Raw genomic sequence first — 115,343 nt, forward strand, 5'->3', positions numbered from 1 at the left:
AAGAGCCGCACCCACGAAGGCGCGCTTACCGCGCAGGTATTGCGCGAAAAAACCGCCAAGAAGCAAGATGCCAGAGAGATAGATCAACTCGAAGCTACGGAGAGGCTGCAGCCTTGCCAGTAAAAAGTTTCCGGAAGTGTGAACGAAGAAGGATGAAATGACAATTGCGGCTGAGCCGGTGACAACGCAGGCAATGCAAAGATTACGAACTGCGACGTTGCTGCAACGAATAGCTGCAAGCAACATAAACAACAGCGGAACCAGAAGCCCTACCAGCCCATACCAATGCCAGTTTGAGAGGAAAAAATAATCTCGTGTCAGTACGGCTTCTCGATATCCGTATGGCAATGGGGAGTAGCGTGTGACAAAGTGAACAAGGGCGCAGCCCGTGAAAACGCTTAGACAAGCTGTTGCGAGCCAGACCCAACGCCGTTCCATGACAAAGATCAAGGTGACGAGGAATGTGCCGAGATATGCGGCCATAAGTGGGTGCAGAGTGGCGGCGACGAGAAACCAGAGGGCTGCGCGTTTCCAGTCGCGTCCGAGACAGGCAGCCAGCGCAAAAAGAGAAAATGGCGTCGAGAAGGATCGAGCAGTCACGTAGGGATCCATGACCGAGAGCGCCGTGGCCGTGACCGGGAGCGTGAAGAGGGCTCCGGCAAAAAGAGTCGCGCCCCACTGAAGATTCGGATCCTTGAAGATGCCTCGCGAGAGGCGGAGACATCCGGTCAGAAACGCAAAAATGGACAGAAAATAAGCGGCTAAAAGGCCGATTTCCAGGGGAATGTGAGTGATACGCAGTGCCCAGGCGAATATGTGCGAAAAGATAGACCATTGGGTATGCGCAACTACGACGCTGGAATCGATCGTGAAGAGTGAGGGGTCGAGCATCTTACAAATGCCTGCAACGTAGATACCGGCATCGTCGGCAAAGGGATGATAGCCGTGGATGAACAATACGCAGGGAGTCAGTATGCCGAGCACCATAGCGTCGCTGACGGCCAGAGAGCGGGACAGATCAGTTGCGCGGCCACCCTGTACAAGGGGTGAAGTGTTTGCTTCCAGAACAGGAGAACCCAAAATACCAACCTCACCGAAAATAGCAGAAGCAATTGCAGATGGTCTAAACGTGTAGACGTATAAAGCTGAAATCAGTTTCGGACAACAGCTGCTTTCTCCTGGAGAAGATGAAAAAGATCGGAAATCGGTCGGACAATACGGAGGCCATGGCTGCGTTCAAATTTTGTGGTAGCGCTGCAGCACGTCCTCAAGCGTGACAATACCCTCGATTGTTCCCTTGGTGGCGCGGTTCATGATCGGCAGCAAAGGCCAGCGTGGAAAATAGGGAAGTGCGCTGTCGAGCGGCAGGTCAGGAAAGAGCAAAGGGAGACGTTCCGGTGGAAGAGCCTGTTCAATCGGCGTCTCTGGGGTCAGAGTTGCGCTGAATGATGTCAGTTCGCCTGTAGTCAGGGCATACCAGGAGCCATCCCAAAGAGAGACAAGGAAGGCTTTTGCCTGGGTTGCTGCAACGATCTCTCCTGCGTTGGCGATGGACTGGTTGCCTTTAACGATCGGCACCTGGACGGGAATCAGAGCGTCTTCGAGATGCAGTTCAGATTCTTCTCGTATTTCTTCCATTGAGGGCAGGGCGAGACCGTCCTGATGGGTGAAGACCTCGAAGATCGGCACCGGCTGTAAGCCGCGTGATAGCAGATAGGCGATCATGTTGGCCAGAATGACCGGCAGGATGATCGAGTAGTTTCCGCTGACCTCAAGCACCATGAAGACGGAAGTGAGCGGGGCTCGTAGAAATCCGGCAAAAAGCACGCCCATGCCTACCAGGGCATACGAACCGACCGTGCCGGTCAGGTGTGGGAAAAACAGCTTCTCGAATGATCCGACCGACGCACCAAGCATTGCGCCGATGAAGAGAGTGGGGGCAAACATGCCGCCCGGCGTTCCGCTGGAAAACGAAAGCGTGGTTGCAAGGATCTTTAACAGCGCCAGGACGAGCAGCAGCTTCCAGGCAAATTGCCCGTGCATGGCCTGATCGATGACCTCGTAGCCGGGACCCATGACCTGGGGAAAACCAAAGAATCCGATCATGCCAACCAGCAGGCCGGCCAGGCCAGACTGGCAATATTGTGTCCATTTGGGCATGGCGCGGAGACGCGGGCGCAGGTAGCCGAGAGCTTTGGAAAAGACGAGCGCCGCAAAGCCGCCTACGATGCCCAGGACGGCGTAGGCAATCAACTCACGAGGATCGCGCAGCGTAACGGTCGGAATACGAAAAATGGGCTCCGAACCCCAGAACCAGCGGGCAACGACGACGCTCGAAATGGCGGAAAGAACAACAGAGCCCAAAACAGCTGCGCTCCATCGTCCGATAACTTCTTCAATGACAAAAAGGATGGCGGATATCGGAGCGTTGAAAGCGGCAGCCAGACCAGCAGCTGCGCCGATAGGAGCGAAGAGGCGCAACCGCTGCCGGGAAAGATTCAGCCGGCGCGCGACTATCGAGGCGACGCCCGCTCCGATCTGAAGCGACGGATCTTCGGGTCCAAGCGAGTGGCCGGACCCAATGGCCAGCGCCGAGGTTATGAATTTTCCAATGACCGTCTTAAAAGAGATGTAGCCGTTGTAAATGTAAAGCGCGGCCTTGGTCTGGTTGACGCCGCTTCCGCGTGCCGCGGGAAAGGCAAGCTGCACCAACGCGGCGACAATCAATCCGGCGATGGCTGGAACAAACAGCAGCCGTAATTGGCCGGCATGCGGTGCTGAACCAAGGGTGAGGATTTTGATCCACTCAATTGCGATTCGAAAGGAGACGACGAGCAGCCCGGAGAGCACGCCGATAAAGATCGAGAGCACAAGAAAGAGGCGCTCGTCCCGGGTGGGCGCAATTTTTTCAAGTTGCGCCTGGGTCGGAATGCGTTGCGGTGCTGTTTCGGTTTCTTGGACGGGCGGGAAGGTCATCTTTGCTCCACGGCTTCCGGAGCTTTGGCGATTTTAAGGAGGAGTGCATCATTGCCGGTAGGAGTTCCACATTGCTGGCTGGTGACCTCTTCCGTTTGATAAACAAGTTGCATAATTTTCTGTTCCAGCTCCGGATCCTGCTCCAGTTGCAATCGACGCAGAGTCGCCGGTATCTGCTGCCACTGATTGTTCAGCGCCTGCAGCTCAGGCGGCATGACGTTCTTAGTGCTCAGGCACGAGGCAAGTCTGTCTTGCGCTGTATTTCTGTTGGCCAGAATGCGTTCGGCTCTATCGCGCACGCTCCGGTCCGGGCCAGGATAGAGCAGGAGGATATGGTCGGCATCGGACAGCATATCGCGGTATTGCAACTGCAAGCCTGCAGGTTCCTTTTCGAACTCAGGATGATTCAACGCCCTCTCCAAGAAATCTTTGGCCGGCAGATAACGGCCGAGAGCATAGGTTGTGCGGCCTGCACCTAAAAGCGCGTCTATTCGGACTGGCCTGTGCTGGATGGCTTTCTTATAGAGGTGGAGAGCATTGCCGGGGTCCTGTGCCTTTTCGAGCAAGGCTGCCATGGTAATTTCCAGGCCGGCATCGTCCGGCGCATTGCCGGCTGCGATCAGCAGCTGATTTTTTGCCTGGTCATATCGCTTCCTGTCGATCAGATATTGTGCCAGCTCCAATCGGACCTCGCGGCGGCGAATGTAACCATCACCCTCCCAGGTACCATCGAGAGCGGTCTGATAATACTCAAGTGCCGCTGCTTCTTCGCCCTGTTTCGACGCCATACGTGCGAGCTGTAGATTGATCATTCCACTGCCTGGCCGGGAGTCGAGCAGAGTATTGAAGTATGCAACCGCCTCCTGCGTGCGTCCTGCAGCCGCCAGAGCCTCGGCCAGTTCGATCTGCAGATTCTCATCATCCGGGGAATAGGCCAGCGCCGAACGAAGCGCATCAATTGCGGCAATCGGCTTGCCTGCGCGAAGAGCGCCTTCTCCCCGGGTACGCCAGCGCTGAGCAAGTTCCTGGCGATGGACAGAAAAGGAGTGGAAAAGGAAAAGTGTAATAAAAAAGAGAACTACAACTATAGCGAAGAGGCTAAGCAGAGCCAGCGAGTCCCTGACAATTAGCTTCTGCTTTTGTTGGCGCTCCTCAGGGGTAAGAGCCGATCGTAATTGAAGTGCAGACATCTTCTCTCTTTAGATTAACGCGCAGAGGCTCGATTGACGTGCTTACAAAACTGCGCATCGAAGTGAATGAAGCTCATCCATTACATGTAAGGAGTAGGATGGGAAAAAGGAGTCCCAGGATGGAACGCCGCGAATTTTTGAAATCAGCCGCGATCGTTGCCTTGTCCTCCACCCTTGTTCCTTACTCCGACGCGGTGGATACCGCCTCCGGAATGCCTTATCGCACCCTGGGCCGTACTGAGGCCAAAGTATCATTGGTCGGGTTGGGTGGCCATCACATTGGCCGTAGCTATGTTTCGCAGGAAGATTCCACCCGCATCGTCCACACGGCGCTTGATTCCGGCATTAATTTTCTGGACAACTGCTGGGATTACAACAATGGCCTGAGCGAAGAGCGTATGGGCATCGCTCTCAAGGATGGTTACCGGCAAAAAGCCTTCCTGATGACGAAGCTCGACGGGCGCACCACAAAAGCCGCGCAGGACCAGCTGGAAGAGTCGCTGAAACGCCTGCAGACCGACCACATTGATTTGATTCAGATTCATGAGGTCATTCGAATGACCGATCCGGAGCGTGTCTTCGCACCTGGCGGAACACTCGAATATCTGGAAAAGGCGCGAAAAGAAGGCAAGGTTCGCTTCATCGGATTCACTGGCCATAAAAGCCCTGAAATTCACCTGCACATGATTGAGACGGCAACGAAACATAATTACACTTTCGATACGGTGCAGATGCCGCTTAACGCCATGGATGCTCACTTCGACAGTTTCGGCAGCAAAGTCGTTCCTGTAGCGAAAAAGCTGAATATGGGCGTGCTTGGCATGAAGCCGATGGGCGACGGCGTCATTCTGAAGAGCAAGACCGTGACTCCGGTCGAGTGCTTACGCTATGCTATGCACCTTCCCGTCAGCGTGGTCATCACTGGGTGCGACTCGATGCAGATATTGCAGCAGGCTCTCGATACTGCGAAAAATTTCCGTGGGCTGAGCGAGACGGAGGTCAGCGCGATCCTGAACAAGACCCAGACGGTCGCGCAAAAGGGCGAGTTCGAACTGTACAAGACCTCGCACAACTTTGACGGCACATACCAGAATCCGCAATGGCTGGGCTGATGATGGAATTGGCAGAGAAACAACGGAAGCTCTATGCACGGCTTACGGAGTTGGGCAGCGTGATCGTTGCGTATTCGGGGGGCGTAGATTCAGCGTATCTCGCCTACGCCGCGCACCAGGTGCTGGGCGATAGTATGGTCGCCATCATCGCCGACTCAGCCAGCTTGCCGCGCAGCCATTACCGCGAAGCGGTGGAGTTCGCCCAGGAGCAGTCGATTCCGCTGCGTACTGTCGAAACGGACGAGCTGGAACGCGAAGAGTATGCCATAAACCAGGCGGACCGGTGCTTTCACTGCAAGGACGAACTCTTTACCGTGCTTGAGAAAGAACGCCAGCGTCTCGGATTTACTGCCGTCGCTTACGGATTGAATACCGACGACAAAAAAGATTTCCGGCCTGGACAGCGCGCTGCCGTGGAACACTCCGTCGCCGCTCCACTGGCGGAGGCCGGACTCAGCAAGAGCGATATTCGTATTCTGGCGCAGACCGCAGGCCTGCGTGTCTGGGACAAGCCTGCATCGGCCTGCCTTTCTTCGCGGATCGAATATGGCCGCCGCGTTACACCGGAGGCGCTCCGCATGGTGGAAGACTCCGAAGAGGCGCTGCGTACGCTGGGCCTGCGGAATTTTCGCGTTCGCCATCATGGCAACATTGCGCGGATTGAAATTGCGGAAAATGAGCTGGCAGCTGCGATGACGCCGGAAACATTTAAGCAGATGGGCAACGCCGTGCGTGCAGCCGGCTTCCATTATGTTGCGGTCGACTGCGAAGGCTACCGCTCCGGTTCGATGAATGAGATTCTGCCCATCGATGCCCTGACTAAAGCAAGATAAAGAGTTTCATAAAATGGTTTTTTGTTAGAAGCACCGGGCTTTAGCCCGGTGAATATAGACGGGAGATGGGCGGGCTTCAGCCCCGGATCGCTTGATGAGAATTGGTTATCTGGATTGTTTCGCCGGCATCAGCGGCGACATGCTGCTTGGCGCACTGATTGACGCAGGTGTTTCGCGCTCGCTCCTTGAAGAAGCGGCAGGTGCTCTCAACATTGGCGCGACTCTCAGATTTTCATCGGTCGACAGAAGTGGTATCACAGCGACAAAAGTAGATGTACTGGATGCCGCCAATGGCGAGATCGCCGAGAACGCTCATAAACATGAGCATGCACATCATCACCACCATGATGAAAAGCACGAGCATCCTCATGACCATGACCACCACGATCACGAACACAAACACGACCATGTACATGGCCGCAACTGGAAGCAGATTCGTGAGCTGATTGGACACGCGTCGCTGGCCTCTGACGTAAAGGAGCTCGCGCTGCGAGCCTTTGAATTGCTGGCGCATGCTGAGGCAAAGATTCACAATAAGCCGGTTGAAGATATTCACTTTCATGAAGTGGGTGCCATGGATACGATCACGGATATCGTCTGCGGCGCGGCAGGCCTTCGCTCGCTTGGGGTCGATGCGTGGTATGCATCGGCGGTCAATACCGGTAGTGGTTTTGTTCAGTGTGCGCATGGGATGTTTCCGGTTCCGGCGCCTGCGACGGCTGAGTTGCTGAAGGGTATTCCGACTTACTCGGCGGGTGTGCAGAAGGAGCTGACTACTCCAACTGGTGCCGCGTTATTAAAGGCATTGGGATGTCGGTTCGAGGACGTTCCCACCTTTGCGGCGGATGTGATTGGATATGGTGCTGGTACTCGCAATCCGAAAGACTTTCCCAATGTTCTCCGGTTGAGTATCGGCGAGTCGACGGTGCGGAAGACCTCTCCTTCGGAACGTGTTGCCGTGCTCGAATGTGCGGTCGATGATGCGACGCCTCAGCTTGTTGCGCATGTGATGGAGCGTGTTTTGGAAGAAGGTGCGCTCGATGTGATGTGTGCTCCTGTGGTGATGAAGAAGGGCCGCATGGGGAGTTTGTTGACGGTGCTTTGCCGTCCGGAGCGGCGTGGGGCGTTTGGAGAGTTGCTGCTGCGGGAGACTACGACGCTTGGCCTTCGCGTGCATGAAGAAGATCGCGTGATTTTGCAGCGTCGCTTTGTCGAGGTTGAAACCTCGTTTGGAAATATTCGCGTAAAGGTTGGTTCGCGCGATGGCGGCGATATGAACTGGATGCCGGAGTACGAGGACTGCGCTGCGGCTGCTCGTAAACATGGTGTTCCGCTCAAACAGGTGATGCAGGCTGCGCTTGCAGCCGCTGCTGAGAAGAGGGTAGAAGCGTGAACCGCGATGCGATACTTGCACTACTGCGGCAGGTCGAGGGCGGCAGCGTGCTTCCTGCCGAAGCGCTAGATAAGTTGTCGAATCTGCCCTTTGAAGACGCGGGGTTTGCGAAGATCGATCATCATCGCTCGCTGCGCCTTGGCCTGCCGGAGGTGATTTACGCCGCCGGTAAGACTCCGGAGCAGGTGGCCGAGATTTTTGCGCGCATGGCGGTGGCTGGCGGCGATGTGATCGCTACCCGAGCTGGGGTTGCAGCGTGGGATGCGGTGAAGCAGATGGTTCCCGCAGCCGAATATCACACCGAAGCACGGATCATCGGGCTTCGACAGACGGATGTTTCGTCGAATGCGGGCCGGGTTGCGGTTTTGTGCGCCGGCACCAGCGATATTCCGGTAGCCGAAGAAGCAGCGGTGACTGCCGAATATCTCGGCGTAAAAGTCGATCGCGTTTACGACGTGGGTGTTGCCGGGCTGCACCGGCTGCTTGCCCAGCATGAGACGCTGCGCGAGGCGCGGGCCGTGATTGTTTGCGCAGGTATGGAAGGTGCGCTCCCCAGCGTCGTCGGCGGCCTTGTTGCCGCGCCGGTGATTGCTGTGCCTACCAGTGTTGGTTATGGTGCGGCGTTTGGCGGCCTTACTGCCTTATTGGGCATGCTCAATTCCTGTGCGCCGAATGTGTCGGTCGTGAATATCGACAATGGCTTCGGTGCAGCTTACGTGGCGGCGATGATGCTGCGTTCTGCGGCTGCTGCGGCGCGTGATTTGGCCCGGCAGCTGGAGAGCATGTAAGGACAGTCACATGGAATTGAAACAACAGTTTGTCATCTTCCGATAAACGCCGGGTGCCCCATCCTTTCGCGCTCCTTGCGAAAGGGTGGGATAGATTGAAGGCTTCGAGCCGTAAAGTCTGACCGTCATCCTGAGCGAAGCGAAGGATCTCCAGGATAATCGATAGACGGAATCTACTTCGCTCGTACGAAAACCAGGGTGTCCCATCCAGAGCGAAAGGCGAAGGGTGGGGTTCGCACAGAAACAAACTAAGGCTGAAAAACCAAGCGGGTTCCTTGCTCGGAAGCGTTCCAATAAGCGCCAATTTCGCGCAATGGGACGGCTTTCACATCAAAAACGAAGGGCTTTTTCGCTGCTTCCTGAAAGAATTCGCCGACGGATTTGCCGATTTCCTCCATTGCCACGCTGCCGAATCCGCTGCCTAATAGTTCGAGTCCAGAGCTGCGGAGGGTGGCCCCGGCCAGAGTGATGTTCGGGCCGGCGCTGTTGCCGATCTGGATGTAGCGGATGCGTGGCGAACTGTGCTGCAGGCCTTTTTGCGAGACGACGCTCAGGAGGGTTTCGGCTGGCTCGCCCCACAGGTAGTCGAGCACAACATCGACACCATTTTCAGCGAATTCCTTGCGATAAGCGGCGACTAATGCGTCGTGTTCCTGCCCTAATGCGATGACTGCATCGGCACCTAAACTTTTCAATTCCTCCAATGCCTGCGGGTTGCGGCCTACGGCGATGACGCGGCGGGCTCCGAGGCGTTTGGCGATCTGGATGGAGAGTTTGCCCGCTACCCCGGTTGCGCCGAGGATCAGAACGCTTTCTCCGGTAGCGAATTTGGCGCGGAACTTGAGAGCTGCCCAGGAGGACATGCCCGGGTTGCCGATGGCGGCTGCGGTCACGTCGTCGAGCGTATCCGGCAGGGGCAGGCAGACCAAGGGCGATGCGATGGTCTTTTCGGCGAAGGTGCCGTAGGGCGGCCGCCCAGCTCCGAAGAAGACGCGGGTGCCATTCTCTTTCTTTCCTGCCCCGTCTACGCCGGGAATGAATGGGAACTTGCCGGTGCTGCCGTAGTGGCTTCCGTTGGCCAGGGATTTCACGATGGGGTGAAGGGCGGCGGCTGTGACGGTGACGAGCATTTCACCATCAGCTGCTACAGGATCGGTAAAGGAGGCGTAACTGGGAGGAGCATCGTAAGCGTGGACAACAGCGGCGTTCATAGATTTCTCCTTGGGCCGAGGTTCGCATCGCAAATCTTGTCAAGACCCACCTCAGCGATTTTTCTTGCAAGTTATTGATTATAAGATATTTAAAAATGCTGTAACTTGGCAGATTATATCGCTGAAACTGATATCCTGAATATATAGGGAAAATTACCAGAGGATTTCCACCCCAGTAAAGTGAAGCGGGGAAAACTCACCCGCCAAATTCTTCAGTCTTTCGGGATAAAACTAAGGTAATCCTCCGCTAAGTGATTGAAAACACTAGAACCCATCTAAACTGTTTGGAATCAGCAGCTTGGAGGGGATGATCCCCCTCTAAACCATTGAAAATAAAGGAAAGAGCCACCCACCAGGGGGGAGGGGGTATCCCGGCTAAACCCTTCGCGTGACTTCAGCCGCAATTTTGCGCAGCTCCGGCAGTACATCGCCCAGCGTTGATGCTTCTGCTCCGCGCTTTCCCAGGGCAAAATAAAGCCGCTTATAGTGCGCAAAAAGCCGGTTATAAGTCGCATTTGCTGCCGGATTTGGCGCAAATGTCTTGTAGCTGAGGCACATCTTTTCCTGCGCTTCTTCGACGGTCGAGAAGGTTCCGGCGGCGAGGAAGGCGAAGATGCCGGAGCCGAGGCTGGTGGGAATTCCGGCAGGGACGAGGACAGGCTTGCCGAGTACATCGGCGTAGACCTGATTCAGCACCTGATTGTTTTGCGGGATGCCTCCGGCGTTGATGACGCGATCGACAGGCACACCGTACTCGGCCATGCGCTCGAGGATGATGCGAGTGTGGAAGGCAGTGCCTTCAATGGCGGCGAAGAGCTCGTCCTGCGCGGTGTGGATCAGGTTCCAGCCGAGGGTGACGCCGCCCAGCTCGGAGTTGACGAGGACAGTGCGGTCGCCGTTGTCCCAGCTGAGGCGGAGGAGGCCAGTCTGTCCGGCGCGGTAGGTTTCGAGGCCCTTTGATAATTCCGACACTTTGTGTCCGGCGCGGCGGGCAATAGCTTCGAAGATGTCTCCGGTAGCGGAGAGGCCGGCTTCGACGCCGGTGTAATTCGGGTGGACGCTGCCGGGAACGACGCCGCAGACGCCGGGTACGAGGTTGGCCTTCTTCTGCATGGCAATGATGCAGGTGGAAGTGCCAACTACGTTGACGACGTCACCTTCGCGGCAGCCTGCGCCGATGGCGTCCCAGTGCGCATCGAAGGCTCCAACCGGGATGGGGATTCCGGCCCGAAGTCCCATGGCGTCGGCCCATTGGGGCGAGAGATGGCCTGCGAGTTTGTCCGACGTGGCGTAATCGCCTGACAGCTTTTCGCGGATGCCATCGAAGAGCGGATCGAGATCGGAAAGAAATTTTTGTGAAGGCAGGCCGTCCCATTTGGGATTCCACATCCATTTGTGGCCCATGGCGCAGGCGCTGCGTTTTACCCGTTTTGCGTCATTGATGCCGCAGAGAGTTCCTGCGACCATGTCGCAGTGCTCGAAGGCGGTGACGAAATGCTCGCGTTTTTCGGGGTTGTGGCGGAGCCAGTGGAGGAGCTTGGCGAAGCCCCACTCGTGAGAGTAGACGCCGCCGCACCATTCGATAGCTTCGAGGTTTTCCTTGTGGGCGAGCTCGGTGATCTGCTGCGCTTCTTCTTTGGCGCGGTGGTCGCACCAGAGGTAGTAGTCGTCGAGCGGCTGGAGGTTTTCGCCAACGGGGATGACGCTGGAGCCGGTGGTGTCGAGAGCCATGGTTTCGATCTGTGTGCCATCGATGCCTGCGTCTTGGATTGCCTGACGCGTGGCTTTGACGAGGGCGTCCATCTGATCCTGGTGGGATTGCGTGGCGTAGTCGGGGTCTTCGCGCTTACGATGGAGCGGGTACTCGGCGCTCGCTGTTGCGAGACGACCTTTTTCGCTGTCGAGTAGGGTGACGCGAACGCTGAGGGTTCCGAAATCTACGCCTGCAATGGTGGACATCTTTGTTCCTTGGTTTGCTTCTGTTGGTTTGGGTACGTTTTAACCCACGTTAGCTTCGCGAACGTGGGGCACCCAGATTGTTAAGCGTTGGGGTCTTCGTGGTAGTGCATGTCCCAGCCGAGGTAACGGGTGGCCGCTTCGTATACGGGGCTGGCGACGGTTGAGAAGTTGGCGGCGACGTGGTGCTCGAAGCCCCTTTCGCAGATCATGCGCAGGAGCTTTTGCAGCTTGGGGATTCTCACTACGCCTGCTCCGCCGAAGGTTTCGAGCGGATCGTTGGTGAATTCGCCTTCGCCGACATAGCCCCGGATTTTTCCGTTGAAGTCGTCGGTGGAGAAGCGGAGATAGCTCATGGCTCCGGCTTTGACGCGGCCCACGCAGGTGCCGAAGGTGTTCTCTTTGCCGACGGTCCCGGCGATGATTTCCTGATAGTCCATGCGGACGTCGGCGAAGAAGTGCTTTGGCAGGTTGGAGCAGTGGAAGCAGACGGCCTTGTCGGGATCTTCGCCGTAGTTGTTGTTCCAATCGAGCAGGGCGCTTGGGGTTTGCGAGGCGAGGGCGAGGCCGTACATGCTGAGTACGCCGACGACGTCGGTTTCGCAGGCGCTGGAGAAGAGATTTTCGCTCATCATGCTCATGACGGTGCAGGGCACGACGCCGAAGTATTCTTCGAGCGATGTCCAACACTGGATGGCGCTGATGGTGCAGTATGTTTCCTTCATCCAGCCATCGATGACGGCGCCAAGCTTGGCCATTTTCATGAGGGCGGCGTCGGGGATGCCGCTGGTCGAGACGTAAGACTTAATGGCGGCGAGCTTGGATTGGGCTGCGTCGTCCGTGTCGTTCATGTGATTGATGCGGCCCAGAATCTCTGAGAGGTCGAGGGTTTCGACGGAGATGCCGTTGAGCTCGAGGAGCTTTTCGCTATAGCGCACAGTGTTGAAGGCCGCTGGGCGCGCGCCGATGGCTCCGATGCGGAGATTCTTGAAGCCGTTGACGACGCGGCAGACGGCGGCGAACCAGGCGAGGTCTTTTTTGAATGCATCGGAGCTGGGCGAGACGGTATGGAGCGCGGTGATCGAGTAGGGGATGCCGTACTGCATGAGGTTGTTGCAGGCCGACATTTTGCCGCAGAAGCTGTCGCGGCGGTTGGCGATCTTCATGATGTCGGCGCGGTCGGGCGTAGCCTGCACGAGCACGGGCACTTTAAGCGTCGAGAGACGGATGGCGTCGACGATGGCCCGCTCTTCGCCGAAGTTGGGCAGCGTGACGATGATGCCGTCGATCTCTTCGCGGTGCTGCTTGAAAAGCTCGGCGCAGTGGCGGGCGTCATCGGGAGTCTGGACGGCGCCATGCTGTGTCTGCTCGGGAGAGAGCACGATGCTTTTGTAGCCGTCGGCATCGAGCGCCTTGATCATCTCTTCGCGGCCTTCTTTGGCGAGGTGATGCGGGAAGAATCCGCGGCTTCCGACAATGACTCCAAATGTAAGTTGCTTTTTCATTTCGTGGGTTCCTTTGAGTTTCCCTCAGGGCTAAAGCCCCGTCATTCAGTCAATTTCTAAATCTCCGAACTACCCCACGTTAGCTGCGCCTTCGGCCCCGCGAACATGTGGCACCCGAGTGGTGTTCCTTTATCTTTTAACGCGTGGCCAGAAGCGGACGGTGTAGGCCAGTCCTGCGACGGTCATCATCGCACCCCACCATATCGATGGGTGCAGATTGAAGAGCACTGGAGGGTTGGCGGGAGGATGAGACAGCTCCCAGAAGCCCTCGGCAAGAATGATGATGCCATAGAGCAGGAAGAGGACGCCGGCGAAAAACCAGATCGACATTGCTTCGCGCATGGTTATGATCTCTCCTTACCAGAAAATCACATTGAGGATGACGAAGAGGACAGCGATGACTCCGGCCCAGACGATGGGACGCTGGTACCAGTGTTCGTCGCGCTCTTCAGGGATGCGCGAGGCGCCGTAGACCAAGCCTTCGAGCTCAGATTCTTTTTTGGGCTGTGTCATGTAGCTTACGACAATGGTGACGATGACGCAGACGAGCCATGACCAGAGAGCGCGGTACATGTCTTCCGCCATTGCTTTGGCGTCAGCGGAAAGAGCAACGTAGCGCAAGGCTGAAGGGTCGAAGTGTACCCATGCCCACAGGCCGACGGCGGTTCCTGTACCTGCGAGCAGACCCCAGAAGCCGGCGGCCTTGGTGGCGCGCTTCCAGAGCATGCCTAGGATGACGGTTCCGAAGAGCGGAGCGATGAAGAAGCTGAAGAGCGCCTGCACGTAGTCCATGATGCTAGCTGCGTGCTGGACAAGATATGCGGTGCCGACGGAGATGAGCACGCCGACGAAGGTGCACCACCGGCCCATGGAGACGTAATGCTTGTCGGTGGCTTTCTTGTTGATAAAGGCGCCGTAGAGATCGTAGGTCCAGACGGTCGAGAAGGCGCTGACGTTGCCTGCCATGCCGGACATGAATCCGGCGATGAGTGCAGTGACGCCGAGGCCAAGCAGGCCGGGGCTGCAGTAGCGCACGAGCATGAGCGGGAGGACTTCGTTATAGCTGTGCTGGCCGGTGGCGACGGCCTGGGTTTCTCCGACGAGATGGAATGGAAGTACGGAGAGGGCAAGCAGCCCGGGCAGGATGACGATGAAGGGCACGGCCATCTTGAATCCGGCCCCGATGATGGGAGCCATGCGCGCTGCGCGCAGATTGTGCGCGGAGAGTACGCGCTGGACGACGAGGAAGTCGGTGGTCCAGTAGCCGAAGCTGATGACGAGGCCGAGGCCGAAGACGATGCCCGTCCAGTGGACGCCCATGGGGTTGTCGTGGAAGTGGCCGAGGGTGCTCCACATATGGACGTATTCGCCTGACCCGAGACGTTGGAGAATTTGAGCGCGGAGATTGGTCCAGCCGCCGACCTCGATCAATCCGAGGATGGGCACGAGCAGTGCGCCGAGCCAGATGAGCAGGAACTGAAGGACTTCATTGAAGATGGCGGAGCGCAGGCCGCCGAGTGCGACGTAGAGGGCGACGGTGATGGATGAGACCCAGATGCTGAAGTTGAGGTTCCAGCCGAGGACGACCTTCATCACGATGGCCATCGAATACATATTGATGCCGCTCATGAGGACGGTCATGAAGGCGAAGCTGACGGCGGAAAGTGCGCGGGCGCCGTCGCCGTAACGCAGGTGCAGATAGCCGGGGACCGAGTGAGTCTTCGAGATGTAGTAGAAGGGCATCATGACGATGCCGAGGAAGAGCATGGCGGGGATAGCGCCGATCCAGTACCAATGGGTGGCGAGGATGCCGTACTGATACGCGGATCCTGCCCAGCCCATGAGTTCAAGTGAGCCGAGATTAGCGGAGACGAAGCTGAGGCCGGCGATCCAGGCGGTCATCTCGCGGCCAGCCATGAAGAACTCTTCGCTGGTGTTGGTCGAGCCTTTGAGATAGAAGCCGATGAAGATGACGATGGCGAAGTAAACCGCGATGACAAGGATGTCGACGCCGTTCAGGTGGGCGAGCGATTTGCCTGACGACTCCAGCAGGAGAGCAAGTGCAGACGGGTGGAAGGTGAGTTTGCTGGCGGTCTCAAGCAGCATATTGTGTTGTGCCTCGGCTATGTTGGCGAACGTTCATTTCTTGTACCTGTCATTCACTGGCTTAATTTTTCTGTCCGTAGGTGGCGTGAGTGCCATGCTTGCGGAAATAGTGGCGGTCTAGCAGCGCCTGCGACACGCCTTTGCTGTCCGGGTTGAGAGATGCGGTGAAGAAGGCCATTCGGGCCACGGCCTCGAGGACGACTGCGTTGTGCGCTGCGTCTGCGGGATCTTTGCCCCAGCAGAAGGGCGCATGTCCGGCGACGAGGACAGCAGGCGTGGCGGCAGGATCGAGATCATGGAAGCGGCGAACGATAGCGAGGCCGGTGTTATGCACGTAGTCGCCGTTGATGTCGCTGTCGGAAAGTTCTTCGGTGACGGGGACGGGACCGTAGAAGTAATCGGCATGCGTGGTGCCGTAGGCGGGGATGCTGCGTCCGGCCTGCGCCCAGGAAGTTGCGTATTCAGAGTGCGTGTGGACGACGGCTCCGATGGAAGGGAACTCGCGGTACAGCAGGAGATGCGTGCCGAGGTCAGAGGATGGACGGAGATTGCCTTCGACGATTTTCCCTTCGAGGTCGGTGATGACCATATGCTCGGCCTGCATGGATTCGTAAGGTACGCCGCTGGGCTTGATGGCGACGAGGCCGGTCTGGCGATCGATGCCGCTGACGTTGCCGAAGGTATAGAGGACCAGGCCGCGGCGGACGAGTTCCAGATTGGCCTCAAGGACCTGGGAGCGGAGATCATCGAGCATAACTTCTGTCCTCATTGGCGGTGGGGAAAAATAACTGACGTGCTCATCTTACTAAAGCGATTTATGAAATGGCTTATTTCTTTTTTGTTTCTGGTAAAGCGTTTTTCCGGCAAACGTTTACTGGCGCTTTGACCTTATGCAATTTACACTTGCCAAGTCAAGTGAAAAGCCCCTCTCAACCCGTGATGACGAAGAAGCCGCGACAAAGGAAAAGCGAGAAGAAACGACTGGATATTCGCGACGTGGCGGAACATGCCCGTGTCTCGATTGCAACGGTTTCGCGCACGATTAACCGCGTTCCGACGGTGGATAAGGATCTTGCGCGGCGAGTATGGAAGGCAATTGAGGAGCTGAACTACTTTCCTAATACGCAGGCGCGCGCTCTGGTTTCAGGCCGGAGCCGGTTGTTCGGGCTGCTGATATCGGAGATCACGAATCCCTTTTTCCCGGAGCTGATCCAGGGGTTTGAGGATTTTGCGATTGAGAACAACTACGAAATTCTGATCGGATCCACCAACTACGATCCGGAGCGCATGGAGATCTGCATTCGCCGGATGATCGAGCGAAATGTGGAAGGCGTGGCGGTGATGACTTTCGGCATTGAAGAGCCGCTGCTGGATGAACTGGTTTCGCGCAATATTCCGATGGTGTTTGTGGATGCGGCTTCACCGAGCGAGAAGGTAAGCACGCTGGCAGTGGATTACCACCATGGCATTCGAGAAGGCGTGCAGCACCTGGCGGCGCTCGGTCATCGCAAGCTGGCTTTTATCAGCGGGCCTATCCACCAGAAGTCCTGCCAGCTTCGCAAGGCCGCATTCCTGCGCGCGGCAGAGGAGATTGGCGTACAGCCTGCCGCGGAGTGGCTGGTGGAAGGTAACCATACGCTCGAAGGGGGTACCCGAGCGATGGAAGAGATTCTGAAGAACAAAGATCTTCCGACGGCGGTGATGTGCTCGAACGATATGACGGCGATCGGGGCATTGCGCGTCCTGGCGAAGGCCGGGATACGCGTCCCGGAGGATATTTCCGTGATCGGGTTCGATGATATCCACCTGGCGGAGTTTGTTTACCCGCCGCTCACTACGGTACGGATGGCGCGGAACGATCTGGCGCGCGCTGCCTTTTCCGCATTGCGCTCGCACGTGGAGCCAACGCATGCCCATACGCGGAGGTCATGGCCGATTCAGACGAAGCTTACGGTAAGGCAGTCGACGGGATATGCTCCTGCGGTTGGATTGGGTAAGACCAAGGCTTCGCGAAAGGCTAAGGGGAAGCAGGCAAAACCGCTTCCATGACCTACCCCGCACTTAGGCGTGGCCAGCCGTAAACCTTGCCAAAGACGCGGCAGTAGTTTCCGCCACCGACTTTGCGGATCCCGGAACGAGCCGGTCTGGGATTCTTCCTCCCGCTGGTCGTCAGAAGGAGGGGGATGGAGGGTGCGAGTAGGTGCATGGCTTGTTGGAGGTTCTTCCCCGTTCGTTCCTCAGGATCAGAATGACGGTTGTTTCTGAATTTTGGAATGACGGCAGTTTGTCAGGAGTGACCTGTTTAACGAGATTTTGTAGTTGGAGCGGCCATGGGGCGGGCGCGCCCGGTGGCGATTTCGAGGAAGGCATGGGCGGCTCGGGTGAGCGTCTTGTCTTTGCGGAAGACAAGAGCCAGTTCGCGGTTAAGGCGCACTCCGTCGACTTTCAGTGATTTCAGCAGGCCGTTACGCTCGTCTTCGCGGACGTTGGTGCGGGGCAGAAAACCCATGCCGAGGCCGGCTCCGATGAGGCGCTTCAGCAATTCGCTGGAATCGACTTCCATGGTAACGCGCGGCTGGACATCGTGATTGCGGAAGAGATCGTTGATTTGCTCGCGCTGGCGGCCATGCTTGGGCAGCAGCAGAGGATATTGAAGAATTTCAGCGAACTTGATCTGGTCACGACTGGCGAGAATGTGGCTTTTAGGAATGACGAGGGCCAGCTCGTCCTTGTGAATGATGTCGACGAGAAGACGCGGGTCTTTTACCGGAAGGGAAACAATGCCGAAGTCGACTTCGCGGTTGAGAACGGCTTCGAGGGATTTGGCGCGGTCGGCGCGAACGATGGAGAGGTTGACGCGTGTGTACTGCTTCTTGAACTGGGCGAAGACGGTCGGCAGAACGTAAAGGCTGGTGGCTTCATTGGCGCTGACGGAGATTTCGCCGCGCGGAGAGCGGTGCAGTTCGCCGATGGCCACCATGATGTGACTATGGACCTGGAGGCAATGTTCGGCGAAGGGCTCGAAGAGACGTCCGGCAGCGGTGAATGTTACCTTGCCGCCGTCGCGATCAAAGAGGCGCGCGCCGGCTTCGTTCTCCAGTGAGCGAATTTGTGCAGAGATTGCGGGCTGCGTGACGCCCAGCTTCTCCGCGGCACGGGAAAAGCTTTTCAGTCGGCTTACTTCCAGGAAAGTTCTGAGCTGCTCAAAATCCATGTATACGATGTCCCGTTTTTTGCGGTTGGGCTTGATGGAACGCTGCAGTGGTTTATAGGACTTATAACGCGAAGGCGAGGGAAACACCAGTATAAAGGATGTTTATGTGGGCAAGTCTAATGGTAATGAGTGGCTTAATGCGGTCTGTACAGCGTTATAGCCGCACATGCCATGTACGCCGGCCATTCCGGGCGTGGAAGCGGAGCAGAGGAAGATGTTTGGGTCGGAAGTGGCATAGTTCTGCCATGTTGGCCGGAAGAGAATCTGAGGCAGGCTCAAAGCGCCGCCGCTGATGTCGCCGCCGAGGAGATTGGCGTCCATGGATTCAAGAGTCGCCGGACTTGAAATGTGACGGGCAAGAATGCAGTCGCGAAAGCCTGGAGCAAAACGCTCGATTTGCGCTTCGAGGCGTTCAGTCATGTCGACAGTAGAGGCGTTGGGAACATGACAGTAGGCCCAGGCGATGTGTTTGCCCTCGGGAGCGCGCGATGGATCGAAGAGTGTGGGTTGCGTGAGCAGGACGAAGGGGCGGTCGGGGATTTTACCTGCGGCTACCGCGTATTCGGCGGCGGCGATTTCTTCCAACGCACCTCCGAGATGCACAGTACCGGCACGGAGACAGTCGGCGGCTTTCCATGGAATGGGCTGGGACAGGGCGTAGTCGATTTTGAAGGCACCGGAGCCCGGCTTGAAGCGGTCGAGTTTTTGCCGGAAGCTTGGCTTCAGGCGGTGGCCGGAGATGGCGAGCAGTTGGCGGGGGCTTACGTCGCAGAGAAAGAGCGCGTCGCGTGAGAAGGCGTCGAGAGATGTGACGGGCGAGTCGGTGTGGATGCATCCGCCGAGGTCGGTTAGGACGGAAGCGAGCGCGTTGGCAAGGGCTTGCGCTCCGCCGCGAGGCATGGGCCAGCCGTCAGCATGGGCGGCGGCTGTGAGAAGTATGCCGGCGGATGAGCTGAGGATTGCGTTGAGTGGCAGGAACGAATGTGCGGCAATACCGGCGAATAACGCTCGGGTTCGCGCGTTTTGGAAGACGGCATTGGCGAAGAGATTTGCCGGCATCATTGCAGGGATTCCGAAGCGGGCCAGTAACCACGGGTGTTTGGGAAGATGGAGGACGGGTTGGAGGACCTCGCTGGAGAGCTGTTTCCAGTTGTGCACCAGGGGGGCGAAGAGGTTGCGCCAGCGCTTGCCATCTTTATCCAGTGCGCGGGCGGCTTCGTTCAAATCGCGCTCCAGAATGACGGCGGTGCCGTCGTCGAGCGGGTGGGCGAGCGGGGCGGGTGGGTAGATCCATTCCAGGCCGTGCTGCTTCAACGGTAGCGGTGAGAAGAAAGGTGAGCCGGGGACGAGTGCGTGGATGGCCGATCCAAAATCGTGCTGAAAGCCGGGTAAGGTGAGCGGGAGGGTTCGAGTGGCGCCTCCGATGGTCGGCTGCGCTTCGTGTAAATCGACACCGTAGCCTGCTTGAGCGAGCGCGATGGCGGCGGCGAGGCCGTTCGGCCCGGAACCTATCACGATGGCGTGGCGACCATGCGCGGGATGGTGCTTGTGCTCGAGCAACAGGCTGGATGTCTCAGTCATGGGGCGGCAGCGGTTCCGGCCATTGGACGACGTCAAAGCCGCCGTCGGGCTTGCGGGTGAGCGTGGGCGCGTATTGTCCCAGCAGCTGTCTTCTCCACCATAGTCCTGTGGAGCGCTTCTCCGCCATGGACGCGAACCAGTATTGCCACAAAACAGAGCGGACGTATTTGGGCGGCTGCGGGAACGGATTTCCGGCGAAGAGCGCAAGAACATCAGGGCTGCCGGTGAGCAGGCGCTCCTCGGTGAGAGGGACGAGCGAGTTCTGTTGCCAGTCACCGAGCGAGGCAAACCAGAGGTTCCAGTCGAAGCGAGGTTGATAGGGGGCGTAGATGCCGGGAGGGTGATCGAGGGCCTGAGGCTTGTATTTGAAGGGATAGGCGGTCCAGTTTTGGCCGTCGTTTGAGCCTTGGAATTCGATTTCATAGCGACCGCGCGTCATGACGGCGAAGAGGCCATATTGATTGGCGATCCGGAAGGGGTCGAGAGCTACGACCGGGGCTGATGGCAAAGGAGCGGCTCGCCATAGCATGTGAATGAGTTCGGCGGCGGTGGCGTAGAAGATCCAGGTAAGGAAGACAGCGCTGATAGCGAGGCGAAGAGCGGCGGCGTGCTGCTGCTGGGGGCTTGGTTTGAGTATTTCTTCTTCTGATGCAGGGAGTGGTTCGGGCTTGTTTGTTGAAAGTTTTGAGCGAGAACGTTTGGGGACGAAGCGTGTGAGGCATTGGTCGTCAAGGAGCAGGAAACCTAAAGCCAAGACGAGATAGTTCAGGAAAGTGTAGTTGGCTGTGAGGATGACGACGGCTTCCCAAGGGGTGACGATGAAGAAGCAGAGGATTCGATAGCGGCGCGGCAGGAAGAGCAGGAATACGATTGCAAGCTCCATGGCGAGGGTTGCGACGGTGGCGAAGGCGTGAAATGAATGGGGTAGATGTTGCAGGTACCAGCCGATCCAGGTGGGCAGAGGGCCGTTCTGGTAGTACGCGTCCATGGCGGTGAAATGACGCCATTCGGGGTCGCCGCTCAAGAACTTGACGAGGCCCGATTGAAAGTAGATGCGGAACCACTCCCATTGCAGAAGAAAAAGGCTCGCGATCGAAGGCGCGCTGGACGCGCCGAGGTCTGGCCAGAGCCCGCGCGGGGCCAAAAAGAGTGCCAGGAAGCCTGCTTCGAGCAGCATGCCGTCGGACTGGTAGTTGGAGAAGTCGCTGGCAGCGCTGACGAAAGAAAGAAAACAGAGCAGGCAGATGAACAGAGTCATTCGCGGCCAGACGTTCGCAACTACCAACACGGAGGCGACAAGGCCGATAACGGTGACTGTCATCAGCGCGTGGTTGCTAGCCGAGAGCCAGAGCAGAGTCGGCGCAAACCATAACTGCATGACCCCGGGGATAGAGCGGTCTACGGACTGAAGATACTGCTGAGCGGGAAGGATGCCGGCGGGGCCAATCAGGCCTCTAATTTGAAAGAGCAGCGAGTAAAAGGCTGAGAAATAGATGAGGCCTAGAGCGCGAAGAAAGATCCAGCGTGGGATGAGATGGCCCGGGGATCGCTCCGAGGGGCCAAAGAGCTTTCGCAGGATGTATGCGCCGCTCTTCATAAGCTATTAGACATGATAACTTTTCGTGGGAGGTGCTTGCCTAGGAATTGAGCTGACCGGCGCGGATGGCAAAGCTTTTATTTGAGGGCACTGCGCTGTCATTCTAATCTGCATTACTTAAGTTTCAGATTCTATAAGTTCTTCCTATACCAAGCATATGTCTATTTGTATTCTCTGAATAACTTTTCAACGTATCTAGCTAAGGGAGCCAGCGTGTCCGAAGGGGCGGCGGTGAGCGTGGTGATACCTACGTGCGGGCGGTCACGGCAGGTTGCGGCTGCTGTCAAAAGTGCGCTTGCCCAGAGTTATGCGCCATTCGAAGTAATCGTAGTTATCGATGGATTCGATCCCGAGACCATAAGCGTGTTGGGCACGTTTGGCGACCAGCGATTGCGGCTGATCACACTTGAGAAAAATGTCGGAGGCGCCGAGGCTCGCAACATCGGTATTCGCTCGGCCTGCGGTGAGTGGATTGCCTTCTTGGATGACGACGATACCTGGATGCCCGAAAAGCTGAAACGTCAAATGGAAGTAGCGGCGTCAGTATCCGCACTATTCCCGATTGTGAGCTCGAAGCTGTTGGATCTTCGAGCTGGTATGACCCGGATGCTTCCGTACAGGCTTTATGAGAAGGGAGAAGACGTGAGTGAATACCTGCTTTGCCGTCGAGGGCTGGGCTACGGCGGTGGCATGCTGCAAACGTCAACACTGCTGACGAAACGCGATCTTCTGCTGGATCTTCCTTTTCTGAAGGGGCTGAAACTGCATCAGGACTGGGACTGGCTGATAAAGGCGGCTCGTCGGCCTGACGTGGAGATTGCGATGGCTCCGGAAGCGCTCACCGTGATGTATGTCGATGAACAGAGTGGAAGCGTTAGTCAATCGACCGACTGGAAAGCATCGCTCGAATGGGCGCAGGAAGCGCGTTCCGTGATGAGCCGACGCGCATATTCATTTTTTATTGCGACTGAGTGTGTATCGCGTGCACGAAAGAACGGCGCCGGGGTCAAGGTTGTCTGTGAGCTTTTGCGAACTTATTTCCAGGATGGACATCCGTCCGCTCGCTCGCTCGTTCTCTTCCTGGGATTCTTACTATTTTCGAGGAGACACCGAAACATACGGAAAAGACGGTCGAGGAAGTCGTTCCTGACCGGAAAAACGGAGATGATGACAGGCTATGACTAACTATATTGGAGCGTTTCTCGAAGCTACTCAAGAGATTGCTGTCCGGCTTGACCAACATGTTATCGATCGAATGATAGAGCTGTTGGTGGATGTGCGCTCGAATCACGGTCGCGTGTTTTTTCTGGGGGTAGGCGGGGGCGCGGCACATGCCAGTCATGCGGTGAATGACTTCCGCAAGATCGCCGGGATAGAGTGCTATGCGCCCACCGACAACGTCGCGGAGTTAACAGCGCGTACCAACGACGATGGATGGGAAAGCTGTTATGCAAACTGGTTGCGTGTCAGCCGGCTGCATGAACGCGACGCAGTGTTTGTGTTTTCTGTGGGCGGAGGCAGCGTGATCCCTCCTCTCAGTACAAATATCATTCGCAGCCTTGAACTGGCGCACCGTGTTGGAGCGCGAATTCTGGGCGTCGTCGGAAGGGATGGGGGATGTACAGCCAAAATTGCGGATGCCTGTGTGGTGATACCGACAGTGCTAGACGATTCCATTACACCGCTGGTAGAAGCTTTTCAGGCAGTGATATGGCACCTGGTTGTTTCTCATCCGCGGCTGAAAGTAAATGAAATGAAATGGGAGTCGACAACGGTCCTGGTATGAGGCGAGCGGTCTTTCTCGATCGGGATGGAGTGCTAAATCGGAACGTGTGGAATTCTGCGACGGAGGCCTATGAGTCTCCACTTACGCCTGAGCAGTTCGAACTGCTGCCGAAGGTGGTTCCGGCGCTGAAGTTATTGCGTGATGCCGGCTACCTTTTATTCCTGGTTTCGAATCAGCCAAACCATGCCAAGGGCAAGGCCGATATGGAAGTGTTGGAGGAGATTCACAGGAAGTTTGAGATGCTACTTACAGCTGAAGGCATCGTTTTTAGCGATTATTATTACTGCTTTCATCATCCAAATTTTACGGGGGCATGCCGCTGTCGAAAGCCTTCTCCATATTTTTTATTTGAAGCGCGGGACCGCTTCGATGTTGATCTCGCGCAATCCTGGATGATTGGAGACCGCGTAAGCGACATAGCATGCGGGCGCGCCGCAGGCACCCGCACGATCGGAATAAGCCCGATGACGCAGTCGCAGACCGGAGCTGATTGCATTGCCGATGATTTGTGGAGAGCAGCTCAGATCATTACCTGTTATGAAAGAGCCAGCATCCCGGATGTCTTGGCCGCTTCGACGTGATAGCCAGCGGCGCATGTGTCACGGTAAAACATCTGCACGGTTTCGAGCGAATAGGCGTCCAAATCTTTGCCGATCAGGTTTAGTTTGTCGAGTATTTCAGGGACGAGTGTGATGATGTGGCAGCCGGCATCTTCAGCTTGAAAGATGTTGAGAATCTCTCTTGGGCTTGCCCAGAGGAGCTCTACGTGAGGCAGCGGCTCCAGAAGTCGAACAGCCTGACGCATTAGCGGAACTGGATCAATACCTGTATCCGCTATGCGGCCGGCGAAGATAGAAATGATAGCCGGCTTTGCCGGATCGAGGCAGTCGGCGACACGCTCAACCTGCTCCAGTGTGAACAACGCGGTGACATTAAGAGGCACGCCTGCATTCGAAAGACGACGCAGGCTGGAGCCCGTAAATGCGCCCCACGTATTTGTAACTGGAACCTTTACATTTATGTTAGGCGCCCAGGAAGCGATCGTAAGCGCGTCCTGCTCCATGGCCTCCGGATCGTCGGCGAGCACCTCAAATGAAATGGGTCTGTCAGAGATTACCTTTGTAAGCTGTCGCGCGAAGATCTCGTAGTTGACTACATGTGATTTCCGCATGAGCGTGGGGTTTGTTGTAAATCCTTTGATACGCGGATCGGCGGCCCATGTTAGCAGGCTGCCGAGGTTGGCACCATCACAGAAGAGTTTGGTACGAAAATGATTTATGTCGAGCATAGTTTCCGTTTGATCCGGGAGTTATGGTTGTGGATCGGTGCTCCATGATCCGCATGCGGTCTGGAGAGAAATCCCGGCTTCCTGAGATTGATTTATGGGCGCTTGTTCATTCTGGCGCTCAAACAGAAAGAGCTGCCGGAGAACAAGGTAAATGAAGTGAGTATTGCCGATCAGGTATCTGCGCCAAAGACGCCGAGGCTCTTGAACAAGACGATAAAGCCACTCCATGCCTAACTTCTGCGTCCACAGCGGGGCGCGACGGCGCAGTCCTGCGAGTGTGTCGAATGCCGCTCCGACAGACATAGCGGCACCTACTGGAAGAGAAGGACAATTCTGAAGCATCCACATTTCCTGCCTGGGGGCGCCAAGGGCCACAAACAGGAGGTCGGGGGATGACTTTGTGATGAGCTGATGAATATGAGCCGACTCGATAGGATTATGTTCAAATCCACGGGAAGGGCAATAGACGCCCGCTATGGATAGAGCGGGATATCGAGCCTGAAGCCGGAGTGCTGCTTCGACGGCTGCACCCGGCAATCCCCCGAGAAGGAAAATGCTCAATTGATGATCTGCTGCTTCGCGGCAGAGGCGTTCCATCAGCTCGCCTCCCGGTACGCGTTCCGGAATCTTCTGGCCCAACAATCTGGAAGCAAGCACTATCGAAATTCCATCAGGAACGTTCAGGGATGAAGCGCGCAGCGCCTGATAGAAACGAATGTCGTTTTGTGCGAGCGTTATCAACTGAGCGTTTGGTCCCATGATAAGAATGGGCGCTTTGCCGAAACTATTCCGTAATCCATCCAGCACCGCCGTCGCCGCTTCATCCATCGTCAGACGATCGATGGGAACATCGGCGATATTACATCGTCGCGTAGATGAAAGCGGCATCCGTTTAGACTGCAGAAGCCCTTGCTCAAGAAACGCGCTGAGGCTCATGGCCAGAAGACTTCCTTTCTGCAATGAAACAAGGTTGGGGAAACACCATTCGCAATCATCCCCCCAGGGAAATATTCGTCCCGCAATCTTTGAAGAAGGTAGGCGGGCGAGGCGAGAGCTGTGCGAAGCAAGGACGCAAATGCACTGCCATAATGTTTTGCGGCTAGATGCATATTCAGGCGCCGAAGGTGCTGCTTAGCAGCAAGGCGTGTCGCGGGGATCGCGTCTTCGAGAAGCGGTGCTATGTCAGCCAGAGGTAACGGATCGCGGCTGTCGAGATGCGAAAGCAGCAGGTACTGAATGTACAACCCATGCAACTCTTGAAGATAGGCATTCCTGGAACTGATGCTCGAGGCATTCTGACGAAAGCCAATCAGGACCTCCGGGAGAAGATGGACATCGTAATGCAGGGCCATGCGCCACCACAGATCGGCATCTTCGCTGTGGGTGAGGTCTCGATATCCGCCTATGGCAAGAGTTTTTTCAACATTGAGAGCTACGGATGGGTGGCAGATGGAAAGCAAATAACCCGACTGCACAATCTGCCGCAGCTGCTGCGGCGAGCCGCGGGTGCAACGGAAAAGACCGAGGCTGCGGCTGGCAGGATAGTATTCCGCAAGCGAATAGAACATGCCGGCATTCTCATGCCAAGCCATCTGCTCCTGTAGGCGTTCGATGCGGCTTGGGTAAGATACATCGTCAGCGTCTTGGCGTACGAGCCATTTTGTCTCTGTCTCGTGCAGCATGCGGTTCAAGGTTACTGTAAGCCCGGAATGCGGCTGAGACAGAATACGCAGACGCGGATCGTGAAGCGTTTCGAGATAACGAAGGCTAGGCTCATCTGCGCCATCGACGATCACGAGAATACGGAAATTCCGGACGGTTTGCCGAAGCAAACTTTCGATTGCTTCAGGAAGATAGGGCATTGCGTTATAGACAGGCAGACCGATCGTGATCGAGCTTCGGCGCAAGGCCACTCCTCAACACCCTGTTGACATGGGACATCCCGTGGCAGCTTCGCAACGAAGAACCCAAGGACAAGCAAGGCAGTAATTACAAAATGTTATTAACTAAGAGTATGGATAGTTATGTCTAGAAACACGGTAGTTAGTCAAGAAGTTTTAGTTTCACCAGAAAACTTAGGTAATGTTTTCATTTGACGATGGTTCTGTTAGCTTCCTACCTACAAATCACTTATTTTTAGATTGAATCGGGTCTCGGACGTTTCACGCTGCGACAGCGGCGTTGAAGGCTCGGAGGTTCGGATATACATGGACGGACAGAGCTAGCTGCAGTGGTTTGTGATTGCCTATGTTGAATGCACGATTGGCTAACGATCGCAGTAGACGCTACTTCATCGCGGGTGGTGCCGGATTCATCGGAAGCCATCTGGTCGATGCTTTGCTTGCCGAGGTTTCGACTGAAGAAGTCACGATTTACGACAATTTGTCTTCCGGACGCGAGTGGCATTACGAGCAGCATGGGTCAGACGCCAGGCTTCGTGTTCTGCGCGCCGATGTGACGGATCTCCAGGTTCTTACACGCGCCATGGTAGGACATGATGTCGTGGTACATCTTGCGTCGAATCCTGATATTGCCCGCAGCGCCGTCGAACCCGAAATTGATTTTCACCAAGGTACATGCCTGACAAACAATATCGTGGAAGCGATGCGCCGATCGGGTGTCAACCGGTTGCTGTATGCCTCAGGAAGCGGCGTTTATGGCGACCTTGGCGAGGAAGTGGCATATGAAGATCATGGTCCGCTGATTCCGATATCGACTTATGGCGCAAGTAAGCTCGCGGGAGAAGCGCTGATTGCCAGCTATTGCGCGATGTTTGATCTGACTGCTTGTGCCTTTCGATTCGCGAACGTTGTGGGTGCACGACAAACACACGGAGTGGGCTTTGACTTCGTTAGGCGGTTAACGACCAATCCACAGGTGCTGAAGATCTTAGGCGATGGCACGCAGAGTAAATCGTATATTCACGTTTCTGACGTAATGCGTGCTCTTCTGCATGTTGAGCGGGACAGCAGCGAGCCGTTTGCCGTTTTCAATGTATCGCCTGAGGATGCGATTACGGTCACGGAAATTGCTGAGTTGGCGGTCGAGTGTCTTCAACTGGATTCGATGCCCCAGCTCGTTTATTCGGGAGGTGATCGCGGCTGGAAGGGCGATGTTCCGGTCGTGCGTCTCAACTCTGACAGGCTAAGAAGCTTGGGCTGGCGATCCCGTTATACAAGTCGCGAGGCGATGCGTCTGGCGTTGATGAGCATGATCGCTGATGAGAGAGTGTCCTATGCCTAGCGCGCTTCCACCTCTTGCATTATTAGCCGGCGGATTGGCTACGCGCATGCATCCGTTCACTGAAAGCGTGCCCAAGTCATTATTGCCGATCAGTGGAGAGCCATTCCTTGCCCATCAGTTGCGATTGCTTGTCAGTCAGGGATTTAACGAGGTGGTGCTGTGCTGCGGACATTTAGGCAAGCAGATCGAGCGATTCGCCGGGGATGGCTCGCGATTCGGTTGCCATATTCGATATTCCTACGATGGAGATGCGCTCCTGGGCACGGGTGGTGCGTTGCGACGCGCGTTGCCACTGCTGGGCGAACGTTTCTTTGTCATGTATGGAGACAGTTATCTCTCGCTTGATCCAGTGCGCGTGTGGGAGGCATTTGTCGCTTCCGGGCAGGCGGCCTTAATGACTGTGTGGCGCAACGAGGGTCTCTTGGAGAGAAGCAATGTCGAGGTGTGGGATAGAAAGATTATCCGTTATGACAAGTGGAACCATGACGATAGTTTGCGATACATCGATTACGGATTGAGTGTGCTTTCTGCTGATGTGTTGGAGGCGTGGCCTGAAACGGCGCCATTCGATCTAGCAGATACGATGGCACGATTGGCTACGGAGGGCAGGCTGGCTGCCTGTGAAGTTTCGCAACGATTTTATGAGATAGGTTCGCCGGAAGGATTTCGCGCGACCGAAAAGATGCTGGCTGGATTACGCATGTCCCGAGAGAGCGAACTGGTGGCTTCTATTGGTGGCCAGGCATGATCATTACCCGGACGCCATTGCGCATTTCGATCGGAGGCGGAGGTACCGATCTGCCGTCCTACTACAACGAATTCGGTGGCTTTGTTATATCGGCGGCAATTAATAAGTATGTCTACATTTCGATTAACAGGAGCTTTTTGCCCGGATATTTCCTGAAATATTCAGACGCGGAGCATGCGCTGAATTATGAGGAGATACGGCATCCTTTGCTGCGCGAAGCGTTGAAGATGCATGAGGCTCCTTCACCGCTGGAGATCGTCAGCATTGCTGACGTGCCTGCAGGTACAGGTTTAGGCTCGTCAGGAGCATTTCTTGTTGGTCTGACTCACGCTTTACACGCATATGCACGTAAACGCGTGACCGCGGAAACGCTGGCTCAGGAGGCGGTGGAGATCGAGATGAATCGCTTGCATGAGCCTGTAGGCAAGCAGGATCAATATATCGCAGCATATGGCGGGCTGCTTTGCCAAGAGTATGAGAAAGACGGCTCAGTGAGAGTTTCGGCTTTGAGAATCGATGAGACAGCTCTTACGGAATTGCGCGATTCGTTAATGCTCTTTTTTGTGGGGCAGACGCGCAACGCCTCCACTTTGCTGATGGATCAGCAGAAGCGTTCTGAACAGCAAGATAAAGCCATGCTGGACGGACTTCACTTTGTAAAACAACTGGGACGAGAAATACAAAGTGTTTTGGAATCAGGAGCGGTCCACGAATTCGGCAGGCTGATGCATGAACATTGGATACGCAAACGCCGCAGGACTGTAGGAATGAGCAATGACGAGATTGATCACCTGTACGAACTCGCGCGCGTACGCGGCGGCTCGACCGGAGGAAAGCTGGTAGGCGCGGGAGGAAGCGGCTTTCTGCTGTTGCAGACACAAGATAGAAAGCGCCTGCGGACGGCGATGACGGATTCCGGCGTCTGCGAGATGGAATTTGACTTTGATTTTGACGGCTCGTCTGTAATGATGCGCAGCGCCTGAGAGGAAGTATGGCGACAGTATTCCCAGAATTGCAGAGGGCCCCGGATCTTCGAACTATCTTCGAAGATAAATGGACGTTAGGCGCTTTAACTGGGATTATACGAAAGCGGCGCGCGAGCTTTTTGCTGGTTGTCGTGTCATTTATAGCAGCAGCCGGGCTGTATTGCCTGCTGGCGACACCACGGTACGAAGCGATCGGACAAATTCAAATTCAAAGAGACAATGCCGTTGCCTTCGGACTGGACAACAGTGTAATGGGGAGTGAGGCCGGCACCGCTTCCGATGCTTTGGATTACAACCTTAGCCTGGAAACCGAAGTAAATATTCTTCGGTCGGATTCACTTGCCCTGCAGGTCATTCGGGAACTCAATCTGGAGACGAGCCGGGATTTCTATCCTCGCGAGCGGTCAGGGCAGAATCAACCGCCACGGTGGATGACGTTCTGGAAGAAGCCGGTCGAGCCAATGAATGTGCCGCTCGATGGCGCTCCGAACCGACGGTATGTCGTTCTCAAGATTTTTGCCAGCCATTTGAAGGTCGAGCCGGTGACAGGCACTCGCCTGATCAGCATCAGCTATGCGAATCCGGATCCTACGGTCGCGGCAGATGTGGTGAACCATCTCATCAACGCCTTGATCGAGTATGCTTTCCAGTCCCGCTTTCGTGCGATGGCCGAGGCTTCAAACTGGCTGACGACGCAACTGGATGGCTTGCGGAGGCAGACGGAAGAATCGCAGACGCGAGCCATTGCTCTGCAAAGGGCTACTGGCATGTTCGGCGAGGACGAATCGCATAACGTGATGCTCTCTCGTCTTGAGAGCTTGAACGATGCCTTATCAGCGACTGAATCGAATCGGATTTTAAAACAGGCGGTTTACCGCATCGCTGAAAGCGGCGATCCTGAGCTGATCTCAGGGCTAAGCGGAAACGCAACACTCGGCGGACCAGTGCCGATCGCGAACTCGCTGGGGCTGATTCAGAATCTGAGAGTACAACAGGCATCCATGCGCGCCGAACTTGATCAGGATCGGGTGCGTTATGGCGCGGCGTATCCGCGTATCGCAGAACTGCAGGCTGAACTCGACGGCATCGAGAAATCCATTCATGACGAAGTGGGTCGCATTCGAGAACGCGCACATACGGATTATGAGATTGCGGCACGCACTGAGACGTCAGCAAAAGCAGCTTTCGAAAATCAGAGAAAGCTGGTGAATGGCCTGAATGATAAGACGACAGCCTACCGTTTAGCGAAGCAGGAGGCGGATGGCAGCCGTGAGGTCTATGAAGGTTTGGTCGCGAAGTTGAAGCAGGCAGGCGTGCTCGAGGGTTTGCGATCGACGAATATTTCGATTGTGAATCCTGCGCGTGTTCCACCGCCAAACCATCCGAAAAGCCCGAATACGATGCTGTATTTTGCGGCCGCGATCGGTGCGGGATTCATTTCTGGTGCTGGTGCGGCTTTGTTTCGCGAACTGACCGATACGAAAATCCGAACCTGCGAAGAACTGGAAAAGCTGACAGGTGTGCCGCTGCTTGGGTTGATTCCTGCATTTAACAGGAGGAACGGCGGCGCTAGCGAGAGAAGGGTGCTGTCGAAAGCGGCTAAGCTTCCGCCTGCCGGACAGATTGAGAATCCTGATGCGGCACGCGGCCTTTTTGCCGAAGCATTGCGTTCCTTACGCACAGCGCTTGTGCTTCCACACAGTAGCGATGCTCCGAAGGTTTTCTTGATCACGAGCGCGAAGGCTGGTGAGGGTAAGAGCACGGTGTCATTGAGCCTGGCTACTGTTCTTGCACAACAGGGAGCGCGGGTACTGCTGGTAGATGCGGACTTACGCCGGCCGATTCTGCATGAACGCATTGGACTGCACGCCTCAGGCGGACTGAGTGCAGCTCTCACAGATGGCCTTGCTATGCCGGAAGTGGTGGAAGGCATTCCGAACCTTCATGCGATTTGCGGTGGAGCGGTGCCTGATTATCCGTCTGAACTGCTCGGCTCCAAGAGAATGCGCACACTAGTGGGTGAATGGAAAGATGACTATGATTTCATTCTCCTAGATGGACCGCCGGTACTGCCAGTTACAGATGCCATTGTGCTGGAACAGATAAGCGATGCGGTACTGCTGGTTGCACGCCACGGAGTGACCGAAAAAAAAGCAATGCAGCGTAGCTATCGTGCGATTGCTCGGCAGTTGCCGCAGAGAACAGTGCTGGGAGCCGTGTTGAATGCCGTGCCGGTCCGCTCTTCTTCTTTCTATGAATATTACGGCTACCGGAGCCGGTCGTTAGGGGGAAGGGTGGCAAATTGAAGTTCACAGTTGGCGTTGCTGTTCTTTTACTGCTCGGCGCGTTCAGTAGCAGAGTCGATGGTCAGGCTGTTCCCGTGGTTTACCAATCGAACGGTGCTACCGCGCAGGAAAGCTTGAAGGTTGGCCGTGGCGATCTTCTGCATATCACGATCTTCCGAGAGCCTGATATGGAACAGAAGGTACGGGTAAAGGATTCCGGCGAAATTGACCTAGATCTTGCTGGAACATTGAAGGTTGCAGGGCAGACCCCATCGGAAGCGGCGCGGATGATTGCACAACAGTATGTCAATGGCCAATTTCTTAATCATCCGCAGGTGTCAGTCCTGATTGAAGAATATGCGACGCAGAATGTGTCTGTTCTTGGCGAGGTGAAGAAGCCGGGCGCATTTCCACTTACCACGCCTCGCGATCTGTTGGATGTTCTTGCACTGGCAGGTGGGCTGACGGAGATTGCAGATCGACATATTACGGTGCAGCGGGTGGATAAAGCCGGTGTAGAAAAAGCATTTTTGCCCAACAATCCATCGACGGATTTAAGGCAGGCCGGGGTCATAGTGTATCCGGGCGATACGATTCTGGTGCCCAAAGCAGGTCTGGTGTATGTGATGGGAGACGTGTCGCGTCCTGGCGGCTACGTAATGCAGGACGACGCGAAGATAACTATACTGCAGGCGGTAGCCATGGCTGCCGGAGCAAACAAGACCGCGAAGGAGGATGATACACGGCTCATCCGGAAAGCGAATGGCAGCTATCAAGACAGTATCGTGCCTTTGAAAGATATCGAGGAAGGTAAACAGCCGGATAAGGAGTTGCAGGCTGATGACGTTCTTTACATTCCTTTCAGCATGACGAAACACGTGATCCTGGCTACCGCCGGAATCGTGTCATCGACAACCGCGGCGGCTATTTATGCCACCCGATAAAAGATACTCGTTGCCACTGACAAAAACGTTCTCGGCGATAGAGGTGGAACAAATTCTGTGTGTTTGTGTCCTGGCCTTCTTCGCTATGCAGGGAGCCATTCCGGGTATCGCTCCAAATGAAGCGAATGAAATGACGCACATGGCGGCTACGAACCTGATGAAGGTCGCCGGCATTGGTTCGCAACTGCTTATCAATGCGACCATCGCAATGCTCGTTCTCGGATATATTGAGCGGTTACGTCACTTCGCATTCGCTCTGCAATGGACTGCCGCGATTGCCGCGCTCAGCATATGTTCGACCGTCTGGTCCCAGGATGCTACGACGACTGCGAGGCGTTCGATTCCTTTTGCATTGGCAGCCGCGTTTGGATTGTATTTTGCGTCGAGATTTCAAATACGGGAGCAGCTATCAATCCTTACATCCACTATGGTGCTCTTGGCTTTAGCAAGCGCGGCGCTTGCTTTCTTCGCCCCGTCCATCGGGCTCGAGGCGTCTCAAGGGCATCACGGCGACTGGCAAGGAGTATTCACTCAGAAGAATGCCTGTGGACGTGCAATGGTTTTCGCCGGAATATCGCTTCTTTCTGCCGGACGAATGAACCCTGCGCGTTATGCGGCGCTTTTACTCTTTACGGTTGTGCTGGTGATGAGCGGCTCGCGCGGAGCATGGCTGATTGGGGCGATTCTGATATTTTGCTTTGGACTGCTTTGTCTTTTAGATCGCTTCGATCCAGGTAGTCGGGTTCTTTTGCTGTACGGTTTAGCCTTTGCGATGATTGCGGGACTTGCTGCAGCGTGGTTTTGTTTGCCGATGGTTATGGGACTGTTGCATCGAGATGTCACGCTCACGGGACGCACCGCGATATGGCACCAGGTCTGGATTGCAATTCGAAAACGACCGTTGCTGGGTTACGGGTTTTCCGCGTTCTGGCAAGGTATGCGGGGCGAATCGAGCAATGTCACGATCGCTCTGCGATTTGTGGTCTTCCACGCACATAACGGATTGCTTGAAATGTGGCTTGAGCTGGGTGCGACGGGACTTCTTTTATTCGTTCTGAGCTATTTGCGGGCGTGGCGCAAGTTGTGGGTGATTCTCCGTTCTGGAGGAATAAGAAGAACCTTCTGGATGATCTTATTTCTTCTATTTATCGCACTTTACAACTTCGATGAAAATACGCTGCTTACATTTAATGGGATCTTCTGGGTGTTATATGTAGCAGCGGTTGCGAATATAGAGATATTTTCGCTTGAACATAGGCAGTTGTCCTCACTAAACAATCGGGCGGTATCGATAGATCCTTTCCACCGGCCCAGTATGGTGAGGATATAGATGGCGACCATTCAGCTGGTTGGTGCTGACGCTGCTGAACCTCATTCAAAGGTAGCTCGGAGATTTTATCGGCCAGAGCTCGATGCTTTGCGCTTTTTCGCATTTCTGGCGGTCTATGTCTGTCATAGCATTCCCAACTCTCTTGCGGCAGCTGGCGCTTCGGGAAGGAGTGGAGCAGGTGTTGCCTTCGTAGCAGCCATTAAAGATACGGGTAATTTTGGAGTTTGCCTGTTTTTCCTGCTGAGTGCATTTCTTATTACAGAACTGCTGCGGCGCGAGGATGAAGCCTACGGTCCTATTGATATCGGCTCGTTTTACTTGAGACGCATCTTACGCATTTGGCCACTTTATTTCGGTATTACAATCGCTTATTGGCTGGGAGGATACTTCTTTCCTGCATTGCGTCTCGAGCCGGGGCGCGTCATCTCGTATTTTCTACTGGCAGGGAATTGGTATATCGCGCTGCATCCATGGATTCAGACACCGTTACGTTCGCTATGGAGTATTTCTGTCGAGGAGCAGTTTTATCTGGCTTGGCCGCTGCTGGCCCACTATGGAGGCATGCGCGCACTTGCTAAGGCGTCACTTGTTCTAGTGCCGCTCTCGCTGCTGACAATATATGTGGTTTCGTCAGACAAGAGCTATGCGCACAACACGGTTTGGGTAAATAGCTTTACACAATTTCAATTTTTTGCGTGGGGAGCATTGCTTGCTTTGGCGTTGGACGGGAAAGCATTGCGAATCGATAAGGTGCTGCGCGGCACTATGTGGTCGTTGGGAATCTCTCTTTGGATGTTCGCCGCGCACGCGATCAAGATCAAGCGAGCCGGGGTAGATGTGCTGCCGTCTCAATATTGTTTTGGATATCTGTTGGTCGCGGCGGGTTCTATGCTGTTGCTGCTCGCGGTGCTGGGGATCTCAAATGGAAGAGTGCCGCGATGGGCAGTATATCTGGGAAAGATATCGTTTGGGCTTTATGTGTTTCACGAGACCGCATTTCTTATAGCCGACGAAGTGCAAAAGCATACTGCAGGGTACATGCCATCCATGGGATTATGGCCGGGTCAAGACAAACCAGCATTACTGGTGCTGAATAAGATCTTCTCGTTGGGTATCACTGTATTGCTGGCCGTGTCTTCTTACCATTTCTGGGAAATCCCATTCCTTCGACTCAAGGAGCGTTTTACCTGGGTTCGCTCACGGGAGGTCTAGAAGAGGGTGAGAACAGTGTTGATCTATCGCAACGAATTGTTGCCGGCATCAGAGACATTTATTCGTGCGCAAGCTGGCGTACTCCAAAGATTTACGCCTGTTTTTGCCGGATTGAGACGGATTGACAGCGGCTTGGATATGCGAGGCGCCAGCGTTCTGACGTTGTCGAATTCCGAATCCTTGCGGAATAAGTTCAAACGTAGAGTATTTCTTCGTACTGGCCTCGCCAGGGCGTTCTCAGAAGGCATCGCAGCGCGAAACCCGGAACTGGTACATGCGCACTTTGCTGTGGATGCTGCCGCAGTACTGCCGATTGCGAAAGATTTGTCTGTACCTTTGATCGTTACATTGCATGGCTACGATGTGACGTGTGCCGCGAACGAGTGGAAAAGCTGGCCAACGGTCCGTTGCTATATGCGGCGCATGGCAGCTCTCAAGAGGTACGCCCATTTATTTCTCTGTGTATCCAAGCATGTGAAGCAGCAAGCATTGGCTCTAGGATTTCCCGAGGACAAGTTATATGTACATCACATAGGCGTCGACCTGAAAGAACGACAACGCCGGCCAAGCTCGCGCGAAAACAATACCGTGCTTTTTGTGGGCAGGCTGGTTGAGAAGAAGGGGGCGAGCTACCTCATCCGCGCAATGTCCCTTGTAAATCATGTAAATCCACAGGCAAGACTGGTGATGATTGGCGACGGCCCTCTGCGCAACTCTTTAGAACTAGAGGCAGCGCGCTGCGGTGTAGATGCTCTTTTTCTTGGTGCTCAAGAGCATGAAGTTGTCAGGCAATGGATGAGCGAGGCGCGCGTGCTTGCAGCGCCCAGTGTACGTGCTGTGAACGGCGATTCAGAGGGACTACCTACCGTTCTTTGCGAAGCCCAGTCGGCAGGACTGCCAGTGGTTGCATTTGCCACGGAAGGAGTTACAGAGGCGTTTCCTCCGGAGCGCCGGAAGTCTTTGCCCCGGGAAAGAGACATAGCAACACTTGCCGAACAGATTCTTTTCCTTCTGAACAACGACGACGCATGGTGCAAGGCGAGCAAGACGGGGAGAGAATGGGTCGAGTCAATGTTTGATCTTTTCTCCCAGACAAAGCTATTGGAAGACAAATACGAGGAACTGATTGAGAGTCATCGTGGCTGAAAATATCAGTCTGCGAAGGCATACGTTATGGATGGCTTCTGGCCAAGGCATCTCGCTTGCTTTTCAGGCCATATATTTTCTGCTGATCGGCCGTACACTCGGCAGCTATGAGTATGGGGCATTTGCAGGTGTCGTGGCACTCATCAACGCGCTGAGTCAATTCAGTAGCCTCGGCATGGAGATGATACTGGTACGCAATATCAGTCGATCACGCGAATCGTTTCGCACCACATGGGGCAACGCGCTGCAGATAAGCACCTGCGGCTTCTTCCTTGTTCTCGCGTTCGCTTTGCTGCTTGGCCGATTTGTTCTCAAAGCAGAGCTTCGGCCACTTATTCCATATATAGCGTTATCAGACGCGTTGTTAGGAAAGCTGGTCATACTTTCGAGCAGAGCGTTTCAGGGAGCTGGAGAGATTGGTGAGACTGCACGCCTTACCGCACTCACCAGCATCCTTCGCACCGTCGCCGCTCTCGGCCTGTATCTATTCGCCCGAGTCACACATGTACATGCGACAGCTTTTCTGTGGACAAAAATTTATTGGTTGTCCTCGCTGGTGACGGCAGTCGTCGCCTTCAGATTGGTTGCAGCACGCCTGGGGTGGCCGCGGTTCGAGATGATTCGCTTGCATGATCTGACCGATGGGCTCAGCTTTTCACTTTCGAGTTCATCTGTTTCTATCTACAACGACATAGACAAAAGCATCCTGGCGGGAAGGGGAGATCTATATGCGGCTGGTATTTATTCGGCTGCGTATCGAATCATCGACGTTGCGAGCGTTCCGATTTATGCGATTTATACGGCAGCTTCGCCTCATTTTTTTCGCGAAGGAGAACGCGGTATCGCGCATGCTTCGATACTGGCGAATCGATTGCTGGGGAAGACTGTGCCCTACGGGATTGCAATTGCTCTCGCGCTTTTTGCAGCTTCGCCTCTGCTGCCATATTGTTTCGGCGCGTCGTTTGCAGGGGCTGTAGAAGCCATGCGATGGCTTTGCCTTCTGCCTTTGATCCGCGGCCTGCATTACGCATGGGGCACAACGATTACCGGATCGGCTTCGCAATGGTATCGAACTGCCACGCAGGCCGGAGCAGCGATCTTCAACTTGCTGCTCAATCTTGTACTCATTCCAAAGTGGTCATGGCGAGGAGCGGCTGCGGCGAGCCTTTTGACAGATGGCTCGCTTGCAGCCGCAGCCTGGGTGATTGTTAAATATTTGCAGCTAAGAGAAGATGATCGATCCGTCCTGACGGAGACCGCCTGACTAAAACTCCTCAGAAGTAGCAGTTTCGAGAACCTTATCTTTAATCTTTGGGCTGCCAAAGACGCGGAAGTTCGTGGTGTTCTTCAGGCGGAAGGCCTGTTGATGACTATCTGCTGGTACCTTGATTCGGAAGAAGTCGGCATCTGTAACTGAATCGAGCACAAAAGCAGGGCGAGCATCCGGTGTCGCTGATGCGATCTCTACATTTATCAGTTCAATGTTGTTCACGTGCCGAATAAAGAAGCCATGCGCAGGCATCGGCCCGAACATATGAGGATCAGGGTATCCGGCTTCGCTCTCGGGAGGTTGCATCGCGGCCATTTCTGCCGTTCCTCCACCCTGATGATGCAGGTAGACGTTGCTGACTTTCATATCTGTAATTGGATGATCGGGGATGCCACTGATGATGGCGGCATATTTCGATGCGGAATTGTAACTGACGATATTGCTGAGAATGATGCGGCGGCAGTCACCAATCGGAACACCTTGCGGCCCGCGCATCCTGCTACCAAGACGAATGAAGATCGGGGATTCGCTGATGTCGCGCATGGTGATGTTGGTAAAGGCGATATCTTCAAGCAGCGCTCCGTCTTCGCTTTCCAGGGCAATGCCGTTACAGCCTTCAAATACGCAGTTGGAAACGGTAATATTTTTGAAACCGCCATTCGATTCCGTACCGCATTTGATTCGGCCTGTCCGCGGCACGTGAGCATCGGGAGGAAATTTCTTAAAGGTGCCATCGAGTACGGTTCCGAGCTCATAGCAGCCGGTGACATAACAATTCGTGATCGTTACATTTTCTGTAGCGCGGGCGTAACCCAGTGCGTAAGAACTTTTAGGGCAGATAGCGTCATCCCACGGCGAATTGACGGTGCAGTTCGATACGCGAACATTTTTGCAGCAGTCGATGTCCATACCATCGCGATCAGTGTCGATCTTCAGATTATCGATAGTCAGGTTATCGACGCCGGTCGCGAGAATGCCGAAATGGCCGCCTTTGAGAACGGAGAAATCGCGCAAGATAATATTCCGGCAGTTCTTGAGCGCAATCGCTTTATTGCCGATGCGCGAAGATTCGGCTAGAGGCTGTTCCTTGCTCCAGCCACGACTGAGCCCTTTGCCCCAGATGAGTCCGGGGCCATCGATGGTGATGTCGTGCAGTCCTTCGCCCCAGATCAGACTGTTGTGCCAGTGATTATGGCCATAGTCCTGATAGTTTTCCCACGGCACATTGGATTCCGCTGCGTCATAGCCATCATTGCCGTTTGCAGGAGTGTCCGCGGCGACGATTGTCGATCCTTGCAGAAGGCGGAGCGCCACGTTGCTCTTTAGCCGAATAGAAAAAGAATTGTAACTGCCCGCCGTGAAGACCACGGTGCCGCCGCCCGCCGCTGCAGCTGCGTCGATAGCGCGGTTGATCGCCGGCGAGTCGATGGTCTTGCCGTCTCCGGTAGCGCCGAAAGCGCGGACATCATAGATAGCGCCGCTGGGAAGGTGGGAGGCCGGTTGAGCTCCGAGCTTTAAGGGCGCAATGATTCCGGCGGCTCCGACGGTGGCGTACTTCAATAAATCGCGGCGAAGTTGTTCCATGAGACTTCCTGAAGTGGTCTGACCTCTTAGCACACACGATACACTATGGCGGCGATGAACGGCCAGCTATCGTAGTTGTTTAACAGGGCTACGGGCTGGTAGTTATAGATCATTTTTCTTAGACTTTCGTCATTTGATGACCAGAGGAAGAAAAAATCTCAAACCAGCATGGGCAGGTTTTTCTTCGCCTGCGGCGAAGAAAAACGGTTCTCCTCTCGTTGACTACATCATCTCGGCAAATGATCTGGAAAAATAAAAGCGGAGGAACATTCATTCCTCCGCTCTGGAAAATCGGTCTTGATCTAAAGCGCTTCTTGCAACGTGGAAACAACGTTGGCGATCTCGATATCTTCGCTCGAGGCCTTGGCGCGGGTTACTAGTTCCACTTTACCTTCCGCAGCTTTCTTGCCGACGTTGATCCGATAAGGGATGCCGATCAGGTCCGCATCCTTGAATTTCACACCAGCGCGTTCATCGCGATCATCGAGCAGGACGTCGAAGCCAGCAGCTTCGAGATCGGCAGCGATGCGCTCGCCGGTGGAGAGGAGATTCGAGTCAGTCACGTTAGTTACGGTTACGACGACTTCAAAAGGCGCGATCGAACGCGGCAGCCAGAAGCCGTTTGCATCATGACTCTGCTCGATGGAGGCGGTAAGGATACGTTCAATACCGATGCCGTAGCTGCCCATGATGGGAGTGACTTCCTTGCCATTCGGATCGAGGACGCGTGCTCCCATGATCTGGGTATAGCGATACCCAAGCTTGAAGATGTGTCCGATTTCGACAGCCTTTGCCACCTTGAGAGGTGAGCCGCACTGCGGACAACTTTCGCCTTCGACCACATTGCGCACATCCGCTGCGATCGTCCAGGTGAAGTCGCGTCCCGGGCTGACATTGCGGTAGTGGTAATCGAGCTTATTTGCGCCGCTCACCATATTTTCGCGGCCTTCGAGAGCGAGATCTAGAATGACAGCAACTCCATCCTCGCCCAAGGCCTTGGCCGGAGTTAATCCGATCGGTCCTAAGAAGCCGGCTGGACCGTGGATGTATCGCTCGAGTTCCTCGGGCTGCATCGGACGAAGTTCGGCGGCCTTAATAAGCCCGAGCAGCTTGGTCTCATTCACCTGATGGTCACCGCGCAGGAAGACTACGACCGGACTCCAAACGGCCTTACCTTTCGGATATTTTGTTTCTGCCATGTAGGCGACGCACTTAATGTCGCTTGCTTCGGAGATATTGAAGAACTTTGCGACATCGGCAACTACGGCAATGCCGGGTGTCGAAACCAGCTCCGGCTTACCATCACCGGTGGGAGGAAGCTCCGAAACAGGAGCCAGCTGCGATGTAGCCTTTTCGAGGTTCGCCGCGTAATGGCATTTCGGACAGCTCACGATGAGATCTTCGCCCGCATCGGTGTACACCATGAATTCCTGTGACTGTGTGCCTCCCATGGCGCCGGAATCGGCTTCCACGGCGATGAAACTGAGGCCACAACGGGAGAAGATGGCGCGGTATACCGCATCGTGCAGATCAAAACTCTTGTCGAGTCCAGCGGCATCGATATCGAAGGAATAGCTGTCCTTCATAATGAATTGGCGTACACGCAGCAAGCCGGCCTTTGGCCGGGGCTCATCGCGAAATTTGGTCTGAATCTGATACCAGATCTGAGGCAGCTGTTTGTAGCTGCGCAGCTCTTTGCGCGCGATATCGGTCATGACTTCCTCGTGAGTCATACCGAGGCATAGCGGTGCGCCCTTGCGATCCTGCAGACGGAACATGTTCTGGCCCATCGTGTTCCAGCGTCCGCTCTGCTCCCAGACTTCTGAAGGCAGAATGCCGGGCAGGAGAAATTCCTGGCCAATCTTGTCCATCTCTTCGCGCACGATACCGACGATTTTGTTGATAGAGCGCTGTCCGAGAAACAGGTAAGAATAAATTCCCGCGCCGAGTTGCCGGATGTATCCGGAGCGGACGAGGAACTTATGGCTGGCGACTTCGGCATCTGCCGGAGCCTCGCGGAGGGTAGGAACAAAAAGCTTCGACCAACGATGCATGCGTACTTTGCGCTTTCCTGATAGTGAGAGTCGGGCGTAAGCTTCTATTCTAACTGCAGCGTCCTCAGGGGTTCTTCAATATGGAATACGACCCACTCTTAGTGGAAACGGTCGCGATCGATCTTCCCGGCGTACGGGTGATCGGTTTACAGGGTCCGTTAACGGTCAATAACCTCTTTATTTTCCAGCAAGAGCTTCGCAACGGCGCCTGGGCAGTAACCATCCTTGAAATGCTGGGCGTACCCTACATGGACTCAGGCGGCATGGGCGCGATTATCAATTTCTATGTTTCGTGCCAGAGGAGTGGCTGCAAGCTTGTCGTTTGCGGATTGAACTACAGAGTCGTCGAATTGTTCAAACTTACCAACGTGGACAAGCTGATTACGATTGCGGATGATGTGGATCACGCCCTGGAACTGTTGAAGAAGTCGGCCAGCGCACATTCTTAATGTCGAATCTTTCATCTTGCGCGCACATTTTCAGTGACTGCGAAATGTGGCAATCAGCAGCCAGCCATTCAGCCCGGCAATGAAGACAGCTACTGAGTAGCTGAGCGCGATCAGCCAACGTTTGTTTGAGAACTCACCCATTTTCCTTCGGTCGCTGGTGAGGGCGACCAGCGGAAAGACGGCAAAACTTAGCTGCATGCTGAGAATGACCTGACTAAGAATGAGCAGATTCGACGTTCCACGTGTTCCGTAGAAAGCAGTGACGATGACGGTGGGGATGATAGCCGCCGAGCGCGTGATGAGTCGGCGAAGCCAGCTTGGGAGCCGTATTTCGAGAAAGCCTTCCATCACGATCTGTCCGGCTAGCGTCCCGGTAATGGTCGAGTTCTGCCCGGAAGCAAGCAGGGCGAGAGCGAACATCAGGCTGGCGCCACCAAAGCCGAGCAGGGGAGTGAGCAGCTTGTAGGCATCTTCGATCTCTGCGACCTGAGTGTGCCCGCTGCGGTGAAAGACGGCAGCCGCCACGATAAGGATTGCTGCATTTACGAAAAGCGCAAAGGTGAGAGCTACGGCCGAATCGATGTTCGCAAAGCGAAGAGCCTCGCGCTTGCCCCAGGGAGTTCTCTCATAGTCTCTGGTCTGCACGATGGATGAGTGCAGGTAGAGATTGTGCGGCATTACGGTCGCGCCAAGGATACTGATAGCGATATACAGCATCGCGGGGTTGGTAACCATGGATGACGATGGGACGACGAGATGAAAAAAGACGCTATGCCATGCCGGCCGCGAGAGGAAGGTTTCAATTGCAAACAGCGTCGCAATCGTGCCAATCAGCACGATGACGAAAGCTTCAAGATAGCGAAAGCCGCGATTCTCGAGCAGCAGGATCATCAGCACATCGAGGCTGGTAATAATGACGCCTGCAATGAGAGGGATGCCAAAAAGTAACTGCAATGCAATGGCGGATCCAATGACCTCGGCCAGATCGCAGGCGGCGATTGCAATTTCGGCGAAGAGCCAGAGTGCAACGGAGACGGGTTTACTATAGCGTTCGCGACATGCCTGCGCCAGGTCTCTGCCGGTAACGATGCCAAGTTTGAGAGAGAGGCTTTGCAGCAGAATGGCCATCAGATTGGAGACCATGATGACAAAAAGCAGGGTATAGCCGTAATGTGAGCCGGCAGCGAGATCTGTGGCCCAGTTGCCTGGGTCCATGTATCCCACAGAAACGAGGAAGCCTGGCCCGATGAAACCCAGCATGCGGCGCCAGAATTGAGGAGATGACGTAAGTCGCACGCTCGCATGCATATCCGGCATTGAGGGCCGGTCTGATGCGGCAGAAACGGATTCGGCCGACCTTGCTGTCTGCATACGTAGGCTGAGCAGGCGAAAATACCTGTTAGCTTAAGTATGTCATAGTAATTAACTCTGGTTAATTAAAAAATTTATTCATAATTGCTTGCCTGATCTGCGCCTGACCCAAACCTTTTCCGCCGCGGGCTTTCCAAGGATCGCTGGACCGGCGAGAGTTTCAATCCCGACGGTCTCGTCGTAGTTATGAGTAATCACGCGAAGCTGGGTTTGGGGACCGATGCCGGATCGATGCAGAAAAAGCAGGAGTTTAGGGTCGCGCTCATACAGGCTGGCCACAACGTAGTCGGCGCCCTCCTGAGCCTCAGAAAGCGGAATAAGGGCTTTCTTTCTTCGCTGTGCGGGACTCTCCGGCAGTACTGAATTGCCGTGAGGGCAGGTGCCCTTGTCGCCCAGTTTTTCGATCAGTTTGGCCTCGAATTGCGGCGAAACGGCGTGTTCCAGACGCTCTGCTTCATCGTGGATCTGATACCAGTCCATGTGAAAAATTTCTGAAAGCATGCGCTCGATCAAATGATGGCGAAGAGCGGTATGATAAGCAGCCTCACGTCCCTTCGCGGTCAAGCGCACCACCCCGTCGGACTTGACGTCGATGAAGGCATCCCTTTTCAGGCGTTTTAAGGCCATGGTCACGGCAGGTGGTGAAACTGAAAGCCAATGGGCCAAGGTGACTGGAAGGACGCTTTGACCCTCGGATTCGGCCTCGAGGATGGCCTTCAAATAATCTTCCTTGGATATGGTGATTGTTTCTTTCATTGTTGCTTCATACTAATCACCTGGCCTGGCCATTTGCCAGTGCGTAGCGTCAGGAACCGTAGTGCCTGCCCTCGTCATTGCGCTCCCACGGATAGGTCTGGATGGGAGTGAATGTCCGTTGAAAAAAAGCGTCGTCGAGAATGTAACACTCTCCATCTTCTCCACGCACGATCCAGTCTCCCACCTTTACAGAACTGAATCCAAGATCGGTTGCGATCGTCTTTGCTTCCTTAGATTGAACGGCTTCTACAAGTAGTGGTCTGCAGGTCCGAAATGTACCCATCAGAATGATTTCCTCCATCGCTGGGCTCATTAGAAGATAGCCGCCATAAAAAAGGTATAAATGTCTGCCTCGAGTTGTAGTGAGCGTATTCGCCCCGACTTTATAAGTTCTTAATGATTCCCTTCGCACTTCTTTATGTAGTCACACATAGCCTGAAAAGTCTGCCTGAGGGTTTGAGTGGCAGTGAACCCGGTGCAGCTGAAAGGGAATCATGCAGGGGAACTTCTTTATACGGTTGTTTACATTTGTTTGTTCCAGGTCGAAGGCCGGCGTCGTGCCGATGGCAATTGGTTCTTTGATATTATTTGCCTATTGCGCGGATGGACAGGAAAAACAAAAGACAGCGGTTTCCGAATCCGAGACATCCGCTGGTAGTTCATCATCCGTTTCCAACGCGGCTTTGTTGCAAGAGCTGGGTGCGATGCGGCACAGAATCGAACAGCTTGAGGCCCAAATCAAAGCTGAATCAAGCGTAGGCAGCGATGCAAATCCCGCCGCTGCTGCTGCGGATTTGCAGGCATCACGCGAAACGTTATTGGCGACAGGCGGTGTTTCGGTCGTTGGATCGACATCTTCGAAATCAGCCAGCACATCCACATCGGCTGCAAAACCGGAGAGCCAGACAGCTTCGACGGCTAAGGCCGAACCTTTTGCATTTGCCGATTTCACGTGGCTGAATGGAAATCCGCGCACGAAAGAGCCTGCCTTCGATTCGAAGTTCTTCACCCCGGAAATTCGCGCGGATGTGGACTACACCTATGACTTCCGTCACCCGCAGGATGACACGATTTCTGGATCGAGCGAAGTGTTTCGCGCAAATGAGGTACAACTGACACAGATGGGGGTCGGCGGAGATTTCCATTACGACAATGTGCGTGCCAGGTTTATGACGCAGTTCGGTATGTACTCTACGACGACACCGCGGAACGATTCGAGCTATTCGCGCGGCCAATGGAATCTTGCCGATGCGTATCGATATCTTTCAGAAGCTTATGGTGGCTATCACTTCGATGCGCTCCACGGAATTAACGTGGATGCCGGTATCTTCATGTCTTATGTGGGACTATTCAGCTACTATAACTTCGACAACTGGGCTTATCAGCCGTCTTATGTGTCTTCTAACACACCATGGTTTTTTACCGGCGTTCGCACGCAGATCTTTCTCTCGGACAAGCTGAAGATCGAGCCATGGTTCGTGAACGGCTGGCAGTCTTATGGGCGGTTCAACAATCGACCGGGCATTGGTGGTCAAATTTTGTGGCGTCCCAATGGAAAGCTATCGATTCTGGGAAATCAATATGCTTTGGGCGAGGACGCGTTAGGTGTAAAAGGCCGCGTGCGGTATCACACCGACGACAGCATCCAGTACAAGTATTATGACGATCCGACTTCCACTCGTCTCAGCAAAGCTGCATTCTCATTAACAGGCGATGCCGGTTGCGAGCATGGTGGCGATGCGCAAGCCGGCACGGGCGTGAGCTGTGCAGGCAACTCGGCCAAGGGACCGAAGCAGAGCTTCCTCGGCTTTATGCTCTACAACCGGCTCTGGTTCGATAAAGATTTATTCGGCCTAACGCTCGGTGGAGGGAGAATCAACAATCCGGGTAGGTATCTCGTTTTGCTACCGCCGATTAACGGTGCCACCGCTACTTCGGGTACTCCCTATTTCACCGAAAACCCGGGTGATCAGTTCAAAGCCTGGGACGCGTCGGCAACGGTGGACTATATGCCAAGCCAATACTTCACATGGCGACTCGAGTATGACCATCGTGCGGCGAATGTGCCATACTTCGCAGGGCCTGGCGGCGTCACACCGCCAGGAGGCAATACTGGCGCGCCGGGTTCGTTGTTGCCAGGCTGGGCTCCAGACCTGCGGAATAGCGAGAACCGCGTGACAGGTGCAATCCTCGTGAAGTTTTAATTTGGAAACCTACTATCGTGTACGACGCGCGGTAGCGGAGCGTCGGTCGTCCTTAAATGGATCGCCGGCGCTCAGCGGCAGAGAAAAGGAAAATATAGTACCCGAGCCGCGCCTGCTGGTAACTGCAACTTCACCGCCGTGTGCTTCCACGATGGCTTTTACAATGGCGAGTCCCATGCCGGTACCCTGCACGCGGTAACGCTGGCTTTGTCCACGATAAAACTTGTCGAAGATCAAAATTTTTTCGGCATCATCGATCCCAACTCCATCGTCGGCAACACTAGTGATGAGGGACGAGTCTTTTACCTCTGCGCTGATAGAGATAGATTTCCCGGGCTCAGAATACTTCGCCGCATTCTCAAGCAAATGATGGAGGACCTTGCGAATCCAATCCGTGTCCATGGGCACGGATGGCAGATCAGGAGGAAGCTGGACTTTTACCGGGTGGCTTTCAAGCAAGTCGCGGCATTCCGCAATAGCTTCCTGGATAACGTCTTCTATGTGCCGCGGCTGCCATTGCAGCTGTACTTGTTGTGCGTCCAGCTGAGCCATTTCAACGGCTTGACCGATGAGGTGATTAAGCCGGGTGCTTTCTTCTTCGATAACAGCCAACATCTCATCCCTTACCTCCGGGTCGTGAATCATCCCGGATCGCAAGCTTGTGATCGAAGCGGTGATGGCTGTTAAAGGCGTGCGTAACTCATGCGTAACAGAGTCCAGCAGCGCGGTTCTCAGGCGCTCATTCTCCTGCGCAGCTTCGGTGCGGGTCAGCCGCTCGGCAGTATAGGTTCGTTCTATAGCAATCGCAATCAAACTTCCGAGTGCGTCGATTGTTTCCGGCGACGGGATATTGCCTCTGATTCCGATTGCGCCCATGGAATGAAGTCCGAGAAGCAGAGGTGCAATGCAAGCGTTTGTGCTATCTTCGCGACGCGTTTCCGCCCGAATGGCTACACCCCGGAGCTCTTCTCGTGGGAACGCCTGCGCATCTGAGGATCCGTAGACCTGATCTGTCTCCAGCAGATAGATATCGATGACTTCGTTATGAAAGGTCGAGCCGATATAGCCGGGAATGTTCTGCAGGAGATCTGAGATACGGTCGGATGTCAGCATCTTCTGACTAAATTCATAAAGGCGCTCAACTTCCCGTCTTCGCTGGTTTGCAGCGCGAGCTTCTTGCTTGACGCGCTCAGAGAGGTGGCTTGCCAGTACGCCCGCTGTCAGAAATGCGAGTAACGCGACCCAGTTCTGGGAGTCTGCAATGGTGAACGTTCCAGTAGGAGGAAGGAAGAAAAAATTAAACGCAATGGCCGCGAGGAGCGACATGTAGATTGAATAACGAAGACCCAGGCGATTGGCAACGAACAGAATTCCGAGTAAGAATGTGAGTGCGACTGTAGTTGGATTTACATGCGTAACTTTGATGTAGACGAGAACAACGCATCCAACTATGCACGTAACAAAGAGATAACGCAGAAAATGCAATAGCCATCGCCGGTTCACAGCGAAATTATATCTGCACATTAGGGTATTAAGTCGGCAGACAGTTTTCAAGCGGTGCAACTATAAGCAGCGAAATACAGAATGCCTGTGTCATATCAAGGTCGCATGGTCAGAAGAGGAATGAGGCAGCAGAGTGCAGAACGATATCTTAGGGAAGATTCTGGTAGTCGACGATGAGCCGCAGATCACCCGCGTGCTGCGCTCATCGCTGATTGCAAACGGATATGCCGTTGAAACGGCAGGCGATGGAGTTTCAGCTCTGGAAAAGCTCGCTACCTGGTCTGCCGATATGGTGATTACCGATCTGGCCATGCCGAGAATGGATGGGATCGCTTTGTGTATTGAGATACGGGCACACTCCAATGTGCCCATCCTGGTGCTCTCAGTGAAAGATCAGGAAGCCTCGAAGGTGAAGGCGCTTGATGCCGGAGCAGACGATTATGTCACGAAGCCGTTCAGTATCCAGGAATTGCTCGCTCGCGTCCGGGCAAATATGCGAAGGCTGCGAGCGACTGCGCCGGAAACAGAAACGGCTCCTCTTGAAGTTGGCGATTTTCATATTGATTTAGACAAGCGTCGCGTGGAGGTTTCCGGACGCGAGATTCATCTTTCCCCGAAAGAATTTGATCTACTTTTTTACATGGCGCAACGGTCTGAACGCGTGCTGACGCACCGCAAACTGCTCGCAGCTATATGGGGTGCGCATGCCATGGAGCAACCTGAATCTCTGCGCGTCCTCGTTGCGACACTTCGCAAAAAGATTGAACCTGAAGGTACACCCAGATACATCATCAATGAGCCATGGGTAGGCTACCGGTTTCAACCCGGCCAGCCGCCTGAAGAGCCATCTATATAACTTTTTAACTACTTTCCTACGCAATTTTTATTGCGAATCGAGTGAACTAAAGACGAACCGCTTATGGTGAATGTCTTATGCCTTCGCTTGGTCTTCTCGTCTCCGTCTTTCTCTCGTCGACTATCTGCGCTCGCGATTCTAGCGAGTTTGTCTGCGCATGCTCTATTTCGAGGCGATCCAAGGATGACGGCCGAAGTATAGCGCGATCTTCCCAGCAGAAAAGTGCATAGGCCGTTTTTAAGGAGAGGAAACGATGTGGGACGTTGTTTTGACCGTTGCGACGATTGCATTTTTCGCTTTAGCCATCGCATACATTGGCGCCTGTGAAAGGTTGAAGTAGGCATGACGATTGAGACAGTTATGTTGCTCGCAGTAACGATATTTCTTTTTGTGTATTTAATTTATGCGCTTCTGCGTCCGGAGAAATTCTGATGACTTGGAGCGGCTGGCTACAGATTCTTATATTTTTCGGCGTCCTCCTCGTGATGGTGAAACCTCTTGGGGTTTATATGGCACGTGTCTTCGAGGGTGAACGCACATTTGCCGATCCGCTTTTTCGCCCGATTGAGCGATTGCTCTACCGCCTTACCGGTGTGGATGAGTCCCGCGAAATGCGGTGGAGCGAATACGGGATTGCGATGCTGCTGTTCAGTGGCGTGACAATGTTGCTTACCTACGGGATTCAGCGGCTGCAAACTATTCTTCCCTGGAATCCGCAGAAGCTTGGTGCGGTCGCGCCTGACCTTGCTTTTAATACGGCATCTTCGTTTACGACGAACACGAACTGGCAGGCGTATACCCCGGAATCCACGATGAGCTACTTCACTCAGATGGTGGGGCTGGCAACGCACAATTTCTGGTCAGCGGCGGTAGGAATGGCGCTCGCCGTCGTGTTTATTCGCGGCATCGCTCGGAGAGAGAGCAAGACCGTCGGTAACTTCTGGGTAGATATGACCAGAGCGACGATGCGGATTCTGCTTCCTATTTGTGTTGTCTATGGACTGGTGCTTGTATCGCAAGGTGTAGTGCAGAACCTGAGACCGTACGACACTGCGAAATTGATTCAGCCCCAGACCGCTGCCACTACAGACAGCAATGGGAAGCAGGTCACGCAGGTGATCGACACACAGGCAATCGCGCAAGGGCCGGTTGCTTCGCAAGAAGCGATTAAGATGCTCGGCACGAATGGCGGGGGCTTCTTCAACGCGAACAGCGCCCATCCATTCGAAAATCCTACACCGCTATCCAACCTGCTAGAGATGCTCTCCATATTTCTCATTCCTGCTGGTCTTACGGTGACACTTGGCAGGATGACGAAATCACCGCGACACGGCTGGGCGGTCTTCGCGGCGATGGCGGTTTTGTTCTTTGCTGGCGTGATCGTTGCGTACTCGGCGGAATCGCAGCCTAACCCGTTACTGCATGGGGTTGATCAGCAAACAACTGTTGCGCAGGCAGGTGGCAACATGGAGGGTAAGGAGGTCCGCTTTGGCATCGCCAACTCGGCGCTCTTCGCCACCGTCACAACGGATGCAAGCTGCGGAGCTGTGAACTCCATGCATGATTCGTTTATGCCCCTGGGCGGGTTGGTGCCGCTCGTGAATATCCTGCTTGGCGAGGTTGTGTTTGGAGGAGTCGGGGCAGGGATGTACGGCATCCTCATCATGGTCGTCCTGACCGTCTTTATTGCGGGATTGATGGTAGGGCGCACGCCCGAATATCAAGGAAAAAAGATCGAAGCGTATGACGTGAAAATGGCCATGCTTTACGTGCTCATATTCCCATTATCGATTTTGATTTTGGCTGCTCTTGCATCGATATCGCCGGTCTTCGGATTAACGGCTTTAACAAACAATGGTCCGCACGGTCTGTCAGAAATTCTCTATGCCTATGCCTCCGCGACTGGGAACAATGGCTCCGCATTTGCTGGACTTTCTGCGAACACGCATTTTTATAACTTCACCCTTGGAGCGGCGATGTTGATTGGCCGCTTTTTCATGATCGTGCCCATGCTTGCTGTGGCAGGAAATCTGGCTGGTAAGAAAGTTGTCCCACCATCGTCTGGAACATTTCCGGTGACAACTCCACTTTTCACAGTGCTGCTTGTGAGCGTAATTCTCATTGTCGGTGCTTTGACCTTTTTCCCCGCTCTTACGCTTGGCCCTGTGCTCGAGCACTTGTTACTTCATGCTGGAAAGGCGTTTTGAGATATCCATATGGCCACCCTATCCACAATTCCTGATACTAAAATTACGCAGCCCGTTGTCGGCCATCCCAATAAACGCCGGAAATCACTCTGGGATAGCCGGATCGTTCGCCAGGCGCTTGTTGATTCGATTAAAAAGCTGAGCCCGCGCACAATGATGCGCAACCCGGTGATGTTTGTTGTTGAGATCGGAAGTGTTGTGACGACACTTCTTCTCTTTCATGATCTCAAGACACATGGCAGCTCGTTTGGGTTCGACCTGCAGATTACGCTATGGCTCTGGTTTACCGTTCTCTTCGCTAACTTTGCCGAGGCAATGGCAGAAGGCCGCGGCAAAGCCCAAGCTGAGACACTGCGCCGGGCGAAGTCGGAAACAACGGCTCACAAGCTGCTACCAAATGGAGAAAGCGAAGATATTCCCAGCGCGAAGCTCCGCGTCAACGACGTTGTCGTCGTCATTGCAGGCGAGCTGATCCCCGGCGATGGCGAAGTGGTTGACGGCGTGGCTTCGGTGGACGAGTCGGCGATTACTGGCGAGTCCGCGCCCGTGATTCGTGAATCGGGAGGCGATCGTTCCGCAGTAACGGGGGGAACACGGGTGCTTTCGGATCATCTGAAGATCAGGATCACGTCGAATCCAGGCGAAACTTTTCTGGATCGAATGATTGCTCTTGTTGAAGGGGCCGAACGCCAGAAGACACCGAATGAAATTGCGCTCAATATTCTGCTGGCAGGATTGACGGTCATCTTTCTTCTTGCTGTCGTGACCCTACAGCCGTTCGCCATCTATTCCAAAGCTCCTCAAACTGTATTCGTGCTGGTATCACTGCTGGTATGCCTGATTCCCACTACCATCGGAGGATTGCTGTCCGCTATCGGTATCGCTGGAATGGATCGTCTTGTGCAGCACAATGTGCTCGCGATGAGTGGCCGCGCGGTCGAGGCGGCCGGCGATGTCAACACTCTTCTGCTTGATAAAACCGGCACGATCACGTTCGGCAATCGGCAGGCTGCGGAATTCGTACCAGCGCCAGGAATCAGCAATGAGCAGCTGGCTGACGCTGCCCAGCTTTCTTCGCTTCCCGACGAAACGCCAGAAGGACGCTCAATCGTGGTGCTGGCAAAAGAGCGCTACGGATTGCGGGGACGCGACATAGAGGAGTTGAATGCGGAGTTTGTGCCATTCAGCGCGATGACGCGCATGTCCGGCGTAAACATAGGCGGAGCCGAGATCCGGAAGGGTTCGGCTGATGCGATCACGAAATTCGTAGAGGAGCGCGGAGGCATCGTCTCCAAAGATGTTCGCAACGCTGTCGATACAATCGCGCGTTCTGGTGGCACGCCGCTGGTCGTTGCCAAAAATAACCAGGTGATGGGCGTTATTTACTTGAAAGACATCGTAAAGGGCGGAATGCGAGAGCGGTTTGCTCAATTGCGAGCTATGGGTATCCGCACCATCATGATTACAGGAGACAACCCCTTAACCGCAGCTGCGATTGCGCGCGAAGCAGGTGTAGACGATTTTCTGGCCGAAGCCAAGCCCAAAGACAAGATGGACCTGATCAAAAGGGAGCAGGCTCAAGGCAAGCTCGTTGCCATGACAGGCGATGGCACCAATGATGCTCCTGCTCTTGCGCAGGCCGATGTAGGTGTGGCGATGAATACCGGCACGCAGGCGGCGAAAGAAGCGGGGAATATGGTGGACCTCGATTCGAATCCTACCAAGCTGATCGAAATTGTCGAGATCGGCAAGCAGCTGCTTATGACTCGTGGCGCCCTGACGACATTCTCCATCGCCAATGATGTGGCCAAGTATTTCGCTATTATCCCTGCGATGTTTGCCGGTACATTTCCCGTGCTGAATGCGCTCAACGTAATGCATTTGCGCACTCCCGAATCCGCCATTCTGTCGGCGGTGATTTTCAATGCGCTCATCATCGTTGCGCTCATCCCGCTCGCACTGCGCGGCGTCAAATACAGAGCGCTCGGTGCTGCAGCGCTATTGCAACGCAACTTGTGGGTTTATGGATTTGGCGGCATCATCGCGCCGTTTGTCGGTATCAAGATCATTGACCTGATCATTACTGCCGTTCATCTGGTTTAGGAGCAAAGCTATGCGCAGGAATCTGATTACTTCGTTTCTATACACTATTGTCACTGCGGTTCTGCTCGGAGTTGCTTATCCTTTGCTGATGACCGCTCTTGCCCAGGTATTCTTCCACGACAAAGCCAACGGACAGATGATTGTCCGAAATGGCTCTGTCGTTGGTTCTCGAATCATCGGCCAGACATTCAGCGGAGTTAGTTATTTTCATGGTCGTCCTTCCGCAGCCGGAGCGAATGGGTATGATGCGTCCTCCTCAGGTGGCTCGAACTACGGACCCACGAATAAGAAATATATTGATCGGGTTGAGAGCAGCGTTGCCGAATTGCAGGGTGACAACCCAGGCGCACCAGTACCTATCGACCTGGTAACGGCATCAGGATCGGGCCTTGATCCCGACATCACTCCGGCGGCCGCAGAATTTCAAATTCCGACAGTAGCGAAAGCCCGCGGCATTTCCGCCGAAGAATTGAAGCAACTGGTGGCAAAACATACGGCAGAAAGACAACTTGGATTCCTTGGGGAACCCCGCGTGAATGTCCTTGAGTTAAATCTCGAACTGGACAATGCGAATAGCCGAGTCGTGTCGAAGTGAGGGTGACGCACAGGTCAAAACCTGGCAATTTTTAGCTAAATTGTTTTTTCTACAACTGCTTCCGGGTGTGTCGCGTACTCGGCCCAGGAGCCGTCATAGAGGTTGACTTGCTTAGCTCCCGCTAGTTCGAGTGCCAGTGCGATGACGGCGGCCGTAACGCCGGAACCGCATGTGGTGGTGATTGGTCGTTCTAAATCAACGCCTTTTGCCGCAAAGTATTCGCGAAGGCTCGCATCGGATTTCAAGCGGCCGTCTTCTAGCAGTTCGGTAAACGGAACATTCATAGCTCCAGGCATATGGCCGGATTCTATGCCAGGTCGCGGTTCCGGCGACACGCCGGTAAATCGACCAGATGAGCGCGCGTCGAGGATTTGCGCATGCTTTGCAATGAGCTCTTTGATCTGGATAAAATCTGCTACGGCATCGATCTTGAAGCTGGAGTGAAAAGCAGCCGGAGGGCGATCCGCCCGTCCAGACTGTGTTGGTAAACCTGCTTGTATCCACGCACGCAGGCCTCCATCCAGAATAAAAACCCGTTGAGCGCCAAATGTACGTAACATCCACCATGCTCGCGGTGCAGAAAAGACACCTTCCTGTTCGTAAATGACGATCTTCATTTGGTCGCTAACGCCTAAAGCCGACATTTCGCGAGAGAAAACCTCCGGGGTGGGCAACATGTGGGGTAGCGGGGTGGCATGGTCGGAAAGATCTTCGATGTCGAAAAAGACAGCGCCTGGAATATGCTTCTCCAGATACCGCGAATGAGTGTCCATCGCAGGCGTAACTCCGACCGGAGGAAGCGTTGCGTCAAGAACAACAAGATCAGGATCATTAAGCTGTTCGCTAACCCAAGATGGTGTCACAAGAGTATTCATGGGAGTTAGTCCTCTTAGTACTCACTTCTTGTTTGAGGATAATTCAGCGCTTACCGAATGATTGAGATCATCTATTTTTGGTACCCACAAAAATCGAATCCATAAATTATTGACTTGTAAGGGCGGGGTAAAGATAAATTATTGAAAACATGAGCTGCAGGTGCTTTGCCTGATGTAATTCGGAAGGGTGCACGGAGCTCTATCAGACGTGGATCGGGGTTTCGTAAACGACATAAATGGGAGCACATCCGGCGAGATCGCGGGTCGCCCCTATCGTCGAAGAGAGCCTGCCGGGGGTGCCATATAGGACCGCGCCGCAGGAGGGAGGGAGCCACCGTAAGAGGTCGATCAGCCGATCCGGCTCAACATACAGAACATGCGATTCTGGAAATGGTATCGGCTTTGTAGCAGTGGGCCGCCCGAGAGCTATGAGTATCAAATCGTCGGATCGCCGGGAAAGGGCCTTGAACTCTCCTGCGGAGATCCACTTCACCTGTCGCTTGCCAGGACGGGAGAGCTGTAGGACTGGAAAGTCGCGGTAAAGATTTATGGGGCGGTCGAGCCCATTTGCCAGCTTAGCTCTCTCCTCGCGGACAACAAAACAAATCGTATAGATGAAACCCAGCACAGGTAGAACACTCAGGAACGAAAGGAGCGGCATAATCCATCCCCCTTTGTTTTTGTATGGCGCTGGATTGTGGTTGGTCGTCATTATCGACGAAAAGCCGCCACAAAGACGATTGAATGCCGCACTCATTTTCTCTAATCTTTGCGGCGGCAGCAAGGGCTCTCTTGCGGCTGTATTCGATCAGGTTACCGCGAAAGACAGGCAGGCAAATCCCCCTTTATCAGAAGTGGCAGTAGCCGAGCAGATCCGACATGGAATTACCATGATGTCTGAGCTGTAGATATCCGGAAGCTACTCGAGCGACGAATCGGGCGGGGGGCGGGAAGCGGGTTCAAAATAAACGACTTTCGCGCACATTTCGAACCCGCTAGGGAGGCCCATTCAGCAGGCATCCTGATCCCGGCGGCGCTCGATCTTGATATCATTGGAGCACGAAAGTCGTTGCAACTATTCACTGTATTCGTTCGTCCTTAAAATCACGCCAATTTGGCTCATAAGTTTTAGCGAACAGTCCATTGGCCCTACATGTCTTCTGTGACGACGGGTACTCAACAAAGAGCTTTAAAACTCCAAAAATAGCGCCTGTTAAGGAAGGCTGTTACGACAACCTAAGATGGATCAAAATTTGTCTGAGCCCATTCCGCCCGATCATCAGCTACCGAGCGCCTCCTCAGGTGACGCTGCAAAGCCCCCTCGCAAGCGGCGCCAGTGGCTTTGGATTCTGTTGTTATTGGGGTTTGCAATCATTCTTGTGCTTATCCTGCGACATCACGATGATTCAGCAAAAACCGCGACTGCCGGAGCAGGAGGCCGCCGTGGTTTTGGCGGTCCCGTCACACTTACCGTTGCTACTGCTCAGAAGGGTGATATTGGTGTATATCGCGATGCCATTGGCACGGTAACACCTGTATATACCGCTTCCATTTACAACCAGGTGACCGGTGTCATCACGGACGTACATTATCGGGAGGGTCAAACAGTCCGCAAGGGCGATCCTCTAGTCGACATAGACCCTCGCCAATACCAGGCCCAGGTTGAATCGGCCCAGGGGGCGCTCGAACGCGACACCAACCTTCTGGCGCAGGCCAAAATGGACCTGGACCGCTATCAAAACGCCTGGGACCGGAAAGCCATTGCGAAACAGCAGCTCGATGATCAGGAAAAGATTGTCGCCCAGGACGAAGGGCTGGTTAAATCCGATCAGGGAACCCTGGACTTCGATAAGGTACAGCTTTCCTATTGTCATATGGTCGCGCCTTTCACCGGGCGGGTGGGGTTACGCCTCGTAGATCCTGGCAATCTCGTGCAATCGAGCGGCAGCACGGTGCTGGCCGTCATTACTCAGGTTCAGCCCATCACCGTGGTCTTCACTCTGGCTCAGGATTATCTTTCCGATGTGTTCGCGCAGAAAGGTCGGGGAGTTGGTCTGAATGTGGATGCCTACGATCGAGAGCAAACCAAGAAGATTGCGGCCGGTAAATTACTGGCTTTGGACAATCAGATTGATACCACGACAGGAACGATCAAACTTCGTGCGATTTTTGATAATCGCGACGGATCTTTATTTCCCAACCAGTTTGTAAATACGCGCCTGCTCGTAACCACTGAACATGGAGTGACTCTGATCCCGTCCTCTTCAATTCAGCACAACGGGGACACATCATTCGTATATGTCATTGCCAATGGTGCGGCAAATTTGAAGGACATCAAGCCCGGTGTTTCCGATCATGGAGTAACCGCCGTGGAAGGTATAAATCCGGGTGATCAATTGGCGACCAGCAGCTTTGAGAAACTGCAGAGCGGCTCAAAGGTAAACATTTCCAAACAACCGCTGCCTCAAGATACAGCCGAGAGCAACGCCCCGTGAATCCGTCTCGCCCATTCATTATGCGGCCGGTCGCCACGGCTCTGATGATGGCGGCCATACTTCTGGTAGGCCTCGTCGCGTTCACGCAATTGCCTGTTTCGGCTCTGCCGGAGGTGGATTATCCCACCATCCAGGTGCTGACCTTTTATCCAGGCGCCAGCCCGCAAGTGATGGCAACTACCGTGACGGCCCCCCTGGAGCGCCAATTCGGCGAGTTGCAGGGGCTTAGTCAGATGACCTCCACGAGCTCTGGAGGAAGTTCAATTATCGTCCTGCAGTTCAATCTCGCGCTCAACATTGATGTTGCAGAAGAAGAAGTTCAGTCCGCCATCAATGCGGCACAGAGTCTGCTGCCTTCCGTACTGCCGGCCCCCCCCGTTTATAGCAAGACTAATCCTGCCGATGCTCCTGTTTTGACGCTGGCCATCACGTCGAAGTCAATGCCGCTGCCGGAGGTTGAGGATCTTGTTGACACACGTCTTGCACCCAAGATTTCACAGCTCAGCGGCGTAGGGCTAGTGAGCATCAGTGGTGGTCAGAAACCCGCTGTTCGCATCCAGGTGAATCCGGTGCAGCTATCCGCGCACGGGATCAATTTAGAAGATGTGCGAACCGCGCTAACCCAAACCAGCGTGAATGCGGCTAAAGGCAATTTCGATGGACCGCGGCAGGATTACCAGATTGATGCGAATGACCAGCTCGAAACCAGCGACGACTACAAAAACGTCGTAGTTGCGTTTCGCAATGGCGCGCCAGTCTTCCTGAAAGATGTTGCGTCGATCGTGAATGGCGTTGAAAACAGCAAGCAGGCGGCGTGGATGAACCAGACCCCGGCTGTCATTCTGAACGTGCAACGTCAACCCGGCGCTAATACCATCACGGTCGTCAAAAGCATTAAGAAGCTGCTTCCGCAGCTCCAGGCCAACCTGCCAGCGGGCATCGATGTCACCACGCTCACGGATCTTACGGTTCCGATTCAGGCATCGGTCGACGATGTTGAATTTGAATTGATGCTGACTATCGCACTCGTTGTGATGGTCATCTTCCTCTTCCTGCGCAGTCTTTCCGCGACCATCATTCCCAGCGTCGCCGTACCTCTCTCTCTTGTCGGAACGTTCGGCGCGATGTATGTGCTCGGCTACAGCCTCGACAATCTGTCGCTCATGGCCCTCACAATCTCCACGGGTTTTGTTGTGGATGATGCCATTGTGATGATCGAGAACATCTCACGCTATCTTGAGGAGGGTTACGAGCCGATGGAAGCGGCTCTCAAGGGTGCAGGACAGATCGGCTTTACCATCGTCTCCCTCACGGTGTCCCTCATTGCCGTATTGATTCCGTTGCTGTTCATGGGAGATGTTGTAGGGCGGCTCTTTCGTGAATTTGCTGTGACCCTGGCAGTCACGATTATCATTTCGGCCGTTGTTTCTCTTACGCTCACGCCTATGATGTGTTCGCGCATTCTGCGCCACAATCCAGAGGCTCAGCAGGGAAGATTCTATCGCGCATCGGAGAGAGTTTTCGAGCGCATGATTGCATTCTACGGAAGGACTCTCAAAACAGTCCTGAAGTATCAAACGATTACGCTTTTGGTAGCTCTAGCCACGTTAGTCCTCACCGTCCTGCTCTACATTGCCATTCCGAAGGGATTTTTCCCCATACAGGATACGGGCGTCATCCAGGGTATCTCGCAGGCACCCCAATCGATATCTTTCCAGGCTATGTCGGATCAGCAGCAGCAGCTGGCCAAAATTATCCTTGCCGATCCTGCTGTGCAAAGCCTTTCATCTTTCATCGGTGCAGACGGAACGAATACTACGCTCAACAGCGGCCGCTTCTCCATCAATCTAAAACCGCTTGATCAGAGAGACGGAAGCGCGGCGGACATTATCCGCAGACTGCAGAAGAAGCTTAGTGATATTCACAGCGTAAAGCTTTATATGCAGCCGGTGCAGAACATCAGTGTTGATGATCGTGTCAGCCGGACACAGTATCAATACACGATCGAAGATCCCGACGTCCATGAGCTCACTGACTGGACGAACCGCTTTGTTGCCAAGCTCAAGAAACTGCCCCAGCTTGAAGATGTAGCTACAGATCAGCAGACGGGAGCCAGCGCGGTCTCGTTGATGATCGACCGTGTCACGGCATCGCGGTTAGGCATTGCTCCGGCCACGATCGACAACACCCTTTACGACGCATATGGCCAACGCCAGATCAGCACAATGTACACGCAGTTGAATCAGTACCATGTGATTCTTGAGACTCAACCGGCATTTCAGCAACATCCCGCTCAGCTCAACGATATCTATGTGCAGGCAGGAGCTTCTTCTGGAACGAGTGGTCCCGGAGCCTCGACTTCGTTTGCCTCTTCCGCATCTGTTTCTGCAGGTTCGAACGCGACGTCGTCGTCTGTTCTCTATACGCCATCTTCCAATGCTCTCGCTCCACCAACAAAGATCCTGACCCCGTCAAGCGCGGCGAGTACAGCCAGCTCTTCAAGTGGAGCGAATGCGATACCATTAGACGCTTTCACCAACTTCGCGACCACAACTGAAGATCTATCCATCAATCACCAGGGTCAGTTTCCTTCCGTTACCATTTCGTTCAACCTCGCTTCGGATGCATCCCTTGGCGAAGCTATTACAGCAATCGACAAGGCTGCCGCCGAGATGCATTTCCCTCCGAGTGTCCAATACGACTTCCAGGGGACAGCTGCGTCCTTTAAGAATTCTCTTTCGAATGAGGCACTTCTTATTCTGGCCGCGCTGGTCACCGTCTATATCGTCCTCGGTGTCCTTTACGAGAGCTTTATCCACCCCATCACGATTCTCTCGACATTGCCTTCAGCAGGTGTGGGTGCATTGCTGGCGCTCATGATTTTTAAGCAGGATCTCAGTGTGGTCGCCATTATCGGAATCATCCTGCTCATAGGAATTGTGAAAAAGAACGGCATCATGATCGTCGATTTCGCGCTCGAAGCGGAACGTGAACACGGTATGGATTCTACCGAGGCGATTTACCAGGCGAGTCTCCTGCGCTTCCGCCCCATCATGATGACCACTATGGCCGCACTTCTTGGAGGCATTCCACTTGCCTTCGGTCACGGCATCGGCTCTGAAATCCGCAGGCCACTAGGCATCGCCATGGTAGGCGGCCTTCTTCTCAGTCAGGTTCTCACGCTTTATACCACCCCGGTCATTTACATCTTCTTTGATAGTCTCGGGGAAAGATTGATGGGCCGGCGAGCGGCGAAACGAGCCGACAAACCAAGCCCTGACCGCGCTGAGAGCCAAGTATGAACATATCTGCTCCATTTATACGGAGACCCGTCGCTACTACTTTGCTAACGATCGCAGTGGCGATTGCAGGTGCGGTAGGATTTACCGTATTACCCGTCTCTCCATTGCCCCAGGTCGATTTTCCCACGATCTCCGTCCAGGCCAGTCTGTCAGGAGCCAGCGCTCAGATCATGGCATCTTCAGTGGCTACGCCTCTCGAGCGGCAGTTTGGCCACATCGCTGGCGTCAGCGAGATGACATCTTCCAGTTCGCTGGGCTCAACTTCGATTACGCTACAGTTCGATCTCACCCGGGATATTAACGGCGCGGCGCGTGATGTCGAGGCGGCCATCAATGCCGCCCGAACCTATCTGCCTGCGAACCTGCCAGGCAATCCTACATATCGGAAGGTCAACCCTGCTGACGCTCCGATCATGATCATCGGTCTCACCTCTGATATCTACGATCGCTCCAAGCTCTATGACGAAGCTTCCACCGTGATGCAACAGAAACTCTCACAAATTCAGGGTGTGGGACAGGTTGTTGTTGGTGGCGGCGCATTACCCTCTGTGCGAGTGGAAGTCAATCCCACGCAACTCAACAGCTATGGGTTAACACTCTCAAACGTACAGTCTGTTCTGAGCACCCAGAATTCCGATCTGGCTCGCGGACAGATCTCAAACAACGCTGCATCTTCTGACATTGTGGTCAATGGGCAGATTTCTCATGCTGCTGAGTATGCCCCGATCATCATCGGTTATAAGAACGGCGCCGCAGTCCGTCTTTCCGATGTAGCGCAGGTAGTCGATTCCACTGAGAATATTCGAAATGGCGGCTACCTGAATGGGAAGCCGTCTATCGCAATTATTATCTTTCGTCAGCCCGGCGCAAATATTATTCAGACGGTTGATCGCATCCGCAGTCAATTAGGCTTCCTTAAAGCCACGATTCCGCAGGGAGTCGACATGACCATCGTCATGGATCGCACTACGACGATCCGTGCCTCGGTTAACGATGTAGAACGCAGCCTGATCATCTCGGTTGTTCTCGTCATTCTGGTCGTCTTCCTCTTCCTGCGCAGCGGCCGCGCCACTCTCATTCCCAGCGTTGCCGTCCCGGTCTCGCTCATCGGCACATTCGCTGTCATGTACCTGTTCGGTTTCAGCCTCGATAATCTGTCGCTGATGGCTCTCACCATCTCGACAGGATTCGTTGTCGATGACGCTATTGTTGTGATGGAGAACATCACTCGGCATCTCGAAGACGGCATGGCGCCCATGGCCGCCGCACTCCAAGGCGCCAAGGAGATTGGCTTTACAGTTTTCTCCATCAGCATGTCGTTAGTTGCCGTCTTCATTCCGATTCTGCTCATGGGCGGCATCGTAGGACGGCTCTTCCGCGAATTCGCCATCACTCTTTCGACCGCGATCATCGTATCGATGATCATCTCAGTTACTACCACGCCCATGATGTGCGCGCACCTTCTTAAAACTCCAAAGAAGGAGGAGCATGGGCGCTTTTACCGCGTCAGCGAGAAATTTTTTGACGGGATGTTGCTTGGCTACCGCCGCAGTCTGGAATGGGTGCTCGTAAACCCTGGTCTGACTCTGGTAATCCTCATCATGGTAGTGGTGCTGAACGTCGTCCTCATGATCCGGATACCCAAAGGATTTTTCCCCCAGCAGGATACAGGAGCTCTTGTTGGAGGCGTCCAGGGTCCCCAGGATGCCTCGTTCCCGGTGATGGATGAATCGATACGGACGCTGGTTAAGACAATCAAGGCCGATCCTGCTGTTGCCAATGTTGTCGGCTATGTGGGCTCAGGCAATGGCGGTTTCATTTATACGGCTCTTAAGCCGCTCAGCGAGCGAAAGATTGAGGCTCCCGGAATCATTAACCGCCTTCGTCCCAAGCTCAACCGCCTGCCAGTTGCCTCCGTCTTTCTTCAGGCGGCTCAGGACCTGCGCATTGGAGGCAGAGGCTCAAGCGCACTCTATCAATACACGATTCAGTCGGACAATATTGCCGATCTCACTCACTGGGCGCCGATTCTGCTGCAACAGATTAAGAAATTACCGGGCTTCCAGGATGTGAACTCCGATTTTCAAAATGCGGGCCTTGCGGAATATCTGACCTATGATCGTGTGACCGCGGCACGCCTGGGTGTCAGTGCCCAGGCAATCAACTCAGCACTCTATTCGGCCTTCGGTCAATCTCAAGTTTCACTCATCTATACCCAATTCAATCAGTATTACGTTGTGTTAGAGGTTGCTCCTCCATACTGGCAGTCGCCTGAGGGATTAAAAAACATCTATCTGTATACGGGCCACGGGGTCATTCCGCTAGCTGCGATGACCAAAGCTGAATCTACGACGACGCCGATTTCCGTCGCCCATACCGGTCTTTTCCCGTCCGTCACGGTTTCCTTCAATCTTGCCCCGGGCGTTTCGCTGAGTCAGGCAACGGAACGCATCCAGCTCATGCAGAATCAGCTTGGCACCCCGGAGACCATTCACGGATTCTTCGCCGGGACTCTCCAGGCGTACCAGCAATCGCTTAGCTCCGAACCTTATCTCATACTTACCGCGCTGCTCGCCGTATATATCGTCCTTGGCATCCTCTACGAAAGCCTCATGCATCCACTTACTATCATTTCCACGCTGCCATCTGCGAGCGTTGGCGCTATTCTCGCGCTCATGCTGTTCAAAATCGATCTCAATGTCATCTCAATTATCGGGATTATCCTGCTCATCGGTATCGTGAAGAAAAACGCCATCATGATGATTGATTTCGCACTTATGGAAGAACGAGAGCATGGGAAGACGACCGCCGATGCAATCTTCCAGGCATGTATGTTGCGCTTCCGGCCGATTCTGATGACAACTATGGCCGCTCTTTTTGGCGCACTGCCGCTGGCTTTCGGAACCGGTACCGGCTCTGAATTGCGCCGCCCCCTCGGCATCACGATCGTTGGCGGACTCATCATGAGCCAACTGCTTACGCTCTACACGACGCCGGTAGTCTATCTATATCTCGATCGTCTTCGCCTTCGCGCTCAAGGCAAACATCGCGATACATTCCACCCTCAGGGAGAAGCCGCATTATGAGATCGCCTCTCCAGATTCCAGACCGTTCAAGATTCCGCACATTTCCGTCGATATGCAGTGCTCTTTTCCTCGGCTTACTGATCGCCGGATGCACCCCCGGGCCCAAATATCATGCGCCTGCCCCGCCGCCTTTGGCGGCTAAGTCCTACAAAGAATCAACGGTTAATTTCCAAGATGCCGAGGGCTGGAAGGTCGCCAGTCCGCAGGACGCCATGCTCCGCGGCAAGTGGTGGGAGATCTTTCATGACTCTGAGCTGAATGGCTATGAAGAACAAATCGAAATTAACAACCAGAACATCAAACAATATTTTGAGAATTTGATGGCCGCACGCGCCATGATCAGGGAAGCCCGCGCTCAATATTGGCCCACCATAACGACCAACCCTTCCTGGAACCGCTCCAAATCATCGGGAAATCTCGGCCAGAGTTCCACTGCCAATGCTGGGTCCACAAGCTCGATCTGGTCGTTTCCTTTGGACATATCCTGGACACCCGACTTTTTCGGGAAGATCCGCAATGAGGTTAGGGAGGCCGAGTACGGAGCCCAGGTGAGTGCCGCAGATCTCGAAAATGAAAAACTGGTCGAACAAGCGACTCTAGCCGAGACTTATTTTCAACTTCGCGGTCAGGATGCTTTGGAAAAAGTTCTCAACGATACCGTTGAGTCCGATAAGAAAGCGCTTGAAATCAACAAGACTCTCTATGAAACGGGCATCAACGATTACCTGTCCGTCGCCGCAGCCGAGAGTACGCTCAAGAGCGCTGAATCCGCAGCACTCAATGTCGGAATTTCTCGTGCGCAGTACGAGCATGCCATTGCCACGTTACTTGGCAAGCCTGCCACTGATTTTTCCATTGCTGTAAAGCCTCTGCTGATCGTGCCTCCACCGATTCCTACCGGCGTTCCGTCCCAGTTGCTGGAACGTCGCCCTGATGTCGCCGCTGCCGAGCGCACCTTAGCCGAAGCAAACGCCACCATTGGTATTGGGTATGGGGCCTTTTTCCCCAGCGTTACACTTTCCGCCACCGGAGGATTCGAAGCATCCGAGCTTGGGCACGCGTTTGACTGGCCCAGCAGATTCTGGTCCATTGGCCCTTCTACCTCCCAGCTGCTCTTTGACGGTGGCCTTTACCGGGCTGAACTCCACCAGTACGAGGCAACCTATAACGCTGATGTCGCCATTTATCGCCAGACTGCTCTTACCGCTTTCCAGCAGGTGGAAGATTATCTGGCAGCAACCCGTATTCTTTCTCTTCAGCTTATTAAGCAGAACGAAGCGGTTGGAGCCGCGCAAACTACCCTCAATCTTGAAATGGGCAGGTTTGAAACCGGCATCGATCCTTACATCAACGTCACAACAGCACAGGTCACGTTGCTTTCGGATCAGGAGTCGCTCGTAACGCTTCAAATTCAGGAGGCGGTTGCCTCGATCGAGTTGATTCAGGCACTCGGAGGCGGGTGGGATGTCACGCAGTTGCCGACACCAGCGCAGCTATCGAGCAAACCTGCCAAGAATGATTATGTGATGCAACGATGAGCGGCCCCGAACGGTGTCGCTTTGCACACAACGGCGGAGAATGGATTACACAGATTTTATCCTGACGGGGAACAGACGTAACCATTGCCGTTGAGAGTTAGATATGGATAGCTCAACGTGGGGGAGGTTCCGCACTCTTCCGATGTTAGGGTATATCTACTCTTACTCGCTCTCGTCTTCAGCCAATCCAGGCCCTTTGCCGCCGTGAATGCTAAAGTTCGCTACGCCTGCTCTCGGTTCAAACTCATGCTCATTTTCCGGTTGGCCGAACGAAGACTCTGTCTGCTCTTCATTTAAGCGATCGGTTGGATTACTCATTTTTTTCTCCTTGGGGAACATTCTGTTTTTGTTCTTAATGCTTTTTTATTCTTGCTAACAGCGGCTGCATATCTGGATCAAGCTGCAGGTCGGCGAGCCCAACGCCCTCCTGCTGCGCCTGTTTGATCAGATTTTCTGCCACGCTCGCATCCGCGAGACGATTATAGGCCTGAATCACATTTACAAGCACTTCCGGATCGTTAGGGGCGAGAGAGATTGCTGCTTCGAGGTGCGGAATGGCGCGTTCTCGAAGACCCTTCAGGGCATAAACCAAGCCCAGCCATGACTGACTGCTTGCCTTTCGCGGATTCATGGAGGTCTGTGCCTCAGCCAGGCTTTCCATTCGGTCGAGTGCCGCATTTGCCTTCTGCCGCTCTCCCAGATAATAGTACGCAAGTTCAGCATATCGCCATGACAGTATCTCCTGACCATCCAAGGCAATAGCCCTTTCACTCGCATCTGCTGCCTGCGCATAACGTTTTTCATGTAGATAAAGCAAAGCCAGATTGCCATAAGCGCCGTCAGTGGCACCCAGTGCAAGCGATTTGCGCAGCGCGTCTTCCGCCAATGAATATGCCGCCGGATCACCGCTATCGAGGTAAAAGCCGCCAAGGTTGAAATACAGCATAGGATTATCAGGACTAGAGGAAATAGCCTCTTTTGTCTGGTTAATCGCGTCGGAATATCGGCCATGGCGGTCGTAGAACAACGCCAGTTCGTTGCGATTTGACCAATCACTGGAATTGAGAGCCGCGGCTCGCTTGTATTCCTCCTCTGCCTGGTCAAGGTGTCCCGCTTGTTCATACGACCAAGCCATGCCGATGATCGCGTCGGGATTGCGGTTGTCGAGTGCGACTGCGTTTTGGAATTCAGTGAGCGCCAACTCATTGTTCCCGGTAAGGGTGTGGAGCGATCCCAAAGTGACATATGTACTTGGCAATTGAGGGTTAAGTTTAAGCGCCCGCTCGCAACTGGCTAGCGCCTCCTGAATCCATCTGGGATTGTGGCTGTCTTTGTACTTGAGCCGGTAGGCCTCGCCTAGTTTTGCATAGGCGAGCGCAAAATTAGGATCCTGTGAGATTGCGTTCTTGAGGCGATCGATGGCTAAGTCCAGGTTCTGAGGCTTATCAAAGCGTTGCAGGTAACTAAGTGCCTCGAGATAAAGATCATATGCCGGAGGGACCGTGCTGCTGCCGGAGCGGACCACAGCGCCAGAGGCTCCGGACACATTTAGCAGGCGGCCTAATTGCGTTACAGCATCCTGTTCGGCGGCAGCGAGATCGCCATTCTCGTTTGACGCCGTGATGGCCCCAATCTGTCGCAGTGTCTTCGCATTGATCAGGTCGATATCGATGGCCACGTGTTGGCCGGTTCGCTCCAGCCTCCCTTTCACGACAAGCGTTGCTCGAAGCCGCTTGTATGCCGAGACGGGGTCGTTCACGTTGCCGCTGCGCACGACGCTTGCCGGGATCACCCAGAGGGACTGCTGGCTTGTATCCAGATTCGAGATGTCAGCGGTCATGCTGTCCATCAGACCGGCAGCTAACAGGGCAGTCGCCGAATCTGAGCCGGAATTATCGAAGGGCAGCACGGCGATATGCTTTTGCCTGGGACCGAAGAACAGCCCTTGCACATGTTCCCGCGGCACTGGAAAAATAACGACAGCGAGCAGTAACAGACAAATAACGGCAGCCGGAACTATCCACCGCCTGGTGAACGGTTTCGGTGTTGTCGCGCCGGAAGCGGCAGCGATGATGCTGCCAATATCTTTTTTTCGCAACGAGGCTTTGCGAGATTTCGCTTGAGAGGCTTTGCCAGTGATTAGAGCTGCTGCTGTCGCTTTCGAATCTGCTGATTTTTCAGGTCCAGAACTGTTTTTTTGAAACTCTCGCAGGTCCAAACGCGCCAGGTCATGAAGCAATTCGTCGCAGATTCCATAGCGGAGCGCGGGCGTCTTGGAGAGACACTTGTAAATGATTCGCTGAAGACTGAGCGGCAGTTCAGCGGAAATCTCGGGTGTATCCCTGCAGATGCTGTGGGCAATGGCGGGAAGCGTATCTCCCCGGAAGGGGTGGTGGCCGGTGAACATCTCGGCTGCAGTTACGCCGATCGCCCAAATATCGACTCTTTGGTCGACAGGCTGGCCGCTCAACTGCTCCGGTGCCATATAGGCAGCCGTTCCAGAAATCGTCATACTCTGCGTCAGGCTGTCGTTGCTGATCGCCTTGGAAAGTCCGAAGTCGACAATCTTGACGGTGTTCTGCCGCGTGAGCAGGATATTCGATGGTTTGATGTCGCGGTGGACGATGTTGTGAGCGTGCGCTGCTGCCAGGCCCGAAGCGATCCCTCTGAGCAGTTCGACGCCTTTACCAAGCGGAACGGGGCCATTAGCGATTCTTCCAGCCAGAGTGCCGCCATCGTAATACGCCATAACGATGAAGAGCTGGCCATCGCTCTCTTCAAGGCCGTAAATAGTGCAGATATTCGGGTGGTCAAGAGCCGAGATAGAGCGTGCTTCTTTGAGCAGGCTTTCCTTGTCCGATTCACCACCGTAGAAGATTTGAGGCAGAAACTTGAGGGCGACGATACGGTCCAGTTTGAGGTCGCGTGCCTGCAGGACGACACCCATGCCGCCAGAGCCTATTCGGCCAAGGATTTCGTAGTCGCGTAGAAAGTCTCCGGGTGCAGGCAAACTGGTTCCTGTGCGTGGCAGACCGGTCATCGTTCAGCAGACTCAGCAGGCAATCGCATATGGGGTAAAGACAAGGGGGAATTTGTAGTTAAGCATACTCGAAAACAATATTTATTCGCACGGAATCCGAGACGCTCGATGCTTAAAAACCCCTGCCATGAGCTTTTCTAAGGTTTATTGTTTTCCAACGCCAGCACGGAGAATGCGGTAGCCGCGTCACTCATGAATCGTCCTACACCTGACGTGGGATCGCGTCGAACGTTGAGCGAATAGGCGGGCCAGAGTCCGTCGGTTTTATCCTGGTTTGCGAGCAGCCAGCCGATTCCCCGTTTTACTTCGGGACTAGTTCCCATGCCACTCTCTTCAAGGGCAAGTACAGTGAGTCCCGTGGCGTAGCCGTCGCTGCGCGGATCGAATGCTGAATTGTCGTGACGTTTCCAGGTCCCCAATGTCGAAAGACTCCAACCGCCGTCAGGCTGTTGCTTACGAAAGACCTCTCCGGCAAGCACGTCACGTTCGGGAGTCGTCATAAGACCGGGCAACTGGGTAGACGCCCACAATAACAGGATGCGATTCACCAGGGGCTGCGTCCGCGCTTGACTTCGCAAATAGCTGCGCAACAAAGCCAGATTGTCCCTCACTTTTGGATCGTCACGATAGTCATCTGGTGCGATTCCCACGGCCACGGCGGCCATCGTAGCCCCGAAGTACTCTGATTCATCGGCTTCCCAGGGAGAGAAGTGGAAGTTCTGCCATATCCACGCTCCGGCCCTGGTCCCCGTTTTCTCTTGGAACGACCACATATTCTCAAATGCCTTGAGGGTTACATCCTGTAAATGCCCTCGTTGCGCGTCATAGCGGGAGAGGATCAGGGCATTAAATACGCTCTCTGCGTCGCGGGACTCCTGCGTCTTGCCCGGTCCATGGACAGCGTCGTTATAAAAAGGCTCCGCGCGGTTTCCAAGATTGACTCGCTTTATAACGCTGGCGAGCATCACCTGTTCCGGGTCAGAGAGCTTCTGCTCGCCCAGTGTTTGGCGCAAGCCTGGCCTGGCAAGGGCGTAGGGTACATTCGTGTGACACGAGATGCACAATGTTTCGTGGTCTTTGTGAGCAGGAGGCCAAGCCTGCCACCATATCTCGCGGCTGTCGAGATATTTCGCGGCTGCAGCTTTGTCCCAGGTTGTTTCGCCTGTCGTTTGAATTTTTCTATCGGCGGAATCTTTCGTCTTGTCCGTAGCGGCACATGCCGTCTTTGTCCCGCTCGCCAGAAGCAAGAGAATTTGAATTCCGACGAAGAATAACCGACCGCGCATGGATGCTTCTCGCTGTAATCTGAAACAACTCTGATGTGACGGGGCTGCTTGGAACTGGAGCTTACCAGATATCGGTTCGAAGAGTTCTATTTATTTGTACGAATGTGATCGTCAAGCACGACGTTGTACGACGATAAGGATCCATAATGGCGGCCATAACAAAACCTCACTTGGTCGGATCTCGCTTGCTTCCCGAATTAAAAAGATGTGAGAAGTCTTATGGTTACCGCCGGCATGGCCGATGTGTCTACTCGCCAGGCAATGGAGGCTGGTGTCGCCGGAGGCTTTCCGAAGCACAGTAGTCTCGAACAGCTGGCGATGGTAATCCATCTGGAATCTCAAAGTCTCAGAAAGATCCGTCAAGGCCGCCTTCCGGGAGGTGTTTCACAAAAGCAGGAGAACGCGCAGTCAACTTGGCAGAATTGCAATTGAAACTCATTCCTCTGACCGGCTGAAATACTGAGAAAACTACTCGAGCCTTCGTGAAATTCAGTCTCCGCTCACAGTTTCACCCAAGTATTCTCTACTCATCGAGACGTAGCCTTCGCGAGCAGTTTTCTTGCCGCGTTCCCGGTATAGTTCCTCGTCGCGGGGTTGCCAGGTATCTAGTCCATCTACGTACCGGTTGTACATGCAGAAGGCAGCAGCAATCAGAACGGTATCGTGAATCTCGACATCGATCGCGCCCAGCATACGTGCAGCTTCCACATCTGCGGCGGTGACATATTTGCCGCCCTTCTGCACTTTGGCCGCGACGACCAGCAACGCCTTCAACTTTTCTGAGATATCTGCGGATTGAAAATCGGCCTTTACTCTTTTCACCAAATCATGGTCATCGTTCAGGCAGGCCGCCGCAATTGAACCATGAACCGTCTGGCAGAAATAACAGTCGTTAAGGTAAGAGACATAAGTGGCAATCATCTCACGATCTCCCTGCGGTAATGAATTGGGCGCGTGAAGCAATGCTTCTACGAGTTCGTTAAGTGGCTTCGCCGTCTCGGGGCGAAAAGCCATCGCGCCGCGTATACCCTGCAATCCTTCAGGCAATTTGATGTGAGGCATCGTAAGTTCTCCTGGCTTCGAAGAAGCATACGCGCTGTCCCACTGTCATTGCAGGTGGAATTCTTTCTCCACCTTAAGACTGAAGACAGATGCCCACACGGTTTGTAGGATTCGCTTGAACCTCCCTCGCAACACTTGTTCCCAGCAGGCATTGCCTGCACACGGCCGCATACGGCCGCGTTTCATGATCTCGGAGTTTGACCTGATGCGCTTTTATGTCCGGCTTGGAGTGTCCTGCTATCTCCTGGCTTTCGCTTCACTCTTGCAAGCTCAATTACCCAGCGGGGCTATTAGCGGGATCGCCACGGATCCAAGTGGCAAGCTTGTGCAGGGCGCACATATAACGGCAGCCGATGAACGGCAGGGCGCGCTGCGTGAGAGCACCACCAATGCAGACGGCGTGTTTACGTTGTCGAACCTTGCTCCAGCCAGCTACACAGTTGTTCTGACGTCTGTGGGATTCTCCGAAGTTCGCTATAGCCACGTGCAGGTCGAAGCAGGAAAGACAGTCACCCTGGATACAACGATGAGCGTCGCCGGGCAGACGAATCGTATAGATGTGAGCAGCAACAGCAGCGAGGAAGTAGATTTGACTCAGTCCATGCTGCAGGGTCAGATACCCTCGAGGACGATCCAAAGCATACCGCTCAACGGTCGCAACTTCCTCGAGTTAGCCTTTCTTTTGCCCGGAAACAGGCCCGGACCCAATTTCGATCCGACAAAGACCAATACCATCGAGATCAGTTCCGCCGGTGGATTCGGACGCGGCGGCAATATCCTCGTAGATGGAGCCGATAACAACGACGAAGTAGTCGGCGGTACGCTGTCGAACTTCCCACAGGATTCAATCGCCGAGTTTCAGATTGCGACGGCTCGCTTTACGGCGGAGGTAGGGCGCTCCGGCAACAGTATTATCAACATCATCACGCGCTCAGGTGCGAACCAGATGCACGGTTCTGCATTCTTTTTTGAACGTAACCGGCATCTGCAGGGCCTTCCCGCCACTTTCGATCGTTCACAACCAGTGCCACGATTTGACCGTGAACAATTCGGCGGATCGATCGGCGGCCCGCTTTACAAAGATAAGGCCTTCTACTTCACGTCTACGGAATACCGCAACCAAAATGCCGCGATCCAGACCGGCACGCGAGTTTTCACAGGCTCGCCTTATGGAGGCTCTCCCTTCTACGGCTATATCATCAATACGGCCGCTCCAGCACCTCTGCGTGACCTGCTGCTTTCCAATCGCGTTGACTATCATCTGAATGAAAACAACATATTCGGCCTTCGCTATAGCTTCAACCGCTCGACTGATACAGCGCAGGCAACGGCAGCGCAGTCCACACCGTTCTCTACGGCGGCAGAAAGGCAGAATGCGCTGAACCGCTTCAACTCTGCGGCAGCGACGTGGAGCAGGGTCATCGGATCGAAGATGACAAATGCCCTGTCGGTTCATTACGACAATTTCTACAATGACATCCCTCCGTTTCCTGACAATGCCTCCACTACGAATCCCGAACTAAATCTCACTAATGAGTTGTTGTTTCCGGACCTGGCCGACGGCGCAAATTTCAATCTTCCGCAAGCAACCCACATGGACCGGTACCAGTTCCGCGACGCATTCACCGCCACTCTAGGTAGACATACCTTGCATGCCGGCGTCGAGTTCCAGCACTACCGGGTAAGCGGGCTTATCAACGTCTTCGGCAGCGGCTCGGTGATCCTGGTATCCGACTTCGGCTTCCAGGATCTGAATGGCGATGGCGTCGTGAACGACCTGGATATACCGGTTGCCGTTGGCATCCACAGCACAGCGCCAATTATTCCTGTGCCCATTCCAAAGATCACAAACAACTACACGGGGCTTTATACGCAGGATGACTGGCGCGTTTCCCCGCAGTTGACGCTCAACCTGGGCCTGCGATGGGAGTACGACTCTGATGCCACCGGACAGGGAGACGCCCACCAGCCGTGCCCATCCCTCACAAGCGTTCCGGACAAACCATGTACCTGGATGGCGAACGTCCTGCCATTGCATAAGGATCCGGACACGAAGAACTTTGGGCCGCGCGTCGGCTTTATTTATGACCCCTTCGGCCGCGGTAAGACGGTGCTGCGCGGTGGATATGGAATCTATTACGATCGAGTCATTCTTGAAGCGGGCTCAAAAGAGCTGGTGCAGAATGACCGCGCCCTGACGGTAACACAATATGGCGGCTCAAGCTGCGTGATTCCGGGCACAGGCGCACCGGCGACGCTGGATAATTGTTTCGCTCCCGGCGCGCGTTTCTCGCCTGACAGCCCAATGATCACAACGGCTTTTAGCGGCCCACATCAAACGGGGGGCGTCGGCATCGTCGCTCTCGGCCAGAGATCCCATCATCCGCTGTTTCAGCAAGCTTCTATCGGAACGCAGCAACAAATATCGAGCAACTGGTTAATAAGCGCCGACGGCCTGCATGTTTTCGGCCAGCGGCAGCTGATCGGCAGCCTCCTTCGTAGTACTACATCAACATCTCCATACATCCAGTGTCCGGGTGGAAATCAACTCTGCCTTATTACTGACCCATTGTCCGGAATTACGGATAGCGTGACCATCATTGATTCATCCGCAAAGAGCTGGTACGACGGGTTACTTGCGAGCGTGAGCAGGAGGACGGCTCGCATTGGTCCTGTTACCTACGACTTCAACATCAGCTATACGCTGTCGAAGACGTTCGACTACTCAGACGACGATCAACTCGAGAATGGCAATAAGGACGAGCAAGTGAATCTGGTGGAAGGTGCGGCCGGCCTGCGCAAAGAAAAGGGCTACGCTCTCACAGATGAACTTCATCGCATCACGCTCTATGGCGAGGCGAAGCTTCCTTACGGCTTCAGCTTCGCGCCGCTTTACACCTTCGGCTCCGGTGTGCCGGCAGATACTTTTCTCCCGGGAACAGCAAATATCTCCGGCGCATCAGGCTCGCGCATACCCATATTGCCGCGTAACGCCTTAGGCCGCGAGATCAAGAACAGTAATCAGCTAAACGCAGCTATTGATCACTGGAATGCGTTGCCATCCTGTCCCGGAGCCTACCCGTGCAACGCCGGTGGTCCCATAGCGCACGTTCCCGGAGGCATAAATTTCTTCAGTCCTTTCAGCTCGCTTGATCTGCGATTGAGAAAGGATTTTCGTTTCCAGGAGAGATGGACGCTGAGTCTCATCGGAGAAGGTTTCAACATGTTGAACGAAGTAAATGTGCGCGGTACCAGCAACGCAAACTTTGCCGGACGAAACATCTCGATCAGTCCGTTCGCGGCGAGCGCACCTGTGCAAACTAATTTCTTTCAAGCAGACACGATCGCGGGCGGTTTCTTCGGCTCCGGCGGTCCGCGCGCCTTTCAATTCGCTGCGAGATTGGAGTTTTAAACGATGTTGATACCCGAATATCAGCAGCTCGCGGAGCGGGATTTATCGACGCCTGTGCAAGCCGCAAATCTGCCTGTCGTCGATGAAACCAATGCGCCACCTGAAGTTGCACAGCTTTACGCCCGGTTTCGCGAAGTGTTTGGCCGCCCACAGATACCGGGGATCTTGCAATGTTTTGCGACACACCCGCCGCTGTTGGAACACATGATGGGCCTCGCGCAATCAATGCTTTTCACAGAGGGAGCTCTTGGGCGACTGCAAAAGGAAATGATTGCCACAGCGGTCTCTTCGCGTAATCGATGTGCTTACTGCGCCGATAGTCACGGGTTCTTCCTGCGCGTTCATGGAGGATCGCCGGAGTTGCTTGCGGCAGCGATGGCATGCAATACCGGTTCCCCCTCGTTCCATCCCGCGCAGAGTGCGCTGATCTGTTTCGTGCAAAAAATTACAGACGACTCGGCGTCCATCACCTCAGACGATATCGAAAAACTTCGCGCAATGGGTTGGACTGACCAGCAAATTGCGGAAGCCATCCACGTCGCGGCGCTCTTTGCCTGTTTTAATCGCGTCGTAAATGCGTTTGGCCTGCCATCTCAGGACCTTCTTGGCATATACGCTCCCAAATCTGAGAGCGTTGCGGGCGGAGGAAACCAATGAACGCTCGTACCACTCTTTTAGCGCCCGAGAACGAGAGCTCTATACGATATGCCGGTTGGCCCGTAGCTGTTGCGGCCTTCGTGGGGGTCATGACGAGCTTCGCGCCGATTGTGCCCTACACCTTCAGCCTATTCCTGACCCCGCTGCACGCGGCCTTTGGCTGGCAGAGAGAAGCCATGTCGGGAACGTTCGCTCTGGCTGCGATTACCGTCGCCCTGGTTTCTCCCGGAATCGGAATTCTGCTGGATCGCTTCGCGCCTCGCCGCATCATTTTGCCCTCGATCATCATTTTCGCGATAGCATTAGCTTCGCTCAGCACGCTCAGCTCAAATATCCACCGTTTCTATCTCACCTACTTCATACTAGGACTCGTCGCAAACGGCACGGCGCAATTCGCCTATACGCGAACCATTCTTACCTGGTTTCGCAAGCACAGGGGATTCGCACTGGCATTGATTCTCACCGGCAGCGGTACCGGTTCCATCCTGATTCCCCCTGTGACGCAATGGGTGATCGACCATCATGGATGGCGGGACGCTTATCTCACCCTTGGCTGTATCGCTCTGCTTGGACTACCGCTCACAGCGCTTCTCGTGCGAAACCGACCAATTCCCGTAGAGCGTTCAGACGAGAGCCTGGCATCAGGCGTGACCGTAGGCGCAGCGTTGAAAAGCGCGCCGTTCTGGATCCTCGCCACGATCATCATGCTCTCGGCATTCAGCGAAAATGGCTTGGTAACCAACATGGCCGCAATGCTGACGGAACGTAGTATTTCCGCTTCTGCCGCTGCCTTGGCACTCTCGGTTCGCGGCGGCGCAGGCATCATTGGTAGGCTTTGCACCGGCTTCCTCATCGATCGCTTCCCACCCCAGCGTATCCAGACCTGCATCCTTTTGATCTCCGCCGCGGGTACCCTGATTCTTGCTTTCGCGGGAACTTCGCCGATGGCTCTTGTCGGCGCTGCTCTGCTTGGCATTGGCCTTGGCAGCGAAGCGGACGTCGCTCCCTATCTGCTTGCGCGCTACTTTGGGCGTAAGCATTTTTCCGTGCTGTATGGTCTTACCTGGACGGCCTATGCTGTAGGTGGCGCAACTGGACCCATGGTGGTGGGACATCTTTACGACCGCGCAGGCCGTTATTTGCCAGTCTTCATCGTAGGCTTGGCCTGTGTTGCTCTTGCAGCAGCAATAATCAGCCTGTTCCTGCGCCGCGACTCGAACCACATAGACGGAGATCTTGAAAAACTGGCAGTAGCCGGAATCACATTGGAGGAATAAATATGTCACATATTGCACTGCCGGAAGAGATGCCTGGCATCACCGCCGGCTTCGCTTTTCGTCCTGAAACTGCCAGGCCGATGCGTGAACTCGCTCACATCCTGCTGCACACATCTGGGAATGAAGGATTTAGTTCGCGGGACAGGGAATTGATTGCTGCCTTCGTTTCGTCGCGAAATACTTGCTATTTCTGCCAGACGAGTCACGGAGCAGCTGCGAACCATCTCAACGATGGAAGCGTAGATCTCGTCGACGCCGTCTGCTCGGATTACAGAAGTGCGGAAATTTTGCCCAAGCTGAAAGCGCTGCTGGCCATCGCCGAGCAGGTCCAGATCGACGGGAAGAGGGTCACAAAGCAGTTGGTGGAAGAAGCACGGCAGCAAGGCGCAACAGACCTCGATATCCACGATACCGTTCTGATTGCCGCCGCCTTCTGTATGTACAACCGCTATGTGGATGGTCTGGGTACCTGGCAGCCGCGCGATAAGGCGATGTATGTCGAGATGGGTAAGAGGATGGCGGAAGAGGGATACGCCAGATAGATGTATCAGTTGGAAAGTTCGAAGGCGGCATTCTGAATTATCAGAATTCCATCTTGTAGGCGATGAAGGCAGTATCCTTCCGACAGGATCGTCTCGGAGCTTCCACTTGAAAGTCCATCTTGTTGACGGTACATACGAGTTATTCCGGCATTATTACGCTCTGCCTTCTGCGCGAGACTCGGACGGCCGCGAAGTTGCCGCCGTCCGAGGCGTTGTCGCGTCAGTGCTGGGCATGATGAGTGATGGTGTTACGCACATTGCTGTTGCGACCGACCATGTAATCGAGTCGTTTCGCAATGCACTGTGGCCGGCCTATAAAACCAGCGAGGGTATCGAACCAGATCTGTTAGCGCAGTTTCCATTGCTCGAAGAAGTTCTGTCAGCGGCAGGCATTGTTGTCTGGCCGATGGTGGAATTCGAAGCAGATGATGCTCTGGCAGCTGGGGCGGCCAGAGCCGCTCAAGATACACGTGTCGAGCAGGTAGTCATCTGCACTCCTGATAAGGATCTTGCTCAATGTGTACACGGCTCACGCATCGTCCAACTCAATCGCCGGACGAACGTAACGTATGACGAAGCCGGTGTAGTCGAAAAATTTGGGGTTTCGCCGATGTCGATTCCTGACTACCTGGCGCTGGTAGGCGACGCGGCCGATGGCTATCCAGGCCTGCCGGGCTGGGGTGCAAAGTCATCATCGGCAGTGCTTGCCAAATTTAAACATCTCGAATCCATCCCCAGCGACAGCGGCGAATGGAGGGTGAACGCCACAGGCGCAAGTGCTTTAGCGGCCACCCTTATAAGAGAAATGGATCGAGCATTGCTCTTTCGAAACCTTGCAACCCTTCGAACCGACATCCCACTATTTGAAAATGTGGATGAGATGCGATGGGCAGGTCCCACGCCGGCCTTCGTCCCCATCGCGGAACGATTGGACGCTGCTGTTCCCGGTAGTCGTCGGCCCTCAGGACGTAAGCTCCCGCGTCTATCGACCCGCCATTCCGGAACTCCGTGACATAAGAGAAAGCGCCGTAGAGATTTGGAAGACTCCTTCGGCGGCAACTCAATTTCGTGGAGATGCACGCTTGAATAAAAAATAAATGAAGTACGGATTCCAAGACTCTCTTAGACCGGCGACTTCTGCATATTTTGTCATTTATTGGCGTCCCCGACGGGATTCGAACCCGTGTTATCGCCGTGAAAGGACTTGGGGTGGCGGTAACTCATTGAAAATACAGGCTGCGGATGGCTCCCTAAATGACTTTCAGATATCCCTTGACGCCCGTTATTGGACGCCAATTGGACGCCAACTTCCTCCTCAGAATGCGCGTGTGTGCTTGTACGTCCATTCAGGTTGTTCGACTCTTCAGTTGTTCATGAATCATTACGAGTGGGGATTTGTTCACGCTAGGCAATTAAGCAGGAGTTCCACCATTCGCATACCTCGGCCGTAATAGCCCGGAAGGTGGTGAAGAACGCTGGCATTCTGGCGCCGCTGGTCATTTCGGAAGTGGTGAAGGACAGTGAGCAATGCTGGCGCTGGATACGGATCAGTTCGGTTGCAACGCCTCTTCTGTCTCAGGCTCTTTGGGCGACGCGGGTAAAAAGGTCGAGGGAAGAAGAGCGACAGCGCTGATAGACTTTTCAGATGGCTCAGGAAACCACTGCATTCCCAAATATCTGAACATAGATAGCAAAATCCTAGCAATGACATTGAGCAATCGACGCACTGGCGATCTCGTTGTCCCAACCGCTTCTCAATCAAGCTAAATGTGGGAGTTAGTCTATTTCAAAATCATGTACCCGGAGAAGCGGAAACAAAATCCTCCAAGAGATGGCATTCGGGTATCATTCGCTCTTATTCCCTGCCCTTATGCTCGTTTCGATCGGTCCAATAATGTGGGAGGGAATCATACAGCTGAAGAATGCTGACGCATGGAAATCGCAAGCTCGAACGTCAACTCGATAGAAGCGAGATTAGATCATGTCACATGCTGGATACCATCTGCACGCTTGGGTTATCATTTCCGAGAATTCTTTGGTGGTATCGGAGCTTACCAAGGCCGGATCGGATCGAATATGCTGTGCTACCATCCACTCATCCGGCTCGCCCACCTGCTTGAGCCGCGGAGGTCGAGATGAGTTCAACGACACGTCGTAGTTTCCTAAAAACAGGTCTTGCCGCAGGGGCCATGGCTGCAGTAGGAACTCTTCCACTGGGCGCCACCGGAAGTACCGCGACCGATACAGTGATGCTCGGCCGCTCCAGTGTGGGAGTGACGCGGCTGGCCTTCGGAACCGGGACGGACGGCGGTTCAGTGCAGGCCACTCTGGGACAACAGGAGTTTACGCGGCTCGTTCACTATGCATATGACCGCGGCATCCGCTTCTTCGAGACTGCTGAGGCGTACCAGACGCCGGCGATGCTGGGCGCGGCGCTGAAGGGCTTACCACGCGACAACTACTGCCTGATGAGCAAGGTCACTACGTTTCACTCAGGCATAGATCCTCAGACTAAGTTTGATGAGCTGCGGCGCACCTCGCAAACGGAGTACTTTGACATCATGCTGCTGCACTGGCAACACACACCTGATTGGCCGGAGACCACGAAACGCTGGCAGGACGGAATCCTCGAGGCGCAGCAAAGAAAGATCATCCGCACGCATGGCGCCTCGGTGCATGGACTGCCGGCACTGCGTCAGATGCCGGGCACCAAGTGGCTCGATGTGGGACTCATCCGTATCAATCACAACGGCGCGCGCATGGACGGACCGACTTACGAGGACACCAATCACCCCGACAATGTGAGCGAAGTGGTCGATCACATCCACCAGCTCAAGAAAGAAGGGCTCGGTGTGATCGGGATGAAGCTGTGCGGCGGAGGTCAATTCCAGAATAGCCACGACGACCGTGTGAAAGCGATGAGATTCGCTTTCAGGAATGCGGGCGTGGACTGTGCCACGATCGGATTCAAGAGCACGGGGGAGATCGACGAGGCCATCAACAACATGAATCTGGCGCTGGCGTAAACTTCCGCCAAAGGCCGCTCCAGTTCGACGGATCCGGAGCGGTTTGGCGATGATGCTAATATTCGGTCAAAATTTTCGCTGGACTCCAATGCCGACTCGACGCCGAGTCTCTATCGCATTCTCGATCAAAGTATTGGAGATCCCCTATGCATCAACCCCGAGGTTTACTTCGGGGCTTGCTGCGGCGGACTTTCGCTGGTCGGCGGCACAATTCCCTTGATTCGCAAGTAAGTCACCATGTTTCCGTAGTGCTCGTCCGTATGCGCCGTATTGAGCGAGAATAAAGCGATCTTCGCCACGTTGAAATTCATGAATTTCGTCATCTGGGCACCCTTGGCATCGGTCATGCCTTCAAACGCTGTATTGCAGTACGCAACGGCGTCCTTGAGCGCGGCTACGAGCTCGGCCTTTGAGGTCTTTGTTTTTTCTATGTCCTTCCCAGGATTCTCTGCACCCGTGGCCAGCGAGCAGAAGAAGTAATTTTCTTCGGCCTCATGACCGACCAGTTGACCAAAACTCCGAACCTCCGGTACTGGTTTGAACGAGTAGTTCTCTTCCGGCATTTTCTGAGCCGCACCAATGACCGCGTTGCTCACAAACCCATAGAGGCCTTTTTCGCTGGCGGTAATCGGATTCGCTGGTGGAGCGGCGGGCGATTGCCCGAATAAAGCAAGGGGAACAACCAACACTGCGGCAAACAAATAAGAATGTCTTCTACTCAAATGACACCTCCGGATGAAATCATGCCTCATCCCGGACAGGCTCGGAAAAGTAATGAGTCGAAGCGAATTACTCGTAAGACAGGCCGTTACCGAAATCGCTCTATCTTGAGTCGACTTGGATATCGAACCGGAATCGGCAACACATGGACAGAGCTGACAGCGCTAACCATCCGCCCATAAATGCGGACTAGCTGGCGACTATTTCATCTTGCGATTGATCCTCGAATTCTGGATTCGATTTCAGTGCTGCCAGAATGACGGCGGATGATTTCTGGATGACCTCCAGGCTTTCAGCCAAGAGCGAAGCGTTGCCGTGGCAGAGTGGATGTAGTCAGCCGATGCCGTTCCCGTCTCCAGCCCCACAGCTTTGCTCACCACGAACGCAATGGCTTCAGCCTCTGTCTCGCGGATGGTTTTTGTGGGTTGCGGCGTGACGCTCGGATTTGTGCAATATTTCGTGGCTGAGCTCATGCACAAGAGTCGAAAACTCCTCAGCCTTCGACTGCCCCGGAAGCAGAACGATCTTGCCGCCGTAGCTCATACCCATGGCCGGGGCAATGCGCTCGTTGAACTCAAGCTCGATGCCCTGAGCATTCATGAACTCGATCAACCGATCGCAGTTAACTCCTGCATCGCCGTTCACATGTGCATGCTCGGGAAGCTCCTTGCCTTCGGTCTGCAAAACATCGAAGACATAGGCGGCACGAAACCCAATCAGCACTAGGACATTCTGACGAGTCAAGTCTTTCTCGGCTTCTTCCTGCAGTTTGCGTTTGGTCCCCAACGATGGGAGCAAGAATGAGGATGCCTTTCTCGCCCTTCTTCACTCTGCGACCAAGCTGGTTCCATGTATAGAGTCCAGCCACGTGGGTTGCGTCCGGCCTCTGCCGTGCGATTTCGAGGATATTGCCGAAAGAGTACTTGTGAAAGCGACTCATGGCGGTGAGGTAGGCTGTGAGCGTTTCGCTATGTCCCTGCTCAAGCTGCTGGATGAGGTATTGCACGTTGGCGGTGATTATTTCTTTCACCGTCTGCCGTTGCGGTTGCTTCTGCCCCTCTTCCTTCCATTTTTTGCTCCTCGTCTGCCCGGTCGGGCGTTTTTGTTTCTCACCAGCGCAGCGAGACAAGAACGACTGAACGGAGCAGACAGGACAGAACGACGACGGGCCCGGCGTAGTTCCGAGAGGCAGGCGCGGCCAGTGACAAAGTGGTTCTTGAACTTTGGCGCGCAGTCGGCGCTCGCCCGAAGGGATGGCCCGAAGCGGCTGAGTGGAGGGAACGACGGGGATCGGCGAAGTGGCCGGAAGTTGCGTCAGCCACCTTGCACTTCGTTCTTTGAGCCGGTACAAGAACGCTATGCCGAAGAAGGTGCCAGCGGTTTCACGAAAAATAGGCTTCATCGAGACTATGGATTGCCTGCCGGTCTCGAAGCTTCCCGGAGGGAGTGGAATGGACCTACGAAATTTTATGTGGTCGACCACATAAAATTTCTTCTGTGGCGTCCCTACTTCTGTGGCGCTGGCAATTGGTTGTTGGTTAAAGAGCACGCGGATTTGGTTCCCAACGCCACATAATCCCTCTCAGAGGCTTCGTAGGAACTGCATGAGCGCTACATCTTCCTTCCAGCGTTTTGGAGGAACAGCCCCGCGGATCTCGCAAGTTGCGAGCGCCTTAGCCTTCATTTCCAGATCCACTTCCGCATAAAAATTTGTGGTGTTGACCGAGACGTGGCCCATCCAAGCGCGGATAGTATTGATATCGACGTCCGCGCGAAGAAGATGAGTGGCCGTTGTATGCCGAATCGCATGGAGACTCACGCGTTTGTTTGCTAGCGACGGCGTAGCATCCAACATATTTCGGATATACCTTTCGACCATCGTATGAATCCCAAAGCGCGTGATGGATTGACCACACCTGTTCAGGAACACGTGATCGGTCGGTGAACGGCTCGCAGTCAATGATGAAAGTTCAACCACAGTTTGACGCCAGAGTGGGCAGCGCCGAAGCTTGTTACCTTTGCCACGAAGCTGGACAGAGGAATGATAACGAGAAGAATTGGGCAGGAGGAGATCGGCGATTTTGACCTGTGCCGCCTCATCAGCTCTTGCGCCAGTGTTGTAGAGGAAGAGTAGAAGCGTACGGTCCTGCGTCCCTGCTCCGTCAATTGGTCAGGTGTATTCAACAACGCATCCATTTCCGGTTTGTCGAGATATGTAATAGTGGCCCGAGGCGCCCGCTTGGGTGGGATGGCGCGGAGTTGTCCGCACCACTCGATGTGTTCGGGACTGTTCAAGCCGATGTAGCGAGCCAAAGAGTGAATCGCAGCCAATCGTTGGTTCCGGGGTAGCGACCGCGCATTTGCGGGATTCCTCTAAATGCCGGAGAAACAGCCGTACCATTTCCGGAGACACGTCGGTCACCGAGATCCGATCGACCTCTTTCTGTACTTTTTGAGCTACGAACGGAAGTAGCAGACGAAGCGTGTCTCGATAGCTGCACTGTGTGTTTCGAGCCGGGTTGAGTTCGCTGACTAAGTATTCAAGCAAGAAGCGTCGGATCCATGGTCCAAGGAGGTTTGCGTTAGGCATCGCTGTCCTCCTGCATTGCGTAACGCTCGAATCGAAGGCTTGCCTCCCGCAGGAGATCGGGTGTCATGGTGAGATAAGTCTGTGTAGCCGCCAGCTGCGCATGTCCTATGTAGACTGACAGTCCAGGCAAAAGTTTCTGCACATCCTTGCCTTCTTGATACCACGCTATCAATCGATGAACAGCCGATGTGTGACGCAGGTCGTGAAGACGTGGCTGACGGCGGGAGCCGCCTTCCCGTCGCAGACCCGCATGCAGTCGGATTTGTTTGAAAGCCCTCTCAAACATGTGGATGGGGATCCGCTTCGAGTTCCGTCCAACAAAAAAAGGGGGGTCAGGGTTCCTGGAGGATGCATGACGGCAACCGGCATATTCGGAAAGCACTCTAAGCGTTGTTGGTCCAATACGCACCAGCCGGGTTTTGAAGAACTTCGAATCCCGGACTGTAAGGACGGCGCCCGAAAGATCGACATTGCCAATCGTCAGAGACAGCGCCTCTGATGTCCGCAATGCAGCGCCATACATGAGAAGAATAAGAGAACGCATTGCAGCCGCATCAAGATCACTGCGGGGTCGACAGCATGATTCCGTTGAGCACAATATGCGCCGGAGTTCAGCGGACGAATAAATATAAGGCTGGAACGTCGGCGGTAGTTTCGGAATGACGAGCGGTAATGGAGACGTTGCGATAAATCCGCGACTGATGGCATACCGATAAAATCCGAGGAAGGCGTCGTGCCTCACACACCAACTGGTTGTGAGTGGACCTTTGCCAACGAGAAGGGCGTTCACTTTTTCTGGCAAGATATTTTTGATGTCGATGTCCGGTCCCATGGCCCGCCAAAAAGCCTTCAGTTGGCGGCCATTCACCTCGAATCGTTCACCCAGTGCTTTTCGGAAAGCTGCATATTGTTCGCAGATACTCTGGATTTTCATAGCAGCTCTCCCAGATCAAAGTCCGCCACTTGACGGAGCCGGATGAGATCCATCTTGGCGTAAATCCGGGTCGCCTCAAGGTCACCGTGGCCGAGATGATCGCCGATTTCCTTCACGACAGCCCTTGGTTAATCAGGCAGGTTGTACATGCGTGTCGCAAGGAGTGTGGCCCGTGGTACTTGATGGAGAGTTCTCGCTTTCGCAGTTGCCGATTCACGACGGACCGCATTGCGCCATTTGAGAGTGGGCAGATGGGCGCGCGCATCGTGAGAAAGACCTGCCGATGGGATGATTTCGGTCGCACTTCTTTGAGGTAGCGTATGATCGCTGTTCCGACGGACGCTTGCAGGGGAAACGCGTGACTTCCGGCTAGTTTGCTGCGAGTAAAAACTATTGTTTCCTGCTGCCAGTCAATGTCGGTAAGTTGTAAGCGAGCGACCTCTTTGGAGCGAACGCCATAGACGGCAAATAACATCAGAATTGCGTGAATCACGAATGGTGATTGGATGATTGCCGGCGGTGGCATCCAGGATTTCTTGCACAATGTCCCAGTCGGTCCCGAGGGGAGCGTCTCGTGCTGGAACACTCGCGGCGCCATAATCGAAGCGGCGATACCTACTGCGCAACAACCTCGCATTTCGGCGTATCGAAAGAATGAACGTACTGATGAAGCGTAGCTCCGAATGCTGATGCGAGCATAATGCTCTGCATTCACTTTCTGCACCAAAAGCGAATCGATATCAGAGACGGTGATCGTATAAGAAGCCGCTTTCCGTCAAGCAGTCGATCGAGGAATGGCCGCACAGAGTTGCAGCGATAAGGATCTTGCCGACTACCAGCGCCTCACGGCCGAAGGCAAACTTGGAGAGGCTGGGCAGAAGCTCGAAGAACTGAAGCGCACCATCGATAAGCTGAACACGCGTCAAAAATAGTTGTGTGGACAAGCCTTTGCCAGGGAGACCCCGATTCCCCAGGCGCGTTCGGGTGCAGTTGCCATAGTCACAAGTCTTAACAGCGCCTTTTTCAAGTTGCCGAAAACGCCGGCGGTCTCAACCGATGGACGCAACACTGGCTTGGAGTTTACTCGCTGGAGTTTCAAAGTCCAAAGTCTTGCGCGGGCGTTGATTGAGGCGCAGGGCTACCTTGTCGAGGTCGGCTTGGGAGTAGCCGGACAAGTCGGTTTTCCTGGGGAAATACTGTCGCAGTAGCCCGTTGGTGTTTTCGTTGGTGCCGCGTTGCCAGGGGCTCTGCGGATCACAGAAGTAGACGTTCACCTTCGTGGCCACGGTGAAGCTCTTGTGTTTGGCCATCTCCAACCCTCGGTCCCAGGTCAACGAGCGCCTCAGAGACGCGGGGAGTTTACGAACCTGCCGGGTGAGCGCATCCACTACGGTCGCTGTGTCCTTGCTGGGCACTTTGACCAGGATAGTGAAACGCGAATGTCGTTCCACCAGGGTTGCGATGTGACTGTTGCCGGTGCCGCTGAGCAGATCTCCCTCCCAATGACCAGGGATGGCACGATCTTCAATTTCTGCAGGCCTCTCGCTGATGGAGATGGCATCGACGATCTGACGCGGGACTGTCCGCCAGCTCGAGCGTGCACTGAGCGACGGATAGATCGCTTGGACCGCAGCTGTTGAATCAGTTCTTTTTTCAGCACCCCACGAGCCTGAATGAATAAGCTACGGTAGATAGTCTCGTGGGACACGCGCATGCTCTCGTTGCGGAGATACCGTCTCTTCAACCAACCTGAAATCTGTTCCGGCGACCAGTCCAGGATCAGTTTACTGGCCACGATCATCCGCAGCTTGCTGTGCTTGGCAAGCAGGCAGGCCTTGGGCCGTTGAGCTAACTTCCAGGCCCGATGATCGGCTTCACTGGCTCGATACAGCGGACGCCCGCCGTGACGCGCCACCTCCCGGCTCACCGTCGACGCAGCCCGCTGAAGTCCTCTGGCGATCTTCCGTATCGACGAACCGGAAGCAATGCCTCGTGAGATGTCTTCCCGTTCCGCCAACGTAAGCGATCGCAGAGAGCGCCGACGAACGGCTGGAACAATCCCGCCGTGCTGCGATAACAAGAACTGAATCGAGCCATGGTCCTTGCCAAAGGCGCGGCCAATCTCGTGCAATGACTCACCCGCCTTCCAGCGTCGCCAAATCTCAGCCTTCTGCTCCGCAGAAAGCCCATACCGTCTCCCTTGTCTCATCAACACCACCTCTAAGAAATGATCTAAATCAGATGATGTTGCATCCATCGGTTGAGACCGCCCCGGTTTTCGTCCAAGTGACGACATGGGCGTTTCTCGGTACCTGTCCGTTTGTGCAGTTGACGCTCTCTGTCATTGCAGTTTGCGATTTTGAAATCTTTCTATGACTTACTGCTCGCTCCGGAACACTTAAAATACGAAGCCCGATAGTCCTTTGTAGATCGCTTTATGGATTAGGTTCTCGACCATGTCTGCGATCACAATTCGGTGAGGTGTTCTGGCTTTTCTGATACCTGCAGGATACGATTGCGAAAACACTAGCTGCCCCCACATCCTGGCGCTAGGGCTATCACGCGGAGAATGATCATGTTTGTCTACTGAGGCAACAAATGCAGCATGTATTGCATCAAAAATTCGCGCCGTCGAGTATTTGGATCGCGAAGGAGCGATCCAAATACCTCTTATCCTACGTCATAATAGCAGCCTGATTGATGTGAATTGTGGGGGCCTGAAACCTATTGCCAAGCCGGCATAGGTTGAGGCAACGATACGGCGAGACTTGTATTTTAAACTGCGGTTTTGAGGGAGAATTCTGATGGCGTCTACGCCGAGGGCATTGGTCAATGTACACGGTACCGAGTTGCTGGAGAGCGATTCCCGCGAAATTTATAGGCAAAAAATTGCACGTATTACTCTCGATTCGATGGTGCAATTTGTAGGTTTGCTGGACGCCGAGGGCACGGTGCTGGAATCAACCAAGTCGCGCTCGATGCGGTGGGCATCACGCTGAGCGATGTTGAAGCAAAGCCGTTCTGGACTACATTTTGGTGGCAAGTTTCCGACGAGATCAACCTCGAACTCCAGGAATCGATACGCCGCGCCGCGCAGGGAGAATTCGTGCGATGGGACGCCGAGATCTATGGCCGCGCCGGCGGTAAAGAAACTATCGTGATTGACGCCTCTCTGGTGCCGGTAAGAGACGAGAATGGCAAAGTGGTATTCACCGCGGCTGAGGGGCGGGATATTACGGCAAAGAAGGCTTACGAGCGTGAGATCGCGCCGCAGCGTGAAGAGTTAGCGGAACTCGACAAGCTCAAGACGCGCTTCTTCGCTAACATCAGCCATGAATTTCGCACGCCTTTGACCCTAATGATGGGGCCGCTTGAAGATGCGGTCGCCGACAAAGTGAATATGTCAGCGGGAAACCACGGCACGTTATATAGGCTCATCTGGGACCTGCTGCAAAGGCTGCTGGCATTCCCAACAAGATCGGCTGGCACACTTTCGCCACTTTACTCAAAGCAAACGGCGAGGATGTGAAGACGGTGCAAGAGCTGCTCCGGCACGCCAACAGTACCGTCACGATGAACGTCTACGCACAGGGGGTCACCGAACTCAAGCGCCAAGCACATCACCGGATCGTGCGCATGGTCATCGGCCAGGAAAGCCGAGGAAATGGGGGAAATCGATAATGGATATTAACGGACGTCAATTTTTTTCGAAATGGTTTTCCTAAGTTATTGATTTAATTTGGCGTCCCCGACGGGATTCGAACCCGTGTTATCGCCGTGAAAGGGCGGTGTCCTAGGCCGGGCTAGACGACGGGGACGCAATTAAGATGGCCGCTTGATAAGCGCGCCGGGCAGGACCTTCCATCCTCAATTTATCAACCCAGAGGCTTTCTGTAAAGGCCCACGGTTTCATTGCTATCTGTAAACAAGATTGTCTTTGGGCAGATATTACTGGCGATGTTCTCGTTAATCTCAGCAATGACGCCAGGTCTTGGCGTATCGGAGAGGACAGTGCGTTATTCTGCAGTCCCATGCGCAGATTTAAATTTCTCGATTTGCTGACGATTGCTTTCGTGGTCGTTTTGCTGATTTCAAATCTCATTGCGCCGAAAATTTGCCAATTTGGTCCCTATGATCTGCCGATTATGCGGAATTTGGGACCCATTCGTGTGAGCGGAGCGCAATTGTTATTTCCCATCACTTATATATGTGGCGACATCTTTACCGAGGTGTATGGTTATGCCGCCTCGCGCCGAGCTATCTGGATGGGTTTCTTCGCCATGGGATTGCTTTCGGCAATAGGCGCAATTGCGGTGGCGCTCCCTCCGGCATCGGATTGGCATAACCAACAAGCTTTTGCGACTGTCTTTGGTGTAGTGCCGCGCTTCGCTGTTGCCAGTCTTGTGGCCTATTGGGCTGGCGAATTTACCAACTCTTATACGCTGGCTAAGCTGAAATTACTCACCAAAGGACGCTGGCTGTGGACGCGAACAATCGGTTCGACCGTCACAGGTCAGGCCGTCGATACCGCGATCGTAATCATCATTGCCTTCTGGGGCATTTCCTGGAATACGATAGGCAGCATTATTTTCTGGTCTTATCTCACAAAGGTTATTTATGAGACACTGGCTACGCCTCTTACATACGTTGTAGTTGCATGGCTGAAGAGGGTGGAAAACGTGGACACCTTTGATGTTTCCACCGATTTCAATCCTTTTTCACTAAGGGCTCGAGAAAATCACGCCCAAGCGGGTTGAATTTCTAAGTTTTTAATTATGAATAAGATAAAGCCTCTGCGTAAAACAGGCTACGCGTGAGACATACCTTCCTGGACCGGTTCGACTTACATTGAGCGCGTTTCGGCGAATTGTTTGAAGCATTTGCCGCGGCGAAACATCCAACAGTCACTCGCAGCTGAAACTGTTAAAAAGAAACACCCAATCGGTTATTTTCTGCTTATTTTCAAGCCGTTTTTTGGCGTTTCGTGATGGTTTCAGAGCCGGAATCGCTCCTTCTGGGGCAATTCTGGAGCGTGACGAGCTTCACCAATACATTCCGAGGCCTGGTCGTGTACCGTAAAAATCGATTTGCTATCAGTTCATTAGTTCTAGCGACGTTTCTCAGCGCATGCAGCAGCAAGCCCGCTCAGCAGGCAGGCGCGGAAGCCGGTGCTCCGCAGGCGATGCCTGTCCAAACCGTGACCGTGGCTCCTCAACCGGTTCCGGTCAGCGATGAGTATGTGTCGACGATCAAGTCACGGCGCTCGGCCACAATCATGCCGCAGGTGACGGGAAATCTGGTCCAGATCAGTGTCCGCTCCGGCGACCGCGTGAAGGCCGGTCAACTGCTCATGGTCATCGATCCGTTGAAGCAGGAAGCGACCGTCGCGACCCAGAAGTCGACCGAGCAACAAAAGTTGGCCGTTTTTGAGTACAACCAGGTCGAGGTCGAACGCCAGCGCAAACTGTTCGCTGCCGGTGTAACAAGCCGCGACACGCTCGATCAGGCCGAGCAGGCGTACAAGAATTCGAAGGCGGACTATGAATCGTCTACGGCTGCCAGCAAAAGCCAGGAAAATGAGCTCGCTTATTATCGAATCCGGGCTCCATTCGATGGAATCGTCGGCGATGTTCCGGTCCACGTAGGAGACTACGTCGCTTCCTCGACGCTGCTGACCACGGTGGATGAGAACCGTGACCTCGAGGCGTACATTTATATTCCTACGGAGCGCGCGGGCGAGGTACGGCGCGGTCTTGCGGTAGACATTCTGGACAACAGCGGGAAGCAGATCGAACGCACAGCCATTGACTTCATCTCCCCACAGGTGGATGACCAGCTCCAGGGGATTCTGGCGAAGGCGGCAGTGCATTCGCCGCTTCTGCGGACGGAGCAACTGGTCAAAGCGAAGGTGGTTTGGTCGACTGAGCCTGCCCCGACCGTTCCCGTGCTGGCGGTGACCCGCCTTGGCGGGCAGACGTTTGTGTATGTCGCCGAAAACAATAATGGAAAATACGTAGCCAAGCAGCGGGCAGTAAAGCTTGGAGACACGATTGGCAACGAGTACGCCGTGCAAGCCGGGTTAAATAACGGTGACAAAGTGATTGTCTCCGGCACGCAATTCCTGGTGGATGGCGCTCCTGTGCAGCCCCTGGGGTAATTGCTGTCGCGATTATTGGAATGCGAGTGAATGCCGGTTACCGCTTCATTCGCAAAGGACGATAACGTTTTGAGGACCCGCAACCGTTTTGGCTTCGCCTCGGATTGCGAAAGGATTTTCGCGTGGTAGATTTCTTCATTCACCGTCCCGTATTTGCAACAGTTTGCGCGCTGCTGATTATTCTCGGCGGTGCCGCTGTTATTCCGACTCTTCCGATCTCGCTCTATCCGGATCTCGCACCGCCGCAGGTGACGGTTACCAGCAACTATGTGGGCGCCAATTCGCAGGTCGTGGAGTCTGCCGTCACCATTCCGCTGGAGCAGCAGATCAACGGCGTCGAGGGAATGCACTACATCACCTCGACCAGTTCGAATGACGGCACCAGCAATATCAACGTCACCTTCAACACTGGATACGATCTCAATATCGCGGCTGTCGACGTGCAGAACCGCGTTGCGAGCGCACAGGGCCGCCTGCCGCAAGAAATCAAGAACACCGGTATTACGATTACGAAGGCGAATCCAAATTTCGTCTTTGCGGCGGGTTTTTATTCGCCTGACGGCAGCCTGTCGAACCAATACATTTCGAACTATCTCGATGTATACGTCAAAGATCCTCTGAAGAGAATTAAAGGCGTCGGCGATGTGGTCATCTTCGGAGAGCGCAAGTACGCCATGCGTATCTGGCTCGATCCTTCAAAGCTGGCTGCGCGCAACCTCACTGCAACAGACGTTATCAACGCCTTGCAGGAACAAAACGTCGAAATTCCTTCGGGTCAGCTGGGACGTCCACCAGCGCCCGCAACGCAGAATTTTCAGATCACCCTTCGAGTGATCGGCCGTCTTTCAGAGCCGCGCGAGTTCGAGCAGATTATTTTAAAGAACACTCCCAATGGCCTGGTGCAGTTGAAAGACGTGGGCCATGCGGAGCTTGGCGCAGAGACATACGATACCAATCTCGAATACAGCGGCCATGAGGCCATCGGTGTTGGTGTGCAGCAACTTTCAGATGCGAACGCGCTGGAGGTTGATAAGGCAGCCAAAGCTGCCCTTCTCAATTTGTCGAAATCGTTCCCGCCGGGAATTAAGTACGTCGTAGCCTTTGATACCACGACGGTCATCGGCGATTCGGTGAAGGAAGTGGTCTCAACTCTGGAAGAGGCGATTGTCATCGTTATCGCCGTGATTTTCCTCTTCCTGCTCGACTGGCGCGCCACCGTGATTCCTGCGATTACGATTCCCGTATCGCTGATCGGCACATTCGCCTTCATTAAGATGTTTGGGTTTTCCATCAATTCGCTGACGCTGTTCGGCATCACGCTGGCGACAGGGCTTGTCGTCGACGATGCCATCGTCGTCATCGAAAATGTACAGCGGCATATTTCGCTCGAACACTGCGATCCGCATAAAGCAACATCCGATGCGATGGGCGAAGTAACCAGCGCCGTCATCGCGACGTCGCTCGTGCTGATATCCGTGTTTGTGCCGGTGTCGTTCTTCCCCGGCACCACGGGTATTCTCTACAAGCAATTCGCATTGACGATCGCATTTGCCATCGCCATTTCAGCATTTAACGCGCTGACGCTTTCGCCAGCATTGGCTGCTCTCTTCCTGCGCGGAGAAGAAGAAAAATATAAGATGCTGGACTGGACGCGCATCAAGCCTCTCTCCCGCGGCTACTCCGCCTTTGCGCATGGAGTGGAATCGGTGATTATCTGGCTGGGCAGAACCTATGCTCGCGTTATTCACGTTGCGCTGCGTCTGCGCTATGTGCTGCTAGTGGTCTTCTTCGCCGGCCTTGCGGCGACAGTATTTGTCTATCGACATGTGCCTACGGGATTCATTCCCCAGGAAGATCAAAACTACCTGATCTGCGTAGTGCAGACACCGCCGGGCGCGTCGCTGAATTACACGACTGAACTTTCGCATCGTGCTGAGCAATTAATTCTTCAGGACAAGGACGTATTCGGAACGTTTGCCGTTCCGGGCTTCAGCCTCTCCGGAGGCAGCGCTCCAAACTACGGATTGATCTTCGTTCCGCTGAAGACTATCGATGAGCGGCGCGGTGCAGGGCATGGTGCTTCGGCCATTGTTGCCCGTCTTGCGCCTAAGCTCTTTCAGGTGCCGGGCGGCATCATCGCCATGTTCGAGCCTCCTGCAGTGCAGGGCATCGGCAGCTTCGGCGGCTTCCAGTTCCAATTGCAGGACCTGGGCAGAAATACGCTGCAGGACCTGGATCAAGTGGCGCACAAGATCGTTGCTGCCAGCCGTCAGCGTAAAGACCTTACAGGACTCTTCACCAGCTATACGGCGAACGATCCGCAGTTGCTGATCACGATTGACCGCGAAAAGACGAAAGCGATGGGCGTCCCCATCAGCGAAGTCACGAATGCTCTGGGCGTGTACATGGGCTCGGAATACATTAACGACTTCGACTTTAACAATCGCTCCTATCGCGTTTACATCCAGGCTGATCAGCCCTTCCGTATGAAGGTAAGCGACCTGCGGCAGTATTACGTTCGCACCAACGGCGGAGGAATGGTTCCGCTGGACAATGTGGTGAGAATCAGTGATGCAGCCGGCCCACAGGTGATCTATCACTTCAATCTTTTCCGCTCGGCAGAAATCGATGGCGCCGCCTCTCCGGGCTATAGCTCAAGCCAGGGATTGCAAGCAATGGAGGAACTAGCAAAGCAAAACATGCTTCAGGGCATGAGCTACACCTGGAGCGGGTTGGCACTCGAGGAAGTCGAGGCGCAGGGCAAGGCTGCCATCATCTTTGGATTGGGCATCATCGTCGTCTACCTGACGTTGGCCGCGCAGTACGAAAGCTTTGCGCTGCCATTCATCATTCTGCTGTCGGTTCCGATGGCGGTGCTGGGTGCACTCGAACTGATCTCATGGCGAGGTCTGGCGAACGACGTTTACGTGCAGATCGGTCTTGTGATGCTGATCGGACTAGCTGCGAAGAACGCCATTTTGATCGTAGAGTTTGCTGAGCAGCTGCGCGAACACGGACGCTCGATCATAGATGCAGCAATTGAAGCTGCGGAGTTGCGGTTGCGGCCCATTCTGATGACCTCCATCGCATTTATTCTCGGCGTGCTTCCGCTTTACTTCGCGTCGGGCGCGGGTGCACTCGGCAGGCACTCTGTGGGCACAGCGATTGTGGGCGGCATGATTGTATCCACGGTGCTGAACCTGATCTTCATTCCCGTGCTCTATGTCATCTTGAGCACAATCCTCACCAAGTTCAAACGGACGCGCCGAAAGGCCGAGGATTGCCTGGAAGTAGAAGAAGGCGCAGCCCTTTCCAGCTAGCCTCATCACCAATCCGAGGCAAGGGGAGTCGGCATCGCCGGCTCCCCTTGGTATTTGCCCACGTCATCATTTATTCTGTTGAAGCTCACCCTAATAAGCCGGGATGGCGGAACTGGCAGACGCAGCGGACTCAAAATCCGCCGAGGGCAACCTCGTGGGGGTTCAACCCCCCCTCCCGGCACCAAGATAACAAAGAATTTATACCGACATTGGCCTCTCAAAACGAGAGGCCAATTTTCGTTGGTGGCTGTTCTGGTGGCTGTTGATTGCTGCTGAATGTAGGAGTGGCTGTTTTGCCTGCTATTTGGCTTGCAATGAAGTGCAGAGAGTAGCATTCCCGGATTCCCAGAGCGTCGCCGAGGTCGGGTCGGAGTCAAGGCCGCGCATGAGCGCGCCGCTTCGCGGTCATAGAGCCTTGACACCGACTCCTGAACTTCGGCAGATCATCCCAACATCCGGGGAATGCCTTCTCCAAAGAAAGACTCCTACTTGGGGCCAGAGGCGATCCGTTCCACCACCGACAGTCGGTGAGCTGGCGACAGGTGGCTATACCGTGCCGACATCGTGATCGTTTTATGCCCGGCTGCTTCCTGAATCTCCTTGATGCTTGCTCCCGCCATTGCCAGCCATGAGCAAAATGTGTGGCGATTGCAATGCCACACATATTCGCTGATGCCCACTTCCTCAAGGCACGGTTGGAACCACGAACGAGTATCGAATCTGCCCTTGTTTCCTTCCCGAGGAAATACAGGATCGGAAGGATGTTGTCTTGGACGCTTGAGCGATTCGAGAGCCGCCATTGCATCGTAGTTCAGATGCACAGCCCGCGCCGAACCGTTCTTTGTCTTCGTGAGTTCGATTGTCTTGCGATCCAAATGCACTTGGGACCAGGTGCAGGAATACTGTTCACTGAGGCGCATTCCCGTATGAATGCTCACAACGAATTCGGCAATGTGTTCAGGGAAGCGTTTAGATATGGCTTTGTGAAGGCGGTCGTATTCTTCCCGGCTGAGGAAGCGCAGGCGGCCTGTGCCTTCCTTACGCTGGCGCACCAGGCGGGCGGGGTTCACCGTCACTTTGCCGTTGCGAACGCCCTCCCGATAGCAAAGGGAGACGAAAGCTTTATAGCGGTTGGCCGTAGCCGCTGTTTTACAGTGCTCACGAAGCCAGCGTTCCAGTTCTTGAGGGGATATATCTGCCGCATGACGAGCGCCGAGGGCCGTGCGGAGAATCTCTCCCTTGCTCTTGTAGTTTCGGTTGTCCTTGTGGTGTGCCACGAATTCCAGGGCATCGTCGATCAGGTCGCTCAGCGTCAAAACCTTACTGTTCCGCATCTCTGGCAGCTTGCGGCCCGCCACAGCGTCTGCCTTTCGAGATTGATACAGCTTGATAGCGTCCGACTTGCGCCCCACCTTTTCGCGGTGTCGCTTTCCGGCCGCATAGTAGTGAATCCACCAAATTCCACTTCCTACGGGATTCTCGTATATGCCTCGCATGAAGGGTTCCTTGATGGCTGTTATTTCGGATTCATTATATTGCGCTGTCCGATGATATAGCCATCAGATAATAGCCGTCAACCGGCCTATCAATTTGCGAACGAAAGCCACTTGTTTGTATGGATAAGTCGTTGGGCTGAGGAGCACTTGGTGTACAAGGGCTGAACTCAGCAGAAGCGGCTGATTCAGAGACATCCAAGGAGGCTCCTCGTGACCAGTATGAACTTCATCGGGTTGGACATCCACAAGAAGACGATCAGTTATTGCGTGAAGGACATCAGTGCCAAGGTGCAGTCGGAGGGCAAGATTCCGGCGACGCGGCAGGGCCTGCGGGAGTGGGTTGGGACGCTGGCGAAGCCCTGGACGGTGGCGATGGAAGCGACCATGTTTAACCTGCCGCCAGGCCCAGAGACTCGAGATGCAGCCGAAATCTCAGGACCACGACTCGGTGCAGAGCGAGTCGCGGTTCGGAACAGCACCAGGTGATGAGTTCCGCCTCGAATTTGGTGAACTCAAGCTGTTAAGCACTGAGTTCTTCGCATGATCCAGATCAGGCAGACGAAGGACGATCTTACAGCGAAGGGGCTTCTTATTTTTCTTGTGCATACGAGCGGCCTCCACGCCGCTTGCATGCTTGGAAGCGTACGTTCGACACTTTTCGACTGGTCAGGCGAGAATTGTCGGTGAGTGCACAGGCAATTTTGCATTAACCGACACGCTGTCAGTTTGCGACTCTAAATCGCGAGCGAGGTCTTTAACCTGCTGGAGAGCTGAGGATGTCGAGCGGGTGTAGGGCGAGGTTCCTGTTTGCGAGCGGAGTTTCGTGGTGACCGAATCGAAATGGAGCTAGTCTTTGGGGAAAAAGCGATTTGCCTGCATGAGTTCGGGAAGGTCGGAATCGGCGTGGCTGCAGTTCTTGAGCACCTTTCGGTAATGCCGCTCCGCGGCGGTGCGCAGACCTGCCTGCTGGGCGGAAACAGCGGCGCCGTATTGTTCTCTCAGGCGTCCGGGGGTGGATTTGAGGGATGATTCATAGGCTGCCAATGCGAACTTTGGCTGCTTTGCCAAAAGCAGCATGTCGCCAAGCATCTCCGACGCGGGAGCGATGGAGCCTGGGCTGACCGGTGATTTTTCGGTTGCGTCTTCCATGGCTGCGGCAGTTCTCATCTCTCGCAGGGCCGCATTGCAATCACCGTTGGCCCACTTGATCCAGGCGCTCACAATCTTCAATTGAACATTCACCTGATCCGCGTCGCTGTTGCCGGTCTTCGCGAGTGTGTCGCGCAGGGAAAGCAACGGTTGCAGTGCTGCCTGCGCCGTTTGAATGTTTCCGAGCCTTGATGCGCCAAGCGCACGGGCGAAATACAGAGTCGCGTGAGTCGAGGCATAGGCGTCCGTTGGGGCGGTTTGTGGAGGCAGGGGAAGGGCCGCGGCGGCGGGCCCACTGCTGACGCTCGATCCAATACCGTGCTGGTATCGCAGCGGTTGCGTATAGCCCGGCGTAGCGAGCCGCATCGCCACGCTCGACAACGGGAAGTTGCTGGGTGAGTTTGCGGGCTTCGGTGATGCGCCCGGTTTGCAGATACGCGTAGACCAGGTAATCCAGAGCGTGCAGCTCGTCGCCAGCCATCTTCTGTCTGCGCGCGCTGGCGGCCGAGGCCAGGTTTGAGGTGATGGAGTCGTCCCATAAACCGAGCCTGGTAAAGATGTGAGAAGGCATATGCAGAGCGTGAGGCGAGTCAGGGGCAATGTGGGAATATTGCTTTGCCGCATCCAGAGCGAGCGGAGCCAGCGCCGGATTATCGTCGGCGTGAATGATGTAGTGCGCAATACCTGGGTGTTGAGGCTGCTGCAGGCTGATCGGTGCGAGGATGAGGGTCGCCTTCTTCTGATTGGCGTAAGTCTTGTCCCTGGGCGAAGCATTCGCGATGAGAGACAGGGCATAAAAGATGGCAGCTTCGCTGTCGTGCGGATAGCGGGTATGCGGCAACTCCATGGCGGTCTCATAGCGTTTGGCTCGGATGCCGTGACTTTCTGAGCCGGCATTTTGATAGAAACTCTGAATAGCGGTCAAATAGTCGCGTTCCCTTTGAGTCTTCGGTCCCATCGACAAACCTTTTTGGGCGGCTTCGAGGCCGATCCTTAGATCGTCCTGAGTCGGCGGATCCCACAATTGGCGGTAGTGGCTCATCGCAATGCCCCACTCTGCCATGCTGCAACTGGGATCTTTGCTTAAGACGTCAGCAAATAACTGCTCTGACTTCTGATAGCCAAAGGAATGTAACGTCGCCACCGCCAGATTGAATTCGTCGCGCACCCTGGGACTGCATGAGGTGTCGAAGTGGACTGTTCCCATCCGGTCCGGCTGGTCCGACCCATGCTGGGGTGCAGATTCTATCGGGGCAGGTGTGACTGTCAAGAAGGCCAGAAGCCATGCGAAAATAAAGCCCAGCATAACCCGGGTCTCCTCAATCCATGGATCATAGTAGCTGGTCTCGCGCGTTTTGCACTGACGACTTCAAGGCAATGCACCCATTGAGCGAGAAGGCGATTATGCCATCAGACTCGCCATCCGTGGACCGCAGCGCACAATCAGCGGACCGCAGGACACGAATGGCGAATCGCTCTCGAACTGGAGCGCTCAGTAGTCTTCGTGCATGCGACGTAAGTTGTTCTGGTAGACAGTTGTGCCGACAGCTCGGCCCAAGCGAGCTCCCGCGTCCTGGTCGGTTCGAAAATGTATCCCACCGTAAACGCGAGCGTCGGAGATGTCGTCGGTGATCTGCTTGAAGGATCCGTAGTGCAACACAATGGTGGGAACCGCCGGGTTTGACAACGTAATCGCATGTCCAGCTTCGCCGTAAAGACGTCTCATGACCTCGGCTCCCGCACCGCTTAAGGTACCGTGGGCTGAGGGATAGCTCGGGAAACATGGGGCCGGGATGAATGGAACCCAGTTCGGATCAGCGTCGGTTTTCCGGTTGTCGTCCGTGTCACCCCCATGGATCGCGGTTTCGGGACGCCAGAAGTTGTAGTGGTACTTGTTGAGGAATGTGGTGACCGCGCCGTCGCTGAGCGCCATGTTGATCAGGGCAAAAGCCCGTGCGTTCTCAGACAGCGAATGCCAACCCTCTTGCGCGGAGACCTCCCTTGCGGCCTGATTGAATACCTGGGCTGGCGTGGAGGCCGCGTAGTAGAGCACGACATTAGCCCGATCTTGTGGCCGCTCCATGCTGTTGGCGCTGAAGCTCCCTACCGTCTTCACCTCGTTGTAGGTTTTCGCGTATTGGTTGCTGTCAAGCGCTGGTGGCGGATCGAGGAGAAACTCACCTGCACTCGGGATACCGAACGGGGTTACGTATTGCCAGTGAAAGAAGGTTCCGACCTTGATTCCATTGACGATTGGACAACTCGGCGTAGCCTGATAGTCGCCAGGAACGGCCGGCCCCGGTATCTTGAATTGCGCCGGCGAGGAGCCGTCGTTCGCACGAAGAGCGATCATGGCCAAAGCTGCGGCGTCGCCCGTCGCTATGCCGTCATTCTTGGCTTGACCGTCAGGTATAGAAGCCAGCGAGTTTGCGCGAGCGGTGTCGAGGGTGGACGCGCTGGCCGGGAAATAAGTACTGAGCACCCGATACGCAGCCTGGATGGCTGCTGCGTCGGGTGAAGCGCCATGGGGGGCGACGATGCTCCCAAGATACGGTCGATAGTCCCCGGTGATGGTGTTGACGGCTTCAAAGACAGCGAGTTGGACAATCGCTGCGTATCGGGCCTGGGCGTACGGGCTCTGGCCGTTCGTAATAGCTGTGTTTACCGCAATCAGGTTCCAGTCCAGAACCGCATCGGCCTTCGCGACCGCAGCCCCGAACAGCAGAGTCGCCATTAACATGCACACGCCAAAAGTCCTCTTCGTTGCGTCACCATGCATTCGTTTCATTGTGCTTCCTCCTGATTCTTCACTGGCTTTCGGTTAGTGGTGATCCGCATCTTCGCGGCAACGGAGGCTGTTGTCCATATCGGAGAGTGTGTCGCGGCGTTATGCTTTGTGTCGCTCTAAAGACAAGCGTGGGTTGCACTTGCGTCAGCCTCTGCCGATGTGGTGTAAAATCGCTCAGCTTCCATGGGGTGTGCCATGGCTTCCGAGCCAGCTGTAGTAGAGCAACCGATCCGGTTCGGTGAGGGCTACGAGGTTGACCTGCGTCCGCGGAGGCTCCGCCGTGGCATTCATGTGCTGAAGCTTGAGCGGATCCCGTTCGAGATCCTTCTCCTGCTGCTTGAGCACCGGGACGAGATTGTTACCCGGGATCAAATCGTTTCGAGGGTTTGGGGCCAAGGTGTCTTCCTGGATACCGACAACAGTATCCGGGGCGCGATCCGCAAGCTTCGCCAGGTCCTGAAGGATGACGCCGAGACCCCACGGTTCATACAGACTGTGACCGGGCAGGGGTATCGCTTCGTCGCGCTGGTTATTACTTCCAAAGAACCAAGCGCAGCTTCCGAACCAGAGGCAGCGGGTATTCCGACCAGCGACCGGGATTTCGTGTCGGAACTCGATAGCTGGTTACAAGCCCGAAGACTGCGTTTAGTCGAGCCAGACCAGGATCGCACGGCGAAAAAGACGACGAATGCCGGAACCGGACAGGCGAATCGTGAGTCCTACAAGTGGCTTTTCGTTGGAGCAGCCGCTTTGCTCTCAGTCGCATGCCTTCTGTCATTCCTGGTAGTTCAGGGCTGGCGACGAACATCGAACCCGCCCACACATTCCCAGGGCAAGATAGTCCTTGCTGTTCTGCCATTCGAAAACTTGAGTCGCGATCCCGACCAGGAGTTCTTCAGTGACGGTCTGACTGAAGAAATGATCGTCAAGACCGGAAAGCTAAATCGGGATCGACTCACCGTGGTATCCGGCAGTTCGGTTGCAAAGTACAAAGGCACCCATCTGACCGCGAAAAAGATCGGTAAAGAACTGAACGCGGACTATCTTCTCCAGGGCACCGTTCGCCGCTCGTCGGACCGTGTACGCATCACCGTCCAACTCGTCGAGGCTCAAAATCAGACAGACCTCTGGACCGAGAGTTACGACCGCGAACTCAAAGATCTGCTAGCTGTGCAGGACTCCGTCGTGCAAAGCATCGCGAGCCAAATACACATCGCTCTCACGGAAGAACAGAAAATACGTTTAGCAAATCCGCGGCAAATAAGACCTGAAGCATACGAGGCGTATTTGAAAGGTCGCTACCACTGGAACAAGCGATCAGCCGACGGCATGCAAAAGGCGGAGCATTATTTTCAGCAGGCCATTAACAGCGATCCAACCTTCGCCGCGGCATATTCCGGGCTGGCCGACTGCAACAGCGGACTTGCGTGGCACGGGTTCAAATCCCCAGCCGACGCGCTTCCGAAAGCGTACGCCGCCGCTCGCAAGGCGGTGGAGATCGACCCACAATCGGCGGAGGCCCACGCCTCCCTGGGCCTTGTGTTCAGCCATGGTTGGAATTGGTCCGGAGCCGAGGCCGAATTCAGGCGTGCTCTGGAGTTGGATCCTCAATATGCAAATGCGCACCACTGGTACGGAGACTATCTTTCCATTAAGAGCCGCCATGACGAGGCGCTTGCCGAAGCCAGCCGTGCACTGAAACTCGATCCACTTAATCTCATGATCAGCACATGGGTGGGACTGCGATACTATCAGGCGCGTGACTATTCCCGTGCAATCGAACAAGGCCGAAACTCTGTTGAGCAGGACTCGAACTTCGCAGCTGCACACCTTCTGCTAGGCGAGGGCTACGTTCAGGCAGGCTTGCGCAACGAAGGCATTAGTGAGCTGAAGCGGGCTGCGAGTCTGTCAGGCGGGAGCCCACTTTACACGGCCCAGGTCGCGGTTGCGCTTGCAGCGGCAGGGCGGAGGCGTGAAGCACTCCGAATCGCACACGAACTGGAGACACTCTCGAGGAAGCGTTACGTTTCGCCCTACGGGTTGGCTCAGATCTACGCAGCGTTGAAAAGCGATGAAGACACATTCAAATGGCTGCAAGCCGCATATCGCGATCACGCTATCTGGATGGAATACCTCGCCGTCGATCCGATCTTTGATCGCTATCGCTCCGACCATCGTTTTCAAGAGCTCCTCCAGCGAATCGACCTGCTCTGAGTTAGATTACGAAATCCCGATACTCCACCGCCAAACGTGGCCGTCTGCATCCAGTTACTTGTCGAAAGTAGACAAGCCAAGAAAGCAACAAGTCCTTCAGGCGACAAATAGGCTGCGAGAACAGCCTTTGTAGCTCTCGCCAGAATGGTACCTTCCGGGATATTAATTGTGTCTGGATGACGCTAGTGCTTTCCCAGATGCGCGCGTTGGTGAGCAGAGTGGAGCGGAAGCGACCACTTCCCGCGAGCCGACTTGTCTTTACTAATCAGGCCTCGAAGAGTGACTCGGCGATTTGGCGCTCGCTGAGGATTCCGAGGCACCTCAAATGCAGATCGCTGGACTGAATCCCGTTTGCGGGGACGAGCCAGAGAGTGACGAGCGGACAACAACTTCACCCGGGACTATGAGAATGCTTTTTCCGGGCCGAGCGTCAGCCGTACGTCTGGTCGGTGCTCTGTCCGACCTCGATAATATATCCGTCAGGATCGCGGATGTAGCAGCGGATCTCGCCGTACTTGGGGATCGGTGCCGTGATGAACTCCGCTCCTCGACTTTTCCATAATTCATAGCACGCTTGAATATCCGCAACACGGAAATTCATAAAGCTGTTGATGTGATTCGGGTCGGGGACGCTGAGCGTTACCGTCGGCTTATCCGGGGTCGGCCCGCCTCCAACGTTCAGAATCATCCAGATATTCGCAAGCTGAAGGTACCCAGGCGCGTTGCCGTCGCCTCTGCTCAGAATGCGCGCGCCGAAGACCTTCTCGTAGTAATCGAGCGATCGGTTGATGTCGCCCACGGTTAGAAAATGCGCGATGCTGATCCCCTCCTTCGGGGGCATCTCATAGCTCTTCTGATCGATTTGTACGCTGCTCATTTGACGACTCCATTCGGATAGATTTACCGGCAGGGGAAACCTGGAACCAGCCCAAACCTACCGGCTCACTTTTTCTTCTCGTTGAGTGCCTGTAGAAGAAGTTTCAGAACTGCTTCATCAGAGAACGGGTTCTGGCCCGAGATCAACTCTCGATCTTGAAGGGCGTAGCTCCCCCATGGAGCGACCACACTAACGTCGCCGCCCGCCGTACGCAAGGCGAAGTCCGGGTAAAACAGAACCTTACCACCAATCTCAAGCGGCTCCCGCTGCTGTTCTTCCGCCGTCGCAAAGATAGTCATCTTATATCCGGCATAGATCCAGCCTTGAGCCTTGGCGTGCGCTCCGGCGACATCGCCCGCTGCCAGCGCTGCGACGAACTCCCACGAATTCGGAAGAGCCGAGAGCAGTGAAATCGGGCCATGGCAGAGCACAGCCGTAGGCTTGGACGTTTCGTGAAAGTGTCTCAGCACGATGCCGGCATCGGGATCATCCAGAAGATCGATCATCGGGCCATGGCCGCCCGGAACGAAAACAGCGTCATATTGATCCAGGCCCGACGCGATGACATCCCTGATGCGAACTGGATCTCTGAGCCCAAGCAAGCCGTCGCGGAATAGCAGGTAGTCCTGCAGCTTGGCCGCGTCCCCGCCGAAAAAGCCGACGACCTCGGAATGGACATCCACCTGCGGCGTATTGCCGGTGGGGTTGGCGAAGGTGATTTCGTAGCCCTCCTTCATCAGGGCGCGAACCGGAACCGTCACTTCGTTGAGGTAGTAGCCGGCGCCGGTATAAATCTTGCCATCCTTCAAGGGCAAACCGCGACCGCTCGAGATCAATGCCAGGATTTTTCCTTTTGTTGCCATTTTGTTCTCCTTTTTGAAATCAGAACTGAGACTTGGGACAGACGGGACGCGCAAGCGCGGTTGATGTGAGTTATGCCCCGGGGAATCCGAACATCAGCCACGACTGATTGGCTACCCAATCCGGATATAGCGCCGTCATCTGATCGAACAACTCATGGTCGGATGTCGCAGTTTTCTGTAGCCGATCAAAATCCTGCAGGTAACGCTTGGTGTCCTGGATCGTCGAGGGAGAGTCGGGCGCGCCAGGCTTCTTATGACCGGCGACAACAATCGCCGGGTTCAGCGCTGCTAACCGGTCCAGCGCCGCAATCCAATTCTTTCGGCTGTCGGGGGTGGTGTCGCCGACGTACATGCGGCATTGGTTGTACACAACGTCGCCAGCGACGATCAGGCCGATCGACGGAACGTATAGAGACGTCGAATCGGGACAATCGGTGCGGCCCTGCTCGATGATGCGCAATTCGTGGCCTTCAAGCGTGAAGGTGTCGCCCTTATAGGGCTCGGGTCCAAGCAACTTCGTGGGCACTTGTCCTGGAAACATTCGGCGGGCTAACTGTTGCACTGGCGGAGACAAATACATCTGTATGCCCTCCACCGCCTTGGGCGTTGCGATCGCCCGAGCGCCTGGGAAACGGTCGAGCAGAACGCTCAAACCGTAGAAGTGGTCGAAATGCGCATGCGTTATATAGATGGTCTCCAGGTTCCGGTTATGCAGCGCAATCCAGTCCGCGAGCGCCTCGGCCTCAGCCACCGTGGTCATAGCGTCCACCAGTACCGCGTCGTACTCGCCGAAGATCAACGTCGACGTGGCCGGATCAAAGCCGAGCGGCTCACCGAAGGGCCTTGGCCGCTCGCCGACCATAGCCTTTCCCGGGGCGGTGAAAACGTTCACACTAAGCGTGTTCTTGGTGTCTTTCAGTCCAGTTGTCCCGTCCATTTTGTACTCCCTTTGATGTGAGAGCGAGGGGCCGTTCAAGCGAGACTAGCAGAAGGAGGATGAAGATTATCGTGCTCTGCTCCTATTCATAAAAAAATGATCGACGCCAACTAATGCAAGAGCGATTCCCAGTTAGCTGGCACCCTTCCTGCCGGGCCGGGAACGGGCTGGTTTTTCGGATGCGTATGCGGCGGAATCAACTCCACACCTTTGATCATCCCCTGCTTCTCGTAATCGAAGAACCAATCCTCACCCGGCTCGAAGCTGGCAATGATCGGATGCCCTGTCGCTGCCGCATGTTGGGATGCATGCTGGCTCGGAGAACTGTCACAGCAACCGATGTGCCCACACTCCGCGCACCGGCGGAGGTGAAACCACCAGCCTCCCGGTGACGCCAGACATTCCACACAGCCGGTGCCACTCGGTTTCGAAGCAGGGTTGATTCCGCGCACACCCTTTTTCATCTCCGATTCTCCCTTCGTGCCTCTGTTCGCAAAGCGTGTCGAGCCAAAAGAATCCGAGCTCTCGTCGCCAATGATACCTGTGAGCTGCGTTTCGATCACCGCTGGGCCTGCAAGAGTGGCGCAGAGCCAATGACCTCGCCTCACCAAAAGGTGGGCAACCTCCCGTCGATCCGAAGAGTGATTTACCGGAAAGTCAAACGCCTGCCATGAGCCGGTTCGAGCAAGACCTGAAGACGCCTTTCCCGTAATCCTTCTACAATTCGGGCAAGCCAATCGCCTCCTTGGCAAGACTGACAGATCGGCTAGCTATCGCGCAGCATGGAGGGTCAGATTGTGTATTGGGTTCGAACCATTAAAACGAAAGGCTATTTATGTCCGACAAGAAAACAGCAATCATAACTGGAGCCTCGGGGGGCATTGGCGCAGGTTTGATCGAGGGGTTTCTGAGAGAAGGTTATAACGTCGTCGGAACGTCTCGTGGAGCCGGTCGAGAGTTGACTGCTTCAGGAAGCCTGGTTCTCGTCAATGGTGATATAGGCAAGGAGCAAACGGCTGCCGATGCTGTCGAGGCAGCGATCAACAACTTCGGAGCCATCGATGTCCTGGTGAATAACGCTGGCATCTTCTTAACCAAGCCATTCACTGAGTTTACGACTGAGGATTTTGACGCCCTTGTCTCTACTAATCTGCTCGGATTCTTCTACATCACGCAGCGCACCGTGAAAGAGATGCTTAAACGGAAATCGGGGTGCGTTGTAAGCATCACTGCGGCGCTTGCCGATCGTCCAATCGCCGGCGAAAATGGCTCGATTTCGATGATGACGAAAGGTGGCTTGAATTCAGCAACCCAGAATCTCGCAATTGAGTATGCAAAAGATGGTATTCGCTTTAATGCCGTAGCCCCAGGCGTTGTGGATACACCAATGCACCGCAGTGATCCCAACGACTCGACGTTGCAGCCGACCATGCAAATGGCGACGGTGAAGGACGTTGTCGATGCAGTTCTTTACCTGGTACGGGCAGGTCACGTGAGCGGAGAGATTCTCCACGTGGATGGCGCCGCTCCGGCTCGTCGTTGGTAGGCCGGAAACGATATTGAATCGTCTTGCGGTGACGCCAACCACAGTCCGTCGTGACATCGAACTATGAACACACTGTTTGGCCACTGAAGCGAATTGGTTGCCGGTCTCCTGGAAATTGACTGGGCAAAGCTGTCCCGATGCACGAAGATAAAAGGATTCCAGCCGGGCGCTGGATTCGACGAGGTACGAATGGCCCGATTGCTCTCGGTAAATGTCGGTCTGCCGCGCGACGTAACATGGAACGGAAAAACTGTCCGAACCGCAATCTGGAAATCCCCGGTTACGGGACGGCGAATGGTGCGCAAGCTCGATATCGATGGTGACGGACAAGCCGATCTCTCGGGCCACGGTGGGGAGCAGCGCGCCGTTTTTGTTTATCAGATGGACTCTTATCACTATTGGGAACGCTTTCTCGGACGTAATGACTTTACCTTCGGCCAGTTCGGAGAGAACTTCACTGTTGAGGGACTTCCTGATAATGAGGTCTGCATCGGCGATCGATACCGCATTGGTGGTGCGATATTTGAAGTATCGCAGCCACGCGTGACGTGCTTTCGGGTCGGCATTCGCATGAATGAACCGCGGATGGCAGCCCTGCTCGTGGCACATCACAGACCAGGGTTCTACTTTCGCGTGTTGCAGGAGGGAGAAGCTGGCGCAGGCGATGACATTGTAAAAATTGCTGATGGTCCGGAGCGAACCACTGTGGCCGACGTTGACGCCCTCCTGTATCTGCCAGGACATTCCAGCGAGCAACTGCAACGCGCACTGCGGATTCCTGCACTTAGCAAAGGCTGGCAGAGTTCATTCCAGGCAATGCTCCAACAAGACTTGAGCTCAAAAACTACGGTGGGAAATCCAGGACTCGCCTATGAGGAACAAGCGCCAGCATGGCCAGGCTTTCGACAGATGCGAGTTGCGAATATTAATAAAGAAAGCGATAACGTAACTTCCTTCATTTTGTCGTCAATCGATGGGCAGCCTCTTCCTCTATGCCAGGCGGGTCAATTTGTTGTTTTAAGGCTGCTCGTCGATCCGGACAAACCGCCGGTTCTTCGCAGCTATTCGCTGTCTGATCTGCCTGCAACCGACCATTTCCGAATCAGCGTCAAGAGCGAATCGAACGGGATTGGAAGCTCATTTCTGTGCAATCATGCGCAAGAAGGCGATGTATTGGATGTTAGTGCACCGCGAGGAAACTTCACTCTGCGTCCAAGCCAGGGTCCTGTGGTTCTGCTGAGCGCTGGAGTGGGCGCAACACCCATGATGTCGATGCTGCACACACTCGCCGCCGAAGGATCGCAACGAGAAGTCTGGTGGATCTATGGAGCGCGCAATCGCGTCGACCATCCATTTGCAGAAGAATCGCGTGAATTACTGAAACAGCTCTCTCGCGGACGAGGATACATCGTATACAGCAGGCCTACTGCAACCGACCAGGTCGGGGCAGACTTCGATGCTCCCGGGCACATTGACACACCGTTGCTGGAAAGAATTGGCGTGTCACAGGGTAGTGACTTCTATCTGTGCGGCCCATCCTCCTTCTTGCAGAATATGCGCGACGGGCTACGAAACTGGGATGTGCTCGCCGGGAATGTGCACACGGAAATTTTCGGTTCCCTCGAGGCTATTACCCCTGGTATGGTGCAGGTTGATCACACTCCTCATCTGCCACAAGGGCCGCCTGGATCGGGCCCCCAAGTCTCATTCGCACGTAGCGGTATTACAGCCTCCTGGGATCCGAAATTCACGAGCTTGCTGGAACTCGCGGAAGCATGCGACGTTCCGGTCAGATGGTCGTGCCGGACCGGAGTCTGTCATACCTGCATGACCGGTCTGATCGCCGGATCGATTATTTATAACCCTGAGCCACTGGAGAGGCCCGCTTCCGGGAACGCGCTCGTATGCTGTTCCCAGCCAAACGGGGATGTCACTCTGGATCTTTAAAAGAGAAATGGGAGGAGTCCAATCATGCGTTCTGATATTGTGCCCGGCGGTATTTTCCCCGACTACGAACTGCCCGATCACACGGGCAAACTGCGCAAGCTCAGCGAGCTACAGGGCGACGACCCGCTAGTCCTTACGCTTGCGCGCGGCCACTATTGTCCAAAGGAGCACCAGCAGCACTTGGAACTCGCCGCGTTCTACCCGAAGATCGCAGTGGCGTACACTCAGGTCGCCACGATCGCTACCGACGATCACCATACTCTTCAGGAATTCCGTGCGTCGGTGGGAGCGGTGTGGCCCTTCCTTTCGGACCCCGACCGAAAGGTTCAGAAGGATCTCGACATCCAGGAGTACACCGACCCCGAGCACAATCCGATGATCCCGCATACACTCGTGCTCAAGCCGGGCCTTGTGATCTACAGCAGCTATAACGGCTACTGGTTCTGGGGCCGTCCATCGGTCATCGATCTTTGGCGCGATCTACGCGCTGTGACAAGCGAAATCCGCCCGGACTGGGATCTTTGTACTCCAGGGCTTCGCGAGGCATGGAATGCGGGTGACTTCTCGCGGTTCCACGGGTGGAACAAGCAGGCCAATGTGGAAGACTCCCCGATTGCAAGGAAGAAATAGCACAGCCACCAATTTCGATCTGCTGCAGTGTTGAATAGCTCTAGAGGTAAATCATGGCAGAGACATTAGAGACGAGAAACCCGATTTCACAAATGAATTTCCGATTCGCGCGCTTCCTGAGCGGAATGGTGCGGTGAAGCACTGAAGATCCCCCCGCTGCCTCTCGCGGTCGCCGACCATCCCGATATACAAAAACTATCCGCAAAGGGTCTTTTAGGCCCGCGGACTGCATGTGCGCCGGTTTGTCTGACATTCTCCGCCGTTCTCGCGAGTAACTTGGTCCTAGACGCCTGACTGTGCGCCGGTCCGTAACGCCTGTCTTCCGCAAGTTACGACCGTCCTTGTCACTGTAACGGCAGATGTCAACATTCCACCTGGACGAGTCGGCTTCTCGGACACCTGTTTTCTGCGAACCGGTCCAGATGTGGGATTAATTCCGCGGCTAACTATCTTCATTTGGAACTCTCCTTTGGCCGTCGCGGGTCGAGCGACCGGTTCAAGCCACCAGCAGGATCTTCCCGCTACCGCCTTGTTCCGCCTCTGCCTGAGCCTTGGCCGCTTCGCTGAGTGGCAGTCTCTCGCTGATCGGGATTACCAACTTGCCATCCCGCACCGCTGCCGCCATGAACTCGAGAGTCTTCCTGTCGAAATGCGAGAATACCGGCACCACCTTTACCGACGGGTACTTCGCGGCGTCCTGGGGAGCTCCGACCACCGAGGCAAACACCCCTCCAGGCTTGACCTTGGCGATCATTTTCCCCGCAGTTCTTCCGCCGACTGTATCCGCTACCGCATCGAGCGGCGAAAGACTCGCAATCACGTCGTCGTCGTCGGTTGCGACCATCTGATCCGCACCGATGGTCTTTGCCTGGTCCATTTGTTTCTGCAAAACCCCGGCGATCACAGTCGCCCCGCGATCCTTCGCAGTGAATACCGCCGAACGCCCGACATTTCCTACAGCGCCTACGACGAGAACCGTCTGGCCCGCTTGGATTCCCGTGGCTGAAAGGAGCTGGTTGCCGGTCACCGTCACCAGCGGCAGGGCCGCGGCCTGGATCAAATCGAGCCCCTTGGGGACCTTCGCCAGAACCGCGGCTTTCACGACACAGAGTTCGGCGTACGTATTGTCCGCCATGGCGAACACCTGGTCGCCGACGGAAAAGCCTTCCACTCCCGGCCCCAGCTTCGTCACGGTTCCGGCAAGGTCGACTCCGATCAGCCCCGGAAAAGTCATAGGATAGAAGTCTTTGGTTAATCCGGCGCGCCGCTTGTAGTCGATCGGATTCACGCTGGTGGCGGCGATCCGCACCAGCACCTCACCCGGACCCGGAGCCGGGTCAGGGTAATCCTCGAACTTCAGTACTTCAGGACCGCCATATTGGTGGACAACAATTGCTTTCATGATTCCTCTCCGAATTCGCATTAGTGAACAGTTGGATGAACTGGATTCGTTGGCGTGGACCCACTTTGCTGTGCAGACCGGTGCTGCTGCGGGTGCCCGATCTCGAGGACGATCTTGCCGGACTTGTGGGGTGCGCCAGCCAGCATGGCCTGCGCCCGGCGCGCCTCGGAAAATGGCAGGATTGAGCCCACACGCGCTGTGATTCTGCCCGCGTCAAACAAAGTTGTGAGCGTCCGCAGGCGTGCGGTGGTCACCTCAGCGTAGAAGAAAATAGCCCCCGCTGGCAGCGGCTGTGTGGAGACCGAGGTGACGAGCTTACCTCCAGGTTTCAACCGAGCAACGCAGCGCTGAAGCGTACTGCCCCCAACCGTGTCGAGGATGGAATCCACCTGCGGCGGGTCCTGCTCGAATGCTGGCTTGCTCGAGTCGACGATCGATTTCACGCCGAGGGAACGGAGCAGGTCTTCGTCGTCGAAACGGGCGATAGCAACGACGTGGATTCCTGTGCCTACGGCCATTTGTACGGCGTAGGCCCCGACGTTCCCGGCGGCTCCGACAATCATTACCGTTTGTCCGCGCGTCGCTTGTGCATACTCGAACAGCATTTGCCAGGCCGTCACCGCGATGACGGGAGCCGATGCAGCTTCCAGGTAATTCAGGGATTGCGGTTTGTGGGCGACCATCCCAGCCGTGGCCACGGCGAACTCAGCCTGGGCGCCACAGAACTGCGGGTTGGTGACGCCATAGACTTCGTCGCCCGACGCGAAGTCCGCAACGCCGGGCCCGACCTTTTCGACTACACCGGAGAGGTCCGAACCGAGGGTGAGCGGAGGTTGCGGACTGACCTTGCTGTTGCCTTCACGGATGAGAGCGTCCCATGGAGCGACACCGGCGGCCGCCACGCGCACCAGAATTTCGCCGGGGCCCGGCGACGGCACCGGAACATCCTCGACCACGACGACGTCGGGCGGGCCGAAGCTATGAATTCTGGCTGCTTTCACGACTCTTTCCTCCTTAGCGTGACGATGCGCGAGCACTCACTCCAATAAAGTAGGCCGGCGCGGTTCAACGCGTCTCATACGGGTGGAAGATGTAGTCCTTCGCCTTCACTGCTGTATGGCAGGCGTTGCCGCAGTCTGAGGGGCTTTTGGCATCGGGCGAGAACTTGCCCGATGGGGCATCGTAGTTGAACACCGCGTATCCCCACCCGCCCCCGTTTTTCGGAAATCGCTTGCTGTCTTTTTCCATGACGAAAACCTGGGCAAGGACATCTGCCACATCCACGTCGAAAGGGGCTTCCTTGCTCTTCTTCGGCTTCCACTGAATCTTCACGATTCTGGAGCCCTCCTGAAAAGGTTGGCCGTTGCCGGGAGTGCCGGCTTTGTATGCCTTGATCATGGCCGGATTGGCGACAATTATCTTGAGCACTTCGGTGGTCCGGGCGGGCCCGACGACAGCCCAATCCTCGTATCCTCTGAAGTCGGAGAACGCAATTCCACTCGGCGATTTCAGCGAATACTTGTCGTCCACGTTAACGGCCTTCGCGAGGGAAACGGCGAGTGCTGCCGCGGCTGTCGCGACGATGGTGATGCCGGCAATACGCTCCATGAAGGTTCGCGTATCTGTTTTCTGCTCCTGCTGCTTATGTGCGGCGGATCTCGTCGGAATTTCGGTCATGGTGTGTTCTCCCTCACAAAGACAATTTCATGGGTCCGATCAACGTGCATCTCGAATGGTTGCGATTAGGCCAGACGCGAGGACAGGAAACAATAGGACGAAGGTATCGAACGATACCTTCATATTGCTGGACGAAAAGAGTCTGCGTCAACGCGTTCGGCGTCGGATGACCTCTACGTCCGTAAGTCAAGGTCCAGCGCAGATCGTTTTACGCTGGAAGAGCCCGACGGGACAGTCTACGAAGACGGCTGCGACGAAATTGCTATCAAGTACGTAACTGCCGATATGAAGCTGCGCCGGGATGGCCTTCGAAGAAGCAGTGTAATGAGCTCCGGTGATTATCCAGCCTTCAACTTGCCTTGAAAATAGGTAATGGGAAACGCCGTAGTATTCACTGATTTCCAGTCAGGGACTTTCCACTTGGACGAGAAGTCGCCTTTCCGGAGAAAGTGGCCGACCGTCCAACTATTGCTAACAGGCCAATGCATTCAGCGAATAGGGCCCCGGTCCCGTAAAGCGCGCTTGTGGAAACGATCAATGGCACCCCTATTGGACCCTAATCGAACCCAAGACTTCTGCCTTCCTGACCTTTGCCCGAGGTCGCCAAAAAGCTAAAGCGTTCTTAAACCGAAGGTTAAATGGAATATTTGAAGGTACTTACGGAGACAGCTATTTGCGATCGGGGAAGTTGACGTAGCAGCGTTAGACCCATGTCCTCCGCCCAAGTGAGGCAGAGGACATGGATTCAATAAGGGAGCTGCTCGAAGAACGCTAACGCGGAGCGTCCTCTCCTACTTGACCAACTCCTGAGCGAACGCCTCGATCGTTGTCGGCCCGTGGAACGTCTCTGTTCCCGAATTGCCGAAGTGTATCCAGGCCGAGTTGAAGCACCTCACCATTTCGATATAGAGCCCTGTCCGATCATGGCGTACCCATCGCTTCCAAAACGTTCTGCCAGGCAGCTTCGGTTAATTGCACGCCCTTACCTGTGCCGTAAAGCAGGTCGGGACGCGTCTGCAAAGTGAGTTCTCAGGGGACCCTCTGCAGAGCACCGAAGAGGGGTGGACGAATTTGCGGAAATAGCGGCGCGCGCCTGCTAGGCACAGCGGGGGAACAGCGAAAAGGAGACCCACATGTACAATTCGTACCTGCGTTAGAACACAAAGATTAAGGGGTCTGGAAATGGCTGAGGAAACGATTTTAGAGAAGGCTGGTGTTGCTGTCGGAGTGGGGCTGGGAGTTGCGTCGAATGTAGCTGATGCCGTCAAGTCGGCGTTTGGATCTGCTGTGGATACCGTGACAGGGGTCCTGAGTCCAGCGCCCGCCAAATCCGCTGCAAAAAAAGCTGCGGCTCCCAAAAAGGCTACTAAGAAAGTGGCAATAAAGGGCGTTTCTAAGAAGGCGTTTGCCAAGAAAGCTGCTAAGAAGTCCGCTGTTAAGGCTGCTAAAAAGGTGGCTCAAAGAGCCATCAAAAAAGCAGCTCCGAAAAAGGCTGTGAAAACAGTTGCAGCTAAGAAAGCCCCGGCTAAGAAAGCCGTGAAGAAATCCGCAAAGAAGACTGCGAAAAAAGCCGCGAAGCGTCGGTAATAACTGTGAGGGCAAATGGCAAACGATAAGGCGAAGAAGAACGCCGCGAAGAAGATAGAAAAAGCGGTCCGGAAAGCTGTGAAGAAGGGTCTGACCGAGAACGCGGTCGACAAGGCCGTTTCACAGCTAAAGCTGCTCCGAAAAAACCCGTTGGTAAGGCTGCTGCGGCAGCTGATGCTCGGGAAGCCAAGACTGCCTGATATTTCGGAACTGCCGTCATCCCGGGTCTGCCAACTCGCGGATTTTCTCCCTCAACGCTTCAGTCTCTAGCGTGGACTCAGTGATTCGTACCGATCGGTCCGACAAAAACCTCAAGCGAGTCGAATACGAATTGCAGGGAGAATCCGCCGACGCTGTCGTGTCTGTCCTTCGTTCACTAAACAGGTGGTCGCAGGAACATCTCACTTCAAGTGCGCATACAAGCCCAGCCACCACACAAAAAGGGATATAGCGACTAAAGTATGTTGCTCCTAGGCGATCAGACGTCGAGCAGGAGAACGCGCCCTGGGCGCAGTAAAGGGGAAAGGTGCAGGAAGAGGGAACGAGCCTGTTAAGAAACTCGCCGATCGCTATTTTGTGGGGCTGGATTACTGACGAAAAGCCGACTTAGCACTACCAATCGAATGCGGGGTGCTTAAGCGATCAAGGCTTATGTATCTCGCACGCACAAGCTCTGATTGCGTTTCATCTCGACGACCTGTCTCAATACTTCATAGCGCTCAGATGTACGCACTCTCTCGGTTACCTCCAACAGCTCCTAAGTAGACAGAAGCTGTTGTTGCTTTGAGGCACTGGATCGGCCGGATCGCTTAGAGATTGCACTCTTCGGCAGTCGCGGAACAGCCTGGACGCCCGCCCAAAGCGTGGCGATCGTTTGCTCGACCACGAGAGTCTGGTCAGGCAGGTCTGGCACAACCCCTTGGATGACCATGAGTGTGGCGAGACCAAAGATTGAAAACCACCAAGTGTGAGCTACCACTATGTCATCCTTGCTTGGCAATCCTTCTTCCTTTGCAACATCGAAAAAGAGCTGCACGAAACGTTCGAACAACGGCGCGCCAAGGTCGTTGATGTATTGTCCGGCGCGGACGCCGTTGCGGTTCTCAGGCCCGAAGAAGACGTTACGGAACTGTTGTGGATGGGCAGTGCAGAATTGAATCAAGCCGCGTGAGGTCGCAAAAAGGCGCTCTTTCGATGCAAGATGTTTCACCGCGATTGCGTCGAAGTTCTGAACCATCAGACCGATCGTCTCGCTGCTCAACTCGGCAAGAATGTGCCATTTGTCGGGGAAATGCTGATAAATCACGGCGTGCGTATAGCCGATCTCTTTAGCGATCTCGCGAAGCGTCACGGCTTCGTAGCCGCGATCGGCAAACATTTTGCTGGCAGCCGCAAGGATTTCATCCCGCAACTTCTCCTTACGCTCTACCCGTCGACTTGGTGATGTGGATGTCACTTCCATAGCTTAGCTTCTCTTGTCGCATTTTTACGACCAAATGTCGATTTATAACCATTGGTGACAAACCAGCGATTATTTTGCGACCAATGGTTATCATTAGCTTCTAATCGTCAGGTCGCGTATTTGGATGGCGGCCCTATACGAGGCAAAAGGAGAATGCGATGAACGTTCTAGTGATTGGAGCAGCGGGCAAGAGCGGAGAAGCGCTGGTAAATGAGGCGTTGGCGGCTGGGCATAAGGTGACGGCTTTCGTGCGTGGTGCCGCGCGGTACAAGAAGGCGAACGTCAGAGTTGTTGCGGGCGACGTGCTGGACGCGGCCGCGGTCGACGTTGCAGTAGCCGGACAGGATGCGGTGATCGACGCACTGGGGGGCAAGACGCCGTGGAAAGTGACAACGATGGAAACGAGCGCGGCACACAATATTGTGGACGCGATGCGGCGCAGTGGCGTGCGGCGATTGCTGAAGATTTCGGTGGTCGGTGCGGGCGAGAGCGTCAAGAACGCTGGCTTTTTCAACGAACATCTGCTCATGCGGACGTTTCTGCGGGGTCTGCTGGTAGACAAGGCGGGCATGGAGGCCGAGATCGAAGGCAGCAATTTGGACTGGACGCTCGTGCGGCCGCCGATGTTGACCGACGGCGAGAAGACCGGCGTTGCCAGGGTGCTGAGCACGGAGGGCGGCGAGAAGGCGCACAAGATCGGGCGAGCCGATCTGGCAGCTTTCATGGTGCAGCAATTGGAAAGTGGTCTGTATGTGCGTCAGGCAGTGACGGTGACGACCACATAGCAAAACCGCGGGCGAGGATCAACCTCTCTAATCGAGGCGATCCAATCGGCCCCGTAAAGCCTGTAACGATGCGACAGACTGAGGAAGCCCACAGGATTAGCGGAGTGCTGGCTGCGAAACTCACAAGCTCTGGTACGTACCTCAGAGCACCAACTTCGTTCACGAAAGGATTGTTTATGTCGAACTTCCCCACACCGCTTGAAGAAGTCATTCATCACAACGTTGTTAAGAACAACAAAACAGGCGGCCCGGCGCTGGATATCGGGCCTATGCAGTTGCTGTGGAGGGCACTGGGAGAAAACACAGGCTACACGTTCTCTATTTTTGAAACCACGGTCGTGCCAGGCATGGGGATTCCCCTCCATAAGCATCCATTTGCAGAGTTTTTCTATGTGCTGGAAGGCACGCTATCAATTGGACGCTGGAACAGTCAGGGCGCCGCTGAGTGGGACGTGTATGAAGTCGGCGAGAGCCTGGTCGTACAACCCAATGCGCCTCACTCGTTCTTCAATAAGAGCGAGCGTCCGTGCCGCGTGCTGAGTGTGTCAACGTATCACCACGAGCGAATGATGAAGGATGCGGTGCATCCCGATGGCAGGACAGACTTCTTGCCCGCCCAACTCACTCAGGCCGACTTTGAGAAGTTGACCAGGTCCATGGAAAAGAACCAGACATATCTCGTCGCCAACCAGGCTTAGCGTGGGGCATCGCGACGCAAAAACGGGGGCTGCAAATACGGTCCCATCTCGCTGCAAGAACAACAAGGAGATAACGAGCATGTATTTAGTCATGGGCATTACTGGAAAAGTTGGTGGCGCCACCGCGCGGCATCTGCTGAAGCAAGGTAAACAGGTGCGGGCACTTGTGCGCGATCGCGAGAAGGCGGCGAAGTGGACAGACCAAGGCGTGGAGTTGGTCGAGGGAGACTGGAACGATTCGACGGCCATAGCGGCGGCACTCCAAGGTGTTGAGGGCGCGTTTGTGATGTTGCCTGTTGTATGGGCACCCTCGCCCGATTACAGAGAAGCAAAGAGCGTGATTGCGAACTATGTCGAGGCGCTGACCGGGGCAGTGCCTCCGCGGGTGATAGCGCTCTCGTCGATGGGCGCGAATAGAACGAGCGGGGGCGGAATGATCACGGCCTTATCACTCTTGGAGCAGGGCTTTCGCAACTTGCCATCTCCCGTTGCGTTTGCGCGCGCAGGCGGCTTTTTCGAAAACTTTCTTTTTGGCTTGCAGGCCGCCCAAGGCGGAACACTACCGGTCTTCTACAATCCTACAA

95 protein-coding genes, 2 tRNA genes and 2 pseudogenes (1 of these 99 running past the window's edge) are annotated in these 115,343 nt (G+C 54.8%); 53 read left to right on the forward strand and 46 right to left on the reverse strand.

All coding sequences use genetic code 11. The annotated features are described in order from the left end of the window. The 3 genes from GSQ86_RS09795 to GSQ86_RS09805 all read right to left on the reverse strand — a co-directional run. Nucleotides 1–1,080, reverse strand: a 1,080-nt coding sequence (locus GSQ86_RS09795) for a hypothetical protein (protein WP_158749768.1), incomplete at its 3' end; no start/stop codon positions are given. Between the two features lie 156 nt (nucleotides 1,081–1,236). Continuing rightward, complete coding sequence (locus GSQ86_RS09800; protein WP_158749769.1) at nucleotides 1,237–2,976, reverse strand: chloride channel protein; 1,740 nt, start codon at nucleotides 2,974–2,976, stop codon at nucleotides 1,237–1,239. After that, a complete protein-coding gene (locus GSQ86_RS09805) occupies nucleotides 2,973–4,166 on the reverse strand; it encodes a lipopolysaccharide assembly protein LapB (RefSeq protein ID WP_158749770.1) in 1,194 nt (397 codons plus the stop codon). Before GSQ86_RS09805 ends, GSQ86_RS09800 begins: the two co-directional genes overlap by 4 nt. Before the next feature lie 119 nt (nucleotides 4,167–4,285). On the opposite strand from GSQ86_RS09805, the gene GSQ86_RS09810 reads away from it, so the two are divergent. The 4 genes from GSQ86_RS09810 to larB all read left to right on the forward strand — a co-directional run bounded on the left by GSQ86_RS09810 (nucleotide 4,286) and on the right by larB (nucleotide 8,292). Then, nucleotides 4,286–5,278, forward strand: a complete 993-nt coding sequence (locus GSQ86_RS09810; RefSeq protein ID WP_158749771.1) for an aldo/keto reductase — start codon at nucleotides 4,286–4,288, stop codon at nucleotides 5,276–5,278. Then, nucleotides 5,266–6,111: an ATP-dependent sacrificial sulfur transferase LarE gene (gene larE, locus GSQ86_RS09815; RefSeq protein ID WP_254062278.1), complete on the forward strand. Its 846-nt coding sequence runs from the start codon at nucleotides 5,266–5,268 to the stop codon at nucleotides 6,109–6,111. The genes GSQ86_RS09810 and larE overlap by 13 nt, the downstream gene beginning before the upstream one ends. A 94-nt stretch (nucleotides 6,112–6,205) precedes the next feature. Further along, complete coding sequence (gene larC / locus GSQ86_RS09820) at nucleotides 6,206–7,504, forward strand: nickel pincer cofactor biosynthesis protein LarC (protein WP_158749772.1); 1,299 nt, start codon at nucleotides 6,206–6,208, stop codon at nucleotides 7,502–7,504. Continuing rightward, on the forward strand, nucleotides 7,501–8,292 hold the full coding sequence (larB, locus tag GSQ86_RS09825; RefSeq protein WP_158749773.1) for a nickel pincer cofactor biosynthesis protein LarB: 792 nt from the start codon (nucleotides 7,501–7,503) through the stop codon (nucleotides 8,290–8,292). The genes larC and larB overlap by 4 nt, the downstream gene beginning before the upstream one ends. A 248-nt stretch (nucleotides 8,293–8,540) precedes the next feature. Here larB and GSQ86_RS09830 read toward each other — a convergent pair whose 3' ends face one another. The 6 genes from GSQ86_RS09830 to GSQ86_RS09855 all read right to left on the reverse strand — a co-directional run bounded on the left by GSQ86_RS09830 (nucleotide 8,541) and on the right by GSQ86_RS09855 (nucleotide 15,824). Next, complete coding sequence (locus GSQ86_RS09830) at nucleotides 8,541–9,503, reverse strand: zinc-binding alcohol dehydrogenase family protein (protein ID WP_158749774.1); 963 nt, start codon at nucleotides 9,501–9,503, stop codon at nucleotides 8,541–8,543. Nucleotides 9,504–9,878: 375 nt separating this feature from the next. Then, nucleotides 9,879–11,462: a ribulokinase gene (locus GSQ86_RS09835; protein ID WP_158749775.1), complete on the reverse strand. Its 1,584-nt coding sequence runs from the start codon at nucleotides 11,460–11,462 to the stop codon at nucleotides 9,879–9,881. 80 nt (nucleotides 11,463–11,542) lie between these two features. Continuing rightward, nucleotides 11,543–12,964, reverse strand: a complete 1,422-nt coding sequence (locus GSQ86_RS09840) for an L-fucose/L-arabinose isomerase family protein (protein ID WP_158749776.1) — start codon at nucleotides 12,962–12,964, stop codon at nucleotides 11,543–11,545. A gap of 129 nt (nucleotides 12,965–13,093) precedes the next feature. Then, complete coding sequence (locus tag GSQ86_RS09845) at nucleotides 13,094–13,306, reverse strand: hypothetical protein (protein WP_158749777.1); 213 nt, start codon at nucleotides 13,304–13,306, stop codon at nucleotides 13,094–13,096. Between the two features lie 15 nt (nucleotides 13,307–13,321). Then, nucleotides 13,322–15,070: a sodium:solute symporter family protein gene (locus GSQ86_RS09850; RefSeq protein ID WP_158749778.1), complete on the reverse strand. Its 1,749-nt coding sequence runs from the start codon at nucleotides 15,068–15,070 to the stop codon at nucleotides 13,322–13,324. A gap of 61 nt (nucleotides 15,071–15,131) precedes the next feature. Further along, on the reverse strand, nucleotides 15,132–15,824 hold the full coding sequence (locus GSQ86_RS09855; protein WP_158749779.1) for an L-ribulose-5-phosphate 4-epimerase: 693 nt from the start codon (nucleotides 15,822–15,824) through the stop codon (nucleotides 15,132–15,134). 242 nt (nucleotides 15,825–16,066) lie between these two features. On the opposite strand from GSQ86_RS09855, the gene GSQ86_RS09860 reads away from it, so the two are divergent. After that, nucleotides 16,067–17,119, forward strand: a complete 1,053-nt coding sequence (locus GSQ86_RS09860) for a LacI family DNA-binding transcriptional regulator (RefSeq protein WP_254062279.1) — start codon at nucleotides 16,067–16,069, stop codon at nucleotides 17,117–17,119. Between the two features lie 253 nt (nucleotides 17,120–17,372). On the opposite strand, the gene GSQ86_RS09865 is transcribed toward GSQ86_RS09860, so the two are convergent. The 3 genes from GSQ86_RS09865 to GSQ86_RS09875 form a co-directional block, all read right to left on the reverse strand. Then, complete coding sequence (locus GSQ86_RS09865) at nucleotides 17,373–18,284, reverse strand: LysR family transcriptional regulator (protein WP_158749780.1); 912 nt, start codon at nucleotides 18,282–18,284, stop codon at nucleotides 17,373–17,375. Nucleotides 18,285–18,386: 102 nt separating this feature from the next. Then, nucleotides 18,387–19,865 carry an NAD(P)/FAD-dependent oxidoreductase gene (locus GSQ86_RS09870; RefSeq protein WP_158749781.1) on the reverse strand — a complete coding sequence of 493 codons (1,479 nt, stop codon included), beginning with the start codon at nucleotides 19,863–19,865 and terminating at the stop codon, nucleotides 18,387–18,389. Next, nucleotides 19,858–21,462 carry a lipase maturation factor family protein gene (locus GSQ86_RS09875; protein WP_158749782.1) on the reverse strand — a complete coding sequence of 535 codons (1,605 nt, stop codon included), beginning with the start codon at nucleotides 21,460–21,462 and terminating at the stop codon, nucleotides 19,858–19,860. The genes GSQ86_RS09870 and GSQ86_RS09875 overlap by 8 nt, the downstream gene beginning before the upstream one ends. A gap of 81 nt (nucleotides 21,463–21,543) precedes the next feature. Between GSQ86_RS09875 and GSQ86_RS09880 the strand changes: the two genes are divergently transcribed. Genes GSQ86_RS09880 through GSQ86_RS09890 form a run of 3 tightly spaced genes read left to right on the forward strand, consistent with a single transcriptional unit; the run spans nucleotide 21,544 to nucleotide 23,829 of the window. Then, nucleotides 21,544–22,647: a glycosyltransferase family 2 protein gene (locus GSQ86_RS09880; RefSeq protein WP_158749783.1), complete on the forward strand. Its 1,104-nt coding sequence runs from the start codon at nucleotides 21,544–21,546 to the stop codon at nucleotides 22,645–22,647. Then, nucleotides 22,640–23,248: an SIS domain-containing protein gene (locus tag GSQ86_RS09885; protein ID WP_158749784.1), complete on the forward strand. Its 609-nt coding sequence runs from the start codon at nucleotides 22,640–22,642 to the stop codon at nucleotides 23,246–23,248. Before GSQ86_RS09880 ends, GSQ86_RS09885 begins: the two co-directional genes overlap by 8 nt. Beyond that, complete coding sequence (locus GSQ86_RS09890; protein ID WP_256366829.1) at nucleotides 23,245–23,829, forward strand: HAD-IIIA family hydrolase; 585 nt, start codon at nucleotides 23,245–23,247, stop codon at nucleotides 23,827–23,829. The genes GSQ86_RS09885 and GSQ86_RS09890 overlap by 4 nt, the downstream gene beginning before the upstream one ends. Here the strand turns inward: GSQ86_RS09890 and GSQ86_RS09895 are convergent. The 3 genes from GSQ86_RS09895 to GSQ86_RS09905 are packed head-to-tail and all read right to left on the reverse strand — an operon-like array spanning nucleotide 23,784 to nucleotide 26,443. Next, nucleotides 23,784–24,536, reverse strand: a complete 753-nt coding sequence (locus tag GSQ86_RS09895) for a transaldolase (RefSeq protein ID WP_158749786.1) — start codon at nucleotides 24,534–24,536, stop codon at nucleotides 23,784–23,786. The genes GSQ86_RS09890 and GSQ86_RS09895 overlap by 46 nt on opposite strands. Before the next feature lie 21 nt (nucleotides 24,537–24,557). Beyond that, nucleotides 24,558–25,472: a WecB/TagA/CpsF family glycosyltransferase gene (locus GSQ86_RS09900; RefSeq protein ID WP_158749787.1), complete on the reverse strand. Its 915-nt coding sequence runs from the start codon at nucleotides 25,470–25,472 to the stop codon at nucleotides 24,558–24,560. Then, nucleotides 25,469–26,443, reverse strand: coding sequence for a glycosyltransferase family A protein (locus GSQ86_RS09905; protein ID WP_158749788.1), 975 nt, complete (start codon nucleotides 26,441–26,443; stop codon nucleotides 25,469–25,471). The genes GSQ86_RS09900 and GSQ86_RS09905 overlap by 4 nt, the downstream gene beginning before the upstream one ends. A 355-nt stretch (nucleotides 26,444–26,798) precedes the next feature. On the opposite strand from GSQ86_RS09905, the gene GSQ86_RS09910 reads away from it, so the two are divergent. From GSQ86_RS09910 to GSQ86_RS09950, 9 genes are read left to right on the forward strand one after another with little or no spacing between them, the layout of a single operon-like run. Beyond that, nucleotides 26,799–27,779 carry an NAD-dependent epimerase/dehydratase family protein gene (locus GSQ86_RS09910; RefSeq protein WP_254062281.1) on the forward strand — a complete coding sequence of 327 codons (981 nt, stop codon included), beginning with the start codon at nucleotides 26,799–26,801 and terminating at the stop codon, nucleotides 27,777–27,779. Continuing rightward, nucleotides 27,772–28,527 (forward strand): nucleotidyltransferase family protein, encoded by a 756-nt coding sequence (locus GSQ86_RS09915; RefSeq protein WP_158749790.1) that lies wholly within the window; start codon nucleotides 27,772–27,774, stop codon nucleotides 28,525–28,527. Before GSQ86_RS09910 ends, GSQ86_RS09915 begins: the two co-directional genes overlap by 8 nt. Further along, nucleotides 28,524–29,510: a galactokinase gene (locus tag GSQ86_RS09920; protein WP_158749791.1), complete on the forward strand. Its 987-nt coding sequence runs from the start codon at nucleotides 28,524–28,526 to the stop codon at nucleotides 29,508–29,510. The genes GSQ86_RS09915 and GSQ86_RS09920 overlap by 4 nt, the downstream gene beginning before the upstream one ends. A gap of 8 nt (nucleotides 29,511–29,518) precedes the next feature. Further along, a complete protein-coding gene (locus tag GSQ86_RS23720) occupies nucleotides 29,519–31,819 on the forward strand; it encodes a polysaccharide biosynthesis tyrosine autokinase (protein ID WP_158749792.1) in 2,301 nt (766 codons plus the stop codon). Continuing rightward, nucleotides 31,816–32,742, forward strand: coding sequence for a polysaccharide biosynthesis/export family protein (locus GSQ86_RS09930; RefSeq protein ID WP_158749793.1), 927 nt, complete (start codon nucleotides 31,816–31,818; stop codon nucleotides 32,740–32,742). Before GSQ86_RS23720 ends, GSQ86_RS09930 begins: the two co-directional genes overlap by 4 nt. Before the next feature lie 10 nt (nucleotides 32,743–32,752). Then, nucleotides 32,753–34,072: an O-antigen ligase gene (locus GSQ86_RS09935; protein WP_158749794.1), complete on the forward strand. Its 1,320-nt coding sequence runs from the start codon at nucleotides 32,753–32,755 to the stop codon at nucleotides 34,070–34,072. Continuing rightward, nucleotides 34,073–35,284, forward strand: a complete 1,212-nt coding sequence (locus GSQ86_RS09940; RefSeq protein WP_158749795.1) for an acyltransferase — start codon at nucleotides 34,073–34,075, stop codon at nucleotides 35,282–35,284. A 6-nt stretch (nucleotides 35,285–35,290) separates the two neighbouring features. Then, nucleotides 35,291–36,430, forward strand: coding sequence for a glycosyltransferase (locus GSQ86_RS09945; protein ID WP_158749796.1), 1,140 nt, complete (start codon nucleotides 35,291–35,293; stop codon nucleotides 36,428–36,430). Next, entirely contained in the window at nucleotides 36,423–37,694 is a 1,272-nt protein-coding gene (locus tag GSQ86_RS09950; protein ID WP_158749797.1) for an oligosaccharide flippase family protein, read from the forward strand. The genes GSQ86_RS09945 and GSQ86_RS09950 overlap by 8 nt, the downstream gene beginning before the upstream one ends. Here the strand turns inward: GSQ86_RS09950 and GSQ86_RS09955 are convergent, their stop codons facing one another. Together GSQ86_RS09955 and GSQ86_RS09960 are read right to left on the reverse strand one after the other, a co-directional pair. After that, complete coding sequence (locus GSQ86_RS09955) at nucleotides 37,695–39,284, reverse strand: glycoside hydrolase family 28 protein (RefSeq protein ID WP_158749798.1); 1,590 nt, start codon at nucleotides 39,282–39,284, stop codon at nucleotides 37,695–37,697. Between the two features lie 302 nt (nucleotides 39,285–39,586). After that, nucleotides 39,587–41,338 (reverse strand): proline--tRNA ligase, encoded by a 1,752-nt coding sequence (locus GSQ86_RS09960; RefSeq protein ID WP_158749799.1) that lies wholly within the window; start codon nucleotides 41,336–41,338, stop codon nucleotides 39,587–39,589. An 80-nt stretch (nucleotides 41,339–41,418) separates the two neighbouring features. Between GSQ86_RS09960 and GSQ86_RS09965 the strand changes: the two genes are divergently transcribed. Then, nucleotides 41,419–41,787: an STAS domain-containing protein gene (locus tag GSQ86_RS09965; protein WP_158749800.1), complete on the forward strand. Its 369-nt coding sequence runs from the start codon at nucleotides 41,419–41,421 to the stop codon at nucleotides 41,785–41,787. A gap of 30 nt (nucleotides 41,788–41,817) precedes the next feature. Here the strand turns inward: GSQ86_RS09965 and GSQ86_RS09970 are convergent, their stop codons facing one another. The 3 genes from GSQ86_RS09970 to GSQ86_RS09980 all read right to left on the reverse strand — a co-directional run bounded on the left by GSQ86_RS09970 (nucleotide 41,818) and on the right by GSQ86_RS09980 (nucleotide 44,197). Continuing rightward, complete coding sequence (locus GSQ86_RS09970; RefSeq protein ID WP_158749801.1) at nucleotides 41,818–43,158, reverse strand: Nramp family divalent metal transporter; 1,341 nt, start codon at nucleotides 43,156–43,158, stop codon at nucleotides 41,818–41,820. Between the two features lie 78 nt (nucleotides 43,159–43,236). Then, complete coding sequence (locus GSQ86_RS09975; protein WP_158749802.1) at nucleotides 43,237–43,914, reverse strand: metal-dependent transcriptional regulator; 678 nt, start codon at nucleotides 43,912–43,914, stop codon at nucleotides 43,237–43,239. Between the two features lie 49 nt (nucleotides 43,915–43,963). After that, nucleotides 43,964–44,197, reverse strand: a complete 234-nt coding sequence (locus GSQ86_RS09980; protein ID WP_158749803.1) for a hypothetical protein — start codon at nucleotides 44,195–44,197, stop codon at nucleotides 43,964–43,966. Between the two features lie 421 nt (nucleotides 44,198–44,618). On the opposite strand from GSQ86_RS09980, the gene GSQ86_RS09985 reads away from it, so the two are divergent. Further along, a complete protein-coding gene (locus GSQ86_RS09985; protein ID WP_174239955.1) occupies nucleotides 44,619–46,118 on the forward strand; it encodes an outer membrane beta-barrel protein in 1,500 nt (499 codons plus the stop codon). Nucleotides 46,119–46,130: 12 nt separating this feature from the next. Here GSQ86_RS09985 and GSQ86_RS09990 read toward each other — a convergent pair whose 3' ends face one another. Next, nucleotides 46,131–47,603 (reverse strand): ATP-binding protein, encoded by a 1,473-nt coding sequence (locus tag GSQ86_RS09990; RefSeq protein ID WP_158749805.1) that lies wholly within the window; start codon nucleotides 47,601–47,603, stop codon nucleotides 46,131–46,133. Nucleotides 47,604–47,754: 151 nt separating this feature from the next. On the opposite strand from GSQ86_RS09990, the gene GSQ86_RS09995 reads away from it, so the two are divergent. The 5 genes from GSQ86_RS09995 (at nucleotide 47,755) to kdpC (ending at nucleotide 53,382) form a co-directional block, all read left to right on the forward strand. Next, the gene (locus GSQ86_RS09995; protein ID WP_254062283.1) at nucleotides 47,755–48,477 is read left to right on the forward strand and encodes a response regulator transcription factor; all 723 of its coding nucleotides are present in this window, start codon (nucleotides 47,755–47,757) and stop codon (nucleotides 48,475–48,477) included. A gap of 360 nt (nucleotides 48,478–48,837) precedes the next feature. Continuing rightward, nucleotides 48,838–48,909, forward strand: coding sequence for a K(+)-transporting ATPase subunit F (gene kdpF / locus GSQ86_RS23875; protein ID WP_371720633.1), 72 nt, complete (start codon nucleotides 48,838–48,840; stop codon nucleotides 48,907–48,909). Further along, on the forward strand, nucleotides 48,909–50,684 hold the full coding sequence (gene kdpA, locus GSQ86_RS10005) for a potassium-transporting ATPase subunit KdpA (protein ID WP_158749807.1): 1,776 nt from the start codon (nucleotides 48,909–48,911) through the stop codon (nucleotides 50,682–50,684). Before kdpF ends, kdpA begins: the two co-directional genes overlap by 1 nt. A gap of 9 nt (nucleotides 50,685–50,693) precedes the next feature. Continuing rightward, on the forward strand, nucleotides 50,694–52,787 hold the full coding sequence (kdpB, locus tag GSQ86_RS10010) for a potassium-transporting ATPase subunit KdpB (protein ID WP_158749808.1): 2,094 nt from the start codon (nucleotides 50,694–50,696) through the stop codon (nucleotides 52,785–52,787). A gap of 10 nt (nucleotides 52,788–52,797) precedes the next feature. Next, nucleotides 52,798–53,382: a potassium-transporting ATPase subunit KdpC gene (kdpC, locus tag GSQ86_RS10015; protein WP_158749809.1), complete on the forward strand. Its 585-nt coding sequence runs from the start codon at nucleotides 52,798–52,800 to the stop codon at nucleotides 53,380–53,382. Nucleotides 53,383–53,417: 35 nt separating this feature from the next. Here kdpC and sseA read toward each other — a convergent pair whose 3' ends face one another. Together sseA and GSQ86_RS10025 are read right to left on the reverse strand one after the other, a co-directional pair. After that, nucleotides 53,418–54,257, reverse strand: a complete 840-nt coding sequence (gene sseA, locus GSQ86_RS10020; protein WP_158749810.1) for a 3-mercaptopyruvate sulfurtransferase — start codon at nucleotides 54,255–54,257, stop codon at nucleotides 53,418–53,420. A 202-nt stretch (nucleotides 54,258–54,459) separates the two neighbouring features. Continuing rightward, complete coding sequence (locus tag GSQ86_RS10025; RefSeq protein WP_158749811.1) at nucleotides 54,460–54,918, reverse strand: hypothetical protein; 459 nt, start codon at nucleotides 54,916–54,918, stop codon at nucleotides 54,460–54,462. Nucleotides 54,919–54,958: 40 nt separating this feature from the next. Here GSQ86_RS10025 and GSQ86_RS10030 point away from each other — a divergent pair, with 40 nt between their 5' ends. From GSQ86_RS10030 to GSQ86_RS10050, 5 genes are all read left to right on the forward strand, one after another. Next, on the forward strand, nucleotides 54,959–55,165 hold the full coding sequence (locus tag GSQ86_RS10030) for a hypothetical protein (RefSeq protein WP_158749812.1): 207 nt from the start codon (nucleotides 54,959–54,961) through the stop codon (nucleotides 55,163–55,165). Nucleotides 55,166–55,510: 345 nt separating this feature from the next. Beyond that, the gene (locus GSQ86_RS10035) at nucleotides 55,511–56,752 is read left to right on the forward strand and encodes an efflux RND transporter periplasmic adaptor subunit (RefSeq protein WP_254062284.1); all 1,242 of its coding nucleotides are present in this window, start codon (nucleotides 55,511–55,513) and stop codon (nucleotides 56,750–56,752) included. Continuing rightward, nucleotides 56,749–60,054, forward strand: coding sequence for an efflux RND transporter permease subunit (locus tag GSQ86_RS10040; protein WP_158749814.1), 3,306 nt, complete (start codon nucleotides 56,749–56,751; stop codon nucleotides 60,052–60,054). The genes GSQ86_RS10035 and GSQ86_RS10040 overlap by 4 nt, the downstream gene beginning before the upstream one ends. Further along, nucleotides 60,051–63,140, forward strand: coding sequence for an efflux RND transporter permease subunit (locus GSQ86_RS10045; protein WP_158749815.1), 3,090 nt, complete (start codon nucleotides 60,051–60,053; stop codon nucleotides 63,138–63,140). Before GSQ86_RS10040 ends, GSQ86_RS10045 begins: the two co-directional genes overlap by 4 nt. Then, on the forward strand, nucleotides 63,137–64,678 hold the full coding sequence (locus GSQ86_RS10050) for an efflux transporter outer membrane subunit (RefSeq protein WP_158749816.1): 1,542 nt from the start codon (nucleotides 63,137–63,139) through the stop codon (nucleotides 64,676–64,678). The genes GSQ86_RS10045 and GSQ86_RS10050 overlap by 4 nt, the downstream gene beginning before the upstream one ends. Before the next feature lie 162 nt (nucleotides 64,679–64,840). Here the strand turns inward: GSQ86_RS10050 and GSQ86_RS10055 are convergent, their stop codons facing one another. The 4 genes from GSQ86_RS10055 to GSQ86_RS10070 all read right to left on the reverse strand — a co-directional run bounded on the left by GSQ86_RS10055 (nucleotide 64,841) and on the right by GSQ86_RS10070 (nucleotide 70,066). Further along, nucleotides 64,841–64,996: a hypothetical protein gene (locus GSQ86_RS10055; RefSeq protein ID WP_158749817.1), complete on the reverse strand. Its 156-nt coding sequence runs from the start codon at nucleotides 64,994–64,996 to the stop codon at nucleotides 64,841–64,843. A 34-nt stretch (nucleotides 64,997–65,030) separates the two neighbouring features. Further along, nucleotides 65,031–67,718, reverse strand: a complete 2,688-nt coding sequence (locus GSQ86_RS10060) for a serine/threonine-protein kinase (protein ID WP_158749818.1) — start codon at nucleotides 67,716–67,718, stop codon at nucleotides 65,031–65,033. A 137-nt stretch (nucleotides 67,719–67,855) separates the two neighbouring features. After that, entirely contained in the window at nucleotides 67,856–69,004 is a 1,149-nt protein-coding gene (locus GSQ86_RS10065; protein ID WP_158749819.1) for a hypothetical protein, read from the reverse strand. Nucleotides 69,005–69,493: 489 nt separating this feature from the next. Next, nucleotides 69,494–70,066, reverse strand: coding sequence for a carboxymuconolactone decarboxylase family protein (locus GSQ86_RS10070; RefSeq protein WP_158749820.1), 573 nt, complete (start codon nucleotides 70,064–70,066; stop codon nucleotides 69,494–69,496). A gap of 205 nt (nucleotides 70,067–70,271) precedes the next feature. Here GSQ86_RS10070 and GSQ86_RS10075 point away from each other — a divergent pair, with 205 nt between their 5' ends. The 7 genes from GSQ86_RS10075 to GSQ86_RS10105 all read left to right on the forward strand — a co-directional run bounded on the left by GSQ86_RS10075 (nucleotide 70,272) and on the right by GSQ86_RS10105 (nucleotide 78,980). Further along, nucleotides 70,272–73,478, forward strand: a complete 3,207-nt coding sequence (locus GSQ86_RS10075) for a TonB-dependent receptor domain-containing protein (RefSeq protein WP_158749821.1) — start codon at nucleotides 70,272–70,274, stop codon at nucleotides 73,476–73,478. 3 nt (nucleotides 73,479–73,481) lie between these two features. Next, a complete protein-coding gene (locus GSQ86_RS10080) occupies nucleotides 73,482–74,135 on the forward strand; it encodes a carboxymuconolactone decarboxylase family protein (RefSeq protein ID WP_158749822.1) in 654 nt (217 codons plus the stop codon). Continuing rightward, complete coding sequence (locus tag GSQ86_RS10085) at nucleotides 74,132–75,412, forward strand: MFS transporter (RefSeq protein WP_158749823.1); 1,281 nt, start codon at nucleotides 74,132–74,134, stop codon at nucleotides 75,410–75,412. The genes GSQ86_RS10080 and GSQ86_RS10085 overlap by 4 nt, the downstream gene beginning before the upstream one ends. 2 nt (nucleotides 75,413–75,414) lie before the next feature. Beyond that, on the forward strand, nucleotides 75,415–75,954 hold the full coding sequence (locus GSQ86_RS10090; RefSeq protein WP_158749824.1) for a carboxymuconolactone decarboxylase family protein: 540 nt from the start codon (nucleotides 75,415–75,417) through the stop codon (nucleotides 75,952–75,954). A 106-nt stretch (nucleotides 75,955–76,060) separates the two neighbouring features. Beyond that, nucleotides 76,061–76,966, forward strand: coding sequence for a 5'-3' exonuclease H3TH domain-containing protein (locus GSQ86_RS10095; protein WP_158749825.1), 906 nt, complete (start codon nucleotides 76,061–76,063; stop codon nucleotides 76,964–76,966). Between the two features lie 515 nt (nucleotides 76,967–77,481). Then, nucleotides 77,482–77,721 carry a hypothetical protein gene (locus GSQ86_RS10100; protein WP_158749826.1) on the forward strand — a complete coding sequence of 80 codons (240 nt, stop codon included), beginning with the start codon at nucleotides 77,482–77,484 and terminating at the stop codon, nucleotides 77,719–77,721. Between the two features lie 368 nt (nucleotides 77,722–78,089). Further along, nucleotides 78,090–78,980: an aldo/keto reductase gene (locus GSQ86_RS10105; RefSeq protein ID WP_158749827.1), complete on the forward strand. Its 891-nt coding sequence runs from the start codon at nucleotides 78,090–78,092 to the stop codon at nucleotides 78,978–78,980. Between the two features lie 164 nt (nucleotides 78,981–79,144). On the opposite strand, the gene GSQ86_RS10110 is transcribed toward GSQ86_RS10105, so the two are convergent. The 5 genes and pseudogenes from GSQ86_RS10110 to GSQ86_RS23880 form a co-directional block, all read right to left on the reverse strand. Next, nucleotides 79,145–79,702, reverse strand: coding sequence for a DinB family protein (locus GSQ86_RS10110; protein ID WP_158749828.1), 558 nt, complete (start codon nucleotides 79,700–79,702; stop codon nucleotides 79,145–79,147). Nucleotides 79,703–79,889: 187 nt separating this feature from the next. Next, nucleotides 79,890–80,730: pseudogene (locus tag GSQ86_RS10115) on the reverse strand (ArdC family protein). Between the two features lie 552 nt (nucleotides 80,731–81,282). Further along, entirely contained in the window at nucleotides 81,283–81,867 is a 585-nt protein-coding gene (locus tag GSQ86_RS23030) for a tyrosine-type recombinase/integrase (protein WP_216841099.1), read from the reverse strand. A gap of 415 nt (nucleotides 81,868–82,282) precedes the next feature. Beyond that, nucleotides 82,283–83,224, reverse strand: a complete 942-nt coding sequence (locus GSQ86_RS10125) for a tyrosine-type recombinase/integrase (protein WP_158749829.1) — start codon at nucleotides 83,222–83,224, stop codon at nucleotides 82,283–82,285. Nucleotides 83,225–83,336: 112 nt separating this feature from the next. Beyond that, nucleotides 83,337–83,861, reverse strand: coding sequence for a tyrosine-type recombinase/integrase (locus tag GSQ86_RS23880; protein ID WP_371720610.1), 525 nt, complete (start codon nucleotides 83,859–83,861; stop codon nucleotides 83,337–83,339). Between the two features lie 157 nt (nucleotides 83,862–84,018). Between GSQ86_RS23880 and GSQ86_RS10135 the strand changes: the two genes are divergently transcribed. Then, nucleotides 84,019–84,156, forward strand: a complete 138-nt coding sequence (locus GSQ86_RS10135; RefSeq protein ID WP_158749831.1) for a hypothetical protein — start codon at nucleotides 84,019–84,021, stop codon at nucleotides 84,154–84,156. A 117-nt stretch (nucleotides 84,157–84,273) separates the two neighbouring features. Here GSQ86_RS10135 and GSQ86_RS10140 read toward each other — a convergent pair. Next, nucleotides 84,274–85,433, reverse strand: a pseudogene (locus tag GSQ86_RS10140) (IS30 family transposase). Nucleotides 85,434–86,028: 595 nt separating this feature from the next. On the opposite strand from GSQ86_RS10140, the gene GSQ86_RS10145 reads away from it, so the two are divergent. Together GSQ86_RS10145 and GSQ86_RS10150 are read left to right on the forward strand one after the other, a co-directional pair. Beyond that, a complete protein-coding gene (locus tag GSQ86_RS10145; protein ID WP_158749832.1) occupies nucleotides 86,029–86,223 on the forward strand; it encodes a hypothetical protein in 195 nt (64 codons plus the stop codon). Next, a complete protein-coding gene (locus GSQ86_RS10150; protein WP_158749833.1) occupies nucleotides 86,208–86,753 on the forward strand; it encodes a PAS domain-containing protein in 546 nt (181 codons plus the stop codon). The genes GSQ86_RS10145 and GSQ86_RS10150 overlap by 16 nt, the downstream gene beginning before the upstream one ends. A 211-nt stretch (nucleotides 86,754–86,964) precedes the next feature. Here GSQ86_RS10150 and GSQ86_RS10155 read toward each other — a convergent pair. Next, nucleotides 86,965–87,042: transfer RNA gene (locus GSQ86_RS10155), tRNA-Glu, on the reverse strand. 237 nt (nucleotides 87,043–87,279) lie between these two features. Here GSQ86_RS10155 and GSQ86_RS10160 point away from each other — a divergent pair. From GSQ86_RS10160 to GSQ86_RS10175, 4 genes are all read left to right on the forward strand, one after another. Continuing rightward, nucleotides 87,280–87,981 (forward strand): queuosine precursor transporter, encoded by a 702-nt coding sequence (locus tag GSQ86_RS10160; protein ID WP_254062285.1) that lies wholly within the window; start codon nucleotides 87,280–87,282, stop codon nucleotides 87,979–87,981. Between the two features lie 311 nt (nucleotides 87,982–88,292). Beyond that, complete coding sequence (locus GSQ86_RS10165; protein ID WP_254062286.1) at nucleotides 88,293–89,381, forward strand: efflux RND transporter periplasmic adaptor subunit; 1,089 nt, start codon at nucleotides 88,293–88,295, stop codon at nucleotides 89,379–89,381. 122 nt (nucleotides 89,382–89,503) lie between these two features. Then, nucleotides 89,504–92,701: an efflux RND transporter permease subunit gene (locus GSQ86_RS10170; RefSeq protein WP_158749835.1), complete on the forward strand. Its 3,198-nt coding sequence runs from the start codon at nucleotides 89,504–89,506 to the stop codon at nucleotides 92,699–92,701. A 97-nt stretch (nucleotides 92,702–92,798) separates the two neighbouring features. Next, nucleotides 92,799–92,885, forward strand: a tRNA-Leu gene (locus GSQ86_RS10175). Nucleotides 92,886–93,186: 301 nt separating this feature from the next. Here the strand turns inward: GSQ86_RS10175 and GSQ86_RS10180 are convergent. Beyond that, entirely contained in the window at nucleotides 93,187–94,197 is a 1,011-nt protein-coding gene (locus tag GSQ86_RS10180) for a site-specific integrase (RefSeq protein ID WP_158749836.1), read from the reverse strand. 210 nt (nucleotides 94,198–94,407) lie between these two features. Between GSQ86_RS10180 and GSQ86_RS23040 the strand changes: the two genes are divergently transcribed. Next, nucleotides 94,408–94,683: a hypothetical protein gene (locus GSQ86_RS23040; RefSeq protein ID WP_216841090.1), complete on the forward strand. Its 276-nt coding sequence runs from the start codon at nucleotides 94,408–94,410 to the stop codon at nucleotides 94,681–94,683. A gap of 360 nt (nucleotides 94,684–95,043) precedes the next feature. On the opposite strand, the gene GSQ86_RS10190 is transcribed toward GSQ86_RS23040, so the two are convergent. From GSQ86_RS10190 to GSQ86_RS10200, 3 genes are all read right to left on the reverse strand, one after another. Next, entirely contained in the window at nucleotides 95,044–95,346 is a 303-nt protein-coding gene (locus tag GSQ86_RS10190) for a hypothetical protein (protein WP_216841091.1), read from the reverse strand. 40 nt (nucleotides 95,347–95,386) lie between these two features. Beyond that, nucleotides 95,387–96,652, reverse strand: coding sequence for a hypothetical protein (locus GSQ86_RS10195; RefSeq protein WP_158749838.1), 1,266 nt, complete (start codon nucleotides 96,650–96,652; stop codon nucleotides 95,387–95,389). 186 nt (nucleotides 96,653–96,838) lie between these two features. Continuing rightward, complete coding sequence (locus tag GSQ86_RS10200) at nucleotides 96,839–98,134, reverse strand: vanadium-dependent haloperoxidase (RefSeq protein ID WP_158749839.1); 1,296 nt, start codon at nucleotides 98,132–98,134, stop codon at nucleotides 96,839–96,841. 195 nt (nucleotides 98,135–98,329) lie between these two features. Between GSQ86_RS10200 and GSQ86_RS10205 the strand changes: the two genes are divergently transcribed. Further along, on the forward strand, nucleotides 98,330–100,348 hold the full coding sequence (locus GSQ86_RS10205) for a winged helix-turn-helix domain-containing protein (protein ID WP_158749840.1): 2,019 nt from the start codon (nucleotides 98,330–98,332) through the stop codon (nucleotides 100,346–100,348). 430 nt (nucleotides 100,349–100,778) lie between these two features. Here the strand turns inward: GSQ86_RS10205 and GSQ86_RS10210 are convergent, their stop codons facing one another. The 4 genes from GSQ86_RS10210 to GSQ86_RS10225 all read right to left on the reverse strand — a co-directional run bounded on the left by GSQ86_RS10210 (nucleotide 100,779) and on the right by GSQ86_RS10225 (nucleotide 103,489). After that, nucleotides 100,779–101,225: a VOC family protein gene (locus GSQ86_RS10210; RefSeq protein ID WP_158749841.1), complete on the reverse strand. Its 447-nt coding sequence runs from the start codon at nucleotides 101,223–101,225 to the stop codon at nucleotides 100,779–100,781. Between the two features lie 65 nt (nucleotides 101,226–101,290). Continuing rightward, nucleotides 101,291–102,088, reverse strand: coding sequence for a type 1 glutamine amidotransferase domain-containing protein (locus GSQ86_RS10215; RefSeq protein ID WP_158749842.1), 798 nt, complete (start codon nucleotides 102,086–102,088; stop codon nucleotides 101,291–101,293). 70 nt (nucleotides 102,089–102,158) lie between these two features. Beyond that, a complete protein-coding gene (locus tag GSQ86_RS10220; protein WP_216841092.1) occupies nucleotides 102,159–103,025 on the reverse strand; it encodes an MBL fold metallo-hydrolase in 867 nt (288 codons plus the stop codon). 110 nt (nucleotides 103,026–103,135) lie between these two features. Then, nucleotides 103,136–103,489 (reverse strand): UBP-type zinc finger domain-containing protein, encoded by a 354-nt coding sequence (locus GSQ86_RS10225; protein WP_158749843.1) that lies wholly within the window; start codon nucleotides 103,487–103,489, stop codon nucleotides 103,136–103,138. 371 nt (nucleotides 103,490–103,860) lie between these two features. On the opposite strand from GSQ86_RS10225, the gene GSQ86_RS10235 reads away from it, so the two are divergent. From GSQ86_RS10235 to GSQ86_RS10245, 3 genes are all read left to right on the forward strand, one after another. After that, nucleotides 103,861–104,571 carry an SDR family NAD(P)-dependent oxidoreductase gene (locus tag GSQ86_RS10235; RefSeq protein WP_158749844.1) on the forward strand — a complete coding sequence of 237 codons (711 nt, stop codon included), beginning with the start codon at nucleotides 103,861–103,863 and terminating at the stop codon, nucleotides 104,569–104,571. Nucleotides 104,572–104,760: 189 nt separating this feature from the next. Continuing rightward, nucleotides 104,761–106,518, forward strand: coding sequence for an MOSC and FAD-binding oxidoreductase domain-containing protein (locus tag GSQ86_RS10240; protein ID WP_158749845.1), 1,758 nt, complete (start codon nucleotides 104,761–104,763; stop codon nucleotides 106,516–106,518). Nucleotides 106,519–106,542: 24 nt separating this feature from the next. Continuing rightward, on the forward strand, nucleotides 106,543–107,148 hold the full coding sequence (locus GSQ86_RS10245) for a redoxin domain-containing protein (RefSeq protein ID WP_158749846.1): 606 nt from the start codon (nucleotides 106,543–106,545) through the stop codon (nucleotides 107,146–107,148). A 496-nt stretch (nucleotides 107,149–107,644) separates the two neighbouring features. Here the strand turns inward: GSQ86_RS10245 and GSQ86_RS10250 are convergent, their stop codons facing one another. The 3 genes from GSQ86_RS10250 to GSQ86_RS10260 form a co-directional block, all read right to left on the reverse strand. Then, nucleotides 107,645–108,550 (reverse strand): NADP-dependent oxidoreductase, encoded by a 906-nt coding sequence (locus GSQ86_RS10250; protein ID WP_158749847.1) that lies wholly within the window; start codon nucleotides 108,548–108,550, stop codon nucleotides 107,645–107,647. A gap of 20 nt (nucleotides 108,551–108,570) precedes the next feature. After that, nucleotides 108,571–109,551, reverse strand: a complete 981-nt coding sequence (locus GSQ86_RS10255; protein ID WP_158749848.1) for an NADP-dependent oxidoreductase — start codon at nucleotides 109,549–109,551, stop codon at nucleotides 108,571–108,573. A gap of 64 nt (nucleotides 109,552–109,615) precedes the next feature. Continuing rightward, nucleotides 109,616–110,227: a cytochrome P460 family protein gene (locus GSQ86_RS10260; protein WP_254062287.1), complete on the reverse strand. Its 612-nt coding sequence runs from the start codon at nucleotides 110,225–110,227 to the stop codon at nucleotides 109,616–109,618. A gap of 1,182 nt (nucleotides 110,228–111,409) precedes the next feature. Between GSQ86_RS10260 and GSQ86_RS10265 the strand changes: the two genes are divergently transcribed. Both GSQ86_RS10265 and GSQ86_RS10270 read left to right on the forward strand, forming a co-directional pair. Then, nucleotides 111,410–111,814, forward strand: coding sequence for a hypothetical protein (locus GSQ86_RS10265; protein WP_216841093.1), 405 nt, complete (start codon nucleotides 111,410–111,412; stop codon nucleotides 111,812–111,814). 15 nt (nucleotides 111,815–111,829) lie between these two features. Then, nucleotides 111,830–112,084 (forward strand): hypothetical protein, encoded by a 255-nt coding sequence (locus GSQ86_RS10270; RefSeq protein WP_158749849.1) that lies wholly within the window; start codon nucleotides 111,830–111,832, stop codon nucleotides 112,082–112,084. Between the two features lie 487 nt (nucleotides 112,085–112,571). Here GSQ86_RS10270 and GSQ86_RS10275 read toward each other — a convergent pair whose 3' ends face one another. Then, the gene (locus GSQ86_RS10275) at nucleotides 112,572–113,276 is read right to left on the reverse strand and encodes a TetR/AcrR family transcriptional regulator (RefSeq protein ID WP_158749850.1); all 705 of its coding nucleotides are present in this window, start codon (nucleotides 113,274–113,276) and stop codon (nucleotides 112,572–112,574) included. Nucleotides 113,277–113,434: 158 nt separating this feature from the next. Here GSQ86_RS10275 and GSQ86_RS10280 point away from each other — a divergent pair, with 158 nt between their 5' ends. The 3 genes from GSQ86_RS10280 to GSQ86_RS10290 form a co-directional block, all read left to right on the forward strand. Continuing rightward, nucleotides 113,435–114,061 carry an NAD(P)-dependent oxidoreductase gene (locus GSQ86_RS10280; RefSeq protein WP_158749851.1) on the forward strand — a complete coding sequence of 209 codons (627 nt, stop codon included), beginning with the start codon at nucleotides 113,435–113,437 and terminating at the stop codon, nucleotides 114,059–114,061. Between the two features lie 176 nt (nucleotides 114,062–114,237). After that, complete coding sequence (locus GSQ86_RS10285; RefSeq protein ID WP_158749852.1) at nucleotides 114,238–114,759, forward strand: cupin domain-containing protein; 522 nt, start codon at nucleotides 114,238–114,240, stop codon at nucleotides 114,757–114,759. Between the two features lie 79 nt (nucleotides 114,760–114,838). Further along, nucleotides 114,839–115,343: the 5' portion of an NmrA family NAD(P)-binding protein gene (locus GSQ86_RS10290; RefSeq protein WP_158749853.1), read on the forward strand. It continues 368 nt past the right edge of the window; 505 of the gene's 873 nt are visible here — the first part of the coding sequence; it begins with the start codon at nucleotides 114,839–114,841; its stop codon lies off the right edge, out of view.

The sequence above is a fragment of the Acidobacterium sp. S8 genome (assembly GCF_009765985.1).
Taxonomy (GTDB): Bacteria; Acidobacteriota; Terriglobia; order Terriglobales; family Acidobacteriaceae; genus Alloacidobacterium.

Coding starts and splice junctions, on each gene's coding strand:
- GSQ86_RS09800 (WP_158749769.1), bottom strand. CDS start 2,976: ATGACCTTCCCGCCCGTCCAAGAAACCGAAACAGCACCGCAACGCATT.
- GSQ86_RS09805 (WP_158749770.1), bottom strand. CDS start 4,166: ATGTCTGCACTTCAATTACGATCGGCTCTTACCCCTGAGGAGCGCCAA.
- GSQ86_RS09810 (WP_158749771.1), top strand. CDS start 4,286: ATGGAACGCCGCGAATTTTTGAAATCAGCCGCGATCGTTGCCTTGTCC.
- larE (WP_254062278.1), top strand. CDS start 5,266: ATGGCTGGGCTGATGATGGAATTGGCAGAGAAACAACGGAAGCTCTAT.
- larC (WP_158749772.1), top strand. CDS start 6,206: ATGAGAATTGGTTATCTGGATTGTTTCGCCGGCATCAGCGGCGACATG.
- GSQ86_RS09830 (WP_158749774.1), bottom strand. CDS start 9,503: ATGAACGCCGCTGTTGTCCACGCTTACGATGCTCCTCCCAGTTACGCC.
- GSQ86_RS09835 (WP_158749775.1), bottom strand. CDS start 11,462: ATGTCCACCATTGCAGGCGTAGATTTCGGAACCCTCAGCGTTCGCGTC.
- GSQ86_RS09840 (WP_158749776.1), bottom strand. CDS start 12,964: ATGAAAAAGCAACTTACATTTGGAGTCATTGTCGGAAGCCGCGGATTC.
- GSQ86_RS09845 (WP_158749777.1), bottom strand. CDS start 13,306: ATGCGCGAAGCAATGTCGATCTGGTTTTTCGCCGGCGTCCTCTTCCTG.
- GSQ86_RS09850 (WP_158749778.1), bottom strand. CDS start 15,070: ATGCTGCTTGAGACCGCCAGCAAACTCACCTTCCACCCGTCTGCACTT.
- GSQ86_RS09855 (WP_158749779.1), bottom strand. CDS start 15,824: ATGCTCGATGATCTCCGCTCCCAGGTCCTTGAGGCCAATCTGGAACTC.
- GSQ86_RS09865 (WP_158749780.1), bottom strand. CDS start 18,284: ATGGATTTTGAGCAGCTCAGAACTTTCCTGGAAGTAAGCCGACTGAAA.
- GSQ86_RS09870 (WP_158749781.1), bottom strand. CDS start 19,865: ATGACTGAGACATCCAGCCTGTTGCTCGAGCACAAGCACCATCCCGCG.
- GSQ86_RS09875 (WP_158749782.1), bottom strand. CDS start 21,462: ATGAAGAGCGGCGCATACATCCTGCGAAAGCTCTTTGGCCCCTCGGAG.
- GSQ86_RS09885 (WP_158749784.1), top strand. CDS start 22,640: ATGACTAACTATATTGGAGCGTTTCTCGAAGCTACTCAAGAGATTGCT.
- GSQ86_RS09890 (WP_256366829.1), top strand. CDS start 23,245: ATGAGGCGAGCGGTCTTTCTCGATCGGGATGGAGTGCTAAATCGGAAC.
- GSQ86_RS09895 (WP_158749786.1), bottom strand. CDS start 24,536: ATGCTCGACATAAATCATTTTCGTACCAAACTCTTCTGTGATGGTGCC.
- GSQ86_RS09900 (WP_158749787.1), bottom strand. CDS start 25,472: ATGAGCCTCAGCGCGTTTCTTGAGCAAGGGCTTCTGCAGTCTAAACGG.
- GSQ86_RS09915 (WP_158749790.1), top strand. CDS start 27,772: ATGCCTAGCGCGCTTCCACCTCTTGCATTATTAGCCGGCGGATTGGCT.
- GSQ86_RS09920 (WP_158749791.1), top strand. CDS start 28,524: ATGATCATTACCCGGACGCCATTGCGCATTTCGATCGGAGGCGGAGGT.
- GSQ86_RS23720 (WP_158749792.1), top strand. CDS start 29,519: ATGGCGACAGTATTCCCAGAATTGCAGAGGGCCCCGGATCTTCGAACT.
- GSQ86_RS09940 (WP_158749795.1), top strand. CDS start 34,073: ATGGCGACCATTCAGCTGGTTGGTGCTGACGCTGCTGAACCTCATTCA.
- GSQ86_RS09955 (WP_158749798.1), bottom strand. CDS start 39,284: ATGGAACAACTTCGCCGCGATTTATTGAAGTACGCCACCGTCGGAGCC.
- GSQ86_RS09960 (WP_158749799.1), bottom strand. CDS start 41,338: ATGCATCGTTGGTCGAAGCTTTTTGTTCCTACCCTCCGCGAGGCTCCG.
- GSQ86_RS09965 (WP_158749800.1), top strand. CDS start 41,419: ATGGAATACGACCCACTCTTAGTGGAAACGGTCGCGATCGATCTTCCC.
- GSQ86_RS09970 (WP_158749801.1), bottom strand. CDS start 43,158: ATGCAGACAGCAAGGTCGGCCGAATCCGTTTCTGCCGCATCAGACCGG.
- GSQ86_RS09975 (WP_158749802.1), bottom strand. CDS start 43,914: ATGAAAGAAACAATCACCATATCCAAGGAAGATTATTTGAAGGCCATC.
- GSQ86_RS09980 (WP_158749803.1), bottom strand. CDS start 44,197: ATGGGTACATTTCGGACCTGCAGACCACTACTTGTAGAAGCCGTTCAA.
- GSQ86_RS09985 (WP_174239955.1), top strand. CDS start 44,619: ATGCGGCACAGAATCGAACAGCTTGAGGCCCAAATCAAAGCTGAATCA.
- kdpA (WP_158749807.1), top strand. CDS start 48,909: ATGACTTGGAGCGGCTGGCTACAGATTCTTATATTTTTCGGCGTCCTC.
- kdpB (WP_158749808.1), top strand. CDS start 50,694: ATGGCCACCCTATCCACAATTCCTGATACTAAAATTACGCAGCCCGTT.
- kdpC (WP_158749809.1), top strand. CDS start 52,798: ATGCGCAGGAATCTGATTACTTCGTTTCTATACACTATTGTCACTGCG.
- sseA (WP_158749810.1), bottom strand. CDS start 54,257: ATGAATACTCTTGTGACACCATCTTGGGTTAGCGAACAGCTTAATGAT.
- GSQ86_RS10025 (WP_158749811.1), bottom strand. CDS start 54,918: ATGCCGCTCCTTTCGTTCCTGAGTGTTCTACCTGTGCTGGGTTTCATC.
- GSQ86_RS10045 (WP_158749815.1), top strand. CDS start 60,051: ATGAACATATCTGCTCCATTTATACGGAGACCCGTCGCTACTACTTTG.
- GSQ86_RS10050 (WP_158749816.1), top strand. CDS start 63,137: ATGAGATCGCCTCTCCAGATTCCAGACCGTTCAAGATTCCGCACATTT.
- GSQ86_RS10055 (WP_158749817.1), bottom strand. CDS start 64,996: ATGAGTAATCCAACCGATCGCTTAAATGAAGAGCAGACAGAGTCTTCG.
- GSQ86_RS10060 (WP_158749818.1), bottom strand. CDS start 67,718: ATGACCGGTCTGCCACGCACAGGAACCAGTTTGCCTGCACCCGGAGAC.
- GSQ86_RS10065 (WP_158749819.1), bottom strand. CDS start 69,004: ATGCGCGGTCGGTTATTCTTCGTCGGAATTCAAATTCTCTTGCTTCTG.
- GSQ86_RS10070 (WP_158749820.1), bottom strand. CDS start 70,066: ATGCCTCACATCAAATTGCCTGAAGGATTGCAGGGTATACGCGGCGCG.
- GSQ86_RS10075 (WP_158749821.1), top strand. CDS start 70,272: ATGCGCTTTTATGTCCGGCTTGGAGTGTCCTGCTATCTCCTGGCTTTC.
- GSQ86_RS10080 (WP_158749822.1), top strand. CDS start 73,482: ATGTTGATACCCGAATATCAGCAGCTCGCGGAGCGGGATTTATCGACG.
- GSQ86_RS10085 (WP_158749823.1), top strand. CDS start 74,132: ATGAACGCTCGTACCACTCTTTTAGCGCCCGAGAACGAGAGCTCTATA.
- GSQ86_RS10090 (WP_158749824.1), top strand. CDS start 75,415: ATGTCACATATTGCACTGCCGGAAGAGATGCCTGGCATCACCGCCGGC.
- GSQ86_RS10100 (WP_158749826.1), top strand. CDS start 77,482: ATGCTGGCGCTGGATACGGATCAGTTCGGTTGCAACGCCTCTTCTGTC.
- GSQ86_RS10105 (WP_158749827.1), top strand. CDS start 78,090: ATGAGTTCAACGACACGTCGTAGTTTCCTAAAAACAGGTCTTGCCGCA.
- GSQ86_RS10125 (WP_158749829.1), bottom strand. CDS start 83,224: ATGAAAATCCAGAGTATCTGCGAACAATATGCAGCTTTCCGAAAAGCA.
- GSQ86_RS23880 (WP_371720610.1), bottom strand. CDS start 83,861: ATGCGAGGTTGTTGCGCAGTAGGTATCGCCGCTTCGATTATGGCGCCG.
- GSQ86_RS10135 (WP_158749831.1), top strand. CDS start 84,019: ATGGCCGCACAGAGTTGCAGCGATAAGGATCTTGCCGACTACCAGCGC.
- GSQ86_RS10145 (WP_158749832.1), top strand. CDS start 86,029: ATGGCGTCTACGCCGAGGGCATTGGTCAATGTACACGGTACCGAGTTG.
- GSQ86_RS10180 (WP_158749836.1), bottom strand. CDS start 94,197: ATGCGAGGCATATACGAGAATCCCGTAGGAAGTGGAATTTGGTGGATT.
- GSQ86_RS10190 (WP_216841091.1), bottom strand. CDS start 95,346: ATGGAAGACGCAACCGAAAAATCACCGGTCAGCCCAGGCTCCATCGCT.
- GSQ86_RS10195 (WP_158749838.1), bottom strand. CDS start 96,652: ATGCTGGGCTTTATTTTCGCATGGCTTCTGGCCTTCTTGACAGTCACA.
- GSQ86_RS10200 (WP_158749839.1), bottom strand. CDS start 98,134: ATGAAACGAATGCATGGTGACGCAACGAAGAGGACTTTTGGCGTGTGC.
- GSQ86_RS10205 (WP_158749840.1), top strand. CDS start 98,330: ATGGCTTCCGAGCCAGCTGTAGTAGAGCAACCGATCCGGTTCGGTGAG.
- GSQ86_RS10210 (WP_158749841.1), bottom strand. CDS start 101,225: ATGAGCAGCGTACAAATCGATCAGAAGAGCTATGAGATGCCCCCGAAG.
- GSQ86_RS10215 (WP_158749842.1), bottom strand. CDS start 102,088: ATGGCAACAAAAGGAAAAATCCTGGCATTGATCTCGAGCGGTCGCGGT.
- GSQ86_RS10220 (WP_216841092.1), bottom strand. CDS start 103,025: ATGGACGGGACAACTGGACTGAAAGACACCAAGAACACGCTTAGTGTG.
- GSQ86_RS10225 (WP_158749843.1), bottom strand. CDS start 103,489: ATGAAAAAGGGTGTGCGCGGAATCAACCCTGCTTCGAAACCGAGTGGC.
- GSQ86_RS10235 (WP_158749844.1), top strand. CDS start 103,861: ATGTCCGACAAGAAAACAGCAATCATAACTGGAGCCTCGGGGGGCATT.
- GSQ86_RS10240 (WP_158749845.1), top strand. CDS start 104,761: ATGGCCCGATTGCTCTCGGTAAATGTCGGTCTGCCGCGCGACGTAACA.
- GSQ86_RS10245 (WP_158749846.1), top strand. CDS start 106,543: ATGCGTTCTGATATTGTGCCCGGCGGTATTTTCCCCGACTACGAACTG.
- GSQ86_RS10250 (WP_158749847.1), bottom strand. CDS start 108,550: ATGAAAGCAATTGTTGTCCACCAATATGGCGGTCCTGAAGTACTGAAG.
- GSQ86_RS10260 (WP_254062287.1), bottom strand. CDS start 110,227: ATGACCGAAATTCCGACGAGATCCGCCGCACATAAGCAGCAGGAGCAG.
- GSQ86_RS10265 (WP_216841093.1), top strand. CDS start 111,410: ATGGCTGAGGAAACGATTTTAGAGAAGGCTGGTGTTGCTGTCGGAGTG.
- GSQ86_RS10270 (WP_158749849.1), top strand. CDS start 111,830: ATGGCAAACGATAAGGCGAAGAAGAACGCCGCGAAGAAGATAGAAAAA.
- GSQ86_RS10275 (WP_158749850.1), bottom strand. CDS start 113,276: ATGGAAGTGACATCCACATCACCAAGTCGACGGGTAGAGCGTAAGGAG.
- GSQ86_RS10280 (WP_158749851.1), top strand. CDS start 113,435: ATGAACGTTCTAGTGATTGGAGCAGCGGGCAAGAGCGGAGAAGCGCTG.
- GSQ86_RS10285 (WP_158749852.1), top strand. CDS start 114,238: ATGTCGAACTTCCCCACACCGCTTGAAGAAGTCATTCATCACAACGTT.